We start from the raw sequence: 115,343 nt of genomic DNA, 5'->3' as shown, positions 1-115,343 counted from the left end.
TGTAGCCGCGCAGATGTAACCGACTACACACTTGACGTATGTGGTGCACAACTTAATTTATTTAATCGCGTTGAGCTCAGTTATGCCCAACAGCGCTTTGATGTACCAGCACTTGATGCTGAAATAGAGCAGTCAATTACAGGTGCTAAAATACGTTTATATGGCGATATTGTTTACAGTGATTGGCCACAACTTAGCTTAGGTATTCAGCATAAATCACTGGATGATGGCAGTATTGCAACACTTGTAGGCGCAGAAGATACTAGCGGCACTGACTACTACCTCGCTGCTAGTAAGTTACATTTGGGGGCTATTGCTGGTTATAACTGGTTTTGGAACGTAACCACACGATACAGCGAAGCTAATCAACTTGGTTTGCTTGGCTACGGTGGAGAAAATGGTAGTGGTAAAGTGCTATTTGAAGGCAGCACAGCACTATTTTTTAGTCGTGAAGTCGCCGTAGGTGTTGAGTATCGTCAAAAATCAAATAACTTAAACTTAGGCGAACAAGATTGGAAAGACTTATTTGTAGCATGGATGCCTAATAAGCACGTAAGTGTGACAGCGGCTTACCTTGATTTAGGAAGCATTGCAGGAGCTGACGATCAAACAGGTTGGTATTTATCGGTAACAGGGTATTGGTAATGAAAAGCGTTGGTATTTTTATAGTATGCGTAGGATTGCTTTGTAGTTGTGCTAGCTCAACACAATTATCGCTTTATCAAAAGCTCGATGGTAAAGCGGGGATAGGCAGAATTGTTGATAGCTTTATCTATCAAATAGGTAATGACGAGCAGATAATTCATTACTTTGAACACAGCAATATAGCGTACTTTCGCCAAGGGTTTATTACTCATATGTGCATGCTAGTAGAAGGCCCATGTACATACGATGGCGACTCTATGGTAGCAATCCATACAGGTATGCATATTACAGAGAAAGACTTTAATCATGTGGTTGATTTACTTATAAATGCAATGAATGAGCAGAACATTAGCCATAGTTTGCAAAACGATATTCTCTCTAGAATGGCACCACTTCGTGGTGAAATTATAAAAATGTAGCCATAAAGGCTTTAAAGTAATTATTAAGTAAAGGGAACCTTGCTTTGATGTCATTGTCCACTTAGAATTATTTCATAAAAACAATAATTGGCAAATATAGCTTGTATGGCTTACCTATTTATCTCTCGCAAAAATGTACACGCAAAATACTATAGAAAAATAATCAAAAAATTGTCGATGGATTGCCAATTACATATCATGGGAGCCCCTAAGCTTTCTGCTGTTAAGTATTTAAAAGATGCGTTTCAAGTTAATTTTACTGATGTAGTTAACTCTCAGCTAAAACGCAAAAGAGCACGTAATGCTATCTGGAATAGTCCTATTATTACTGCTGTTTACAGTGCTGGGTTAGTTTTATTTGAACGATTACGATACGCTAAGTATTTAGCCTTATTAACCGAGACTAATCCTGACTGCATTGTTATTTGGAACGGCAATAAACTTCCAAATACGACCGTTGCTATGGCTGCAAAAGCATTAGGTGTTAAGCAGTTTTATTATGAAAATGGTTTACTACCCGGTACAAGCAGTTTAGACCCTAATGGTATTAACTATAATGCGTCGTTAAGCCGTGACCCTTCTTTTTACCTAAATTTTGACCCACAAAATAAGCTAAACTTTTGTGCGCCGGATTTAATTCCAAGAGCTGATCATAAAAAGCGCTGTGAATTTGAATGCGCCGATGTGCCAGAACGCTATATATTTGCGCCTTTTCAAGTACCTCACGATACTCAATTAGCTAGCTTTTCTCCGTGGATAAACTCTATGGACATGTTTTACGACGAGGTGATTAAAGCGGTCAAAAGCTTAAACGATCCAAGTTTAAAAGTGGTTTTTAAAGAGCATCCGTCGTGGCATAAACATTACGCTCATCTTTATGAAAAAGATCCGATTGCAATTTTTGCTAATGGAAATCAAACAAGTGATTTGATTAAGTGCGCTGAAGCCGTATTAACGATTAATTCAACGGTCGGCTTAGAAGCATTGCTGCTCAATAAACGAGTTTTAACTCTTGGACAAGCCTGTTACAACATTGAGGGTTTGGTAAAGCATGCAAGCACTGCAGAGCAGCTAGCAGAGAATATGAACGAAGTAGTGCAGGGCTGGCAACCAAATACATTATTAAAGGATAAGTTTTTTAGCTTTATTGAACATGTATATTGTATTCCTGGCGTTTGGAAACACACTGAAGATAAACACATTAAAGCGATTGAAGCGCGTTTTACGGGTAATGACGAGTTTGCTAAGTATCATGGTGATAAGGAATCGTAGTGAAAAACCTAATTAGCTGCCAGCAATTACAAACGCAACTTAATGACCCTGCATTAGTGATATTTGATGCAGGTATGCTGCGCCCAGGTGTTTTGGGTGCTTATTCGCCTCAAGCAATGCTGCCTAGCGCTAAACGTTTTGACATAAAAAACGAATTGGCCGATAGATCAAATCCCTTACCAAGTATGGTATGCAGCGAGCAGCAGTTTACCCACGTGATGCAAAATGCAGGTGTAAATAACGACTCGTTTATAGTTGTATACGAAGATGGCGGTTTATTTAGCGCAGCAAGAGCGTGGTGGATGTTTAAAGCTATGGGGCATCACAATGTTAAAGTACTCAGTGGTGGCCTTAAAAAGTGGTTAGAGAGCGATTACGCCACACAACAAGGTTATAGCAAAGCGTCAGGTAAAGGTGATTTTACGGCAAACTATAACTCTGCGTATTTTATTAATAGCCAACAAGTGGTTGACGTAATCGATGAGCCCAGCACTGCATTGCTAGATGCACGTGCTTATAAGCGTTTTACAGGCGAAGAAAGTGAACCCCGAAAAGGCATGCGTAGCGGGCATATCCCAAATAGTCGCTCGTTACCTTTTATGGATTTACTTAATAAAGGTGAAGCAAAACCACTTACTGAAATTAAAGCGATATTTAATGACGTGGTCGGGGATGCACAGCAGCTACAATTTAGCTGTGGCTCAGGTATTACAGCCTGTGTTTTAGCGTTATTTGCTACTGAATGTGGTTACAGTAATTTAAGTGTTTTTGATGGCTCGTGGAGTGAGTGGGGCGCAAGTGATTCATTGCCCATCGCCACGGGAGAAAAGTAGACGTGTTGGATATGTAAAGCTTGCTCACGTTAAAAACGCAGCGCCTCTAAACCTCTTTGTGAATAACAGCATTTAAAATATTACTCACAAGGAGAAGTGAAAGAGATGAAAATGAGAAGATAAAAACCAGTGCTTACTCGTATTTGAATACTATTTTTATGCAATCGCTTATTCTAAAAGCGCAGTGCCTCTAAACCTCTTTGTGAATAACAGTACTTAAAAATATTATTCACAAGGAGAAGTGAAAGAGAAGAAAATGAGAAGGTAAAAACCAATGTTTGCTCGTATTTGTATTAAATGGTTTTTATTTTCTAAAACCATAAGGGCAATTTTTACAACCATTTTTGCAGCACGAACCACGCTTTAAAAAAAACCACTTACTAAATATCATGTAACCACTTTGCATGGTGTAGTCGAGCCCTTCAATTAAATTGTCGTTACCTCTAAATTGTTTTGCAAAGTCTATTTGGGTTTTAATAGGTTGTGTATAAACACCCTCTAAAAAAGTATTTATTCTATTAAGCGTGCACTTGCGGCATAAACAACTTGTTGCTGTGATATCAAGCGGTAAAATAGCCGGCAGCTCATTGCACCAACACGCTGATATATCGTCTACATTACACGTTAGAGTACTGTGGCATTGAGTGCAGTTAAGTTCAGTCATTATAATTCTTTTTAGTAACAGTGAGCCAAGAATAACAAATATTATGAATACACAAAAAGCATTAGCTGAATTTATTACATTTGGTGAGCAAAGGGACGAAGCTATATCGGTTATCGTTTCAAGCCCTGCTGATAGCAATAAAACTCATTATACTCTCTCAACCGAGGTTTTAATTGATGTTCTTAAGCGCTGTTTAAGTAACGAAATAGACTTAGATGATTTAGAGCTTTGGGCAAACGTAATTGAATCGCGAGATGACATTGATTGTGCAGAGCACGAAGGTTTTATTTATGCACTCAGTAATAGTGAGCAAATGGGGGAGCTTAACCATCAAAAGATTGAGCAAATAGTTGCGTTAGTAAAAATTTGATTTGTTTAAAAGGCGAGGTGTAAAACCTCACCTACAATATATGCAATCCTGTAGGTGCGAATTTACTTCGCGCTCATGTAACGTGGCTTTGGTGTTTAAAAAGCGAGGTGTAAAAGCTCACCTACAAAAAAACCGCACTTCAATTGAATGCGGTTTTTTAAATTGAAGACAATCGTTTTAAGCGATTATTTATGATATCCCAAGCACGTTTCTACTTCGTTTTTAGAACCTAAAATAACGGCTACACGCTGGTGGATTGCATCAGGCTGAATATCCATAATACGCTCGGTACCGGTTGATGCGATACCGCCAGCTTGCTCTACTAACATAGCCATTGGATTTGCTTCGTAAAGTAGGCGTAATTTATTTGGCTTTTTAGGATCTTTAGTGTCGGTAGGGTAAGTAAACAAACCACCACGGCTAAGTACACGATGCACATCGCCCACCATTGCTGCAATCCAGCGCATATTAAAGTTTTTAGCGCGCGGGCCTGTATCGCCTGCTAGCAAATCATTGATATAGTTTTGCATAGCTGGTTGCCAATGGCGTTGGTTAGACGTATTAATGGCAAATTCGTTTGTATCAGCAGGGATTTCGGCAAAATCTTGTGTAAGTAAAAAGCTGCCTTGTGTTTTATCAAGGGTAAACATGCGCGTGCCTTTACCTGTAGTCAGCGCAAGCATTGTTGACGGGCCGTAAAGTACGTAACCTGCTGCAACTTGCTTGTGGCCTGGCTGCATGAAAATGCTTTCATCAGCAGCGTCTGAGCCTTCATGCGCTTCCATAATGGAAAATATAGTACCCACAAGTGAGTTAATATCGGTATTTGACGAGCCATCGAGTGGATCAAATGCCACTATAAATTTAGCGTCTGGGTTACCTGCTACTGTGTAGTCTTCTTCTTCAGAGGCGATTGCTTTAACCGTACCTGATTCCAGTAAAATATCTTTTAACAGCTGATTAGATAATACATCGAGCTTTTTTTGAGTTTCACCTTGAATGTTTTCATCAAGGGTTGAGCCCAATACGCCAGAAAGCGCGCCTTGACCAACGCGAAACGAAATTTCTTTACATGCCGCTAAAATTGTTCGAATTAATGATAAAAGTTCTCTTGAACAACCATCTTCAAGTAATACTGGAGGGAGTCTACGCATTCTATTTTCCTGATAACGTGTTAAAACCAATCATAATGTGAGAGAGATTAGCTTAGAGCGCTGAAATTCGTCTTAAATAACTGTATTGTTTAAATAGCACCCTATAATGGGACCACCTAATCGTACTTAAAACACAAATAACAAAGATAAGATTATGAAAAAAATACCACTACTAAGTTACATATTCTTTACTGTGCTGTGCTCTATCATAACTCAAGCGCACGCAGCAATTAAGTCAATTGATGAATTTACTACGCAAATGAATCATTTTCCGGGCTATTATTCGTTTTTTTACGATACCCAAAACGGAAAAGTATATTTAAAAGTTGATAAGTTTGAACAACAATTTTTACTGCAGCAAAGCTTGCCTTACGGTATTGGCTCTAACGACATAGGCCTTGATAGAGGTCAGCTTGGTAATACTCACCTTGTGCAGTTTGAGCGTTTTGGCGACAAAGTAATGCTGCGGGCTGTAAATACTTACTATCGTGCCAACACAAGTAACAAGGCCGAACAGCAAAGTATTAAAGAGGCGTTTGCATCAAGTATACTTGCTGGTTTTAAAGTAGTCGCAGAAGATAAAGCCACAGCACTTATTGATTATACGCCTTATTTATTAAGTGATGTACATGGCGTAAGCCGCACGCTTGCTGCACGTAAGCAAGGGAACTTTAGCCTTGATGAATCACGTAGCGCCGTTTATATGAATCGCTCAAAAGCATTTGTAAAAAACACCGAGCTTGAAGCCGTACTTACATTTAAAGGCACAAAACCAGGTGAATTTGTTCGCCAAGTAAGTGCCGACCCTTATGCGCTTACTGTTCATATGCATCATTCACTTATTCAATTACCAGATGATAACTACACGCCGCGCAAGTTTAATCCGCAATCAGGTTTTTGGAGTATAGAACATAAAGATTACGCAGCGCCGCTTGGTGAGTCACTGTACGTGCGTTATATACCGCGCCATCGTTTAACTAAAAAGGACTCAAGTTTACCTATTAGTGAGCCTGTTAAACCAATTGTTTATTACCTTGATCCTGGCGTTCCAGAGCCCGTTAAAAGCGCTTTGCTTGAAGGTGGAAAGTGGTGGAACGACGCATTTACGGCGGCAGGATATAAAAATGCATTTATAGTAAAAGTGCTGCCAAGTAGCGCCGACCCTATGGATATTCGTTACAACGTCATTCAATGGGTACACCGTGCAACGCGTGGTTGGTCATACGGTAGTTCGGTAATCGACCCACGTACAGGTGAAATACTTAAAGGGCACGTAACACTTGGCTCATTGCGTGTTCGCCAAGATATTTTAATAGCCGAAGCACTCGCTGCTCCTTATTTAAAAGGCAATGAAGTTGCTAAAAACTTGCAAGCAATGGCGCTTGATCGTATTCGCCAATTAAGCGCACATGAAATTGGCCACACGTTAGGTATTTCTCATAACTTTGCAGCATCGGTAGGGGATAGATCCTCAGTAATGGATTACCCACATCCGCTACTTAGTTTTAATGAACAAGGTAAGCTTGATTTAACGCGCGGCTATGCAACAGGCATGGGCGTGTGGGATACCCAAGTAATTAAATATGGCTATAGCGATTTTACTAACCAAGATGAAAGCGCAGAACTTGCTGCTATTTTAAAAGAGAACAAAGCCAAAGGCCTTGAGTTTATATCAGATAGTGATGCTCGTGCTAAAGGTGGCGCACATCCAACAGCTCATCTATGGGATAACGGCACTAATCCTTCTCAGGAGCTTTTACGAGTACTCGACGTACGTAAAAAAGCGCTTTCGCAGTTTGGTATTAATAATATTAAAACGGGTGATTCATTATCGCAATTAGAGGAAAAACTAGTTCCGCTTTATCTGTTTCACCGTTTTCAGGTTGAGGCTGCGGTTAAGCTTATTGCCGGTGTTGATTACGAATACGAAACACGCGGTGACTCACCCGTAAAAGGCGCACAAGTCGTTAATAAAAAAACACAGCAAGAAGCAGTAAACGCTATTTTTGAAACGCTTAAGCCAAGTAACTTATTACTTCCTGAATCTGTGTTATCGCTAATTCCGCCAAAAGCATATGGCGAGTCTAAATCGCGCGAGAGCATAGTTGGACGCACAGGGTTAACGCTCGATGCAATGGCATTACCCGAGGTTGCAGTGCAGCACAGCTTGTCGCTTTTATTAAATGCACAGCGTTTAAATCGCTTAGCGCAGCAACAAGCACGTAGTAATGACTTTTATAGTTTAGATGAGTTACTTGAGGAGCTATATAGCCAAGTGTTTAACGTGTCATCACCTAATACAATGACAGGTAAAATCACTCAGCGCGTGCAATTTTTAACAGCAAAAGCTATGGCTGATTTAGTAGCAAGCGATAGTGCAAGCCCTGAAGTGCAAGCGCAGTTACGTTACTACTTAGTTAAGTTGAGTGAAGACTTTAACCAAAACTCAATGCTGAGCCATACAAGTACTGGCGAGAGTGCGTTTAAGCAATATTTAGCTGAGCAAGTAAATCAGTTTTTAATTAAAGGGCAATGGCCAAACAACTTTAAAGTGCTGCCAATCCCACCGGGCTCACCAATTTAGAATAAAAAGTAGAAGCGCTTATTTTTAATCAATCATAAAGCAAAACACCGAGTATATTTATACTCGGTGTTATTTTATTCTAAAAACGAATACGTACACTAAGACTTTATTTGCACTAAATCGTAATCGGCCATACCAGGTACTATTGCTTGTAAGCGAGACTCGGTTACATCGAGTGCATTTAAACATTCGCAATACTCAGAAGCTTTAAGCTCTAATTGATGCGCCTTTTTTTGTAGCGACTTATCAATTTCTCTTGAGATAATATCCATGCGTTGGCCCATGTCGTTAATGCGATCTTCTATATTACCTTCGCGCGATTTGAACGCATCTCCGAGTGATACCAAAATAGCACCTAACGATCCATGCACTGCGGAGTGAATTTGCTGGCTGATCTCTTTAGTAAAAAAATCATCTATTTGCGAAAGTGACTGAGGGGCTATAAAAAAGAAGTCATCGCCGCGCTTAAACTTATCCATTAGCGCGCGCTCTACATACTTTAGTTGTGTTTTAAGTACTTCAGGTTCTTTGTCTGACATACCTTCAACTACGTGTTCAATAGCGCTTAAACCTAAGTTAACACCATCGGTAGCAAGGTTTACTAATTCGGGGACTGTGTGGCGAATACCATTACTAAATTGTTCGAGTACTTTGCTTTCGTCATCGCTTAAATCAACCCAATAACCACGAATAAACAGTTGGTTATTGTTATTAATTTGTACACGAGTCTGGCCTTTATCTAATATGCGAATCGCATCGTCAGTAATAATTAAACCATGACGTAATTCAACATCGCATTGGGCTTGAGCAAAGACACTGCTGCTTGAGAGCGCTATGGACAACGCCAATATCGAACGAGATAGAAACGCCATAAACACCTCAAAAAGACTAAAATGGAAGGCGAGTAGGTTAACAAAAAAACAACTTTATGCAAGGGAAAATAAACCTATCAACTATCCCACACAATAGCTGTATAGAGCGCAGCTTGATTTTTTAGATACGGCTATGTTGAGAAAAATAGATAGCACAACAAAGGACTTAGTATAAAGCTAAATAGGTAGTGTTAGCTCACATCTAAATAAGAACACGTGGTTTTAAAAATGAAGTTTAAAAAGATACAGCTATTTAGTTAATTAAGCTTTTAAGCTGACTCCAAATTTACTTTGGAGTCAGCTTAAAAGACTAGCGATTAAAAGCCAAAATCTCTAGTGTGAAACCACTATTAATCGAATTGCATCAAGTTGTAACTGCGTTTTTTCAATATACGTAGTTAGGTCGTTGCGTTGCTTATCGTAGAAGGTAATTTCTTCTTGGCGAATATTCGGGTTAATCTGCTTAAGGGCAACAAGTCGTTCTTGCTCTTCACTGAGTGACGTTTGCATTTTAACAAGCGACGCTGCACGAATAACTTCAAGTTTTTCTTGTGCCATATCTTTAGCGGTAGTAATCATAGGGTGAACAGCGCTTTGTAGTGCACCTGCAAGTTTACTTGCTGTTTGGCGGCCAACGGCTGATAACTGCTGATTAAAGCCTTCAAATGCCACATTCTCACCTAAATTATTACCTGCTTTATCAAGCAATATACGAATTGGTGTAGGCGGTAAAAAGCGACCAACCTGTAATACTTTTGGTGCCATTGCTTCTGCAACAAAAATAAGCTCAACAAAAAAGGTACCAGGCGGTAACTTTTTGTTTTTAAGCAATGCAACCGATGCGCTACCAAAGTCGTCGTCACAAATCATATCCATGGTGCCTTGCACCATTGGGTGATCCCAACTAACAAAGTGCACGTCTTCTTGCGAAAGTGCCGTGTCGCGATCAAAGGTAACGGTCATACCGTCTTCTTTAAGCGATGGGAATGATGGGTTTAACATATGCTCAGTTGGTTTTAAGATAATGGTATTTTCACCTTTATCTTCTTGGCTTACACCAAATGTGTCGAACACGTTGATCATGTAGCTTGGTAATTCAAACTGATTGTCGAGCTTTTCGATTTCAGCTACAAGTGAATCTGCAGCACCTTGACCCGATGAATGTAGCTCTAGTAAACGATCTCGTCCGCTTTCCATTTTTTTACGAAGTACTGCATTTTGCTGTGCTACTTGCTCAAGTAATGGATCGAGTTCGTCTTCATCGCAGTTATGCGCAGAAATATATTCAAGTAGATCATCACGGAACTCTTTATAAAGCATTTGCCCCGTTGAAGAGGTAGATTCGAATGCGTCTAGACCTTCGTTGTACCAACGTAGCAATACTTCTTGAGCGGTGTTTTCAAAATATGGCACATGAATGTTCACATCTTGTGTTTGACCTATACGGTCTAATCGACCAATACGCTGCTCTAGTAAATCTGGGTTCAGTGGTAAATCAAACAGTACTAAGTGATGCGAGAACTGGAAATTACGACCTTCTGAGCCAATTTCTGAACACAATAATATTTGTGCATTATCGTACTCGTCTGCAAAAAATGCAGCAGCGCGGTCACGCTCAATAATAGACATACCTTCGTGAAATACCGATGCTTTAATTGCTTCGCGCTCACGCAGTATTTGCTCAAGGCTGATAGCTGTTTCAGCTTTAGCACATATAAGTAGTACTTTTTCGCGCTTAAGCGTTTTAAGTGTCTCGATTAACCAATCTACACGTGGGTCAAATAAACCCCAGCTTGCGCTTTCGCCCTCAAACTCTTGAAATATTTTTTCGGGAAAAAGAGCGCGGTGTGCACTTAGTTCAGGGTTTTGAATGCCGCCCATATTACCGAGAACCGACATAGCCGTTTTATACTGCTTTGGCAGTGCCATAGGGTAGGCGTGTAATTTACGACTTGGGTAGCCATCAATGCCGCTGCGGCTATTTCTGAATAATATACGACCCGTGCCGTGGCGATCGAGCAGCATGTTAAGTATTTCTTTACGTGCTGGTAAATCACCTTGCTGTGCTTTTTCAAGAATATCAGTAATATCGGTTTCTTTTAATAGCTCAATTAGCGTGGCTTTGGCTGTGTCGTCTAGCCCTTGCTCTTGCAGTAATTGATTTGCAGCTTCAGCAACGTCTTTATAATTTGCTTCTTCTTCTTTAAACACGTCGTAGTCGTAAAAACGGTCAGGATCGAGTAACTGTAAACGTGCAAAGTGACTGCTGTGACCAAGTTGATCAGGCGTTGCTGTAAGTAAAATAAGGCCAGGAATATCTTGGCTAAGCTCTGCCATACGTTGGTATTCTGAGCTTGGCTTGCCGTTATTTATACTTAGGTGATGGGCTTCATCTATAACTAGTAAATCCCAATCAGCAAGCGTTGCTTGTTCAAACCAGCGTTTTTTCTTGGTTAAAAACTCAAGACTGGTAAGTACCAATTGCTCTGTATCAAACACGTTTGGTGAATCTGCAAACGCTTCGTCGCAGCGTTCTTCATCAAAAATAGAAAAATGTAAGTTAAAGCGGCGTAGCATTTCTACTAACCATTGGTGCTGTAGATTTTCTGGTACAACAATAAGTACGCGGCTCGCACGACCACTAATAATTTGTTGATGTAAAATCATGCCTGCTTCAATTGTTTTACCAAGGCCTACTTCATCTGATAAAAGTACGCGTGGTGCAAAACGTTTGCCCACTTCTTGGGCAATGTAAAGCTGGTGCGGAATAAGATTAGCACGTTGACCAATTAAGCCTTTAATAGGCGATTGTTCACGTTCAAATTTATGTAACCACGTTTGGTAGCGAAGTGTATAGCGATCAAAACGATCGACTTGGCCCGCAAATAAACGATCTTGTGGTTTATTAAACTTAATAAAATGATCTAAAAAGGTTTCTTTAAGCTTGGCAGTTTCGCCGTTATCAACACGGGTGCCGTGATAACACAGTAACTCACCTTGTACTTCAATAGACTCTACTTCTAATTCCCATTCTTCAACGCTTTTGATCACATCGCCAGGATTAAATGCCACACGGGTAACCGGTGCTTCTGCCGAAGAATAAACACGGCTCTCACCACTGGCAGGAAATAATATGCTGACCTGACGGCCTTCAATGGCAACAACGGTGCCTAATCCTAAATCTGACTCTGTATCACTGATCCAACGCTGACCTAAGGAAAAATTCATGTATGTCTCGTCTATGATGAAAAAGGCGGCTATGTTACCTGTAAGCTAACACCACTGCAAGGCGCTATTTGGCTCACTTTTAATTAATTTTGTAAGTGTTAATTATTACTATTAAAACAACTTGTTTATGACTCTTTTTTAGGTAAATCAAAACTAATTACAGTTTGTAATAAAACGGACTTTTATGACAAATAGACTAAACTTACATTATGCCTTGGCAATTAAGTATTGCAGGTTTAAGTTTTGCCCGTTTTACTTAGTTATTTTGGTATAGCATAAAAATCATAAAACGTAAGGAAAGTGCTATGGAAAAAGCTTCGAACCTTGAAAGTAAAATGTATGTGCTAGATACCAACGTACTACTTCACGAACCCCTCGCTTATTTGTCTTTTCAAGAACATGACGTTGTAATTCCGATGACAGTGCTTGAAGAGCTCGACCACATAAAAGACAGAAAACACGACGTAAGCCGCGATGCGCGCGTCGCTATTCGTGGATTAGATGAAGTACTTAAAAATGCAACGCCCGAGCAAATGCTACAAGGCGTGGCGCTGCCGAGTAACAAAAAGGGAAAAGCGAGCTCTGCAGGTACCCTCATTATTGTAAACGACCATTTATTTGCCGACTCCATTTCTGGTCTGCCGGGTAACGAAAACGACCATCGTATTATTAATTGCGCCGTGTATTTACAAAAGCAGCACAGTGATTCAAAAGTTATATTAGTAACAAAAGACATAAACATGCGTTTAAAGGCCAAAGGCGCAGGGCTTAAATATGTTGAGGATTACCGTACCGATCAACTTATTGACGATATCAGCTTACTCACTAGTGGTTATAAAAAAATTGAAGGTGATTTTTGGGACCATGTAGGGGAATGTAACACGCAGCAACACGGACGCGATACGTTTCATCATGTACCTAAAAACTTAATACCTGATGTATTTTGTAATGAATATTTACTTGATGGAGGGGATCAGTTTGCGGCGCGTGTTAAATCGTACGATAACGAGCACATAACGCTCAAAGATATTGGTGTTGAGCGTTTAATGCATCAACAAGCATGGGGCGTTAAGCCCAAAAATATTTATCAGGGAATGGCGCTTGATGCGCTGCTAGATACAAGTATTGAACTTGTTATTTTAACAGGACCAGCAGGGTGCGGTAAAACCTTGTTAGCACTTGCCAGCGCCCTTGAAATGGTCATCGAAAAAGGTATTTACGATAAAGTAATAGTCACTCGTAATACGCCAGAAATAGCAGAGTCCATTGGCTTTTTACCAGGCACTGAAGAGGAAAAAATGGCGCCATGGCTTGCAGCCATTACCGATACGCTGGAGGTATTGCACAAAGGCGACGAAAATCCGATATCAAGCCGAAACTACATTATGGAGAAGGCTAATGTTCAGTTTAAATCGGTTAACTTTATGCGTGGGCGTAGCATTCAAAATGCGGTGGTCATTTTAGATGAGAGCCAAAATTTAACGGCATCTCAACTTAAAACGATTATTACCCGCTGCGGCGAAGGTACTAAATTAATTTGTACGGGTAACTTGGCGCAAATTGATAGTAACTATTTAACGCCAGTAACATCGGGCTTAACGTACATAGTAGAGCGCTTTAAAAACTTTGAAGGCAGCGCAACTATAAACCTCAACGGTGTTGTACGTAGTCGCTTAGCGTCATTTGCAGAAGAAAATTTATAACTTGCGCTTAACAAATTGGCTCGATAGTCTATCGATTGATTTTCGAGCCAAATGGCAGGCAGTACATTGAATTTTTTACCTCTGAAGCATTATTATCGTTCATTATTCATTGCGCTTTTAGTGCCATTGATTGTCGCTTTTTTACTGTGCTTGCACTTATATAATATAAAGCTTGAGCGGGCGGTTGAAAAACGCGAAGCCGATTTTACGAATGTTTCAGCACAGGTTACTCATGGGATGGAGTCGGTGAGCAATCTACTTACCACCATGTTTAGCTTATACGAACAAACGACCTATCCAAAAATAAACCAAAGCTTACTCGAGGGCATAAATCAATATGATGGTTACTATTACCGTCACTTTAGTGAGCAAGGCACTGAAATTGTAGGTAAGGGGGAGTTTGCGTTATCTGCTAAGGCATTAATGCAGTGGCAGCAGGCTATTACATTAGGGCCTTCGTTTAATACAACGCTTGCATTAATGCAGTCGTTGTCTGCTGTAGCGTATGTTGATAATAATGGTTTTGCTTATGTAAGCAGGCGCAACAAAAGCCAAAGTTTAATGCTTACTGAAATTCTAAATGGAAAATTCAAGCCAAAATTTTCACCAAACAAACTTACTTCAAGTCCCATTGTTAAAGTGAATGATAAATCGTATTTTGCTATTGGCCGACAGCGAAGCACTGGCTCAGCCGATTACATTATTTTGATTTATGATGTTCAGGCAATTTCTGGGTGGTTAAAAAAGGTTTCACCGAACAGTGGTGAATACGTTTTTATGAACCAATCACATCAAGTTATCGCCAGCTCTAAACAGTTAATAGAGCAAGCAACAGCATTAAAAAATTATTGGCCTGATTTGGCCCAGCACCACAGTAAAAAAACAGTCTTAACTAGTGATAGTAATTACTTTATGCAGCCTATGGATGAGTTACCTATTCACGCAGCATTTTACGAGCACAAACCTCAATTAATAAGCCCAATTAAGTATGAAATACTATTAGAGTTTGCATTTTTAACGCTATTTTTAAGTATTATGTTTGGCGTGTTTTTTTGGTTAAGCCAGCGCATTTTTATTAAGCCAATGACTCACTTAATGTCGTACCTAGAGAGTAACGGTACACAGCAAGAAGTGCAGCTCGATTATAAAGTACCGCTGAGCTGGCAGCCTTGGTTTTCTAAAGTGAAGCGTGTATTTACTAAAAACAAACAGTTAGTTGATTCATTACAAAGTGCAAATAAAGCTCTGGACGACCAGGTTCAGTTGCAATCAGAAAAGCTAAGCCGCAGTTACGAAGCAAAAGAGCGTCACTTGGCTTTGCTCAACACTATGCTAAACAGTGTGCCAGATCTTATTTATTTTAAAAATATTGATGGATCATTCTTAGGATGCAATAAAGCATTTGAGGCGTACATCGGTAAAGATCAAACTGCATTAGTCGGTAAATATGTAGATGATTTAGGTGATAACGATCAACAAATAAATGCGCTTGAAAAACAAGTATTACAAAATAGAAACAGTGTTGAACAGCGAATAGAAACCGATAAAAAAACGTATCAACTTACTATTGCACCTTTTTATAACGAGCACCAACATCTGTTGGGGACTATGGGTATTGGTCGCGATATTACCGAACAGCAACAAGCATTATTGGCCTTAAAAGCATCAGAATCTAAATTTAGAAGTGCGATTGAATTTGCGGCTAACTGTGTGGTTTTACTCTCGCTTGAGCACACAATATTACAAGTAAATAAAGCGGCAAGAAAGCAGTTTTCTGAACAGTCAGTACTGGTTGGTGAGCAGTTAAAAGCATTGTTTGACGATACTCAATGGCAGCAAATAAAAAGCACTTTAGCGCAATTGCTAGATGACAAAAAACGCGTATACCACTTAACGCTTGCTCAAGGGCGCTTAACAAGTTGGTTGCAACTGAGTGTATCGCTGGTATGGGATGAAAACCGCGACCCAGCTTATTATGTTATTCACATTCAGGATGTGAGCGCATTAACTAAATCAAAACTAGATGCCGAACGAGCAACCCTTGCTAAAAGTCGCTTTATAGCCAATTTAAGTCATGAAATACGCACTCCTCTTAATGCTGTTTTAGGGCTGCTCGATATGCTTATTGAGCAAGGATTAACGCAAAAGCAATTACAACAAACGGATCAAGCTAAGCATGCAGCACAAAGCTTGTTACTAATGCTCAATAGAATGCTTGATTTTGCACGCATAGAAAGTTCGCAAACCGATTTAAAACAAGCATCTTTTAGCATGGTTGAGCTGGTGGATATCTGCGAAAGTTTAACGGCTCCATTGTGCGAAGGAAAAGGTATTGAATTTGTTATTGATATTGACCCGTTAATAGCGACTGATTTGATATGCGACAGTATACGTTTACAGCAAATATTAGGTAACTTATTAACAAATGCTGTTAAGTTTACGAAAACAGGTTCTATCACTTTAAAAATGGAACTTATTGAAAGCGATAGCCTAGAGCAACAGCATATTTGCTTTAAAGTAATTGATACCGGTATGGGTATAGATGAAGCCGATCAGAGGCGTTTATTTGACGCCTTTACGCAAGGTGATGAGTCTTCAACACGTATACATCATGGTGTTGGGTTAGGTTTAGCGATTGTTAAACATGCGGTGTCATTAATGGGAGGGGAGATTGCTTTAAAGAGTAAAAAAGGCCATGGCTGTGAGTTTTACTTCAGCGTTAGCTTTTTGGTTGATAGCACTAAAAATACAATGTTGCCGACTAATACATTGGCTATTTTATCGGATCAAAGCAAAGAACTTAAGCAAGTAACAAATGCTTATGCAGAGCTTGCTAATATTAATTTAGATGAAGTACTCAAATACCCAATTAAGCTCTCCAATACTCAGCAAATAATAATCGATGCGGCCGATTTACCTGCACTTTTAAATGTTGAAGCAATTAATGATTCGTTATCAGCTAAAGAAACATCGGTAATTATTATTAATCATCAGCACACACTTAATTTACCAACAAGTGAGCATTTAGCTGCGCATCACGTTAAAGCATCGGCATTGGGACAAAGGCTATTTAGCTTGAACTCTCAGCAACAGCCTAAAGCTAGTACCAATGCCGTAATATATAATATTGCTGAAACTAAAGTTGATATATCGGGTCTACTTGTATTAGCCATTGATGATAATCAACTTAATTTAGAAATAATTAGCAGTGTATTACGCCAAGCAAACGTAAGTGTTGTTACCGCTTTAAGCGCATCTATCGGCATGGAATTATTGCAAGTTTTAAAGCCTGACTTAATATTGATGGATGTGCAAATGCCGCAAATAGATGGCTGCCAAGCTACGGCTTTAATTCGTCAACAGTTTGACGCAAAGCAACTGCCTATTTTTGCTTTAACGGCTCATTGTGAACCCGCTGATATTGAACGTTCTTTAAAGTGCGGTATGAATAAGCATTTAACTAAACCAGTTGTTGCTAAGGTACTTATTGATGCAATTGCCGATTTAAACTTAGTTAAACCAAGCTTTTTTGAAAAATCATTCGCATTAACGCAGTTTAGTATGGATGAAAAGCTCCTCAATACAATGATTGGTAAATTTGCTAATTTATGCGAAACCCAGCTATTGCAAATAGAAGAAACAACCAATAAGGATGATTTGGTACGCTTAGTGCATAGTATAAAAGGTGTAGCAGGTAATTTAGGTTTTAGACGATTGTCTCACTGCGCTTTATTGTGTGAAAGAACACTTAAAACAACTAACAAGCCTGTTGAAATAACACTGAAAGAGCTTATTATGCAGTTAGAACAGGTAATTGTTTTTATAAAAGGGGTAGGGGCTAGGGATGTCGAAAAGAGCTAAAGTACTTATTGTAGATGATGATCCAATCAACAGATTAGTACTTGAAAAAACACTTAAAGTAGAACACGAGGTATTCTTAGTTGAAAGTGGTGAAAAAGCACTGACCTTTGTAAAAACTGCGCAAGTTGATTTAATTATCCTTGATGTGATTATGCCAGGAATTGACGGCTATGAAGTGCTTGTGCAACTTAAAGAAAATCCGATAACTCAATCGATCCCCGTTATATTTATATCAGCTAATCGTAGCCATGATGACGAAGCTAAGGGCCTAGAGCTCGGTGCTATGGATTATATCACCAAGCCATTTAGCCCTTCTATTGTGCGTGTTAGGGTTCGTAACCAATTACTTATAAAGCAAAAAAATGATCTGCTAGAAATGTTAGCCTCAATCGACGGCTTAACTGAAATCCCAAATAGACGCTACCTAGACGAAAACTTAGCTCGTGAATGGCGCCGAAGTAAACGCAGTGGAACCCCGCTATCAGTGTTACTTATGGATATAGACCACTTTAAGCGTTACAACGATTGCTACGGACATCGTGCTGGCGATGAATGTTTAAAGGATGTTGCACAAGCACTCGCAGCTCAATGTGAACGTGGTAGTGACTTTATAGCTCGTTATGGTGGTGAAGAATTTGCAGCTGTATTACCTGGAATGAATAGGCATGAAGCTATGGAGTTTGCTAATAAATTACGCAATGCTGTAAATGCTTTGAATATAGAACATAAAGGCTCATTAAATGCAGACCACATCACTATTAGTATAGGTATTGCCACTACTCAAAGTGGAAAAGTGTATGCTGAGCAAGCGTTATTAGAAGAGGCCGATTTAGGCCTATATGCCGCTAAAGATGCAGGGCGAGATAGAATAGTTGCACTCTAAAAACTTAATATACAAAAACGCCAATATTCATATATTGGCGTTTTTGTATCAAACATTTTTTATTGGTTACTGCGTGATCATACCTAAAGCGGTTTCACCAATGCCCACTAACTTATCATTTTTAAATACAAGTGGCGTACATTCATCTTTCGTTGTTTTAGAATCTGAATGCTTGCTATGAGTTACATAAAAAAGTACTTGGTATACATCGTCATCTTTTTTTAATAGCTCTGTGAAATTAGGCGTTTTTAATTGCGTCAAAACAGATTGGTAACTGCTATCCATTTTTAGCTCTGATATAACTTCACGATTATTTTTATGTTGTGCTTGCCAGCTAGATGAATTCTTACCAGCCCAATGAGTCTCAGCTTCACCATCTGATACGGCAATAACACAGCCTGTTAAAAATGGAGCGATTAAAGCGGCTGCTAAAAGTGATTTTTTCATTTTTATTTACCTTAATAAGATTTTTAATTGGTTATTAGCTGTATTAAAGCAAAGAGTAGACCATATTTATAAGTTGTTATTAATCAGTTTGTTAAGGGGGTTAAGCTGTTTTTATCTAATAAAATATTAAATGTATTAGTAAAAACAGCCATTTTTTAGCTTATTTGATTACTACAATAAAATCACTACACCAAGCGGTTACGTGATTCGCCTTTATTAAATGCAGCAATATTTAAACTTACTTCATTAATTAAACGCACAATAGATTCGGTGCTTGCCCATGCTATATGTGGAGTAAGTAAAAGGTTATTACCTTTGTAATTAGCAAGTGGGTTTGAAAGCTCAGCAGGTTCTTTAGTTAGTACATCAACACCGGCTCCAGCAATTAGGTTTTGCTCAAGTGCTGTAGCTAAGTCGGATTCGTTAATAATTCCACCACGTGCTGTATTAATAATTATAGCGCTTGGCTTCATCATTTTAAGCTCATTAAGTGCAATTAAATCACGTGTTTCATCTGTTAGCGGGCAGTGTACGCTGATTATATCGGCTGTTTTAATGACGTCTTCAAAAGGCGTACGACCGTCGCGACATTTAACACCTTTGCGCTCTGCAACAATAACATTTGCGCCAAATGCCTCAGCCACTTTAGCAACGCCTTTACCTAGCGTACCACCGCCTATAATGGCAAATGTTTTACCTTGTAAGTCGTTAAAGCTGTAATCGAGTATGCAAAACATTTCACTTTTTTGCCACGCGCCTTGCTGGCAATCCGCCTGATAGCGGTGTGTGTTACCCAGTAAGTTAGTAATTAAAGAAAACGTATGTTGAACAACAGAAGGTGTTGAATAGCCAGCTACATTAGTTACGGCAATACCAAATTCTTTAGCGGCTTCTAGATCAACATTATTAGTACCAGTTGCACTTACGCAAATTAATTTAAGCTGTGTAAGTTTGCTAATAGTGTCGCGATTTAAAACTGCTTTATTAGTGATTAATACATCAGCGCCTTGGCAATGTTCAATAACTTGCTCTGGGCTAGTAAGTTCATAAGTCGTTAATTTACCAAGTTGTTCAATACCAGTAAGAGACGTTTTAGCTAACGTTGCGTTATCAAGAATAGTAATGTTCATTATGAGCCCTAAAATAAGTGGATCTGAAAGAGTTAAAATCGTAAAAAGATGCCTACGATCCATCAAAAATCTAAAATACGAGCTTAAGGTACTACGAAAGAAAGGCTTTGTTAATGGTATTACTACCAAATGATTAGAGGGCTTTGTATTAGTGGTCTGCCCACTAGCAGATTGAGAACATGGTATTTTGCTAGACTGATCAGATTTTTGCACTTTTAAGCAAGCTCATGGTCATAGAAGGTAATTAAACTCGGCTTTAAAACAAGTTGCTAAAAATAAAAATCGTTTTTTTGGTTATTTCGCATTTTAGATTGGCTGAGTTATAATCGGATATAGACATAAACGGTGCGCTTTGGCGTACCGTTTTTTAACATTGTAGATGTAGTAATGAGTGAATTAGAAGATAAATACGCAGATATACGCCCATACAACGACGACGAAGTTGCGGCGTCGCTTACACGTTTAATTAACGATGATGCGTTTATTGATGTAATAGCAAAGTATAATTTACCGCGCTTTTTATCGGCAGTGCCTTTTATTGCGCGTCCAATGGTAAGAAGTCAGTTACGCAAAAAATGGGGCAAAGTAAGCACCGTTGAAGATGTGCAAAATGAAGTGGCACAATACTTAGATAAACTAGTGAAACGCACCACATCAAAAGTTACCTTTTCTGGGTTAGAACAGTTAGATGCTAACCAGGCCTATTTATTTATTTCAAACCACAGAGACATAGTGCTTGATCCTGCATTAGTTAACTGGGGTTTATACCAACATAAAATGAAAACAGTGCGTATTGCTATTGGCGATAATTTATTGCAAATACCTTACATTACTGAGCTTATGCGTCTAAATAAAAGCTTTATAGTTAAGCGCTCTGCTAAAGCACCAAAAGAGATGCTAAAAGCACTGACTCAATTATCGTCATACATTTACGATTCTGTGGTCGGTGGAAATTCTATTTGGATTGCGCAAAAAGAAGGGCGTGCAAAAGACGGTTTTGATCAAACTGATCCTGCGCTTTTAAAAATGCTGCAATTAAATGGGCGTAAACAAAAGAAAGAGTTTGGCGATTATATTAAAGAGTTAAAAATAGTGCCTGTTTCTATTTCTTATCAATATGAGCCGTGTGCAATTGCTAAAGCCAAAGAGCTTTACCACAAGCAGCATCATGGTGAGTACGTTAAATCGGCTGGTGAAGATATTGCGAGCATTGTTGAAGGCTTTAGTACTGCTAAAGGGCACGTGCATTTAGCATTTGGGCAACCAATTGAATCTAAATGTGATAGTGCTGAAGAGCTTGCTAAAACAATTGATAGGCAAATTGTTGATTCGTTTTATTTACACCCAGGCAATTACATCGCTGGTGGTTGTAAAGATGCGGTAATAGACTCTCCTGATACAGCGACATTTGAACAACGTTTAGCTTGTGTACCTGAAGAGTTAAAACCATTAGTGCTAGCTATGTATGCTAAGCCATTTCACCGTAAAACAGAGATAAATACTAATAGCTGTGAACATTAATACTCACAGCTCAATGAAACTAAGCAGCAATTAAATTGCTGCTTTTTTTTTGCTCAAAAATAACGCTATACTAATACCTCCTCTTCAACTGGGCGGTACTTATGCATGCAACAAATTGAAATATTTGATATTCCAAGTCCTTGCAAGAGTATTTGCTTAGTTAATAACAGAGGGTATTGCAAAGGGTGTTATCGTAGTCGGGATGAACGCTTTTCGTGGAATACCTTAACTAACGACCAAAAAAAGAAGGTGCTTAGTTTGTGCCAGCAGCGCTACAAACGTTATCTTCAAAAAAAGCAGCAAAATGCAGTGCCAAGCACACAGGCGCAGCAGCAAGGGTTCGACTTTTAAAAGCTTAATCCATACTTGGCTCTTAGTGCGTACACAGTGCCATTGTTAGTTAAGTTAATTAATGACATTTTAAGCTTTTCTACCAAGTTTTCATTACGCTTATTTAAATAATGATAAAGCGGATAAGTATTCAGCACTTCTTTTACAAAGCAACCTTGAGGTGAAGGTAGCTCATTGTTTTGCATTATAAAGTTAATCATTAAAGCTCCCTGTACTTTTTTCTGAGCAAGCAAATTAAGTTGGGTATTCATGCTTTTAACTTTAATAATATTCCCTGCAAACTGTGTGCTTGCTAAATAATGTTCTTGGACAGGGTAGCCATCAACAATTGCGACGCTATCGAGCTGTTCTAAACTGCTAGGTAAACAGTTTTTATACAATACTAAGTCAAACTTAAAGAGCTCATAATCGACCCTAATTAAGTTTTCGTAATTTTTTTCAACGCTTGCATCTCTTCCTAACTGCCCATCAAGTACGCCATTATTTGCAGCTAGCAAAGCATTTTGGTGACTAAAATCGATTATATGTATTTTAAAACCGATATCTGCGTATGCTAACTTTAATAACTCTAAGGCATAATCAGCTTGTGGTGTACTTTGCGGACGATTAAAAGTGAGGTTGTATTGATGACTAAAACAAGAGGCACTAAAAAATAAATTTACCAATAATAACAAGATACTAAAATGTCTATTCATTATCAGTTCCAATTACTACAGAAATAAATAAAATAAGACGCGTATAATAACAAGGAGATTACCTCTTGCCCAGTTTCGGGGTTAATCAAATAATTTTAAAAGCGAATGAGGAAGTATTGTGAGTTTTAATTTATGCCTATTGCCACGTGAAGAAAAATACCAAATTCAGTTAGATTATGAAGCGTCTTTTTGGGCGTATCAAATTAAGCGAAATAAAAAAACGAGAGAGCAAGTTTATAATACAATCCATAGCCGTCCAATGGCTGAACAAATGGTTTTGAAGCAAAAATTTGAGCAATATTTAGCGCTAATGCTTAGCTAAGTGTTGATATAAAAATGTATACAGTTGAGTTGCTGGATGGGCTAAAAGTTCCACTCGTTAATAAATTTTATAAAAAACATAATGTAAGAGGGCGGGCTAATAAACAAGATAAGGTATGGGTTACTTACTATAATAATGAAATAGTTGCAGCATGTAGGCTGCAAGATAAAACAGAGTTTTTATTTTTATCTACCGTGTTTGTTGCGCTGGAACATCGCGGTAAAGGTGTTGCTAAACAGCTATTATCAACACTCTTAAAGTCGCAAGATAAGATGATTAATACCTTCGCATATAAAAACGTAGTTGATTTATATTGTGCTATTGGTTTTAACCAGGTGTTAACATATACTCTTGCTTTACAAGTACTTTTTGATACTTACAAACATCGAAATATAGTCGCTCTAGAGTACCCATAATAATAAATAATAATATGGAATAAGCATGAGTAAATGCGTTAATGGGATTATTAGTTGCTTTGTAGTTTTAATAACTATCCTAAGTTGCCAAGTAGGCGCACAAGTAAAACGTTTATCTCCAAGCGAAGGCTTATCGCAAAGCTACGTTAATACAATGCTTATCGACACTAATGGTTACCTTTGGCTTTCTACTGAGGCTGGGCTTAATCGTTATGATGGCTATCAAGTTATTCCAATAAACGGCCCTAATGGTGAATTAGAAGAAGCGATCATTGATCGTATTTACCAAGACCCTCAAGGGCACATTTGGATTGCCTCGTTACTTGCAGGCCTATTTAGGTACGACCCCGTAACAGATTCATATCAGCAATTTCTAGAAAAACCTACCAGTGAAGAAGAGATTATCAATCAGTCTGTGTTTAGTATGGTGGCCGTTGATAAAAAAACACTTTGGATTGGGCGAGGCCGCGACTTTGCAAAGCTTGATATAGCAACCGGAAAAATCACAACTATTTTTGAGCTTCCGGCTAAATATAAAAATACCCTTGTGAGAAAGCTATTTGCTTACAATGGTTATATATTTATAGGTACAAGCCATGGCGCATACGTATTTGATATTGCTACAGAGCAAGTTAGACCCCTGCAGCACTTAAAAGGTGAAGCTGAGCATATTTACCAAAATAATGTTAAGTCGTTCGCATTAGGTGAAAATAAACAGTTGTTAGTAGGGGCGGTCCAAGGTTTATACGAAGTTGATATTAGTAACTTATCAAAAATGTTTGAACGCCCAGATTTACCTTTTAAAAGTAAAGTATTACTAAGTGACCTAAATGTTTGGAGCATAGTAAACGAACACGGAACAATAGATTTAGCTACCGACAAAGGCTTGTTTAAATTTGATTTAAACACCGGGGAGATGATTAAAAACACTCGAATAGCCCAAAGTAAGTACACACTTGCCGATACCAGTATTATTGATATGGCAAAAGATAAATCGGGTGGTACGTGGGTTGCGACTAAGACTGATGGTGCGTTTTACTTATCTCACGACAGCTATCATTTTAATAATGTCGATGGCACTTTGCTCGGGGGGGATGGTTTATCGCATCACTCTATCTGGGGAATTACCGAATATAAAGACAAGCTTTGGCTTGCAACGCATAACGGTATTACCGAGGTTGATTTAAAAACAAATATTGGTAAAGCTTATTTAAAAGATTACAAAGTCGACTTACTCACCACTGAGTTTACCGTATATGAAATAACGCCTTATAAAAATAATTTATGGCTTTATACGAACCGTGGTTTGTTTATTTTTGACCCTGTAACGCATCAAGTTAGCGAACCTAAAGTACATAACCCTGCTAATCAGGAGCTAATTACCGGTAGGGTACATGGCGTTACATTAATGCCAAATGGCGATCTATACTTTGTGCACTCAGATCATGGGGTATTTATATACAATATAGATTCTCAAGTAATAACGCGTTTGGGTGGCCAGTTTGATCAATTTGAACCCTTTTTAGCCCATGGTTTTTTACCTGCGCTGAGCAATAAACCAGATTCACCATTATTTTTTAATGCCGGTATTTTATACCAAGTAAACCCAAGTGATTTAGCACTTAAAATGATTTATAAAGTGCCAAAACAGCATGAAAACGTAGCCATTAGTGTGCTTTCTTACTTAATTGATAACAACAATATATTGTGGATATCACTTTCTAATTTCGGCTTAATAGGCCTTGACGCATCTACCTATCAATTAGTCCATACAATCGATTTAGAGAGGAATAAATTAGGCACTCTGCTATACGATATGGTGCTAGATGATGATGGCATGATCTGGATGAGTAGCCATAAAGGCATTTGGCGATTAAACCCAGAAACACTTCATTTTCAGCAATTTTCTACATCAGAAGGGCTACTCTCTGCTGAGTTTAATAGCAACGCCATGGCACAGCTTAAAGATGGCCATATTGCGTATGGTAGCTTAAAAGGTTTTACTTATTTTCATCCAATGGAAAACCAAAACTATCAGTCGCTTATTGATCACGTAAATATTACGCGAGTTGATTTAATGTCACGAGATTTATCGCTTGATTTAAAACAACCGCTCAACGAGGTTGTGTTAAACCATGATGATATAGGGCTTGAAGTTGCATTTTCGGCCATGGCATTTAGTAATCAAGAACGCATCATTTATGAGTATCAACTCGATAACGGACAAAAAAGTTATACCCGAAATAACAACCGTGTATTGTTTCCAAAATTGAATCCAGGTAATTATCAATTAAAAGTTTGGGCTAAAGACCCCCTGACTGGCGAATATACCTCGCCTGCTATTTTAAAAATAAAAGTAAAGTATCCACTTTGGCGTGCACCTTATTTTATGGTGCTTTACGGCATGCTGTTTATTGGCTTTGTTGCTATGTGGGTTATGCGCCGTAATAAAATTCAGCGTATTTTATTGGCAGCAAATAAAGAAAGTAAAGAAAGCGAAGCGCGTTTAAAGCTAGCGCTTGAAGGCAGCGAATCGGGTGTTTGGGATTGGGAATCAAGTAATCCAAGTATTTACCAACCTCGCTTAGCGAGTGAGTTAGGCTACGAAAATGAAACCGTGAGCCTAGATGAATATTTATCTAAAATTCATCCGCAAGACAAACAGCTATTTCGCTTAGAGTGGCTTGAGTTTTTATCTACCGATAAAGGTTACTTTAATTGCACCTACCGCCTGCGCCATGCAAAAGGCTATTGGCGCTGGTATAAGGATTTTGGAAAAGTCGTTGAGTGGGATGATAAAACGCCACAAAAAGTAGCGGGTACCTACACAAATATGACCCGTGAGATGGTGTTTGAAGAACACGCTTTACTATTTACGGCAGCATTTGAGCAAACACGTGATTGGGTGTTTATCCTCGATAAAAATTTAAATATTCGGGCTTCTAATAAATCACTGCAAACTGCCTTTAACTTCTCTGCTGAGTCGTTATCTAGTCGAGCATTAAATTTAGGTATATCGCGCAGCAATCGTTTTGATTATTTACGTATAATGCAAAAGCTATCTATTGGAGAGCACTTTTCGTGTGAAGATAGTGTAGTTTTAGCAAGTGGTGAGCCACGCCATGTACTTGTGAAAATAAGTGCAGTGGCCGATAACGAACAGCGCCTTAATAGCTATGTCATTATTTTAACCGATATAAATGCACAAAAATCAGCCGAAAATGAGCTGCACTTATTGGCCAACTACGATGCCTTAACAGGGTTGCCAAATCGTACGTTATTTAATGACCGCGTTGAACACGCCCTTGAGCAAGCAAAATTTCACGAATGTAAAGTCGCTTTATTACATATAAATATTAAGCGTTTTAAATACTTTAATGACTCTTTGGGGCATGCAGTTGCTGATGAGCTAATTAAAGAAGTCGCTGAGCGTTTAAAATGCTCCTTGCGTCCATCTGATAGTGTTGCTCGATTTGGTGGCGATGAATTTGTAGTACTGGTGGAAGATATTCAGCAAATCGAACAAGTACTCATTATATGCACTAAGTTGATGGATTGTGTGAATCAAAATATTACGATTAATGGCCAAGTTGTAAACGTTAATTTAAGTATTGGTGTGTCTATATCACCAGATGATGCACAGCAAGGCTCTGCGCTTTTAAAAGCTGCGAGCATAGCGTTATATCATGCAAAAGACTCTTTAGAGGGGCGTTATCAGTTTTATAAGCAAGAGATGAATCAGCATGTTCAAAGAGCGCTGCATCTTGAGTCTCAGCTAACTAAAGCGTATCAAGAAGAAGAATTTTGTAATTACTACCAGCCTATCATTAACGCTGAAAGTCAAAAAACAGAAGGCTTTGAAGTACTGCTGCGTTGGCCTGAAAATAAGCTTGTGCAAACTCAAGAGTTTTCGGTGGCAGCAGAAGGTATAGGCCTAATTACAAAAATTATGCTGCAGACTTTTGCGCGCGCTTTATTAGAGCTAAAAGAGTGGCGAAAAGCCTCACCTAGCCTGTATTTATCTATTAATTTATCGGCTCTTGATTTTGAGTTTAAAGACCTTGTTCCTGAAATTAAAAAAGCGTTAAGTAATTCAGGAGTATCGTCTGAGGCAATTGTTTTTGAAATAACCGAATCAATATTAATGCGTGATTCAAAAGAAGCGCTACACAGCATGGAACAACTTAAAAAGTTGGGCTGTAGATTGTATATGGATGATTTTGGTACGGGTTACGCATCGCTTACTTATTTAAAGCGTTTTCCTATTGATGTATTAAAAATAGATAGAAGCTTTGTACAAGACATAGGCATAGATTCTGACGATGAAGCTATTATTCAATCAATACTCGCGCTTGCAGATAGTTTAGGTAAAGAATGTGTAGCTGAAGGCGTAGAAAGCTCGCACCAACTCGCCTTTTTAAAGGCGCGAGGATGCATGCATTTTCAAGGGTACTTATTTAGTAAACCGGTACCTAATACCGAAGTACTCCCGCTTATTAATCGTAATTGGAGTGATATATTTAATTAATAATAGCAGTACTTATTTAAGGCCTTTTACCGCAGTGCCTGCAAAACAAATGGCTATTATGCTCATTCAACTGCGTTTTAATGGCCTTATTAGCTTCTAGTTTACTCAAGCCTAATTTATAGCGTAGTTCTTCTAGGTGTTCTTGTTGAGTATCATTAAGAGTGCCATCTTGAATTTGTTCATGTACGGCATCTTCAAAAAATTGGCGGCGTTTACGTATTTGTTCTGAAAAACTAGACGCCAGTAAACCGGTAGGTATTGCAACCATTCCCATGCTCAGTAGTGTAATAACCCCGCCGAAAAACTTACCCAATGGTGTTATAGGTACTACATCGCCATAACCAACGGTTGTTAATGTTGCCATTGCCCACCACATAGCCGCAGGAATAGAGCCAAATTTATCGGGTTGTATGTCGTGCTCAATTAAGTAAATTCCGCATGAAGCTAAAATAAGCACGACGGCCATAATAAAAAAAGCAGCCATTAATGAACTACCTTCATCGTTAAAGGCTTTTAAAAGTAGCTGCATGGCGCGTGAGTAGCGAGTGAGTTTAAATACCCTTAATAGTCGGAGCACGCGTAAAAAACGTAAATCGAGAGGAAATAAAAACATCATTAAGCTTGGTAAAATCGCAATTAAATCAACAATTGCCAAAGGAGAGAAAAAATAGCTAAGCCGACGTTTGGTATGAGATCCTTCCATTGCTGCATATTGTGTTTTATCTACGCAAGCCCAAAGCCTGGCTAAGTACTCAATAGCAAAAATAGCGACCGAGACAATTTCTAAAACTAAGAATTCGTTGTAATACTGCTCTGCCACACTTGGGATTGACTCAATAACAATGGCTACAACGTTGATCATTATTAAGCTAATGAGTGCAATATCAAGAATATGTCCTGCTCGATGGTACTGGCCTGTGCCTTCAAACAGGCAAGCCATTTTTTGTCTTAAAGTGTGTGGTTCATTCATTATTTAAGTTTAAGTACCATATTAATACTGCCTTCTTCAAAGTCGCGACTAATTTTAAAACCTAACTTACGGGCAAGCTCAATCATCCCTGTATTCTCTGGTAAGGTTATGCCTTCAATCGATTCCACACCTTGACGTTTACAGTGGTTAATTGCTGCACTCATTAGTATGCGACCAAGCCCTAAACCTTGGCAATCTGAGCGTACTACAATGGCAAACTCAGCATGCAGATTATCGGGGTCCATAATGACGCGAGACACACCTAATGTGCGAGTTTTACCTTCAAAGCGTTGGCAAACAATAAACGCCATTTCACGGTCGTAATCAATTTGCGTCATTTTCGCGAGTTGATCGTGGTTAAATTGTGGTAGTTCGCCAAAAAAGCGTTTATATCTGTCTTCTTTATTAAGTGACTCGTCAAATGCTTTATGAGCTTGTTCATCTTCTGGCTTTATTGGTCTGAGCGTAGCTTGGGTGTTGTTTTTAAGTGTTACCACTTCAACAAGTTCAATAGGGTAGGGACGAATAGATAAGCGCTTACGATTGCTCTGAGTTTGATAACGGCTAAGTGTCATGGTGGCATCGAGCACTAAAAACTGTCCATTACTGGCAAGTATAGGATTAAGTTCCATTGAGCTTATGTCAGGTTGATCAATAACTAACTGAGAAATACGCGTTAGCAGTGCACATAAACGATACTTATCAACTTTTTCGGGTAATATGCGCTCCTTTAGTACGCCTTTATCGTGCGCTGCGGCAATTAAATACTTTGCTAAATTCATATTTAGTGGAGGCAGAGCAACAGCGGCTTGCGCATATTCAAGGCCGGTTCCTGCTTCACCTAATAATATAACAGGACCAAAATTAGGCTCGGTTTTAATTGCAATTCGCAGCTCATTTGCGCCTGCTCGCGGCGCCATTTTTTGTAATGAAAACCCTTCAATAACAGCATCCGGATAAGTGTTTTTAATACGGATAAGCATTGCAAAAGCGGTTTGTTCAACCTCGTTGGCATCGTTTAAGTTAAGCACCACACCACCTACTTCAGACTTTGAAGCAATACTTGGGCTAATAAGTTTTAACGCGACCGGAAAACCAAGTTCTATGGCTTGCTCTCTGGCTTCTGTTGGGGTGTAAGCCACCTCAGTTTGAATGCATGTAATACCATAGTGATTTAATATTTGGCTTGCCTGATGGGTAGGTAAGTAGCTTTGTCCGTCATCTAAAAACTCATTAATAAGCGCTTTAGCTGCTACTTTATTTATTTTTGCGTCATCTGTATTCGACTCAGGTGTTTGCGTTAAATGCTTTTGGTTACGGCGATACGTTACCAAGTGCATAAACGCGCCAACAGCACCCTCTGGTGTTCTATAAGTTGGTATTGCGTTGTTTGAGCACACTTTTCTGGCGGCGTAAGATGCGTCTTCACCCATAAAATTAGTTATAACGTAAGGGCGCGCCATTTTAGGTAATGTTTGTAAGGTTTCTACAATAATGTTGGCGTAGTCTTCGCTGGGCGCAAGCGCTGAGGGAGTATGGATAATCAGTAAGTTTTTAACTTCTTTTGCGTGCAGTAAAATTTCTAATGCTTGCTTATAACGCGCAGGTGCTGAATCGCCAAAAATATCCACAGGATTTGAGGTGGTTTCTGATTGCGGAATTACTTTATTTAGCGCATTTCGGGTTTCAGCGCTCAACTCGGCTAATTTACCGGAGCTTTGAATTAGCTCATCAACGGCCATAACACCCGGGCCGCCACCATTAGTTAAAATTGTTAGTTGCTCTACTTTTAATAATTTTGGATGCATGGCGAGTGTTTGTGTCGCTGCAAATAGCTCTCGTAAATCATTTACGCGCAGCATACCCGCTCGTTGAAATAACGCATCGTAAACAGCATCAGAGCTTTGCTTTCCTCCGGTGTGAATTTCGGCTGCAAGTGCGCCTGCACTTGTTTTACCTGTTTTAATTGCAATTACAGGTTTACTAAAGGCCGCAGCTCTTGCTGCTGATATAAAGCCACGAATATCTTCAATGTTATCAATGTAGAGTAAAATAGCTTTGGTTTTAGCATCACGACCTAAAAAGTCGAGTAGTTCATTAAAGTTTATATCAAGGCAATCACCTACCGATACAAAATATGAAAATCCAATTTCTTTGTTTTTAGCCCAATCTAAAATGGTTGAGCATACTGCTGCTGATTGCGATACAAATGCAATTTTACCTGGGCTTGCTACTGTATGTGAAAAGCTCGCATTTAAACCAATATGAGGGATCAGCAAGCCCAAACAATTGGGTCCAAGCAAAGTAACCTGTTTGGCTTGAGCGCATGCTTTAAGCGCGCTTTTTTGCTCTCCAGAAAGCCCATCTGCAATAACAATCGCCGTTTTACAGCCAAGCTCTCCAAGCTGCTCAATAATATCAATTAAGGTATTTTTGTTAGTACAAATAACAGCAAGGTCGGGTACTTTTGGTAAGTCAGCAATAGAGGGGTAAGCAAGTACGCCATGTACTGCGCTATGGCTCGGAGTAACGGGCATTATCGGCCCTTTAAAACCGCCTTGAAGTAAGTTGCGCATAACCACAAAACCAGCACGAGTTGATATATTAGAGGCACCAATAACGGCCACTGAGCTTGGGTTAAAAAACTGGGTAATGCGCTTAAGGCTCATGGTTTTTCCTAGGCTGATTAAATTTTGCGTTATTTATAGTCTCAATGTACCCTGTTTACTGTGTTATTTCGAGCGTCTAGATGCTTATTATTGATATCAATCAAGGAGATTATTGTGAATAAACCCCCCGGTTTTTACATTGTTATAGCGGCTATTTGTTTAAGTATAGGCTTAATTAGCTTAGGGTTTATTTTAAAGAGCACAGCTCTCAGTGTAAAAGAGATGGAACGTACTGTGCAGGTTAAGGGATTGGCCGAGCGAGAAGTTATAGCCGATACGGTAATTTGGCCTCTGCAATTTAGTGATGCCGACAATAATCTTGAAAAATTAGTCAGCCGAGTTGAGAAAAAAAATGATGCTGTAACTGCTTTTTTAAAACTGCATGGTTTTGACGACGATGAAATAACAATAGGCAGCCAGTCAGTTATTGATAAGCAAGCACGTGAATACAGTAATGAAAATCAGCAATTTAGATACATAGTGCGCTCAAATATTATTGTTTATTCTGATGCGCCAGATAAAGTGCAAAACGCGCTGAGCAAAGTGAGCCAACTTGCTAAACAAGATATCGCAATAGTGCAGGACAGCTACGAAACAAAAGTTGAATATATTTTTACTGGCCTCAATGATGTAAAACCTGCGATGGTGCAAGAAGCAACTGAAAAAGCGCGTGAAGTCGCTAATAAATTTGCTAAAGACTCTAATTCAAAATTAGGCAAAATAAAAACAGCTCGCCAAGGGCAATTTAGTATCAGTAATCGAGATTCAAACACACCGCAAATAAAAAACATAAGAGTGGTAACCAGTGTTGAATATTATTTAAATGACTAGGAAGTAATATGTCAGAGTCTAAATATGGTCAGTTTGTACTGGCGCCCCGTTCGTATTTTTTTACTGCTATAGCGAGCGTAGTGTTTGCATTTATAGGCTTTAGTTATAATGCATGGCGAATGGAGGCAAGTGAAGAGAACAACAATACACGCATTGCTAGCTTTCAAATATTACAAGAACTAGCCGAGCTTGAGCTTATTGTATTTGCGGCACATTACGATAATAACAAAATAGATGGCAGTCCTAGAAAAGGCTGGGTTAAAGTTAACTTAATTCATGACTTAAGCTACTTAGCCGTTGATAAAGTACATTTAAAAACAAAAGACTTACAAAAGGTCTGGCAAACAAATTGGCCAAATATGGTTGATCAGCAAAGTGCTGCGCAATCTATTACACATGCCATAGACAGTGTGCGTACAGAAGTTGTGAGTGAATTAAAGCGCCTTGATTAAGTGAGCAACTTGCGCCGTTGAGCGTTGCAAGTAAGCGGCGCTCAGTAAAATTGTGGTCTCGTTAACTTTTTGCCCTTTTAGTACGTTGGCAAGCTGCTGTTTTGCGTTAGGATTTTGTTTTTGCTCTATTTCCATTAATGCTAACAAAGCTGAGAATTCATGCTTTACCGGTGTGCTCGATTTATTTGCATAGGCAATGTAGCAGGCAACTGGTGTTAATCCGTGAGAGTTGGGCTGCGCCAACGCTTTAACTAAGTCATCATTTGATTCAAACAACATTAAAGAGCGTACATAGTTAAATGGCAGCTTTGTAGCATCGGCATGCTTAAACACATTGTGCAGTACATTATTTCCTTGAGTATCTTGTACTAAAAAGCCTTTATTTACTCTCAGCGCTGGGGTGAAAAAGCTCAATGCGTCAATATTAGTGAGTTGATTAATAAATAGAGAAGGTGCTGTATTAGTACTTAATATACGGATTGCTATGTTTTGCATAAAGTCATACTTAACACTCAACCGTTGGGCGCTGTCATATAAATGGTTAAGCTGCAAAGTTTGCTGAGCAGGGCTTAACTGCCTAAAGTCGTTATCGAGCTCATTTAACTGCTGCTTTGAAATACGCGCATTAAGTAGTTGTATGCTTAAATCCATTATTATTTCCAAAATCTTTTTTACTACTATAAAACAAAAAAGGTCGCAAATGCGACCTTTTCATATTTAAAGCAATTGTTTAAATTGGTTTTAAGCCTTTTTGCTTGCTACCCATTCATTAACAAAGTTTTCTAGTACATTAAGTGGTACAGGACCATTTTTAAGCACTACGTCGTGGAACTGGCGAATATCAAATTTATCACCAAGTTGCTTTTTAGCTTCTTCACGAAGCTCTAAAATCTTAAGCATACCCACTTTATAAGCTGTTGCTTGTGAAGGCATTACAATGTGACGCTCAACCATTTTAACACCGTCAGATGTTGCATTAGGCGTGTTATTTACGTAGTAATCAATACCTTCTTGGCGAGTCCACTTCATTGCGTGAATCCCCGTATCAACAACTAAGCGACATGCGCGCCATAATTCCATTGAAAGACGACCAAAATCTGAGTAAGGGTCTGAGTACATGCCCATTTCTTTAGGAATGAACTCTGAGTATAAACCCCAGCCTTCAATATACGCTGTGTAGCCACCAAACTTACGGAACTTAGGAATACCCTCTAGTTCTTGCGAAATAGCTATTTGCATGTGGTGTCCCGGAATACCTTCGTGGTATGCCAGCGCTTCCATTTGATACGTTGGCATTGCTTCCATATCGTAAAGGTTAGCGTAGTAAACACCTGGGCGTGAACCATCAGGAGCTGGCTGTTGGTAAAATGCTTTACCTGCTGCTTTTTCACGGAATGCTTCAACCGCTTTTACTTTTAAACCTGCTTTTGGTTTAACAATGAATAATTCATCTAAACGCGTTTTCATTGTATCAATAAGCCCAGTGGCTTCATCAAGGTAGCGTTGTTTACCTTGTGCATCATTAGGGTAGTAAAATTGCTTGTCAGTTTTCATAAACTGCATAAACGCTTTTAAGTCGCCTTTAAAGCCAACTTTGTCTTTAATCTCACGCATTTCATCATGAATACGTGTCACTTCAGATAGACCAATTGCATGAATTTCTTTAGCAGTTAAATCTGTTGTAGTTGTGCGCTTAAGTGCGTTGTTATAAAACGCTTCGCCATCAGGTAATTTCCATGCGCCATCGCGATCATCTGCGCGTTTTTCAAGCTGTGCAAGGTAATTAATTAGTTTAGAGTAAGATGGTTTAACAGCCGATTTTAATGCATCTGATGCATCGCTGATTAACGAGTCTTTTTCGTCTTGGCTAATTTCAAGCGCTGTTACTTTACGTTTAAAGTCAGCAAGCAATGTAGAATCATCGCCTTTTTCAAACGGTGCACCGTGAATAATGTTTTTGCTTGAATCAATAACATGCGGGAATACAAACTTAGGGGCAATGATGCCTTTTTCTGCACGTACAGTTAAATCAATAATAAGCTGGTCAATAACACCAGTTACACCATTTAAACGAGAAATGTAGTCTTTAGCTTCTTTTACATTACTAATTGAGTGCTGATTAATTAAAAACGCAGGGATCATAGAATGCGTACCAAACATTTGGTTCACAGGGTAGTTATGGTAACGCCATTTAAAGTCAGCAATTGAGCTTTCAAGATCTTGTTTTTTTAAGTCGTAGCTAACTTTTGTTACATCATCTAATAAATCACGGCTGATTGCTTTTAGTGCAACTAGGTCAGCTTTTGTTTGCGCTAAATCTTTAAGCTGTCTTTCTTCGCTGCCATCATCCCACTTATCGTAATCTTGCTTAATACCCATGTATGTTTGATACACAGGACTGCTCATTACGTCGCGGTTAAATGTATCTTCAAAAAATGCATTGGCTTTGTCTATTTCACTTTGTTGTGATTGAACTGCTTGTGCAATAGGAGCTGAAGTCGCTTGTTGTGTTGTTTGCTGGCAACCAGCAAGTAGTGCAACGCTTACTGCGGCCGCAATAAAAGTAAGTTTACGCATTGTTTTCCCTTTTGTTGTTAGAAACCCATTAGGGTGTTTTATATTTATTTTTTGTGTAACGCTGGGCGCTACACAAATAATTCTAGCAGGTCATTTAAAAAGCGATGACCTTTTAAGCTTACCTGCCAATGGCTGTCTGTTTGAGTCAATAAACCTTTATTAATTGCTTGGGTTAATGCACTTTGCTGACTTTGCAGTGGCAGTGTTGTAAGTTTATTAAAATCATTAATTGGGCAAGGCTCAACAAGGCGAAAGCGATTCATAAAAAATTCAAACGCTAAATCGTCTTGCTCTACATGCCAGCTTTTGTACATATACGGTTTAATTAAATCCATATAGCCGCGTGGGTGTTTAACCTTTTCAGTACGCGTAATAAGCCCTGTATTTGCATCAGTAACCTTACCATGCGCGCCGCAGCCAATACCGAGATAATCGCCAAAACGCCAATAATTCAAGTTATGTTGGCACTGATAGCCTGGTTTTGCATAGCCCGATATTTCGTATTGTATGTAACCTGCTTGAGCTAGTAACTCGACCCCTTGCTCTTGAATGTCCCACAGTATTTCGTCTTGTGGCAAGGTAGGAGGTTTTGAAGCAAACTGAGTATTGGGTTCAATAGTTAGTTGATACCAAGATATATGCGGTGGATCGAGCGCTATTATTTGCTTTAAATCGCTCAGTGCATCGTCAAGTGTTTGCCCTGGTAAGCCATGCATTAAATCAAGGTTAAAGCTATTTAAACCGGCTTCCTTAGCTTGTTGCGCGGCATAGTTTGCCTCGTCGCTGCCATGAATCCGACCAAGTGCTTTTAACTTGTCGTTTTGCATGCTTTGCACACCGATAGAAATACGGTTAATGCCTGCTTTTACGTAATCTTTAAAACGACCTGTTTCTACTGTACCTGGGTTGGCTTCAAGGGTAATTTCGCAGTGTTCTTCAAGACCAATTAGGTTGTCGACTTCATTTAATAAACGAGTATAAGCCGCACCAGTTAATAAGCTCGGAGTACCGCCACCAATAAAGATGCTGTGAATTTTACGTCCTTGCACTAAGTGCAAATCAGCTTTTAAGTCATCAATTAAATGCTGAACATATTCAGCTTCAGGTATTTCACCTTTTTGTCCGTGGCTATTAAAATCGCAGTACGGGCATTTTTGCACGCACCAAGGTACGTGCACATATAAGCTCAGTGGTGGAAGGTTCACAGGCCGCCTTTTTGCTGTAGCTCTAGCAATAGTTTTTGTAGTGCTTGGCCGCGATGACTCACTGCATTTTTTTGCTCTTTTGTAAGCTCAGCACTGGTACAATTTTTCTCTGGTACAAAAAATACAGGGTCGTAACCAAAGCCACCGTTGCCATTTTGAGTGAGCGTAATTTCGCCTTCCCAGCTTGCACTGCAAATAAGGGGGGTAGGGTCATCTGCGTGGCGCATTAATACCAGTACACACCAAAAACGAGCACTACGGATAGGGTTATTACCCAAGTCTACGAGTAACTTATCAATGTTATCTTGATCGCTGGCACCTGGGCCTGCAAAACGGGCAGAGTAAACACCGGGTGCGCCATTTAGGCCATCAACTTCTAAACCTGAGTCATCGGCAATAGCAGGCATGCCAGTAATTTTAGCGGCATGACGCGCTTTAATAATGGCATTTTCAACAAAGGTAGTGCCGGTTTCGGCAACTTCACCTACGTTAAAATCGCTCTGTGGAACTACATTAATATTCAGAGGGCTTAGCATGTTAGCTAGCTCATTTACTTTGCCAGGGTTACCTGTAGCAAGTACTAAAGTTTTGGTCATGTTATTAATCTACGTAAAATTTTTGCTGAAACTGTAATTTTTGAAATTGATTACTTTGTTGTATTTCAATCTCAAAGCGTAAAATCTCTTCGTTGGTATAATCAACTTGGGCAAGGTAATAAATTGAATCACCTTCTTTTACTTCTTTAAAAGTAAGCGTTTGTTTATTGCCAAGTAGGTTTCTAGCTGTGCCAGTAAGCTTTGCTGTTTGGGCTGTATTTTCGGCATCATTTTTTAAAACAGAAATATTCACTATGCCTTTGTATCCGCTTCGCTCAAGGCCATACGCTTTTGCTATTTTTGGCTGAATAAAAGTAGAAGGAAAGGCGATGTAGTGCACTTGCCAAGGGCCAAGCTCTTTATATTGTGCGCCTTGCATTTCTTCGCTTTGCGCGTTAAATGCAAATGCTAAACAAGCAATAAAACAAAACTTAATTAAACGGTTCATTATGTATTCCTCAAAACATATAAAAAAGAGGCCTTTGGGCCTCTAATTAAAAAATCCATATTAGACTAAAAAATCCATAAGCAGCATTTGCAAAAACTGAATACCAATAATAAGCACTAAAACTGATAAATCTAAGCCACCCATTGATGGCAATATTTTACGAATTGGTTTTAGCATTGGTTCAGTAAGCTGATGGAAAACCGCTTCTATAGGGTTATAACCTTGGCTAACCCAACTTAAAATAGCGCGAATAATAAGTACCCAAAAAACTAAGTTAAGGCCTTCTTTTAGTACCGTTATAAGTGCTTGTATAATTACAGGCTGTATTGCCCACGCATTATATATAACAAGCATTAAAGTACTAATTTTGGCTACAGCCACTATAAATGCCAACAACAGAGATGCTAAATCAAGTCCGCCAAATCCCGGAATGATTTTACGCAGTGGTTTTACCGCAAACGAAGTGGCTTTAACCACAAACTGGCTCATTGGATTATAAAAGTCGGCTTTTGCCCACTGCAGCCAAAAGCGCAGTAATACCACCATTAAAAACAAATCAAACAGGGTACTGATTAAAAATTGCATGGCATTCATAGTGTAACCTTCAATAAAAAAGTGGTTTTAAAGTTCTTTTTCCATTTGCTCTGCACGCGCAATACACGCATCCATTGCATCGCCAACGGTTTTAGTTAAGCCTTCATCTTTTAAGTGCTCAACAGCTGCGTGAGTAGTACCGCCTTTAGATGTTACGTTTGAACGTAGTTGCGAAATACTAATATCAGGCTGGCTAAGTGCCATTTCGGCGGCGCCAAGGGCTGTTTGTTGTACTAAACGACGAGCGTCTTCATCATTAAAGCCCAGCGCTTTGGCTTTTTCTTCTATGGCTTCCATAAATAAGAAAAAGTAAGCAGGTGATGAGCCGGTCACAGCAATAATATCGTTAATTTGTGATTCTTTTTCGACCCATACAACAATGCCCGTGCATTCAAAAACTTGTTGTACAAACTCGTGTTCGCTTTGTGTTTCGCCCGCGCCATATAAACCTGATACACCACGGCCTAATAAAGACGGTGTATTTGGCATACAACGTACCATTTTAACGTCTTGACCTAGCATTTCACGTAAACGTTTTACAGTTAAGCCAGCAGCAACAGAAATAAACAGTTTATCGCTAAAATCTACGCCCGACTCTTGAAACGATTTACATAAATCGCCCATCATTTGTGGTTTAACAGACAAAACAATTACATCAGCATCGCGCAGGGCTTCGTTATTGTCACTGGTGGTTTGCACCTTGAAATCAAAGGCTACCTTTTCAAGCTTTTCTTGGTTGCGGTTAGTCGCAATAATGTTACTTGCGTTAAAACCGTTTTTTACCATGCCACCAATAATGGCGTAGCTCATATTACCTGTGCCTATAAATGCGATTTTTTTATCTGACATAAATCTGTTATCACCTTTTAAGTTCGTGTTCCAAAAATGTCTGTGCCGATCCTTACCATGGTTGAGCCTGCACTAATGGCAGCTTCAACATCGTTACTCATACCCATCGACAAAGTATCTACTTGAGGATATTGGGTCTTTAGTTTATCAAAGCAAGTTTGTAATTGCTCAAAAGATTGAATTTGCGTATCCAGATCGTTGCTTTTAGCGGGAATTGCCATTAAACCTCGAAGTGTTAAGTGCTCACATTGGTTAATAAAATCGGCAAGTTCATCTATTTCATCGCGGTGGCAACCCGACTTCGCTTCCTCATTACTTATATTTACTTGAATAAGTATATTAAGAGGCTGTTTATCGTCTGGGCGCTGGGAATCTAATCGTTTCGCTATTTTTATGCGATCAACACTTTGCACCCAATCAAAGTTGGCAGCCACTAAAGCACTTTTATTAGATTGAATAGGGCCAATGAAATGCCAAATGATGTCGCTATATGACTGTAGTTGCGCTATTTTATCTATAGCCTCTTGAACATAAGATTCACCAAATTCGCGCTGACCATGCTCATAAGCTGCAATAACATCTTCGCTTGGTTTAGTTTTAGACACTGCCAGTAGAGTGACTTCGTTAGTGTTTCGTTGTGCAATTTTTGCCGCGTCTGCAATTCTAGCGTAGGCGGATGTGAGTCGTTCTGCTATTGTAACCATATATTTATCAGTTAGTTGTGGAGTCATAAATGGATATTACCGAATTATTAGCGTTTAGTGTGCAACACAAAGCATCCGATTTACATTTATCGTCGGGTGTTTCACCTATGATACGCGTAGACGGTGATGTTCGCCGCATTAATATACCAGCCCTTGCAGACAAAGACGTAAACAGTCTGGTTTACGATATTATGAACGATAATCAACGCAAGGACTATGAACAAAATCTCGAAGTGGATTTTTCGTTTGAAGTGCCTAATTTAGCACGTTTTCGTGTGAATGCGTTTAACTCTAATCGCGGGCCTGCTGCGGTATTTCGTACCATACCAAGTGAAGTGTTAACGCTTGATGATTTAGGTGCGCCAGATATTTTTAAAACAATCTCCGATATCCCACGTGGGCTCGTGTTAGTGACAGGGCCAACGGGCTCTGGTAAATCAACAACACTTGCCGCTATGGTCGATTATATAAATCAAAATAAACATCACCATATTCTAACAATCGAAGATCCAATCGAGTTTGTTCACGATAATAAATTAAGCCTTATTAATCAACGTGAGGTACATCGCGATACTCATAGCTTTTCAAACGCGCTACGTAGTGCATTGCGTGAAGATCCAGATGTAATATTGGTTGGTGAGTTACGTGATTTAGAAACAATTCGTCTTGCAATGACCGCTGCTGAAACGGGTCACTTAGTGTTTGGCACGTTGCATACAACATCTGCACCAAAAACCATTGACCGTATTATCGATGTATTCCCAGGTGAGGAAAAATCAATGGTACGTTCAATGTTATCTGAATCTTTGCGCGCTGTTATTTCGCAAACACTGCTTAAAAAAATTGGTGGCGGGCGAGTTGCAGCACACGAAATTATGATTGCAGTACCTGCTATTCGTAACTTAATTCGTGAAGATAAAATTGCACAAATGTACTCGTCTATTCAAACCGGTGCGTCTGTGGGCATGCAAACAATGGATCAATGTTTAACTAATTTAGTTAATCACGGCATTGTTACAAATGCGGCAGCGAAAGAAAAAGCACAAGACAAAACACAATTTGGCGGGTAAGAAACTATTATGGCTTTATCTTTAAACGACTTTTTACTCATCATGATTGAGAAAAAAGGTTCTGACTTATTTGTATCGAGTCAGCTACCTGTAAGCGCAAAAATAAACGGTGAGCTAACAGCCCTAAGTGACGATAGGCTTACTGATGAGCAATCGCTTGAATTAGTAGAATCTGCAATGAGCGAAAAGCAAAAAGCAGAGTTTCATACAACGAAAGAATGTAACTTTGCGATTGCCACCGACGAAGGGCGTTTTCGTATTTCTGCTTTTTGGCAACGCGATAAAGCAGGTATGGTTATTCGCCGCATTGTTACGCAAATACCTGATGTGAGTGAGCTAGGTCTTCCTTCTATTCTTACCGATGTAATTATGTCTAAGCGTGGCCTTGTTTTGTTCGTCGGTGGTACTGGCACGGGTAAATCAACCTCGCTAGCCGCACTTATTGGTTACCGTAACCGACATCAACGTGGTCATATACTGACTATTGAAGATCCGATTGAATTTGTTCATGAGCATCGCAAAAGTATTATTACTCAACGCGAAGTAGGGCTTGATACCGAAAGCTTTGAGTCAGCACTTAAAAGCTCATTACGCCAAGCTCCCGATGTAATTTTGATTGGTGAAATTCGCTCTCAAGAAACTATGGAATACGCACTAAGCTTTGCCGAAACTGGGCACCTGTGTGTTGCAACACTGCATGCTAATAATGCTAACCAAGCGATTGACCGTATTATGCATTTAGTTCCAAAAGAAAAACACGATAAGCTTAAGTACGATTTAGCACTTAACTTACGTGCAATTGTTGCTCAGCAATTAGTACCGACTGCTGATGGTGAAAGCCGTGTTGCAGCTATTGAAATATTGCTTAACTCACCAATGGTTGCTGAACTGATTAAAAACGGTGATATTGGTGGTATTAAAGAGGCAATGGCTAAATCGAAAGAAATGGGCATGCAAACCTTTGACCAAGCGTTATTTGAGCTGTATAGACAGCAGCGAATTAATTACGCTGATGCACTGCATCATGCTGATTCGCCAAATGATTTACGTTTAATGATTAAACTGCGCAATAACGAGCAGCAAGGTGCGGGCTTTTTACAAGGCGTTACTATTGATGGCCTTGACGATAAAAATAACGATCAATAATTTAAAAAGTAATAAATATAAATACTTAATATAAAAAAAGCGCCAATTGGCGCTTTTTATTTATATAACGGGTTATTTACCGTAACTAGACTCAAAAAAACTTTCTAAAATAATAACCGCAGACATATTATCTACATTACCTTTGCCTAAGTTTTTATAGCCACCACTTTCAAAAAGTCGCGCTTTAGCATCCGCAGTCGTTAAACGCTCGTCTTGTGTTTGCACCGGAATGCCATAATGATTATGTAATCTGTTGGCAAACTTTTTTGCTTTAAAGGTAACCTCTTGTGACGTTCCATCCATATTTAGTGGTAAGCCAACAACCATTAAGTCAGGCTGCCATTCGGTTACTTGTACAGCAATATGGTCCCAGTTAGGAATGCCATCTTGTGCTTTTACAGCCTTAAGGCTAGACGCGCTGCCTGTTAGCTCTTGCCCAATAGCAATACCAATACTTTTGGTGCCAAAGTCAAAGCCCATTACAGTGCGTTCGCCTTGCGGCTTAAGCGATTTTTTTGTCATGTGTATCTTGTTTAAGTTTGCTAAGGGTTAAATTACTATTATGCGTGACCAGCTTCAGGGCTGAGTTGGCTAATATCAAAGCCCAACATTGAAACTGCTTTTTCCCATCGTTTTTCAACGGGGGTATCAAAAATGATCTTCGGATCGGCTTCTATGATCAACCAACTGTTATCAAGTAACTCTTGTTCGAGTTGTCCTTGCTCCCATCCTGAATAACCCAATGTAATAATAAATTGTTCAGGTGCTTGTGCGGTAGTTAAGCTTGCTAAAACGTCTTTTGAGGTAGTGATCATAATATCGCTACTGAGTTTTTGGCTTGCTGAATAACCTGATTGAGGAGAGTGCAAAACAAAACCACGGTCAGTTTTAACGGGTCCGCCTGCAAACACACTTACTTTTGCTGCGTTTTGAGTTTTGTCGTTATCAATTTCTATTTTATCTAAAAGTTCGCCAACGGTAACATCAATAGGTTGGTTTATTACCAAGCCCATAGCCCCATCTTCATTGTGCTCACAAATATAGGTAACAGCACGTTTAAAAAAAGGGTCTTGCATCGACGGCATCGCGATTAAAAAATGATTTTCTAATGACTGCATAGATTTCACCCTTTTTAGTTAATGAACTTTGAGTATGGCACATACCTTTGTTTTTAAAACTAAAAAAGCACTTTCATACAGTTTAAAAATTAATAGTTAACAACTATATTAAAATTTATGACACAAAAGTGCTTTTAATAACGATAGGTAGATACTTATTTATCTAGCTTTCTTTCAATGGCATCAAACAAAATACCTGTAATAGAAATATCATAAGCAGCTTCAATTTCGCGCACGCACGTTGGTGCAGTTACGTTAATTTCAGTTAATTTATCGCCAATAATATCTAAACCTACAAATATTAAGCCTTTTTCTTTAAGCGTTGGTGCAACCGCTTGCGCTATTTTTAAATCTGACTCGCTAAGTGGACGGGCTTCGCCTCGACCGCCAACAGCTAAATTACCGCGTGTTTCACCATTTTGTGGAATTCGCGCTAAACAATACGGAATAACCTCACCATCAATAACCAATACGCGCTTGTCGCCTTGTTTGATCTCTGGGATGTAATTTTGCACCATAGCAAAGCGGCTGCCGTGCTCGGTTAGCGTTTCACAAATTACACCAATGTTGGCATCGTCTTCTCTAAGGCGGAAAATAGATGCGCCACCCATGCCATCAAGGGGTTTTAAAATAATGTCTTTATGCTCGGCTAAAAACTCACGAATTTGTTTTTGGCTACGTGTAACAAGTGTGTCTGGCGTATGTTCGCTAAACCATGCTGTAAATAGCTTTTCGTTAGCATCGCGAAGGCTTTGTGGCTTGTTAATTATTAACGTACCTTCTTGTTCTGCACGCTCTAAAATATACGTCGCGTAAATGTATTCGGTATCAAAAGGAGGATCTTTTCGCATTAAAATAACATCAAGGTCGGCAAGGGCTATAGTGGCTTTTTCTTCAAGCTCGTACCATTTTTCTGCATTATTAAACACTTGCGCTTTAGACGCTGTAGCGTACGACTTACCTTTACGAAGAGATAAATCATCCATCTCCATATAATAAATTTCGTAGCCGCGTTCTTGCGCTTGCATCATCATTGCAAAACCGGTGTCTTTTTTGATGTTAAATCCACTAATAGGATCTGAAATAATACCTAACTTAATTGCCATGCGCTGTGCCTTACTATAAATGTTACTGTTTATATGAGGGTGCTTTTAGTTATTTCAATTAGCTAAATCGCCAAATTGAAGTTGTAATGCACTTAAGACCGTTAAAGCGGCTGTTTCCGTTCGTAAAACGCGCGGGCCTAAGCGAATATCCACAAATTCTAGTTGTTTAGTTAGTGCCATTTCATCGTCGGTAAAGCCGCCTTCTGGGCCGACTAAAAAGCGTACGCCATCTTTAGGTACCGTAATGGTTTTAATGCTGTGCTCAGCACGAGGATGAAGAGTGAGCTTAATTGCATTGGTTTGTTGTGCAAGCCATTGTTTTAAATCTACAGGGGGATGAATAATTGGCACAAAATTACGCCCAGATTGCTCTGCCGCTGCTATTGCAATTTTTTGCCATTGTTGGTGTTTTTTCTCAAGACGATCGCCCATTAGTTTCACGCCACAGCGCTGACTAAAAATAGGGGTGATTTCGGTAATGCCCAGTTCAACTGACTTTTGAATTGTAAAATCCATTTTATCACCACGGGATACACACTGGCCTAAATGAATTTTAAGCGGGGATTCTACATCATGAGGATTAAGCTCTAACGGCATTACGACGACTGTTTTTTTTGTTACCTCAATTATTTCACTAAGGTATTCGCCGCCTTCGCCATTAAAAATAGATACATGCTCGCCTACTTTCATGCGCAGCACTCTGCCAATATGCCCTGCAGCATCGTCATCTAAAGTTACAGGGGTGTTTAGGGCAATACTCGATGTTTGATAAATATGAGGAACTCGCATAGGGCGTCACTTATTACTTAGCGTAAAAATATATACTGCTATGGTAAGTAAGCTGGGAGCTGTGCGCAATTATTTATTTTTATTAAGTTGCTCTGCAAGGTCTATTAAATCTTGTGGTGTGTGCGCTATATCGTGGTGATTTTGCGAAGGTTCCGTTAACGTCTCGTCAGTAACTAGGCTTAGTGTATAGCCTGTATCATCAAAGCTTATTAAAAAGCGCTCTTCATGTAACGAGTTATAAATAAAGCGTTGTTTATCGCTTGCTAGTAAGTAATCGGTACTATTAAAAAGGACTCCGTGTAAATCGTGATGCTCTTTTAGATAGTTAATTAATTCAGAAACGCTTATTTCGTTTTCAAGGTCGCAATAACTATAGTCTTTAATAAGTTCGTCAAACATCATTTTTACTAACTGGCGGGTATTACTGCCTGCTGCAATAAGCGTACTCGCTTTTGTTTTACCATTACTATTTACATAGTATTCGGCAAATGCTCGGCTAAATTCGTTGTCTATGTCAATTAACAAGTAATTCGTTATTTCAAGTGGCATAGAGCTAGGACCTTGTTGCATTTAAGTAATTACCATTATTACTTAAATGCAGACTTTTAATGGCTGTATTTTAGTAAAAAGGTCTAAAGAGAAAACATGCTAATAAGTAAATAGCCTATAGCACAAAAAACAGCAAACTCTATACATGCTACCCCAATATTATCTTGATGGTCTATTTCAAGAGCCGTATCAATATTTGGTAAAGAGATAACTTTTATCACATACGTTAAGCTGTAAAGCAGTATCCACATTACACCGCAATGCATAACGAGTGTAAATATGTTTTCTACCATTTTACCGTTTTGAAATGCTGCGCTAGATAAACCAGCATATACAGCCAATGCTAAACCTATTGATTTGCCAGCATACCTTATACCAATAGATGTATTCTCTAGGTTAAAGTTACTTTGTAGCGACGCACCTTGATTTGCTTTTGCAAAACGGTGTTCTCGTATTTTACTATCCAGTGCAAACATTCCCTGAAGCGTAAAAAAGCTAACACAAGCAATAAGTAAGTTGCTAAATCCTTGGGTGTGCGTCCACGTGTACAAGCCAAGTGCGATAATACAGTTAGCGATTAACATGCCTGAATCTACCAATGCAGCACATACATTTTGTTTTAGTATGGCAGCTTCTTCGTTAAACCTGTGGAGTATCCATTTTCTGTGAATTAAATGACCCACTTTTATAAAAGTGAATAAAAGAATAATAATAATTAACACTTTTAACGGGTTTGACTGTGCGGTACTTATACTTATTTCGTCAAATAAGAAAGCCATAGTGGCTATAACAACTGATATTTCAGATGCAAAACTAATACCCATGGCAAAGTTGTCGTGTTGTGCTAGCTCATCTTTAAGCGCTTGTTTTGCTTTGATTTGAGTGACAACTCGTAAACAAAAAATAGTTATGCAAATAACCGCAAAACTAATGGCAATCGCAATAAAACTAGTGTTAGATAAAGACAAATATGACATGGTGATCCTAATTAAGTTAACCTTTCTAGGTTTTAATCATTCTAGTACGGTTATTGATGATATAAAAGAGAGGATTGATGAGTAACGTAAAGCAACTTCCTATTCAATTACAAAAACTTGGCTTGATGCGCTTTGAACAGTTATACCCGCAGCAAAGTAAACAAAGTGAAGTTGTAAGGTTATTAGCATTAAGCGACTTTGCTTGGCGCAGTTTAGAATCACAACCTGATTTAAATACTTGGCTATTATGCAAAGACGAAATACAAAATAGAGTAATAGATTCTCCTTTTAAAAACCTTAATTTAGCTGATATTGATGAAGTGCAGTGCCATAAAGTACTTCGCCAATATCGTGAAAAGTACTGGCTCAAAGTCGCCTTTTTAGATTTATGCTGTAACAATCCCATTGCCGATAGTATTAATTACATAAGCCAACTGGCTGACATGCTAATAAATAGTGCTAACCAATGGGCGCATGCACAGGTGGCAAAAGTAAATGGTGAGCCGCTTGATGAGCAAAACCAAGCAATGCCGTTAATGGTGTTGGGTATGGGAAAACTTGGCGGACAAGAGCTAAATTACTCCTCTGATATTGATCTCATTTTTGCATATCCGCGCAGTACAAAAACCCAAGGTGGCCGCAGAAGCCTTGAGGCTCAAGTATTTTATACCAAAGTTGCACAAAAGCTCATTGCATCACTTAACCAAGCCACCGGTGACGGGCAGGTATTTAGGGTTGATATGCGCCTACGCCCGTTTGGCGAAAGTGGCCCTTTGGTTATGAGCTTTAATGCCATTGAAGATTACTACCAAGAACAAGGTCGCGACTGGGAACGCTACGCGATGTTAAAAGGGCGCTTAATTGGCACGCCCAATAAATATTGGGATGAATTTATTAAGCTTTTAAAGCCGTTTGTTTATCGCCGGTATATTGATTTTTCGGTGATTGAATCTTTGCGTAAAATGAAGTTAATGATTGCACAAGAGGTTCGCCGTAAACGCTTAACTAATAATATAAAATTAGGAGCTGGTGGTATTCGTGAAGTTGAATTTATAGTGCAAGCCCTACAAATGGTACGAGGTGGGCGAGAGGCTAATTTACAAACTCAATCATTACTTAAAGCATTAAATGAGCTGGCACTTAGCCAAGTTATAGATGAGCAAGAAGCGAGCGAGCTTAAACGCAATTACCTTTATTTGCGAAAAGTTGAACAGTACTTACAAATATTTGACGATCAGCAAACGCAAACACTCCCCGATGATGAATTGAACCAGCAGCGCTTAAACTTATTATTAGAACAAGCTGATTTTTCTGCCACTTTAATCACTATTGAAAAGGTAATGAATCAAGTTAACGGCGAGTTTGCACTCGTTATTGGCGAAGAAACCGCGCCACTAGATACCTGTGAAGGTGCATTTATTAGTGCTTGGGATCATGGTGATGTGAGCTTTCTAAAAGAGGCTAGAGATGAATGGCAAACACCCCTTAACGATTTTAAATTAAGGCTGTCTAAGGTCAACATAGGTAACCGAGGGCGTGAAACCCTTGATAAATTAATGCCTGTTTTATTGAGCCAGTTAAATGACTTTAATGCCAGCGCAGCTGCTTTTACAATGGTTTGCCAAATTTTTAATAAGATAATTTCACGTACTGCTTATTTAGAATTGTTGTACGAAAACCAAGGTGCGTTAAAGCAACTTGTTTTACTGTGTTGTCATAGCAAATGGATAGGCGAGCATATTTCTCGCTACCCTATATTGCTGGATGAGCTAATAGACCCGGCTGTTCTTTATAAACCGACACCATTAACCGCTTATAAAGATGAAATAAGACAGTATTTTTTACGAATAGAGCATGACGATTTAGAACTGCAAATGGAGTCGCTTAGGCAATTTAAGCAAACGCATCAATTACGAATTGCAGCTGCCGATGCAACCGGTGTTCTTGATGTGATGAAAGTAAGCGATCACTTAACTGTACTGGCCGAAGCGATTGTTGATCAAGCTGTTAATATTGCATGGCATAACACCGTTAAGCGTTTTGGTATCCCCCCTGGCACTGATGATGAAAACAAAGGTTTTGCTGTTATTGCATATGGTAAAACAGGCGGCTTAGAAGTAGGGTACGACTCAGATTTAGATTTGGTGTTTGTGCATAATCATGATGGCTCAAGCCAAACCAATGGTGAAAAACCGATAGATTCTCGCCAGTTTTATTTAAAACTCGCTCAGCGCTTAATGCATTTATTTAATACTCGTACTGCATCGGGTATTTTGTATGAGCTTGATACGCGATTACGCCCTGAAGGTGCATCAGGTTTACTTGCTATCAATTTAGAGAGCTTTAATCACTATCAGCAAACTCAAGCATGGACGTGGGAACATCAAGCACTTGTGCGGGCTCGGTTAATTTTGGGCCAAGACGATCTTATAGATCGTTTTTCACAAATCCGTAAAAATATACTTTGCCAACAGCGCGATGATACCGTGTTAAAAGCCGATGTAATAAAAATGCGCGAAAAAATGCGCGACCATCTAGCGAAAGGAAATACTGAACAATTTGATTTAAAACAAGATATTGGTGGTATGGCTGATATTGAGTTTATTACGCAATATTTAGTACTTAAACACGCGAATGAGTTTGAGCAGCTTACCGTTTATTCAGATAACGTAAGAATATTAACGGATGCAGCAAATATAGGCTGTATTACTAAAGAGCAAAAACAGCAGTTGATCAAAGCGTATATTGATTATCGCTCGTGTTATCACGTGCTGAGCTTGGATCAAAAAGGCAAATTGATCTCGCGAGAAGCTTTTTTACAAGATATTACTAACGTAACGAATATTTGGAATAGTATTTTTGAATTGAATTGAATTGAATTGAATTGAATTGTAAAACCCAAGCGCTTGCTTGGGTTTTTTGTACGTGTAACCCCTTAAATCTTTAGCTTTAAACAGTTTGTTCGCACAAATTCTGATGGTAACTCTGTAATAACCGCTGCTCTTTGTTTGTGGCAAAAGTAAGTGTAAACCTCATGCTCAAAGTCGTCATTTATAGCACGACCAATTTGATAAAGTGCTGAAGTAAAGTTGCTGTCTACTCTAAAATGATCTTTAACTACGTAGTCTTTACTTAAATACCAGTAAAGCTCAATACCTTCATTTTTAGCATATTGATAGAGTACGTCTTTAAGTGTTGTGCCATTTTCAAAGCGTCTAGGTTCAACTTCTCCAGTCCAAGTGGTCGGCATTGGATCAACTGTTCGCGCACGTTCAGCCAATACTCTATCTAAGGTCTGTTCTGGTGTTTTAAGTTTTAAAACAAATTGATCTCGTTCTTTATTACTTTTTACTTGGTTACGAATAGAGGAGTAAAAACGTGATAATCCTTCGGCAGCTGCATTTTTAGATTTTTTAATATCAAATAAAGAACCATCACTCAACAAAAAGTATACGGCGAGTGCTATTAGTACAGCTGCAAATGATAAATGCCTAATCCAAAACCACATGATTATTACCCACCTTATTTGTTCCTATTATTGTTATACCATTACTTTTTATAAAAAGAAGGGGTATTTTTATCAGGTCGAGTTTTAAAACGACGGTGTAGCCACATATATTGTTCGGGTGCGGCATTAACAGATTGTTCCATGCGTTGATTTACACGTGTTACATCAGCCTTATTATCACCACTGGGGAAGTTTTCAAGCTCTGGCAGTATTTCTAAGTGATATTTACCATTTTCATCACGGCGAGTTATTAAACTCATTGTTTCGCAGTTTTTACTGCCTGCAAACATAAGAGTACCCGTTGTAGTTGCAGCGTCAGGTACTGCGTAAAATGGGACAAATTCACAGCGGTTACGACCGTAATCTTGATCGGGTAAGTAATAACATACCTTTTTATTTTTTAATGCTTTTAGTAAACCTTTTACATCTTTTCGACCGATTAAATATTCGTTAGAGCGAAGGCGCCCATTAGTCGTAAAGTATTCCATTAGTGGGTTGTTATGAGGGCGATAAAAGCCAACACCTTGACACTCTAAGCCCATAATACGGCTAGCCATTTCAAGATGCAGAATATGGGGGACAAGTAATAAAACACCTTTACCAGACGCTTGCACGCGTTCAAAGTGCTCAAGCCCTTTAAAAGACCCTAATGCTTTTTGTGCTCGCCACTGCGGCCACCACCATGCCATGCCAGTCTCAACCATTGCAATACCGGTGTTTTCCATATTTTTGAGCACAAGGTCTTTTTGATCTGCTGCGCTCATATCAGGAAAACACAGCTTAATATTTACTTCTGCAATATGGCGACGGCGTTTCATAAATTTATGAACTAAGCGACCAAGCTGTTTACCCATTGCCAATTGTAGTTTTTGCGGTAACCAAGAAATTAAATATAAAAATAGAACGCCAATCCACGTTAACCAGTATCGAGGGCCCAAAAAAGATGCTTTAAAAGGAGATGAGGTGACCACAAAAATATCTCTGAGAATAAAAACGATAGTTTAACGCTAAGCGCTGTAAAATACAAAAAGCCAGCATTTAGCTGGCTTCCAATGTTTTTAACTACATGAATTATGCGATTTAAGCGGCTTTTAAACCTTGATTTATAGCCACTAAATCTTCACTTGTTAGTGTTCCCGCAGCTTGTTTTAAGCGAAGGGTAGATAACACATAGCGGTAACGTACATCTGCAAGGTTACGCTTTGCATCGTACAAATTTTGCGTACTTACTAGTACGTCAACAATGGTACGAGTACCTACTTCAAAACCAGCTTCAGTTGCTTTAAGGGCACTTTGAGCTGAAACAACAGCTTGCTCTAGCGCTTTGTAAGTAGCAATGTCTGAAACAACTTGGTTATAAGATGTAATCACTGTGCGAGTTACTGCACGATAATTTGTTTCATAGTCTTGGCTCGCACCTACGTAAAATGCACGGGCCTGATTTGTTGCAGCAACTGTAGCACCACCTGAATATAAAGGTACGCTAAAGTTAAGCCCTACAGAGCTTGAGTCTGAACGTGGCTGATCATCAAAGTTAGCGCCATTTATTTGATTGTCTGTAAGAGAATCGCCGTAACTAGCACTTAGGGTTAGTTTTGGATAATGACCCGCTTTTGCTAATTCAATTTGATCTTTTGCAATATCAACCGTTACTTTAGACACTTGCAGGTTTATATTTTTATCTTCAGCTATTTTAACAAAGTCGCTTGAGCGCTTAGTTGGTTTAGTTGTTGAGAAAGTATCTGTATTTAAAAAATCTAATTTTTCGTGGTATTTACCTGTAATCTCACGAAGTTGCTCGCGTGCTGTTTCTACAGCATTACCTGCAATAATTTCTTGAGCTACAGAGTTATCAAACTGAGCTTGCGCTTCGTGTACGTCTGTAATAGCTGTTAGGCCAACTGCATAACGTTGTTTTGTTTGCTCAAGTTGACGTTCAATTGCACGTTTTTCAGCTTCAACAAATTCTAGGTTATCGCTTGCACTTAATACGTTAAAATAACCCTCAGCAACGCGTACAATTAAGTTTTGTTTAGCTGCATCGTATAGGCCGCTTGCTTGAAGCGCTTGCTTGTCGGCAATATCTAACGTATTCCAGGCACCTAAATCAAATAATGTTTGGCTTAAGCTCACACCGCGCGAGAATTGGTCTGTATCACTTTCAACTTTTACTTGGTTAGATAAGTCGCCAACGCTTTGGTACGACGTTGCATCGCTTTTTGTATAACCCATAGTTAAACCAATTTGAGGTAATAGTGCACTCATCGCCAAATCGCTTTGGTAAGACTGCGCATCGGCTTGGGCTTTTGCTTTTAAAACAGTAGGATCGTTAGCTGTCGCTATTTCAAAAACTTGTAGTAAATCTTCAGCTTTCACTGCTGTTGCACCTAATGCGCATGATAAACTAACTAGCGCCGCAAGAATGTTCTTTTTCATGTGGGGTTCGGTCCTTAGACAATTTTTGTACTAAAAGCATGTTAACCTGTTTTACTGCATAACAAAAAAAATAATTAGTAAAACAGTATGTTCAAGTGTAACAGAATATATTAACGCATTTTAAAGCTTTAGATAAGTAGGAGGTAGGTACGTGGTTGATAAAAAGCTCGTTCAATTTACACATAAAGATGTGAATTTAAAGCCAATAAAAAACCTTTATAAAGGTTTTTTTCAGGTTGATTTATACCAGTTCGAACATGCTCTTTTTGCGGGTGGAAAATCTAAAGTAATTAGCCGAGAAATATTAGAACGTGGCGATGCAATTGCAGTACTCCCTTACGATCCAATTTCAGATACTGTTCTTTTAATTGAGCAAATACGTATTGGCGCTATTAAAAGCAAGCATTCGCCTTGGCTGCTAGAGTGTATAGCCGGAATGACTGACGGCAGCACTGATTACGAATCAGTTGTAAAAAAAGAAGCGTATGAAGAAGCTGGGCTTGAATTAACTGAACTTGAATTTATGCTTTCATACCTATCAAGCCCTGGTGGTACAACTGAGCGCTTACATTTATATTTAGCGCGTACTGACTTAAGCCAAGTGAAATCAGGTGTATATGGTCTTGAAACTGAAGGCGAGGATATAAAAACTCATATTTTATCGGTTGATGATGCGCTAATGCGCCTCAATAACGGTGAAATGGATAATGCGGCAACGGTTATTTGTATGCAGTGGCTTGCGCTAAATCGCGAAAAAATGGCAAGTAAATGGGCATAAACTCTTACTAATATTATGGTGGTACTTTGACAGCACAATTAGCAACAAAGCGATATATTCAGAGCCTCCCAAAGTATTTAACACTTTGTGAGCATAACTATGTGCGACTATTAAAGTTGTTACCGAGCGAGCGCAATATAGGAAGCATTCGTGAAGTTAAACTTGGCAACAGTGAGTTTGCTACAAAAATTGATGGCAGCGCAAAATATACTATGGATATTTCAATTAAGCAGCTAACAGGAATGGTTAAAGGGATTACGCCACTGTATTTAACGGTACGCATGTATCACGATGCCAAAGTGGCTGAAATTGTTCATCACGATTATCATCAACGCATAAAACCTTCTTATGGATACCCTAACCCTAAAATGCATCAAAAAGATGAAAAGTATCAACTTAATGCTTTTTTATACGACTGGTTAGTGGCCTGTGTAGAACACGGACAAGCGACGTTAAATTGGGATGTAAATAATGGCTTGGTTTGATGATACATATACATTTGATAAATCATCTTTGTGCATTGCTCATATTACTGACAGCCATTTATTTGCAGACAAAAGCGGTGAGTACTTTACTGTAAATACCGCAGATCATTTTGAACAAGCCTTGGCACACATAGCAAAACAATCAATAGACTGCATTATTTTTGGTGGCGATTTAACACAAGATCATAGTTTTGAATCGTACTTATTATTTAGTGAACTTATAAATGCCAGTGAAATTACTTGTCCTGTATTTTGGGTGCCAGGTAATCATGATGAACTAGCAATGCTTAATCGCATAAGTGGTGGGCAAATAAATTCGGCTAAACATATTATTGCTAATGGGATTGAGCTACTTCTTATTAATTCTAAAGGGCCCACGCCCGCAGGATGGGTTACTGGCACGCATTTAGATGAAGTAACGGACGCTTTAGTCAACTCGAATAATAGTAAAGTTATATTTTGTCATCATAATCCGCTGCCAATAAACGGCTACCTTGATAAACACTTATTAGAAAATGGCCCGCAGCTTTTAAATATCTTAGTTAATAGTAATAATGTATCTGCGCTTTTTCATGGGCATGTGCACAATGATTACGAACAAAGTTTTAGAGGGCTGCCCATATATGCGACCCCAGCCAGCTCAATACAGTTTGTAAAGCACACTTCACAGTGGGAGCAAAAAAATGCGGGGCCAGCTTACAGAACGCTAAATATAAAGAGTAAAAAAGATAAAGTAGAAGTAAAAACGGAAGTAGTATGGCTAAACGCGTAATTTATATTCATGGCTTTAATAGTTCACAAAAATCATATAAAGCTGTGCGCTTTGGTGAGCTTATGGCAAACTATGACGTTGATTATTGTGTACCGAACTTAAACCACGAGCCCCTACAAGCTATAATTGAGCTTGAACAATTACTAACGCCAAATACCGTTTTATTAGGTAGCTCGTTAGGTGGTTTTTTTGCCACGTATTTATCGCAGCGTTATCAAATTCCTGCAGTGGTTATTAATCCCGCGGTCGCACCCTATAATTTATTACAGTCGTTACTTGGACCTAATTATAATCCGTATCAAGATTATCATTACGATTTAAATAACAGTCATATTGAGGCACTTAAATTACTCGCTGTAGATAAATTAGCATACCCTGAGTTACTGTACTTATTACAGCAAACAGGCGATGAAGTGTTGAACTTTCAACACGCAGTAAAATATTATTCGCAATGCAAGCAATTGATAGAATTTGGTGGCGATCATAGCTACGTTGAATTTGAACGCACTTTTGCAAGTATTGTAGATTTTCTTAAAATCACGTAAAACTAGTTAGCCTGAACTGAGGTTAGTTACTATATTAACGCTTTAGCGCATATAACAATAAAACTAGTAAAACGTATTAGAGCCTTAGCGGATATAAAGACAAAAACTATGAGTGATCAAAATTATAACGCCGAAGCCATTGAAGTACTTAATGGATTAGATCCGGTAAAACGACGCCCAGGGATGTACACAGATACAACACGTCCCAATCATTTAGGCCAAGAGGTTATCGATAACAGTGTCGATGAAGCTATGGCTGGTCATGCTACTCGTATCGACGTAATACTCCACGAAGACAATTCGCTTGAAGTAAGTGATGACGGACGTGGTATGCCTATTGATATTCACCCAGAAGAAGGTATCCCTGGGGTTGAATTGATCTTCACTAAATTACACGCCGGTGGTAAGTTTTCTAATAAAAACTATCAATTTTCGGGTGGTTTACACGGCGTAGGTATTTCTGTTGTAAATGCGTTATCTACGCGTGTAGAAGTAACAGTAAGGCGCGACGCTCAGCAATTTAGAATGGCATTTGAAAGCGGCGATAAAGTAGAAGACTTAAACGTAATTGGTACAGTCGGTAAGCGTAACACCGGCACTACGGTTCGTTTTTGGGCTGATGTTAGCTACTTTGATTCACCAAACTACTCAATTACTAAACTTAATCATTTATTAAAAGCCAAAGCCGTTTTGTGTCCAGGGCTGCGAATTAAGTTTGTTAATAAGCAAACAAAAGAAACTCAAGAATGGTTTTACGAAACAGGCTTAAAAGATTATTTAGTTGAAGCAATTAAAGGTTTTGAAACATTACCGCAAGACCCGTTTGTTGGCGAATTTAAAAGTTCAATTGAAGGCGCTGACTGGGCTGTTGTATGGCTACCAGAAGGTGGTGAATCAATAGCTGAAAGCTACGTAAACCTTATTCCTACCGCGCAAGGTGGTACGCATGTAAATGGTTTACGCCAAGGCTTACTTGAAGCAATGCGTGAATTTTGTGAGTTTAGAAACTTACTCCCTCGTGGTGTGAAATTAACTCCTGATGACATTTGGGATCGTTGTAGTTACGTGTTGTCGGTTAAAATGCAAGACCCTCAATTTGCAGGGCAAACAAAAGAAAAACTATCATCACGCTCGTGTTCTGCGTTTGTATCGGGGGTTGTAAAAGACTCGTTTAGTTTATGGTTAAATGAACATACAGATACCGCAGAGTTATTAGCTGAGTTATGTATTTCAAATGCGCAAACTCGCTTGCGTGCAGCTAAAAAAGTAGTGCGTAAGCGTGTTACTGCAGGTCCTGCCTTACCGGGTAAACTTACCGATTGTAGCGCGGCCGATAACGACCGTACCGAATTATTTTTAGTGGAAGGTGATTCTGCTGGTGGCTCTGCTAAACAAGCAAGAGACCGTGAATTTCAGGCTATCATGCCGCTACGTGGTAAAATTTTAAATACCTGGGAAGTTGAGTCAGGCCAAATACTAGCATCACAAGAAGTACACGATATTTCAGTGGCGCTGGGTATTGATCCAGAATCAACCGATATGTCGGCATTACGCTACAATAAAATTTGTATATTGGCCGATGCTGACTCGGATGGACTACACATCGCAACACTATTATGTGCACTGTTTGTTCGCCATTTCCCAGAGTTAGTAAAAACAGGGCATGTGTATGTAGCAATGCCGCCATTATTTAGAATCGATATTGGTAAAGAAGTTTATTACGCACTTGATGAGCAAGAAAAAACCGCTATTTTGGCGCGCATAGAAGCCGAGAAAAAACGCGGAAAAGTAAACGTACAACGATTCAAAGGTCTGGGTGAAATGAACCCGTTACAACTGCGTGAAACCACGATGGATCCAAATACACGACGTTTAGTGCAGCTTACGCTTGATGAAGAAGTAGAAACCATGGAAATGATGGATATGCTGCTTGCTAAGAAACGATCGCCTGATCGTCGTCAATGGTTAGAAGATCATGGTAACAAGGCACTCGTTTAATTACCTGTACTTAACACTAGGAGAGGCGAATGAAAAAACTACTAGGAAGTTTGCTGTTACTTGGGCTGACTACCGCTCCTGTAATGGCGAAAAATATACTCGATAAGCTCACCGTAGCACCGGGATTTGAAATAAGCTTATTTGCAAATGATGTAGAAAATGCACGTCAAATAGCTGTTTCAAAAAAAGGTATTGTGTATGTTGGCTCTCGCAAAGCGGGCAACGTATATGCGCTTATTGATCATAATAGCGATGGCGTAGCAGATAAAAAAATTGTTGTGGCTAAAGGCCTAAACATGCCCTCTGGCATAGCAATTAAAGATGGCGATTTATACGTAGGCGAAGTACATCGTATTATTCGCTTTAAAAATATTGATACCCAATTAAAAGATCCAAAATTTGATGTGGTTTATGACGCATTACCGAGCGAGCGTCATCATGGTTGGAAATTTTTACGTTTTGCACCAACGGGCGAGCTAATCATTCCGGTGGGTGTACCGTGTAATATTTGTGCTGAGGATGAACGTTTTGGTCGTATTTTTGCGCTTAATGTAGAAACAAAACAAATAAAAACAATAGCCAAGGGCGTTAGAAACACCGTCGGTTTTGATTTTCATCCAGCTACTCAAGCTTTATGGTTTAGTGATAACGGTCGCGACATGATGGGCGATGATATTCCGCCTGATGAGTTAAACCGTGCAACGCAAGAAGGTGAGCATTTTGGTTTTCCGTATGTTCATGCCGGTGCAATTATTGACCCTGAGTTTGGTGAAGGTAAAAATATTGCCGATTACACGTCGCCAGCTCTTGCACTTGCTGCGCATGTAGCGCCACTGGGTATTCATTTTTATAACGGTAAGCAATTTCCAGCAAGCTATAAGCAACAATTATTTGTTGCTGAACATGGCTCATGGAACCGTTCTAAAAAGTCAGGTTATAAAGTAGGGCTAGCAACAATTGAAGTAGGTCGCGTAACTAAATATACGCCATTTATTACTGGCTTTATGAAAGACGAAACAACATTTGGACGCCCTGTTGCATTTGCAGAATTAGGTGACGGCAGTCTGTTAGTAAGCGATGATTACGCCAATGTAATCTACCGTGTAAGCTATAAGAAAAACTAGGTAAGCTTTAATGAGTGATACAGATACCTTGCTAATGCAAGGAATTGAGCAACAAACAATGGGGCGTTTTACCGAAGACGCCTATTTAAATTATTCCATGTACGTGATCATGGACCGCGCCTTACCGCATGTAGGTGATGGTTTAAAACCAGTACAGCGTCGTATTATTTATGCGATGAGCGAACTGGGTTTGTCGGCTAACGCTAAGTACAAAAAATCAGCCCGTACAGTGGGTGACGTGCTTGGTAAGTACCATCCACACGGCGACAGTGCATGTTACGAAGCGATGGTATTAATGGCGCAGCCGTTTTCTTATCGCTACCCTTTGGTAGATGGACAAGGAAACTGGGGTGCGGCAGATGACCCTAAATCGTTTGCAGCAATGCGTTATACCGAAGCGCGTTTATCTAAGTTTTCAGAAGTACTATTAAAAGAGCTTGGCCAAGGCACCGTCGATTGGACACCAAACTTTGATGGCACAATGGATGAACCTGTTGTGCTGCCTTCTCGTTTACCGCATATTTTACTAAACGGTATAACGGGTATTGCCGTAGGTATGGCAACCGATATTCCGCCACATAACGTACGTGAAGTGGCTAGTGCATGTTGTTTATTACTTGATAAACCAAAAACAGAGCTTGAAGAATTACTTGAGCTTGTACATGCACCAGATTACCCAACAGATGCTGAAATAATTACCCCAAAAGCCGATATTCATAAAATATATAAAACCGGTCGTGGGTCTATCAAAATGCGTGCGGTTTACACCGAAGAGCATGGTGATATTGTTATTACAGCGCTGCCGCATCAATGTTCTGGTGGTAAAGTACTTGAGCAAATTGCAGCGCAAATGAACGCTAAAAAGTTACCAATGATTGCCGATTTACGTGATGAGTCAGATCACGAAAATCCAACACGCATTGTAATTATTCCGCGCTCAAACCGCATTAAAGCTGAGCCATTAATGGCGCATTTATTTGCAACCACCGATCTTGAAAAAAATTACCGCGTAAACTTAAACATGCTAGGCCTCGATGGCCGCCCGCAAGTTAAAGATTTACGCTGTATTTTAAGTGAGTGGCTAATATTTAGACGCGAAACAGTGCGTCGTCGTTTGCAGTATCGTTTAGATAAAGTATTAGCACGTCTACATATTTTAGAGGGTTTGCTAGCCGCCTTTTTAAATATTGATGAAGTGATTGAGATAATTCGCAGCGAAGATAAACCAAAGCCTGTATTAATGGAGCGCTTTGATTTAACTGATACGCAAGCAGAAGCAATTTTAGAATTAAAACTTCGTCATTTAGCAAAACTTGAAGAGTTTAAAATTCGTGGTGAGCAAGACGAACTGGCCAAAGAGCGTGATAAATTAGCGCAAATATTAGGCTCAGAACGTCGTATGTCGACACTGCTTAAAAAAGAAATTCAAGAAGCCGCTGAAATGTACGGTGACGATCGTCGCTCACCAGTGATTGAGCGCTCAGAAGCGAAAGCACTTAACGAAAAAGATTTAATTCCGTCAGAGTCAGTTACTGTTGTGCTATCAGACAAAGGTTGGGCACGCGTTGGTAAAGGTCATGACTTAGATGTACAAGGCTTAAATTATCGCTCAGGTGACGGCTTTAGAGCCTCTGCTCGTGGTAAGAGTAATCAACCTGCGGTATTTTTAGATTCAGCGGGGCGGGCGTTTGCAACCGATGCGCACAGTCTACCTTCGGCGCGAAGCCAGGGGGAGCCAATGACAGGTCGTTTTAACTTAACACCAGGCGCTAATTTTGAGCACGTGGTAATGAGTGAAGACGAGCAAGTATTGCTTATGGCGTCAGATGCAGGTTACGGCTTTATTACCGACTTTAAAGACTTAGTTAGTAAAAATAAAAACGGTAAAGCGCTGGTAAGTGTCCCTAAAGGTGGAATATTACTTTCTCCTATTAGAGTGAACGATGTCGCTAGCGATTACTGTATGGCTATTTCTAACGAAGGTCGAATGCTTTTATTCCCGCTGCGAGACTTACCAAAATTAGGTAAGGGTAAAGGTAATAAAATCATCTCTATACCAGGTGCTAAAGTACAAGCCCGTGAAGAGTTTGTAAAAGTGCTTGCTGTTGTACCATTAGGAAGCAGTGTTACGCTTCATGCTGGTAAGCGTAAACTAACACTTAAACCAAGTGATTTAGAGCATTATCATGGTGAGCGAGGACGTAGGGGTAATAAACTACCGCGTGGCTTACAGCGTGTTGACGAAGCCGTTGTTGAGCTAACACCTCAAGATGATGAACCAATAGACGTTATTAGCGAAGAGTAGCCAATTACTTTTTTGTATAAATAAAAACGGTCTGCATTTGCAGGCCGTTTTTGTTTTAAAATAAAGAGCTTAAATATTTCAGCGTACACTTGTGCGCTATTGACTCGTTTGTGTCACAAAATAACGCTATAATAATTATAATTCATTTTTGGAGAAGCCCATTTGCTAGCTGTTATACGCGTTTTTATTATGCTGCTGTTTATATTATTCAGTTGTATTTTTGGTTTATTACTTTCGATTGTAAGACCATTTCACCCTAATAATGTACATATTATAGCGGGTTGGTTTGGCTCAATGGCTAAAATGGTTGGCGTTAAGCTAGTTCTAACACGTCATAAAGATGCCGTTGATCCAGGTCCTGCAGTTTATGTTGCTAATCATCAAAATAGCTACGACTTATTTACAGTGCCAGCAATGGTGCCAAAAAACTGCGTAAGTTTGGGTAAAAAGAGCTTAAAGTGGATCCCATTTTTTGGTCAGCTTTATTGGTTGTCGGGTAATATATTAATAGACAGATCGAATCGCTCTAAAGCGGCAGGAACTATCTCAAAAGCAGCCGAAAAAATTAAAAATAATGGCTTATCTGTATGGATGTTTCCAGAAGGCACACGAAGCTATGGAAGAGGGTTGCTACCATTTAAAACCGGCGCATTTCACACCGCAATGAGCGCAGATGTACCCATAATTCCGGTATGTATGAATACAACACATAAAACCATTAAGCTAAATCGTTGGGATAATGGTACAATTCACATCGAAATGTTAGCGCCTATACCGCTTGATAAAGAAATTAGCGCGCGTGAGCATGCTAAAAGCGTGCATAGCATTATGGCTGCTAAAATAACTGAATTAGATGCTCAAGTGAGAGAAAAATAATGGAAAACTGGCGTGAAATAAGTGAAGACATCGTAAGTTCACTACTTGAAGATGGGTCAGACCCTGAAATACTTTATGAAGTAGAGCACCACTTTGTGTGTGAAGACTTTCCTAAGTTAGAGCAAGCTGCACTTGCTGCTTTTAAATTGGGTTACGATGTTGAAGAACCAGCAGAGCTTGAGCTTGAAGACGGTAACAAAATTTGGAGCTTTGACATTGTAGTTGAAGCTGAGCTAGACGTAGACGTTATTATGGAAGACGTTGATAAGCTAGCGCAACTAGCCGTTGAGTGCGAAGTTGAGTACGATGGTTGGGGTACTTACTTTCAAGAGTAATTAGCTGACTGTTATAAAAAAGGCGATCATTGCAAAGTGTTCGTCTTTTTTAATGCCTGTAAAAGCGTGCTACCAAACATGCGCTTCCCCTCAGGTTTTTTCTAGGGACGATTACTCTTTGTTGCCTAAATGGATGTGGTAAGGGGCGTGAACAGGACGCGGAAGCTTTGCTCGGTTTTTACTTATTTTCACATGGAAGTATGCCAGTAGCGTAACGCAGGAGTAGTTACCGAGCCCGCTTGATTACAAACCCCGCGCCGCGATTTAACCGCCCCTAGATTAAACTAATTTCAATCCGCAAAGGGTAACATGCCGAGTTCTGCTGAAGCTTTTAATTCGAACTAAATTGAATCAACCTTCTAGGTGTTTTCAATAATTTATTTAAAACTTATTGGTATGTTTTGTATAAATATTATTAATAAATTATCTATAAAAAATAAAATATTCACCTTCACTGAACTCAAACACCTCTTAAGTTTTTTAAGCTACCCTTCACTAATATAATAATACTTTCATCTTTAAATTCTTATTTCAAATGCATTTTGTTCTGCCATTATTAAATTTTATTTTATATAAACAGTCTAAATTAATTGGTTAACCAGTGGTATTCTAGTTAATTAAACTGAACGTAAGCTTTACTGCATAAAATAAAATGAAAATCAATTTTGTTATTACAAGAAATGCGATTTTTGAATTTTTAATAAATTACCAATTAAAGTTTTATTTAATGCTTTTTCATTATTTTATATTTTGTTCCTTATCTGGGTTTGTTATTTTTTTGATAGTGATTGGTTTTAAGTATTTGTTTTCATGTATTTTTATTTATTGTTGATTTAATGAATCTAAATGAAATCAATACTTATTACCTATTAAATAAATTGTTGCAAATTTATTACAAGCAATATAACTTGTGTCTCAGCCCAGCTGGCAATAACTATTGGTAATGCTTGTTTGTAAACCAAGAGTGGTTTTTTTTACATTTTACTTATTACCAATTACACATAAAAACACAAGTTAAAACCTGTTTACAGGCGGTGATCTAGGCTCAAGTGAAATACTCATTTATAGCCATGTAGTAAGATTTTTTCATGTACAGGTTTGGAGAAATAAAGATAATGATTAACCAAAAATCCCTATTTATGCTTGCAGCAATGACTGCTAGCTCAAGTTTTGTACAAGCGGCAACTGTTAATAATGCTGGATTTGAAGATGGTTGGAATAACTGGAATGAAACAGAACCAGCGGCTATTTCAGGTAGTGCTTACAAGGGCTCTAAATCATTAAAAATTCAAGGTAGCCCAGGGCGTGTTTACCAAAATGTAGATGTAGATCGAAATACTCAGTACACGTTAAGTGCGTACGTACTTGGCAAGGGACAAATCGGCATTAACGATCTTAATGGTTTGTTTAAAAGTGAGAAATTTAACGTTTCTTCGTGGACAAAAGTATCTAAAACTTTCACTACAGCTAATACAGGTACGCTACAAGTATTTGCTAAGCATGATAAGAGCTCAAGCGATGTTCGTTTTGATGACTTTTCGTTAACTAAGGGGAGTTCTTCTGGCGGCGGAGACACAGGTGGTGGTGATACTGGCGGTGGCGACACTGGTAGTGGCTCAGGTATAGCAAGCAACATCACCAACGGTAGTATTTTTGACCTTGAAGGTAACGATCCTCATCCATTAGTAAATAGCGACACTTTAGAGTTTGTTCCTCTAGAAGCGCGTCATATCACTCCAAACGGGAATGGCTGGCGTCATGAATATAAAGTAAAAGAAAGTGCACGTGTTGCAATGACCGAAACCTATGAGGTTTTTGAGGCAACTGTAAAAGTTGAAATGTCAGATGGTGGTAAAACGATTATTTCTCAGCACCACGCTAGCGATACGGGTACGATTTCAAAAGTATATGTTTCAGATACTGATGAATCCGGTTTTGATGATAGCGTAGCAGATAACGGGATTTTTGACGTTTATGTTCGCCTGCGTAACACCAGTGGTAAAGAAGAAAAGCATGCACTAGGTACTATCAGAAGTGGTGGTTCATTCAATCTAAAAGTAGTTAATAATTACGGTGATGTAGATGTGACTGCATTAGGTACTACCTTTGGTATTCCGGTAGAAGATGATTCAGAATCTTACTTTAAGTTTGGTAATTATTTACAATCACAAGACCCATATACACTAGATGAGTGTGGCGAGTCAGGAAACTCAGATTCATTTAAAGAGTGCTTTAAAGATTTAGGAATTACAAAAGCTAAAGTAACAATGACTGACGTTAGTTATACGCGTAAAACTAACTAATTATTTAGTAGTTTAGAAAGCCACTCAGTTTAAAACTGAGTGGCTTTTTTAATGCTTTTTAAATGTATAAACTTAATTTATAACCATTTTTTATTTTTAAAATACACACCAATACCGCCAGTAAGTACAATCAAAAATATAACAAACGCACTAAATGCATAGGGGCTCTCGGTACCCGGAATACCTCCTACGTTTACGCCTAACAGGCCGGTTAAAAAGCCTAAAGGTAAAAACAATGCAGCCACAACCGACATTACATACATACGCTGATTTAATTGCTCAGACACTTGGTTAGTGATTGTTTGCTGAATGATTTGCGCACGTTCAATAGAGCTATCAAGCTCCTCTAAATAACGAATAAGTAAGTTTGTTGTTTCGTTTAATTTTGCTTTATCGTCATCTAACAGCCACGGGTAGTGATTATTTACCATTGAGCTAAGGGCTTCTTTTTGCGGTTTTAAATAACGCTTTAAGGCAATTGTTTGACGGCGCAACTGTGATAAACCTTGGTTATCAAACTTTTTACTTGGTTCATCTATTTCTTCTTCAAACTCGTCGAGTGTTTCATCTAGTGAGTCAATAACGCTTTGCATACGTGAGGTTAATTTTTGTGTAATAGAGCACACTAATTCAGAAATATTGCATGGGCCTTTATTTTCATTTAAACAGGCGAGCGTATCTTGCACCGATAATAAACGACGTTTGCGGGTAGTAATAAGAATGTCTTCGCTAATAAATAAACGAATTGAAACCATGTCTTCAGGGCTTTGTGCTGGATTTAAATTTACACCACGTAAAAATAACATATGTCCGTTAGTCGTTGATGTAATTCGCGGGCGTGTTTCATCAGCAATTAAGGACTCTAATTCGTAATCGTTTAAATGAGGCTGTGCCTTGAGCCATTCAACAGCCTCGCTTTGGCTATAGTCCATGTGCACCCAAAGTTTTCCGTGGCTTGGTTGCCAGCTATTTAGCTCATTAGTGCTTTCAATAGGGCGAGCGCCGCCTTGTCCATCAAGTACAAGTGCATGTAGTAAACCATTAATCATAATTATTTCTCATAATAGTGTATTTTTAATACCGTTAACTATAGTGTATCTACTTAAGTATTTTAAACTTACCTTTATTTTTAATAAGTTAAGCTTAAATAGCAAAATATATGCAGAGCCTTTGGGCTGAGTAAAGTGGCATAAAGTACTATTCAGCAAGGCGTGCATTGTGTGACCAGTTGTTTAAAAAGATCAATTTAATTTACTAATCGACTAGATAAATTTATTTCGTTGGTGTTTTTTTACCTGTAGCGTATAAGTCACTTTTTTATTAAGGGCACATTTATGACAGCAAAGATCACAGTTGGTTGGCGTGAGTGGTTAAGTTTACCTGGGCTTGGTATTAACGAGATAAAAGCAAAAATTGATACTGGCGCTCGCACTTCATGTATTCATGCAATTAACATTGAAGAATACGAAGTTGACTCAGAAAAATGGGTTAAATTTACGGCCCAGCCACTGCAAGATGATGAGCAAACACAAGTCACTTGCAATGCAAAAGTTAAAAAAATGAAGTACGTAACCAGCTCAAGTGGGCAAAAAGAGTTACGTTACTTTATAGAAACTACATTGCATGCAGGCGAGCATAGCTGGCCTATCGAGCTTACTTTAACAAGCCGTGCAACAATGAAGTTTAGAATGTTATTAGGGCGTACAGCCATGGAAAATCGTATAGTCGTTGACCCGGCTTTATCTCAACTATTAGGTCGTAAGGTTTAACTATGAAAATCGGTATTTTATCTCGCAACAGAAAATTATATTCAACACGTCGCTTAATTGAGGCGGCAGAGGCACGCGGTCACGAAGTTAAAGTGATTGATGCATTGCGCTGTTATATGAATATCAACTCTGAGCAACCAGAAATTCACTATCGCGGTGAAAACTTAAAAGAATTTGACGCAATCGTCCCGCGTATTGGTGCATCGGTTACATTTTATGGCTGTTCGGTACTTCGTCAGTTTGAAATGATGGGTGTTTACCCTGTAAATGAATCAGTCGCTATTTCTCGTTCGCGCGATAAATTACGCTCACTTCAGTTACTTTCGCGCAAAGGCGTTGGTATGCCAGTAACAGGTTTTGCTAGCAAACCAGATGATGTAAAAGACTTACTAGAAATGGTAGGCGGTGCACCTGTTGTAATTAAATTACTTGAAGGCACACAAGGCATTGGTGTTGTACTTGCTGAAACACGCAAAGCGGCAGAAAGCGTTATTGAAGCGTTTATGGGCTTAAAAGCTAATATTATGGTTCAGGAATACATTAAAGAAGCGGGTGGTGCCGATATACGTTGTTTCGTATTAGGCGATAAAGTAATAGCAGCAATGAAGCGCCAAGCACAAGAAGGTGAGTTCCGCTCTAACCTTCACCGTGGCGGTAGTGCTACATTAGTTCGTATTACTCCAGAAGAACGTAAAACGGCAGTAGCCGCGGCTAAATCAATGGGCTTGAACGTAGCGGGAGTTGATTTACTTCGCTCATCTCGTGGACCACTTGTGATGGAAGTAAACTCATCACCAGGTTTAGAGGGCATTGAAATAGCAACAGGTAAAGACATTGCAGGCATGGTGATTGATTTCATCGAAAAAAATGCTTCAAGTAAAGGAACAGCAACACGTGGCAAAGGTTAAAATTAACCGTCCTTTTTCCTTATTAGGAGAGAGTGTAGGCGTAGGCGAGCGTAAAACACTTGCCTTAGAGGCAGCTAAACTTTATACCCATTCACCACTTAATATTCCTATTGAAGTGGTTAACGGTGTAATGGAAGGTCCTGTGCTTATGGTGTGTGCGGCTATTCATGGTGATGAGCTAAATGGCGTAGAAGTTGTGCGTCAATTAATTGCTAAAATAGACCCAAGCCAACTGCGCGGTACAATAATCGCTGTGCCTATTGTGAATGTGTTTGGCTTTATTCATAAATCGCGTTACTTACCAGACAGACGCGATATGAATCGTAGCTTCCCAGGTTCTGAGCGTGGCTCACTTGCTGGGCGTATGGCTTATATGTTTTTTAATCAAGTGGCAATACATTGTACCCACATTATTGATTTACATACTGGCGCTATTCATCGAACTAACTTACCGCAAATTCGCGCTAACTTAGCTGATGAAGCAACCGCTGAAATGGCTAAAGCATTCGGCACGCCAGCAGTTATAGATGCATCATTGCGTAATGGCTCATTACGAAGTGAAGCTGCAAACCTAGGTATCCCGGTTATAACCTATGAAGCTGGTGAAGCACTGCGTTTTGATCCAATCGCAATTGCGGCCGGTGTACAGGGTGTTGATTATGTTATGCGTCATTTAAAAATGATCCGTGGCAAGCGTCCTAAAAAGTTACCAGATCCTATTATTGCAGGTTCAACTAGTTGGATACGTGCCGAAGTTGATGGCATTGTGCGTGCACAAGTATCACTAGGGGAGCATGTAACTAAAGGGCAAGTACTTGCTTATATTAGTAGCCCACTAGGTGACTCTGAGCTTGAGCTTTTAGCGCCTAAAGGCGGTATTGTTATTGGTCAGCAAACTATGCCATTGGTAAATGAAGGTGATGCGGTATTCCACCTTGCTTACTTTGCAAATGATAATAGCCTAGTAGAGCAGCAACTAGAGAACTTTATTGATGAGATAAATGATTTAGATGACGAGCTTAAAACAGCAGAATTAAATAACTAGTAGCCAGCCTGAACTCTATTTAGTTAAAGCATTAAAAAGCCGCAGTAGGTAATTACCTACTGCGGCTTTTTTGTGTGTTTATTTTAATTTAGGATTTTTTAGGTCCAATAATACGCTTTATAACGGGGGCTTTTGTTGGCTTTGGTTCTTTATTTAAGACCATGACAGGACGGGTCACAAATAAATTGTTAGGGTAAATTACGCGGTGCCCATCAATATGCTCAAGTACTACATTCATTAAGCCCATTTCAACAATGCGCCCTTCAACATGATTTGCACCATCAATAATTCGTACCCAATAGCCAACACGGCAATCGTTTTGAATAAACATTAGTAAAAATGCGGTGAGATTACTTAATAATGACCAGGCAGCGAAGAGTGCTACGCCCAACATAGCGAATAAAGAGGAGCCTAAAACCAATAAGCCACGCAGCTCTATACCCCAAAATACTAAAACTAAACACAGCACGACAAAGGCGAGTATAATTTTTAGTAAGAGCTCTGCACGATATTTTCGGTGTAAATCAACTTTCCCCTTAATTGCTTTTTCGAGTAATTTTTTGGTTATTTTTAATAGCAGAGGGAAAACCAAAATAGCGATTATAGTTACAATTAACTTATATTGTGATGCAAACAATTCTAAAACTTCTATTATTTCCACATTAGGCCCTGAACTTTAATACCAATTTAATTTAATTCAATTGGTATTAGTTTAACGCGTTTGTATTATTTAAAAAGTGTTTTTAACGCTCACTAACCACTGTACTGAGTCTACGTCATCGTAGCTATCAACTGGGGCTGCAATGTCAATGTGGATCATGGTTCCTGAGTTTGCACGACTTGGTGCTAAACGAAGACCCACGCCTATATTTTTTAATACATGTGCGTTTTCACCATTATCTTTATCGTTAAACCATGCTCTGCCCACATCTACAAAAGCTGCGCCACCCACTTTAAATAGTTGTAGTAAATCGTACTCCCAGTAATAGCGCTTTTCTAGATTAACTAAAAAGCTGCGGTCGCCATGTTGATAATCCATAGGGTAACCACGCAGGCCTGTTTCGCCGCCTAAAGTAAGCTGTTGATCAGCAGTAAGGTTTTTTGCGTATTGCACGCGGGCTTTAACATACCAAGATTGGTCTTCACTGGTATTTAAATAATATTGTACTTGGCTGGTGGCCATAAAGTTTTCGAGTTTTTTCTGTTCTTTATTCCAATAGCCATCAATATCAGCACTAAAACGCCATAAGGTATTATCGTTAGTAAAGTGGGCTTTTTTAAAGTTAAAAGAATACACCGCGCGGCTGTCGTCATTACTTAATGATTCGTCTGAATAGCCAATTAAGCTTTTAATATTCCAACCTAAGTTTAAATCCTCAGTGCGAGATATACTGTCAAAATTGCGTACTTTTATGTAGTTATCTTCAAACCAATGGCCGCTTATAAAGGGATAACTTAAACTTCTGTCATCGGCAAGTGGTGCAAATGTAGTGTCTATAGCTTCAAAGGTATGCTGCTCGTCGGTATAACCTAAGGTTAAGCGTTGGGTCCAATTATTATTAAGCGCTTTAGAGTGTCCTATAAATGCACGGTTTAAATCGGTAGTTTGATCAAATTCGCTAAACTCTTCGCCGCGTTTATATAGTGACTCTTCGCGCTGCTCAGAATAGCTTAAAATACCGTAACTAAAAGGGGTGTCTATCGCGTAAAATGGATAGGTTAGCTCAAGTAAATGGCGCTTGCCATCGCTGTTATCAGCGTACTCTAAACGGCCGCGGTAGCGAGTAGATAAAATATTAGGATCGTCGTAAACAAATAAATAACCGCTACGATCGCTGTCGGTCGTGCGTGACAACGAAAGGCGCTTCCCCCAACCAAGCAGGTTTGATTCTCTAAAACCGATACTTGATTTATTTTCTCCGCCGCTACGGCTAAAGTTTACTTCAGGTAAAAGTGTCCACAAATCACGGGTAACCACTTCTACATTAACGTCACCGTCGCAGTTTTCGATTGCACTAATTTGTGCATCATATAAGTAGCTTTCTTTACGAAGTAGGCGCTCAGACTCTGCAAGCTTTTTAGCATCGTACTTGTCACCAGGGGAGAATAATAAAAGGTTATTAATGACATCGGGCTCTGTTTGAATATGAGCGCGGTTAGCAAATCGGAATAGGGCATTATTTTCCTCTTCAAGCTCAGTATTAAATACATTAAGTTGCTTGAGCTTTATTGAGGCTATTTTAGCGTTACTATTACTGTGCGTGAGGGTTGTTTTGTCTTGAACTTCTCGGCGTAAGTTTTTATTTGTGCTTAAATCTGTCTGTTCTACAAGGCAGTTATCAGTTTTCGTTGAAGATTGTTGTGCGAATGCATTAGGCACATAAAAGCTTAAAACCGTTAAGCTAATACAACATTGTGCTATCCATTTCTTGTTCACCATTAAACCTCTTTACTGCTACGTAGCAAATGACTATCGTAATATCAGCTTACATCATTGTTATTATAATGTAAGTAAAAGGTATGGATTTTGAAACTAATTAATTGTTACTCATATTCACTTATGTTAATAACCAACCTGGTTTAGAACCGCCTGTGGGCGGGGTATTAAAAGCTAACTTAAATAAAATGCTAAAGCTGCTAATAAGTGCTCAGCTTCATGGCCTTCGGCATTAATCCAAATACTTTGGCTGTAATGCTCATAGTTTAAATTAAAGGTCTGCTGATTATAGGTAAAGCGAACTTGATGGCGATCGGCGCCTGCAGAATACTCATTGAGTGTTACATCGTCTGAGTGTAAAAAGAGTGTGCTCCACAGTTCAAAGTCTTCATCGTGTGGAGGCTCGACTGGTGTAATTAAAATGTATTTATGGGCGTGGTCATATTCTATTTGGGTCATAACATTCTTAATTTGTAGCTAGGTAATTGCGAATTGCAGTTAAAAATTCGCCGCCGTACTTATTTAACTTAGTAAAACCCACACCCGACACTTTTAAAAATTCACTGTCGTTTGTTGGCATAAGCTGCGCCATTTCGGCTAATGTTTTATCATTAAATACCACATAAGGTGGTACATCATCGGCATCAGCGAGTTCTTTACGTAGTGCGCGCAGGCGAGCAAACAGTTTTTTGTCGTAATTAAATTGTGCTAACTTATCTTGATAAACGTGTTTGGCTTGCAGGCGTGGCTCGGCTAATTGCAGTGCGTACTCACCTTTTAAAATTGCACGCGCGGCTTCGGTTAACCTAAGTGACGCACCTTGTGTTATATCTTGGCTAAGTAAGCCTTGGTGAATAAGTTGGCGTAAAATACTAAGCCAAAATTCACTGCTTTTATCTTTACCTATGCCGTAAGTGCTTAGCTCATGATGATTGTTATCGCGTATGCGGCTAGTATTTGCACCACGTAGTAATTCAACAATGTACCCAAGACCAAAGCGCTGGTCAGCTCTATACACACAAGAAAGCGCTTGTTGGGCAACCAATGTACCATCAAAGCTTTTTGGCGGGTTTAAACAAATATCGCAGTTGCCACAAGGTTCGCGCTGATACTCACTAAAATAGTTAAGCAATATTTGGCGGCGACACGTTTGTGCTTCTGCAAAGCTTGCCATTGCGTTAAAGCGTTGTTCTTCTACACGGCGGCGTTGCTCGTCGTCTATGTCTTCAAAAAAGCGCCTTACGCGACCTATATCAGCTGGATCAAAATACATTATAGCTTCTGCGGCAAGTCCATCTCGCCCAGCACGCCCCGTTTCTTGATAGTACGACTCGATACTTTTTGGAATATCGTAATGCAATACAAAGCGTACATTGGGTTTATTAATCCCCATACCAAAGGCAACGGTTGCGACCACTATTTGTATATCGTCACGTGCAAAACCAGTTTGTACAAATTGTCGTTGCTCGTTACTCATACCTGCATGGTAAGCGGCAGCGTTTAGCCCTGCATCTGCAATTTTTTCAGCAATGTCGTCTACGCGTTTACGGCTAGTGCAATAAATAATACCGCTCTGGCTTTTTTGCTCTTTTAAGTAGCGAAGCAGTTGCACCATAGGTTTAAATTTTTCTTCTATGGTGTAGCGAATATTGGGGCGATCAAAGCTGCCAGTATGAATATAAGGCTGTTGTAGTTTTAGTTGCTCAACTATATCAAACCGTGTGGCTTTATCGGCAGTTGCAGTGAGCGCCATCATTGGGACATGTGCAAAACGTTGCTTTAATTCGTTTAAGCGAAAGTAATGAGGCCTAAAATCGTGACCCCAATGCGACACACAATGCGCTTCGTCAATGGCAAATAAGCTTACATTTAAATGCGATAAACGCTCTAAAAATTCGCGTTGAAGTACTTTTTCAGGTGCCACATATAAAAGCTTAATTTGCCCCTGATGAAGCTGTTGATACACCAATTGCTGCTCTTCTCGCGCTAAGCTGTTATTTACGTAAGCGGCTTTTACCCCAAGTGCTTGAAGTTGACTTACCTGATCTTGCATTAGCGATATGAGCGGAGATATGACAATAGTTACGCCTTCGAGCACTAAAGCGGGTATTTGATAGCAAACCGATTTTCCGCCGCCAGTAGGGAGCAATACAAGCGAGTCTTGGCCGTTAATAGCAGCATCAATAACTGTTTTTTGGCCGTCGCGAAATTCACTGTAGCCAAACACTTGTTTGAGGACAGTTTCGGGTTTACGCACAAGGGTGCTAGAAGGTGGTGTTGATGTATTCATTGGCGGGTATTTTAGTGGTTTTTTAGTGAGATGTCTTTAGCTGAGTTACTTATACCAATCCGCAATACTACTTAATCAATTTGAGGGATCAAATCTGACGCTCGCTGCGTTAAAAATTTCTGATATAGAACAACTAAATAACGAGTTTTTTGCCTTGTTATAGACACTATTTTCTTACCTCTAGATAGATCACTTAATTAAGCTAATTGGTATTAACCTCAACTCTATTGTAAGTAAATTAAACTCTGGTAGTGTTGAAACCGCTTATTAAGATAGATCTGCTTTCTTAAAGTTAGGTTGCTAAGTAAATGATTTAACTAGAACCTCGTAGTTTTGCTTAAGTTATGCTTTACTCATCGTACCAGTTTAAACATAGAGAATAATAATGAATAAAGAAATGTTAATTGAACAAGTGGGTGCATTATTTGTAAATGGCATGCCGTTTAACCAGTTTTTACAAATATCGGTTGAGTCGTTGAGCCCTGAACAGGCCAAAATTACGTTTCCGTGGCAGGATGTACTCATTGGTAACCCTGCGCAAAAAATACTGCACGGTGGTGTTATTTCAGCCGTACTTGATAATGTAGGCGGTATGCTCGCGGCAGCAAGCGTGATTGATAAGCTCACTGATTTAGATATAGGAAGTGTGCAAACAAAATTAGCCACGCTTGGGACTATCGACTTGCGCACTGATTATTTGCGCCCTGGTAAAGGAGAGAGCTTTACAGCGAGTGCCACACTTATTCGCTCAGGTAATAAAGTATGTGTTTGTCGAATGGAATTACATAACGAGCAATCAGTTCAAATTGCTTTTGGGACAGGCACGTATTTAGTTGGATAAAACGTGTATGGGAAGTAAACTAGCGGCCTTTTAAATCACTAAGTGTTTATTATGTCGATTGATACTGAGCAGCGTAAAGGTGCTATTTTTGCTTGTCTTGCTTTTTTTATGTGGGGCCTTGCGCCAATATATTTTAAGTTGATTCAGCATGTTTCTGCCTTTGAAATTTTAATGCATCGGGTTGTTTGGTCGGTTGTATTTTTAGTACTAGTAGTAAGTGTTTTAAAGTATTGGGATAAAGTTAAACGCATTATTATTCAGCCTAAGCTTTTGCTTATGCTCGTTATTACCTCAACATTGCTAGGGTTTAACTGGGGTTTATTTATATGGGCTATAAATAATAACCATATGCTTGATGCGAGTTTGGGCTATTACATAAACCCTCTTTTAAATGTATTACTGGGTATGCTCTTTTTAGGTGAACGCCTGCGTAAGTTTCAAGGTGTAGCAGTGGCACTGGCCTTTACCGGTGTAGTGCTGCAGCTAATTAGTTTTGGCTCGTTTCCGGTAGTGGCATTTTCATTAGCTATATCGTTTGCGCTTTATGGTTTGTTACGTAAAAAACTACCCGTTGAAGCCTTGCCTGGCATTTTGCTTGAAGCACTTATATTACTGCCTGTTGCACTCATTTATTGGTGGTTAATGGTGCCTACAGTAACATCAAGCCTGCCAGCTAACGATTGGCATACTAATGCATTACTGATTAGTGCAGGTATTGTAACTACATTACCATTGCTGTGTTTTACCGGCGCCGCTAAGCGTTTGCAATACACTACATTAGGCTTTTTTCAGTATATTGGGCCAAGCCTAATGTTTATATTGGCAGTGGTGTTTTACGGTGAAGTGTTTGACGCTGAGAGATTAGTAACGTTTGCATGTATTTGGAGTGCGCTAGCTATTTTTAGTTGGGACTCTTACAATCAATCACGCAAACGTAAAAAAGCGGCTATTACAGCCGCAGAAGTATAATTAACCTAATAGAGCTGTTAGCTAACTACTTTATTACGACCAGATTCTTTAGCGTCGTAAAGCTTTAAATCGGCCTGTTTTAATAATTCATCAATTTGATAAACAGGCCCATCTGCAAAACCAATAGATATAGTAAATTTGATTTTTTCTTTACTAAACTCTTGGCTGTTCGCCTCTATAAAGTACCTAAAACCTTCAAGTCTTTTTAGCGCTTCTTGTTTATCCGCATTTGCAAAGTAAACGGCAAACTCTTCGCCACCTAAGCGGGCCACTAAATACTTTTTAAAATATTTGCTAAAGCAAATGGAGAGCCCTTTTAATACTTCGTCGCCTACATCATGCCCGTGAGTGTCATTAATTATTTTAAAATGGTCAATATCAAGCATGGCTAGCGCTCCTGAACCTTGCTTATTTTTAATCTTTTTGAGTGATTTGTTTGTTTCTTCAAAAAAGTAACGACGATTAGGTAGATTAGTTAGGTAATCGGTGTTGGCTTGGCGTTTAATTGTGGCTATTTGTTCTAGCATATCGACGTTTTGGCTAAGCCTGCAGTAAAACTCTTCACTATTAAAAGGTTTATGTAAATAATCGTTTGCGCCATTTTTTAAAAATAAACTAGAAAGCCCTACAGAGTCAGAGCCCGAAATACCAATAATGGCTTTTTCGTCATTGCTATATAAGCGGCGAATTTCGCTACATAACTCATCACCATTCATGTTTGGCATTTCGTTATCAGTAATGATGACTGAAATGTCGGGTGAACTTTCGAGCATCTTTAATGCTTCTTGTCCGTCTTGTGCTTCAATAATTTGATATTTGTGACGAACTAACAAGCTGCAAATGTATCGTCGAGTCGATTTAGAATCATCAACAACGAGTACTTTTACATTTTCATTGCGAGGTAAGCGGTGTAATTGTTTTTCTAGGTATTGGTAAGCTTGTTTGTTTTCTTTAATTATGTAATCGATGATTGGGTATTTTTCGACGGTGTCGCGGGTTTTTTTATCAATATTACCCGTCATTACAATAGTTGGGATATCAGCATTAACAGTGCAGGGTACTGCTTCACCTGATGGGGCATCAGGTAATATAAAGTCAACTACAGCGCAAAAGTAGCTATTTTTACTTATAAGCTCTTTTGTTTGCGCTAATGACTCTGCTATATCAACTTCATAACCTGCTTTAAGCGCGATGTGCTTTTGCACTCGCGCCATTGCAGGTGTATCTTCAACTATTAGTATTTTTCGCGTCACGGAACAACCCTGTTTATATTTTGCAAAAATATTTGCTTATACAAGTTGTAACTGTTAAAACGCAAAAAAGCAAATAACTTAAGTACTTACAGATTATCCGCTTCTGAATAATACTCTTGGCTAATCGGTGCTGGCCCTGACATTTTTGAGCGGCCAAATAAAGTATGAAACTTAGTTTTGCAGGTCGTTAGCTTTAAGTATTTTACCCAAGCACGTTCGATTGGGTTAGTAGGTTCTTGTGAGCCAGTTACTACTGCTACAAACTGTTCTTGATGTTCGTTTTGCGGCTCAATTGTTTTACTGTATAAGCCTCTTAAAACAACACCATGTTGTTCTAATATACTGGCTTCTAATAAGGTGAAGTTTCCGCTGCGGCTAAAACCACGTGGAAAATTCTGATCATCATAAAATTGACGTTGGCTAACAAATGCTTGGCGTAGTAATGAAATGTTATTGCTCATAGCTTTATCCTCATACCCTATTAATTAGCTGGAGTATGATGCAAGTTTGGCAATTTATTAAACAAATTATTTTTATCGTGAGGATAAAAAATTGGATATCGATTTATTAAAAACATTTGTTGAAGTAGTGCGTACGCGTCACTTTGGTAAAGCGGCCGAAAACCTTTATATTACGCAGTCTGCAGTGAGCTTTAGAATTCGCCAATTAGAGCAAGGGCTTGGTGTTAATTTGTTTATTCGCCAGCGTAATAATATTCAACTTACAGCACCTGGCGAGCGCTTATTACCGCACGCACAAATGATTATTACGGGCATGCAGCGCGCCAAAGTAGATGTTGCACTTGCCGACAATATGCATAAGCAAATTAGCTTAGCAGGAACGCCTAATATTTGGGATGCTTTTTTACAGTTTGGTATAACAAATATTGTATCGGCGATGCCGGGCGTGTCGTTGGTTGCAGAAGTTAAAGCACAACAAGAGAGCACTCGACTTTTATTAGAGCGTACTCTCGATTTGGCAATATTATTTGATCCACCAAAAGTAGATGAATTAGTGGTAGAGCGAATTTGTGAGTTGCCAATCATTCCAGTAAGCGGATACGACACCGCAACGAACGAAAACTTTTTTGATAATCAATATGTGTATGTGGATTGGGGAACTACTTTTTCTCTTTGGCATGCGCGTCAGTTTACAGGAAAAACGCCACCTTACTTTAGAACCAGCACGGGACGTATTGCACTTGATTTAATACTGCAATGTGGTGGTAGTGCATTTATACCTCAAGTATTGGTTGAAGGGCATTTAGAAAAAGGTGAGTTGTTTCATGTTAAAGGGGTAGAAAACACCTCAAGAGACGTATTTATAGCGTATCACAGAGACAACGAGCAAAAAGAGCTAATAGAAACCTTAGTTAATTTACTTTCGCAAATGACGCCAAGCTTGTCATTAAAGCAAGATAAGTAAGTACGACCGCTTACTAGGCTTTCATGTTATTTTGATTTCACATTTAATGCATTTTTATTAACAAAAAAAGACATTAATATTTCCGTTGTAATATTACTGTCATTTAGGAATGACAAAATGCAGCAGTTTTGAAAATTAGTCTTTTGTGATTATCCAAGGAAATAACATGAAATTTGTAAAATCGAGCTTATGCTTAGCACTATTAAGTGGTTTATCTTTTAATGCACTTGCCGACGTAGACATTTACGGTAAAGCGAATGTAACAGTGCAATCATCTGATGATGGCGAAGGGTCTTTTACCGAGATAAAAAGTAATGCATCTCGTCTTGGTGTTAAAGGTTCTGAAAAAATAAATGATAGTTTAGAAGCGGTATATAAGTTTGAGTTTCAAGTTGATGTGTCTGATGCTGATTCAAAAGGCGATAACGACGACAATATTTCTGCGCGTAACCAATATGTTGGTTTAAAAGGTGCGTTTGGTCAGGTTGTAATTGGTCGTAACGATACTGCGCTTAAGCAATCTCAAGGTAAGTTAGATTTATTTAACGACCTTGAAGGCGACATTAAAAATGTATTTAAAGGTGAAAACCGCTTAGGAAATACAGTTAGTTATTCATCAAACTCATACGAAGGTTTTAAAGTACTAGCTACTTTTGTAGCTGAAGATGATGTAGACGCTGATAACGGTTACTCAATGGCGGTTACTTACGGCGACGTGGCACTTAAAAAGAGCGCTGTATATGCCTCGATTGCAGCCGATAGTGAAGTAAATGGCTACGATGTAGTACGTGCATCAATCCAAGGTAAAATCGAAAACTTTAAATTGGGCGCAATGTACCAAACACAAGAAGCAGTAGATGGCAGCGCAGAAGCGGATGGTTACTTGCTAAATGCTGCTTACAGCATGGGTAACAACACATTTAAAGTGCAATACCAAGATATGGACTTTGACGACAGCGACGATAAGTCAGCAATTTCAGTTGGTCTTGATCACAAATTAAATAAAAATATTAAAGTATTTGGTTTTTACTCAAGCTTCGATATGGACAACAACGTTGACCAAGACTACGTAGGCTTAGGTATGGAATACAAGTTTTAACGATTAGTTAAAACACTCCCTTTTTAACCGCGCTCTTTTGAGTGCGGTTTTTTTTGCTTTAAATTATTTACTTAGCCGCCCATAATAGAGCTTCATTTGGAATGAGGTGCGAGTCCTCGACTGTTCCCGCAACTGTAATTAGCGCAAAGCTTTAAGTCAGATACAAATGGTATAATACCAATTTTATTAAAAACATGATCTTTCTAGCGAATTAAATAACTTACTAACTTCGTTAAAAATTATTCATATAGAACAACTATATGTCATAATTTCCGCCTTGTTATTAAGCTATTTATTTGTCGCTATAATAAATCACTAATTTAATGCAATTGGTATGAATTCTTTTAACGAGCGGGTTTACTCATTTTTTCTTGTAGTGCATTAGTATTTTTATCGCATTTTTAGTGAGTTTAACCTAGGGTCTGCTGATCTTTGCGGATTAAAATTTGTTCAAACTAGGGGCTATTTAATCGCGGCGCGAGGTTTGTAACCTAGTGGGCTAAGTAAAAACCGAGCAACAAAGAGTAAATAGCCCCTAGGAAGAACCCTTTGGGCAGCGCCTGTTTGGCATTAATGCTACGTTATCGCCCATTTATGGGGAATAACCACACTACATAGGCTCTGCCTTGCCTAAATACCAAACAGACTGTTGCAAATTTAACCTTGAAAGATCAACAGACCCTAGCCTAGGACTGACTATTGCACACTCAAACGCCATTAAATAAACCATTACTAAACGTTAAAAACGTATCATGGGGTATTGGCAATAAAACGATTCTCAGAAAAATAAACCTTAAAATAACCACAGGTAAATTTGTTGGTTTAATTGGACCTAATGGCGCAGGTAAATCGAGCTTATTGCGTTGTTTATATCGTTTTAATAAACCAAGTGATGGCGTTGTAGAGTTTAACAACACCGACATTTGGCAGCTAAAAAGCGATGAGTACGCAAAAAAAGTAGCGGTTGTTTTACAAGAAACCCCGTCGCAATTTAACTTAAGCGTATTTGATGTTATTGCGCTTGGGCTAACGCCTCATAACTCGCTATTCAGCTCAATAACTAACATTGATAAACAAAAAATCATTCAAGCAATCAATACAGTCGGGTTGGTAGATCATAGTGAGCAAAGCTTTGAGTCGCTCTCAGGCGGTGAAAAGCAACGTGCCTTGATAGCCCGCGCCATAGTCCAGCAACCTCAACTGTTAATAATGGACGAGCCAACTAGCCATTTAGATGTTAGATACCAAATACAGGTTATGGAGCTTGCTAAATCGTTGGGCGTAACGGTGTTTGCATCGTTTCATGATTTAAACTTAGCCTCTGCAATGTGCGATGAACTAGTGGTTATTAAAAACGGTGAAATTACACATACAGGCACGCCAAGTGAGGTATTAACCGAAAACATGCTAGGCGACGTTTTTGGTGTTTGCGCCCAAGTAAATAACCACCCGCAAATATCGAAGTCGGGAAATAGCATCCCTCATATCACTTACTTTTATGGTTACAAATAATATGAGCGCAGTTAATAATCGCCACTCATTTGCGCTTTTTATAAGTGCTGCAGCTGCTTTATTTAGCTTATTTGCAGCACTTAGTTTTGGCGCAGCAGAGACCTCACTTCAAGACGTACTTAATAGTTTTTTGCTCTCAAATGATGCGTCTTTTAATACGCGTATTATTTACGAGCTAAGAATGCCACGCACATTACTCGCCTTTTTAGCAGGCTCTGGCTTAGCAATTGCGGGGCTTATTTTACAAACGGTAACGCGCAACCCTTTAGCCGATCCTTACTTATTTGGTATATCGTCGGGTGCCTCATTTGGTGTGGTGTTACTTATGGCATTAGCAGGCATTAGCGCAGGCTTTATGTTATCGGCAGCAGCACTGCTGGGCAGCTTACTCGCTATGAGTTTATTAATACTTATTGCAGGTAGGCAGCAAAGTGCACAGGTAGAATCAATGTTATTAGCTGGTGTTGCTCTGTCGTTTTTATTTAGTGCATTTACCAGTTTGTTGCTTTATTGGAGCGATCCTCAGGCGGTAGCTGCTATTTTATTTTGGACACTGGGCAGCTTTGCTCGTGCGCAGTGGGCTACGCTTTGGTTACCTTTATTGGTAATTACATTGTGTACGTTTGTAATGCTGAGCTTTAGAAGGCAACTCAATGCCATGTTACTTGGCGATGAAAGCGCAATTACATTAGGTGTTAGGGTCCAGCGCTTTAGAATACTTATGCTGGTTTTGAGCTCATTAATTACCGCTGTGCTGGTGGCTATGTGTGGTGGTATTGGGTTTGTAGGATTAATGGTACCGCACATTGTGCGCTTTTTTATCTCCCAAGGCACCATCGCGGGATTGCTAGTAACCAGCTTAGTGGGCGGTACATTTATGGTGTGGGTTGATGTACTTTCGCGCTCCTTGTTAAAAAACCAAGAGTTACCTGTAGGTGTTATAACCGCTGCTATTGGTAGTGTGTTCTTTTTAAGTTTATTGTTTTTTAGAAAGCGAAGGGTGTAATTCCATGAAAACCTTAATGGTGCAAGGCACTACTTCCGACGCAGGTAAAAGCACTTTAGTTGCAGCCCTTTGCAGGGTATTTGCTAAGCGAGGGGTAAAGGTTGCGCCTTTTAAACCACAAAATATGGCACTTAATAGCGCAGTAACAAAAGATGGCGGCGAAATTGGTCGTGCGCAAGCTTTGCAAGCAATAGCGGCTAAAGTAGAGCCCGAAATAGACTTTAATCCCATTTTACTTAAACCTAATAGCGATACGGGCGCACAAGTGATTATTCACGGAAAAGCCATTAGCAATATGGAAGCGGGCAAATATCACGACTATAAAAAAGTGGCGATGGATGCAGTCATTACCTCACATAACCGCTTAGCTAAACGTTTTGATTTACTCCTTGTTGAAGGAGCGGGGAGTCCTGCTGAAATAAACCTGCGTGAAAACGATATTGCCAATATGGGTTACGCCGAAGAGGTAGATTGCCCTGTCATTATTATTGCCGATATAGATAAAGGCGGTGTGTTTGCACATTTGGTAGGTACGCTTGCGTTGTTAAGCGAGTCAGAACAGGCGCGCGTAAAAGGCTTTGTTATAAACCGCTTTAGAGGCGATATAGGTTTGCTGCAAGGCGGGCTTGATTGGCTTGAAGAATACACAAACAAACCCGTACTTGGCGTATTACCTTATTTGCACGATCTTGCGCTTGATGCCGAAGACGCCGTCGCAATTGATAATAATGTAACCAACGCCACAATTAATATTGCAGTGCTACTTGTTCCCCACATTAGTAACCACACCGATTTTGATGCACTGCGTTTGCACCCAAACATTAATATAAATTATGTGCGCCATACCCAAACGATCCCAGACGTTGATCTGATAATTCTCCCAGGCAGTAAAAATGTGCTGGGTGATTTAAACTTTTTGAAAAATGAAGGCTGGGACACTCAAATTAAGCGCCACTTACGCTATGGTGGCAAAGTACTTGGCATTTGTGGCGGCATGCAAATGCTGGGCAATACAATCAACGATCCCGATGGTATTGAATCGTCATTAAAACAAGTGAATGGGCTTGCTCTATGCGACTTTGAAACCACGCTAACAGCACAAAAAGTATTAACTAAAATAACCGCTACACTGCTTTTAAATAACCAATCAACACCCTGTAGTGGTTACGAAATACATGCAGGGATTAGCCAAGGTGCAGCGCTTAATAAACCATTTTTAACCTTTGATAAAAACCACCCACATGGCTTTACGTTTGATGGCTTTATTAGCGATGATAACGCCATTGCGGGCACTTATTTACATGGCTTGTTTGATGAAGCCGATGCTACATCGCAAATTTTAAAATGGGTAAAACCAAGCGCCTCAATTAACCCAATTAGTATTGCCACTCATCGCGAGCAGCAGTTAGAACGATTAGCAACTATGTGCGAAACGCATTTAAATATACAGCAAATTATCTCGATTTATGAAGGGCACAACAATGACTGAACAAAACAATGATAAGCATAAGCAGCGCCAACAAAAAGTAAAAGAACAAGTGGATGCACGTGTTGCCGCCGCACAAGATGTAAAAGGTATTTTTCAGGTAATTACCGGTAACGGTAAAGGTAAATCAACCTCAGGCTTTGGCGTTGTAGCACGCTGCGTAGGGCATGGTAAAAAAGCAGCTGTTTGCCAATATATTAAAGGTACGTGGGAGTGTGGCGAGCGTAATTTATTACAAGGTGCAGGTGTTGAGTTTGTTGTAATGAACACTGGTTTTACCTGGGATACGCAAAATAAAGAAGCCGATACTGCAGCCGCCCAAGCAACATGGCAAGAGTCAAAACGCATGCTTGCAGATAGCAGTATTGATTTAGTATTACTCGATGAGCTTACGTATATGGTGACCTACGGCTACGTTGATTTAGATGAAGTGGTAACAGCGCTTAATAACCGCCCACCAATGCAGTCAGTTATTATTACAGGGCGTGCAGCGCATCGTACTTTAACAGACCTTGCCGACACTGTAAGCGAAGTGCGTAATGTAAAACACGCATTCGATTCAGGCATAAAAGCGCTCGAAGGGTTTGATTACTAATGTTTAAAGCGTTTTTTATTGGGCTACTGCTTTTTAGTGTATCGGGCAGTACACTTGCAGAGCAGGTTAATGATTCTAAAAAACTGCGAATAATCGCGCTTGCACCACATATAGTCGAAAACCTATTTGCCATAGGGGCGGGCGATAATATTGTGGGCACAGTTGATTACGCCGACTACCCTGCTGAGGCCCAAAGTATTGAGCGCATAGGCGGTTATTACGGTATCTCGCTTGAAAAAGTATTGGCGCTTAAACCCGACTTAGTTATTGCATGGAAAAGCGGAAATCAAAGCGAAGATTTAGCCCAAATAGAGCGCCTTGGCATAAAAGTATATTTAAGTAACCCCACCACAATCGCTGGTGTAGCCGACGAGTTACTTACTTTTGGTGAATTTACAGGGAACATTAAGCAAAGCCAGCAAGCGGCAAGCGCATTTAAACATAAGCTAAATGGTATTGTTAAAAGCCAGCAAGATAAAAAAAATATTACCGGGTTTTATCAGTTATGGGCTGAGCCCATGATGACAGTAAGTAAAAATACATGGATAAGCCAACTGATTGAAACATGCCATGTAAGTAATGTATTTGCACAGAGCGTTACAGATTATCCGCAAATTAGTATCGAAAATGTCATTGTTACTAAGCCACAAGTTATTATTATCCCTGATGAAAAATCAAAAACGCCACAGCCGGTTGTTAATTGGCAAAAGTGGCCAGAAGTGCCCGCTGTTAAAAATGATCAATTTATTAGCGTAAATGCCGATTTATTACATCGTTTTACTCCGCGCATGCTAGATGGACTCGCGGATATGTGTGATAAAATAGACGCATCACGTAAACAGATTAAGAGTACACAATGAGCGATTGGGCTACATTTTTAGAAAGTGAATTACAGCAATCTTACATGCAGGAAACGTTAGAGTATGTGGCTAATCGCCGCAATGAAGGTGTTGCTGTTTATCCGCCTGAACCTCAAGTATTTAGTGCTTTTGATGCCACAGCACTAAATGACATCCGCGTTGTAATTTTAGGACAAGACCCATACCACGGAGAAGGGCAAGCGCATGGCTTGTGTTTTTCGGTATTGCCTGATGTAAAAAAGCTGCCGCCGTCGCTTAAAAATATGTACAAAGAGTTAGCTACCGATATCAGCGGTTTTGCTGTTCCTGAACACGGGTACCTGCAAAGCTGGGCAGATCAGGGCGTGTTTTTACTCAATACAGTATTGACCGTTGAGCAAGGGCAAGCGCATTCTCATAAGCATTTAGGATGGGAGCAATTTACCGATAATGTAATAGCGCATATTAATAAACACTGCGAAGGTGTGGTATTTATTTTATGGGGTGCACATGCACAAAAAAAAGGTAAAGGCATAGATAGCGCTCGCCATCATGTTTTAAAAGGGCCGCACCCATCGCCGCTTTCGGCGCATAGAGGCTTTTTTGGCTGTCAGCATTTTTCAAAAACGAATGAGCTATTACAAGCCCAAGATGAAAAACCGATTAACTGGCAGGTGTAAATAACCTGAGCTCTGAATAATAAATTTATCTCATGCAGCTATTTTCAGCGCATTAAAAAAGGCTTCCATATATCGGAAGCCTTTTTGTTTAGTTGGGGCGTATTGAATTAAAAATCGAGCTCTTCAATTGCAATACTGTCTGTAAAGTAGTCTAGTTCTTGTAGTTCTTTACGTAGGCGCTGTTTGTCTTTTATTGCTTCTATTTCACGCCATTTTCTTTTTTTATTTTTCTGAGAGGTTTTCCTTGTTGTATCTGGTCCTTCTAATATCTCTAATATATCGTTTAGGCTATCCATGAACTTCTCCTATTGATTTTATTGACCTCAAGAATACCTATACCACAGGCCTAGTTAAAATAGAATAAAAAAGTGACAGTTATGTTACATAAGTGTGATTAATTGATGAAGGTTTATACGAAGATTATATAGAGAGGTAGCGTATTTTAGGCATAAAAAAACGCCGCTATTGCGACGTTTTTAAAACACGATTATAGCAAATTACATTGCTTTAAAGCGCGCCTCTAGTTGTTCTTGTGCATCAGCAAAAGAGCGAATACCTTCAGCTAGTTTTTCAGTAGCCATAGCATCTTGGTTATGTAACCAACGGAACTGTGCTTCTGTTAATGGCTCTGGTTTTGGCTCTTGTGGAACATCGCTTTCAAGCAAATATTCTTGTGCGCCTTCAAGGTTACCTAAATCTTCTAAAAGATTAGGGCTAATAGTTAGCTTGTCACAACCTGTAAGTGCAATAATTTCGCCTGTATTACGGAAACTTGCACCCATCACAACTGTTTTGTAGTCATGGCGTTTGTAAAATTCAAAAATGCTGCGTACAGACTGAACACCTGGATCTTGTAGCGGATCGGTTGGTTTTTCCATACCGTTAGCAACGTGCCAATCTAAAATACGGCCAACAAATGGCGAAATTAGAAATACGTTTGCATCGGCACATGCGCGGGCTTGGGCATCGCTAAATAATAAAGTAAGGTTACATTTAGTCCCTTCTTTTTCTAGCTGCTCAGCGGCTTTAATACCTTCCCATGTAGACGCTACTTTAATTAAAATTTTGTCTTTGCTTACACCTTCTTTTTCGTAAAGGCTAAGTAGGGTATGTGCTTTATCAATCGTAGCTTGCGTATTAAACGAAAGGCGTGCATCTACTTCAGTAGAAATATAACCAGGTACAATAGCGCTAATTTCTTTACCTAGTAATACGGCAAAGTAATCACATGCTAGTTCAAGTTGTTTAGCTGGCTCTTGCTCGGTTTCTTTTGCGTAGCTCCAAGCTTTATCTAGGTAAGGCTTATATGCTTCAATCTCGCTCGCTTTTAATAAAAGCGACGGGTTTGTAGTTGCATCTTCTGGTTGATGCTTTTTAATAGCTTCAATATCACCAGTGTCGGCTACGATAGATGAATGTTGTTTTAGCCTTTGTAGAGCTGAAGTCATTTGCTTTCCTCATTCCAAGCAAGTTAAAAGAAAAATCTAATCACTCTTAATATATCTAATCCATACTGCAACAGTGTGACAATGCTTGATAGGTCTTATGTCCTGATCAATAAAAAAACGGTAATGCATGGGTTATTAAGAGAGGATTTATTTAAACAAAACGTGCTTTTCGTTTCATTTAATGTTGAAATTGACACTAAATAAATTACAAGTCAATAGCTAACTATGATCACTGTTATTTCACCTGCAAAAAATCTTGATTACGAAACGCCACCCGCAACAGACAAGTTCACTCAGCCTGAATTACTAGAGCACAGCGAAGAGCTCATGAAAGTATGCCGTGAACTAACACCAGCGCAAATTGGCAGTTTAATGAAAATTAGCGACAAGCTATCTGGGCTTAACGCAGCACGCTTTAGTGAGTGGGCGCAGCCGTTTACACAAAGTAATGCTAAACAAGCCGCACTTGCCTTTAATGGTGATGTATATGGCGGTTTAGATGCAAGTACGCTTAAAGCTAGCGAGCTTGATTACGCACAAAACCATTTACGTATACTTTCAGGTTTATACGGCTTATTAAAACCACTTGATTTAATGCAAGCTTACCGTCTTGAAATGGGCACCAAGCTTGAAAACTCGCGTGGCAAAAACTTATACGAGTTTTGGGGCAGCGTAATAGCGAATAAATTAAACGACGTATTAAAAGCGCAAGACGCACAATATTTAGTTAACCTTGCTTCAAATGAATATTTTAAAGCGGTAGATAAAAAAGCATTAAATGCACAAATTATTACCCCTCACTTTAAAGATTGTAAAAACGGTCAATATAAAGTAATCAGCTTTTATGCTAAAAAAGCACGCGGCATGATGGCGCGCTACATTATCGAAAATAAAGTAACGCAGTTAAGCCAACTTAAAGAGTTTACGGTAGCAGGTTATTACTTTAGCCCAGAGGCAACAGTTAAAGAGCTTGAGCCGGTATTTATGCGCGACGAACAAAATTAGGTTTATAAGCTTAAATAAAAAATTTAAAAGCCATGCATTGCATGGCTTTTTTGATGTTGGCGTTATATTTGCAATCTCATCTAATATTAATGAGAACACTAATTAAATAGGTGCAAATAAAATGATCAGCATTCCGTCAATTGACGAAGCCGAAAAACTAATAGAAGAAAAGCTCGGAGGGTGGTTTGATGTTGTAATAAGCCATATCCCTAATTTTATAGTTGCGATACTGATCGCAATTGTGTTTTCAATATTGGCGCGCTTTGCTGGCAAGCTGATGAAAAACGTATTACGCCGCTCACTCGACTCAACACAAATTGCCGACTTAATGGCGTCAATTTTTAAAGTTATTGTGTTGTGCATAGGTTTATTTATAGCGCTTGATTTTGTTGGGCTAAAAGGTACTGTTACTTCGCTACTTGCTGGTGCAGGTATTGTGGGTTTAGCAATTGGTTTTGCGTTTCAAGACATGACCGAAAACTTAATTGCTGGTATAGCAATGGGTGTACGTAAGCCATTTAAAACAGGTGACGTAATAGAAACCGATGATGTGTTTGGTTCAATACATTCTATAAACCTACGTAACACGCTAATAGAGAGCTTTTACGGGCAACTAATACTTGTGCCAAATAAAGTCTTATTTAGAAATGTATTAAAAAATTACACCACGCTAGGTATTAGACGTATAGAAGTACCCGTAGGTATTTCGTACGGTGACGACATAGAAAAGGCAAAAGACGTTATAGTCGAAAAAATTAACGAATTTGACTTTGTAATACGCAAAGACGAAACCGCCGTATACGCTGAAGGCTTTGGTGACAGCAGCATCAACTTACTGGTGTGGTTTTGGATTAAATACCCAGGCGAGCCTGACTTTATGACGGTACGCCATAAAGGTATAGTTGCCGTTAAGCAAGCACTAGACGAGGCGGACATTAGCATTCCATTCCCAATTCGCACTTTAGATTTTGGTATTAAAGGGGGCGAAAAACTCGATGCCATGATTAGCGATAAAATAAGCCAGCAGTCATCAAATAAAGACAGTAGCGACGGTGCTGACTCTAGCCAAAGTGAGTAATTTAGTTAAAGCTCATTAGGCAAAAGCATTGGGAAATAGTTACTTACCAACAGCGCATTTTTACAGAGTAAAAATGCGCTTTTTAATTAGTTCAAGTCACTTTTCTTTATTCATTAATTATTTTCTCCAGCAGATTTTGTAACGTATTTTTTATAAGGTAAGTTTCCCTTTTATCTATTTATTATGCAATTATTGGTTATACAAGGTGTATTTTTTTAGATATTAGGGTTACAAACAAATGAAGTTAAAGATTAAATGGTTTACAAAAATAATTTTATTTTCAAGCCTAGTTATTAGCTTTATTTCAGTAGGTAACGAATATAATGCTAAATATGATGTGAGTTATAAATTAAATATAGATAACAATATCGCTGAAATACTTTTTCTCGATAAAAACAAAAACCTTACCTCTACATTAATCTTACCAAATAAAGCGGCATATATTGAAAAAGAGAAGTTACGAGAGTTTTGCAGCTCAGATGATGTTTTATGCCCTAGAAAAAGTTATGAAAGTAACGTTATCACTTGGTCACCTGATAATGAATATTTAGCTGTGTTTGTGGGTAATACAAAAGGGTTTTGGTTTATCCCCAGTAAAGAGATAACAAAAGCCGCATTCAATAAAAATAATGTAGTTAAAGTCGGCGTACATACTCAAAACGATAAAATAAATATTGCTCTATTTCATGGCGCGGCAGGATGGGTTGATAATCATCATTACGTTTTTTCAGCGGGTTTAAGTGGTGACAATTTTGTTTATAAGTTTAACCCAAAAACAAAGGAACTTAAGGGCTTTCCTTTTGAGCTAAATGAAGATTCTACGGTAAGTAGTTTTGAAAAAGTTTTTGTTGAAAGTTTTAATTCACAAAAAAGTAGTTTTAAATTAAGTGATGTTATTCAACAACTAGATAAATTGAAATAACTACAAAAAATAAACATAAAAAAGCGCAGCTTGTGTTGGAGTAACAAGCCGCGCTTATGAATTAGTTATACAAATAAGTTTATGTGGTGCGTATTAAATAACGCTAATTTTATTACGAATGATTTTAACCCCATCCATATTTTCTAAAAACTTTTGAGCTAGTGCGCGCTGAAAACCAGTTTGTGCTTCACCGTATAAATCTACTTCACCATTTTTTACCTGCACACGAATATCACTTAACGCTAGGTTAGGATTAGTTCGTAGGGTGTTGGTGATAGCTTGTTGTAAGTTAGGTTGAGTGGCTACACTGCTTACTACGGCCATGTTGGTTGCTGCACTTACCTTTGTAGCGCAAGCTAATAAAAATAAACAACAAAATGATACTAAAGCGATAGTTAACTTGAAGCGGTTCATAACTTAATCCTTACATTACGGTGAATAGTGCAGCCACAATATGGAAATTCCATCGGCTAGGTTATCTTTGTAGTTACAATTTCGGTGCCAATATTAACGCTATGAAATATAAGGGAATTTTATTAAGTGGGAATTCAGGTGGGCAAAAATTACATTTAAATGAGTATGAGTTACATGCTTGGGTTACATATGTAACGGGTACAAACACCAGAGCCTGTAAGGCTTGCATTAAAAAGCCGGCAAAAGCCGGCTTAGTATAAAAATGTTTTAGGTTACTTTTTCTTTTTAACCTTGGCCTTTTTCTTGGCTTTCATTTTTACTGGATCTTTACGCTTTTTAGCCGGTGGCTTAGCTTCTTTATGCTGTGGCTCAACACCTCTAATTACACGGCGTTTTAACTTTTGCTCAACGTAGCGCTCTACTTTATATAAAATACCAATATCGTGTGCTTCAACTAGTGATATTGCTATGCCTTTTTTACCAGCACGGCCAGTACGACCAATACGGTGTACATATACGTCGGCAGTGCGCGGCATATCAAAGTTAATAACGTGACTGATGTCAGATACGTCAATACCACGTGCAGCTACGTCGGTAGCAACTAATATGCTTGTTTTACCACTGTGGAAGTTTTCCATGGCTTTCATACGTTTGTCTTGTGGCATTTCGCCGCGTAACCACGCTGCTTTTACATCATTAGTTGTAAGTTCACCAATCAATGTTTCTAAGCGTTCGCGAGTTTTAACAAACACAATTGCTTTAGTCACGTCAGGATTTTTTAGCGTGTTAACTAACAATTCAAGCTTATGATGGTAATCGTCGGCTAAATGTACCCACTGATGAATTTTTGCTTTTTCTTTACGTGACGATTCGGCTTCTAATAGAGCTGGGTCGTTTAATGTTTTTTCAGCAAACCTTTCTACGCTGTCACCTTCAAGTGTTGCTGAGAATAAAAAACATTGGCGACGATTTTTAGCTTCGTCACAAATACGGCTCATTTCTTTTTTGAAACCCATATCTAACATGCGATCTGCTTCATCAATAATAAGCATTTCTACGTGTTCAGCATGAAAGTTTTCGGTTTCTAGGTATTCCATTAATCGACCTGGTGTGGCGATTAAAATATCGTTATTTTTTTCAAAAATTTCTTTATGCGTGCCGTAGTTAATACCGCCTGTTACTACACCAATTTTTAGGTGTGTGCGTTTAGCTAGCAGTTCACATTGTTCATGAATTTGATAAGCCAGCTCACGAGTCGGGGTCATAACGAGTACGCGCGCAAAACCAGGGTCACGACGTGGGAAATCCAGTAAGTACTGAATAGCCGGAATTAAAAATGCCGCTGTTTTACCTGTACCAGTAGGCGCAGATGCTAAAATATCGCGCCCCTGTAGTGCTTCAGGAATAGCTTGTTGTTGAATGCTGGTTGGCGTCTCGTAGCCCATTTTATTAATGGCATCGAGTAGCTTGTTATCAAGATCAAATTCAGAAAATTGCATAGAGTGTCTAAAATAAGGGACAATTACCCTGATTATACGCGCTATGCTGCGCTTGGTGAATGAAAAGGTGAAAAAATGTCTGGTTTTGTATTTAAACAATTTAAAGTTGAACACGACCACTGTGCAATGAAAGTTTCTACCGATGGCATTTTGCTTGGTGCATGGGCTAATTTAAGCGGTGCAAAGTCGTTACTTGATATAGGCACCGGCACCGGCTTACTAGCACTAATGTGTAAGCAGCGCAGTAATGAGCTTGATATAACTGCGGTAGAAATTGACGAAAGCGCCTATACCCAAGCATTACAAAATGTAGCTAATAGCCCGTGGCCAACTATAAATATTACGCACCAAACTATTCAAAGCTTTAGTAGTGAAGTTAAATTTGACGTGGTTATCTCTAATCCACCGTATTTTAATCACAGTTTAAAAGGCGATAATGTTGCGCGTAATACCGCACGTCATACCGACGGCCTAAGTTTTGAAGAGTTAATTAATGCGTTTAAACATTTAAGCCATAGTGGTTCTCGCTTTAGCTTAATACTCCCAAGCGTTGAAGGCGCATTATTTATTGAGCTTGCTACTCAAAATGGGCTTTATTTAAATGCTCATTGCCAAGTAAAAGCCACGCCCAACAAAGATATTAGCCGCAGTTTAATGACATTTAGCTACGTAAAAAGCGATATAGAATCATCAATCCTGTGTATTAGAAACTTAGATAATACCTACACTGCTGATTATATAGCCCTGTGCAAAGCATTTTATTTGAAAATGTGAAGCAATTGTAAAATAGGAACGAATAACGCAAACTGACTAAAACCTATTGTTGAGAACAGATATGGATAGTCAGTTACCAAAATCTTTTATAATTATACTTGCCGTATTACAGGCTATTGCTCTTACCTTTTTGTATAGCAGTATAGAAAATAATGTGTGGCCAGCAACAAACCCTACATGGTTAGTCTCACTTATTACATTTTCTATGAGTTTTCCTTTATTAATGCTAATGACCGTTAATAACAATAATATAAAAACGTCGTTGATTTTAATCCTTCCTTTTTCCTTGTTGTTATCTTTATTGGGGGCGTATGCTGGCTTTCAGCAAGAGCCTCAAGAGTACGTAAGTAATAACACTTTAATGTCAGTTTTTATTTTTACTAGTTTAATAGCTGGCTTTAAAGGCCTTATGTACATACAACAATTTGGTAGCTCAGAAAATGTTAGCTACAGTCGTTTATTTAAGCTCTCTTGGCGCAATTTTATAATTTTTGGAGAATGCTGGCTGTTTGTACTTATTTTTTGGGGAATTCTAAATTTAGGTGCGGCTTTATTTGATATTTTAGATATAAAATTTTTCTCTGAGCTACTAAGAGATGAATGGTTTTGGATCCCAACTTTAACGCTCGCATTTGCCTTTGCGAGTGTCATATTTAGAAAGCTTTTGAACATTGAAGATAATATCGCTTTTTTACTACAAACTTTAATTAAGTTTTTATTGCCTGTTTTATCAGTTATTTCTCTCGGTTTTTTAGCAACACTTCCTTTTACCGGACTCAATAAATTATGGGAGACCGGAAGTGGCAGTTTATTAGTAATGTGGCTGCAGGTGCTCACGTTGTTTTTTGTTAACACTGTTTATAAAGATGACTCATCAGTTCGCCCTTATCACATGCTCTTGCACCGACTCGTTTTTATAAGCGTTGCGTTACTTCCAGTTTATAGTGTTATTTCTGCCTATGGAATTTACTTACGGGTAGAGCAGCATGGGCTAACAGTAGATCGTTGTTGGGGCATTTTGATTTGGTTTTTATTGGCGTGTTTTTCGTTTAGTTATCTTGTTGGAATTATAACAAAGCGAGACAATTGGCTAGAGCCGCTTAGCAAAATAAATATTGTGATGGGGTGGGTGGTGCTCGTTAGTATGCTTGCTGTTAACTCCCCTTTATTAAATTTTCAAAGCTTATCTACAAACAGCCAAATAGCGCGTTTAGATGCAGATAAAGTAACAATAGAAAAGTTTGACTATTACTATTTTGAGCACAGCTTAGGTCGCCAAGGTTATTTAGCTATGCAGTTATTAAAACAGAAAATTGAAACGAGTCACCCAGAGCAATACGCTATCATCGATAGGATGTATGTAAATAATGAGTTTGCTTTAACGCTTGAACACACAGTCGATGATTTTATTGAGCGCAGTGTATTTTGGCCATCACAAGCGCTAATACCTCAAGGTTTAATAGAGGCAGTATTTTCTGAACAACATTTTTACGATCGTAACTCTTTAAAAGAACATACTTACTATTTCATTGGCATGGATTTAAACAAAGATGATGAACTCGATTTTATAGTGATTGACGAAAGTAATGAAAATATATCCGCATATTTCTGGTTATTCGACATGGGTAAGTGGCGCTCAAGGTATATGAATGTCGAAAATCCTGAAGAGATTAGATACCTTAAAAGCATGATTGATAATAACGAATTATCTTTAGTTGAGCCTGAATATTCAAATCTAAAAATAGGGGATGTTGTTTTTAAAGTGAGGTAATACGTAACTTTTTTTTATGCTACTGCCCCTTAAACCTAAACTAATGATTATTAGTTTAGGTTTTTTGCTTTTAGTTTTTTATTTTATGTACAGCGCTTTAATAGTGTGTTTATAAATCACCTGATATGATTTAACCATTGGCCACTTAATTTAAAAGGCAACACAATGAAAAAGTTAAATAAATTAGCATTACTTAGCACATTAGCAGCCACCATTTTTGCAAGCCAAGGTGTGTTTGCTGCTATTACGCCAGTAGGGCTTTGGAAAACGATTGATGAGGATACAAACCAAGCTAAGTCGTATGTACGTATTACCCAAACCAACGGTGTATTAAGCGGCAAAGTTGAAACCATTCTTAACCCGGCAAAACAAAACGATATATGCAGTAAATGTGATGATGAGTTAAAAGATCAGCCTCTTTTAGGAATGACTATAATCACGGGTGTAAAAGCACAAGATGATGGCGTTTGGGGAGACGGTGAAATACTCGACCCAACAAATGGTAAAACCTACACTTTACAACTAACCCCGCAAGATGAAGGTAAAAAGCTCGAGGTACGCGGCTACATTGGCTTTTTTTATCGAAACCAATATTGGCTAAAAGTAGAGTAAGTTTTACTACTTATTTAATCACTAAACGTTAAATAATTAAGTATTAACTGAAATCATTTTTGCGCTTTGCCTTTCTTACTCACTAAGCCAGCTATATTTAATTGGCATTCAATTTTGAGTAAATAATAAAGGAAAAAAGATGATTAAGTACATAGTTGCTTTAATAATGCTTAGCGCACTGTTAATAAGCGGTGGGGCAAATGCAAAGGATGATGCTGTAAATACGGGTTGGTTTAATAACACGGCTATTAAAGGGTACGACAGCGTTGCTTATTTTACGCAAAATAAAGCCGTTAAAGGCAGCGACAAATACACGTTTAGTTATTTAGGTGCCAACTGGCACTTTTCGAGTGAAGAAAACAAAACGACATTTGCAGAAAACCCAAAGCGTTATGCACCGCAATACGGTGGTTGGTGTGCTTATGCAATGGCTGATGAAGGTAACGCTGTAGGTATAGACCCAGAAGCATTTTATATTCACGAAGGTAAGCTTTACTTAAACTATAGCGAAAGCGTGCAGCAAAAATGGTTAAGTAATTTACTACCATACATTGTTATGGCAGATGGGTACTACCCACAAACAACCAATGTGATGACGTTTCAATAAATTACTCATATTGCTAGGGCGTGTTGATCTTTGTGGATTGAAATTTGTTCAATCTAGGGGCGATTAAATCGCGGCGCGAGGTTTGTAACCTAGTGGGCTAAGTAAAAACCGAGCAACAAAGAGTTGATCGCCCCTAGAAAGAACCCAGAGGGCAGTGCATGTTTGGCATTTATGCTGCGTTATCGCCTATTTATGGGGAATAACCACACTACATAGGCTCTGCCTTGCCTAAAAACCAAACATACTGCTGCAAATTCACCCACCAAAGATCAACACGCCCTAATTAAAAAGCCCGCAACTAAACTAGTTGCGGGCTTTTTGCTTTTTATTTATTAGCTTATTAATTAAAGCGTTTCGCCGTATTCAGTCATTACCTGTTCAACCCATGTTGCAATGCGGTCGTCGCTTAGCTCGTATTGACTGTCTTCGTCGAGCGCGAGTCCTACAAACTGTTTACCATCAGGCGTTAATGCTTTTGAAGCTTCAAACTCGTAACTACTGTCGTTTGGCCAAAAACCAAGTTGAGTAAATGTTTGCGTATTTATTTCGTCGTGTAGCATGCCTAGCGCATCTTGAAACCACTGCCCGTAACCTTGTTGATCGCCCATGCCAAATAAAGCAATGGTTTTACCATTTAGGTTTACGTCGGCTATGTCGTCCCACTTTGACTCCCAGTCTTCTTGTATTTCACCAAAATCCCATGTTGAAATACCAAAGATGATAAAGTCATACTGCTCTGCATTTTTTAGTGGCTCGTCTTTAATATTGTGCAGGGTAACTATATCGGCACCAATAATGTCGCGAATCTTTTCTGCTGCCATTTCGGTGTAGCACGTAGTAGAACCAAAAAATAAACCAATTTGCATCGTATTTATCACTGTGTAATTGCCTGATATGATAGGCTCAAGTTTACCGTAAGGTATTTTTAATTGATACCTTAGCAAAGCATGAGAGCATAATGTGACAACGCTATCTGACGATTCTTTTGAAAATAACAGCAGTATGAGCAGTAATAGCGACTACCTAGAAACCTTTTTAGATAGCCTGTACTTAGAACAAGGCGTAAGCGAAAACACATTAAGTGCTTATCGCAGTGATTTAGATAAGTTTTGCCTATTTTTAAAGGGCGAAAATTTAATGACGGTAACAGGGCTTGATGTAGAGAGTTACTTAGCGCACCGAGTCGATTTAGGCTTAAAACCACGCAGTACTGCACGTAGTATTAGTGCGCTTAAGCGTTTTTATCAGTACTTTATGCGCGAAAAACTAATTAGCGACACCCCCATGCTAAATATTTCTCAGCCAAAAGCAGGGCAGTCGTTACCTAAAACACTCTCAGAGGCCGAAGTTGAGGCATTATTAAATGCGCCTAATACCGAAGAAGCGATGGGACTGCGCGATAAAGCCATGCTAGAGCTACTTTATGCAACGGGTTTGCGTGTAAGTGAGCTTGTTGGACTACGCATGGAGCAAATTAATTTGCGCCAAGCAGTGGTGTTTGTAAAAGGTAAAGGTAATAAAGAGCGCTTAGTTCCACTGGGTGAAGAAGCCATGTATTGGCTTGAGCAATTTTTAAAGGGTGGGCGTGCGCAAATGATAAAACATGCCACCGATTTTGTGTTCCCATCTAAACGCGGAGTAGGCATGACGCGACAAACCTTTTGGCATAGAATTAAACACTATGCTATTTTGGCAGCAGTTGAGTCTCCATTATCGCCCCATACTATGCGCCATGCTTTTGCTACGCACTTATTAAATCATGGGGCAGATTTACGTGTGGTACAAATGATGTTGGGCCATAGCGATTTATCAACGACGCAAATTTATACCCATGTTGCCAATGAACGGTTAAAGTCGGTACACGCAGAGCATCATCCGCGTGCGTAAGTTTGAAAGTAAATATCATTAAGCCGGTCAATATATTAAGTATTTTTAGGATAGAGAGAAGTTATGAAAAAATTAATGTTAGCAGGTGCCATGTTGTGCACAAGTATTAGTGCATTTGCAAATGGCGTTGCTGTAACACCAGATGCTAATGATCCTATTATTACTAAATTTGCCGAGCTTGGTGTAACTGTAAAGCAAATTAACCCAAGTCCAGTAACGGGTTTAAAAGAATTGATTACTAACAAGGGCGTGCTTTACGCAAGTCCAGACGGTCAATATTTAATGCAAGGTACGTTAATTGATTTAAATAATCGTAATAACCTAACAGAGCAAGCATTAAATGGCGTGCGTGTTGAAGGTCTTAAAGAATACGAAGAATCGATGATTGTGTACAAAGCGCCAAACGAAAAACACAGCATTACTGTATTTACCGACATTAGCTGTGGTTACTGTCGTAAATTACACCGCGAGTTAGACGATTTACTTGATGCGGGTATTACCGTTAAGTACTTAGCGTTTCCACGTGGTGGCTTACAAGGTTCAGGTTACGCAGATTTAATGAATGTATGGTGTGCACGCGATCAGCAAGAAGCACTAACAGAAGCTAAATCGGGCACAAGCACTAAAGTAGTTGCAGGCTGTAGCGCACCGGTTGCAGAGCATTACCAATTAGGTCAAAGCTTTGGTATTAGCGGCACACCCGCTATTATTTTAGAAGATGGTACTATGATCCCTGGTTACCAGCCAGCAGCAGCACTAAAAGCAGCATTAGAAGCTAACAAAGCGTCGTAATTAAACGCTTAGTTATTATTAAAAAGGCCTTAATGGCCTTTTTTTGTCTTTTTAATACGACTCAATAAGTTAAAACCCTGCATGAAAAAACTAATCATTGCGCGTGAAAACGTTGACGACTCGCATCTGCCGAGTAATTTACACCCTGTAATTAAACAAATTTATGCTAACCGCAATGTATTCAATGCCGAAGAGCTAAATAACAGCGTAGCTACGCTTCACGACTTCAAATTGTTTAAAGACATCGACAAAGCCAGCGACTTATTAATTGAAGCATTAAAAGCGCAAAGCCAAATATTAATAGTTGGCGACTTTGATGCCGATGGCGCAACAAGCACTGCAACATTAATGCAAGGCCTTGAGATGTTTGGCTTTAAGCATTTAGATTACTTAATTCCTGACAGGTTTAGCTTAGGTTATGGCTTAAGCCCCGCGCTTGCTGAGCAAATAGTACAAATAAAACCTGATTTAGTGATCACAGTAGATAACGGCATATCGTGTATTGCCGGTATTGATATTTTAAAAGCGGTTGGCATAAAAGTGCTGGTAACAGATCACCACTTACAAGGTGAGCAGCTGCCAAATGCCGATGCAATCGTAAATCCAAATAGGCACGAATGTGATTTTCCGTCTAAATCTATTGCAGGCGTTGGCGTTGCTTTTTACTTATTAATAGCGCTGAGAAGCGTAATGCGAGATTTAGGTTATTTTGAGCAACAACCGCCGCCTAATTTAGCTAACTTACTCGACATTGTAGCGCTTGGTACGGTTGCTGATGTAGTGGCACTTGATGCAAATAACCGCACCTTAGTACACCAAGGTTTAGCACGTATTCGCAGTGGTAAAACACGCCCTGGTATTACTGCGCTAATTGAAGTGGCTAACCGCAATGCTGCCCGCTTAAGTGCAAGCGACTTTGGCTTTTCACTTGCGCCGCGTTTAAATGCAGCAGGGCGATTAGACGACATGAGTTTGGGTATAGCGTGCTTGCTTAGCACCGATATAAACCAAGCGCGTAGTATTGCGGGCGAGCTCGATAGCTTAAACTTTGCAAGGCGCGAAATAGAACAAGGCATGCAAGCCGAGGCGCAAGCCGTGCTTGATAGACTCGCATTTAGCGACGATAACATCCCTGATGCAATTTGTTTGTTTCAAGACGATTGGCATCAAGGTGTTATTGGAATTTTGGCTGGTCGCTTAAAAGAAAAGTATCACCGCCCAACCGTTATATTTGCTGGTGGCGAAAACGGTGAAATTAAAGGCTCGTGCCGCTCTATTGAAGGGCTACACATGCGCGATTTACTCGAAGGACTTAATACTGCCGACCCACACTTAATTAATAAATTTGGTGGCCACGCAATGGCCGCTGGTTTAAGTATTAACGAGCAGCACTTTAACGACTTTAAAAAAGCGTTTGATGCCGCCGTTAGCGCGCAACTGAGTGAAGAAAGTAAGCGCTGTATTGTATTTACCGACGGCGAGCTGCCAAACGACTGCTTTACAATGGAGTTTGCCCAGCTATTAAAGCAATCGGGCCCGTGGGGTCAGCAATTTCCTGAGCCGGTGTTTGAGCATACCTTTGAACTAATACAGCAGCGCATAGTAGGCGAAAAGCATTTAAAGCTTGTGTTAAAGCACCAATCTGGTCGATTAGTTGACGCCATTGCTTTTGGTATTGATGTAAAAGAATGGCCAGATACTGAGGCGAAGTTTGTAAAAGTCGCGTACCAGCTCGATATAAATGAGTTTAGAGGTAAATTTACGCTGCAATTAATAGTTAGAGAGCTTGAAAAAGTGCACTAAAAAATATGTAATATCATGCATAAAATGCTAATAAAGCGCGCGGTTTTTTGTTAAAATCGGGCGTTTTTATCATTTGACGATAATTTATTGCGAAAATCCCATTTAAAGGGGCGCAATTACCTAGCCATTTTGGAGTGATGTACATGTTTGAAGTGAATCCTGTGATTAATCAAATCAAGGAAATTCGCGAACGTACTGAATTGCTTCGGGGGTACCTTTGACTACGCTCTTAAACAAGAACGCTTAGAAGAAGTTAACGCCGAGCTTGAAGATTCAGCCGTGTGGAATGAACCTGAACGCGCACAAGCGCTTGGCCGTGAAAAGTCAGCATTAGAAGCTGTTGTTGAAACAATCGACAACCTTGTAGCCGGTACTGATGACGTTGAAGGCTTACTTGAGCTTGCTGTAGAGGCTGAAGACGAAGATACCTTTGTTGAAGCGCAAACTGAGCTTGCTGATTTAAACGGACAGTTAGAAGGTTTAGAGTTTCGTCGTATGTTTTCAGGTCCTCATGACTCAAACGATGCGTACCTTGATTTACAATCAGGTTCTGGCGGTACTGAAGCACAAGACTGGTGTAATATTCTACTTCGTATGTATTTACGTTGGGGCGAGGCTAAAGGCTTTAAAGTTGAGCTAGTTGAAGCGACCGACGGTGATGTTGCTGGTATTAAAGGCGCAACTGTCCGCTTTGTTGGCGAATACGCTTACGGTTGGTTACGCACAGAAACTGGCGTACATCGCTTAGTACGTAAAAGCCCATTTGACTCAAGTGGTCGTCGTCATACTTCATTTGCTTCTGCGTTTGTATACCCAGAAGTTGACGATAATATTGAAATTGATATGAATCCGTCAGACCTGCGTATAGACGTTTACCGTGCATCGGGCGCGGGTGGTCAGCACGTTAACACCACCGAATCGGCGGTTCGTATCACTCACGTACCAACAAATACCGTAGTGCAGTGTCAAAACGAGCGTTCGCAGCATAAAAATAAAGCCCAAGCGATGAAGCAGCTAAAAGCTAAATTATTTGAGCTTGAGCTACAACAGCAAAATGCTGAAAAACAAACGCAAGAAGATGCTAAATCTGATATTGGTTGGGGTAGTCAAATTCGTTCATACGTACTTGATGACGCACGCATTAAAGATTTACGTACAGGCGTTGAAAACCGCAATACCCAATCGGTACTTGACGGTAACTTAGATAAATTTATTGAAGCCAGCCTTAAATCTGGCCTATAACCACCAAGCTAATAAAGAGCTAAAAAATGACTGATAAAATCCAAGACGAAAACAAGTTAATCGCTGAGCGTCGCGGCAAGTTAGACGCTATACGCGAAAATTGCCCAGCCAACGGTCATCCAAACCAATTCCGTCGTGAGCATTACACGGCTGATTTGCAAGCCCAGTTTGGTGATAAGAGCAAAGAAGAATTAGTAGAGATGCAAGAAGTTGTGTCTATAGCTGGCCGTATTTTAGCAAAGCGTGGACCGTTTTTTGTAATCCAAGACATGAAAGGTCGCGTACAAGCGTATGCATCTAAAGATGTTCAAAAAGATCTTAAAGAAAAATATGGTCAACTAGACACTGGCGATATTATTGGTGTTAAAGGCGCATTAAATAAATCAGGTAAAGGCGATTTATACGTAGAAATGACTGAGTACCAACTATTAACTAAGTCACTTCGTCCGTTACCAGAAAAATTCCATGGCTTATCAGATCAAGAAACAAAGTACCGCCAACGTTACGTTGATTTAATTACTAACGAAGCAACGCGCGAAACATTCCGTATTCGTTCACAAGTAGTTGAAGGCATTCGTCGCTTTTTAGCAGACCGTGACTTTATGGAAGTAGAAACACCAATGCTACAGGTTATACCTGGCGGTGCATCTGCGCGTCCGTTTGTAACTCACCATAACGCGCTTGATATCGACATGTACTTGCGTATAGCGCCTGAGCTTTACTTAAAGCGCTTAGTGGTAGGTGGTTTTGACCGTGTATTCGAAATTAACCGTAACTTCCGTAACGAAGGGTTATCTACGCGTCACAACCCAGAATTTACAATGATTGAATTTTACCAAGCATACGCTGATTACATCGACCTGATGAACATCACCGAAGACATGCTTCGTACGGTTGCAGAAAACGTACTTGGTAGTGCAGTTGTAGTTAATACAACTAAAGACGAAAACGGCGAAGTTATCGATTCAGTTGAGTACGACTTTGGCCAACCGTTTACACGTTTAAGCATGAGCGATGCAATATTAAAATATAACCCTGAGTTTGATGCTGCGGTATTTAACGACCCAGAAAACCACTTTGACGAATTAAAAGCGTACGCTAAACAAGTGCACGTTAAAATTCCTGAAAATTGTGTTTGGGGCCCAGGTAAGTTCTTGTGTGAAATATTTGAAGAAACAGCAGAGCACATGCTTATTCAACCTACGTTTATTACTGGCTACCCGTGGGAAGTTTCTCCACTTGCACGCCGTAACGACGAAAATGCATTTGTTACAGACCGTTTTGAATTTTTTGTTGGCGGTCGTGAACTTGCAAATGGTTTCTCTGAGCTTAACGATGCACAAGACCAAGCTGAGCGCTTTACTCGCCAAGTTGAAGAGAAAGACGCAGGCGATGATGAAGCAATGCATTACGATGAAGACTACATACGCGCACTTGAGTACGGCTTACCGCCAACTGCAGGTGAAGGTATTGGTATTGACCGTTTAGTAATGTTGTTTACTGACTCATCAACAATTAAAGACGTTATTTTGTTCCCGCATATGCGTCCACAAGCAGACTAAGCTTTGGGTAGAACAAAGTAAGTTAATAAACGCCGCTTAATAGCGGCGTTTTTTTTGCTTTGCATTAGTATTTTAATTAATAAGTACTACACTAAAAATTAAATGTAGTTATTAGTGCTGGTTAATGTGCAATTCAGCTTCGCTAATTTATTGTTATTGGCAGTTTTTAATATTAAAACTAACAGTGCTATAACTTTTTAGTATGATTGTTTTTTAAACATATGTTGTATTTATGTAAAGGTTTTAGCTAGAATACGCACGAAATTTACACTGCTTGGTATTTAGCAGTTAAATATAGATTCTTAAAGGACTTAGAATAATAGTATGAAAGACAAACGAGTAGATGATTTATCAGAAGAATGCACATCAGAGCAAGAAAGAAATGCTTACTACCGTGCTTGTATTGCTGAATTTCAACAATTAGGTTACCAAGAACAGTATTTGGCTCAGTTAACTGATGACTTAGTTCCTGTGCTAGGTGTTAATCCTTCAAATAAGAATACGTAACCCGCTTAAATTTCAAACTAATTACACTTTTAAACCAAGCATATGTGCAATCTATAACCATATAGTCGTTTTTGGTAGAAAAGTGTTTGACATATTTTCTGAAATCTTTATTATACGCCCCACAAGACGGAGAGGTGTCCGAGTGGCCGAAGGAGCTCCCCTGCTAAGGGAGTATAGAGTTTGTAGCTCTATCGAGGGTTCGAATCCCTCCCTCTCCACCATTTCTTTTAATGGCGTGTTTTGTAAAGTTTTAAAGTATTGGGTGCATAGCTCAGCTGGATAGAGTACTCGGCTACGAACCGAGCGGTCGGAGGTTCGAATCCTCCTGCGCCCACCATACTTTAATAACTCTGCTTAGAGTCTAAATAAGCAAAAGCTCTACTTAGAGTTAAAATAAGTAAACTATAAAGTGGGTGCATAGCTCAGCTGGATAGAGTACTCGGCTACGAACCGAGCGGTCGGAGGTTCGAATCCTCCTGCGCCCACCACTTTATAGACTCATACTTAGAGTATAAAAAAGTAAAGTGTTGGCTAAAGCCAAACGGTCGGAGGTTCATTCTTACAAGATACGTCCTGCGCCCACCACTTTATAGACTCTCACTTAGAGTAAAAACAAGTAATAGTAAAAATGAAAGTGGGTGCATAGCTCAGCTGGATAGAGTACTCGGCTACGAACCGAGCGGTCGGAGGTTCGAATCCTCCTGCGCCCACCACTTTCATATTTTCATACACTTTTAAGTGTAAGAAAAATAAACCGATGGAAATCGGTTTTTTTATGTCTGAATTTATACGCTCTGCTTAGAGTTTAAATAAGCAATCTATGAAAGTGGGTGCATAGCTCAGCTGGATAGAGTACTCGGCTACGAACCGAGCGGTCGGAGGTTCGAATCCTCCTGCGCCCACCACTTTCATAAACAAGCCGACATTAAGTCGGTTTTTTTGTGCCTGAAATAAAGTGAAACGTAAACTACCACTCCTGTAGCCGCAGAGCTTGCTCGCGTGAGAAGCGCTAGCTTCTATTCCCCCCTCAAAAATATAATTTATAAGATTTTATTCGTTGGCAACGCCAGAAATAAGTAATTTATTCACAAAGAGGTTAAGAGGCGCTGCGCTTTTAGAGGTAGTAATAAAGCTAAGCTAAACTAATAAACCTGGGCTTATGTCTTCTCATTTATTTCTCTTTGTGTAATAGATCTTTAAGTGGTTCATTGACCAAGAAATTAAATAACTAGAAGCGTTTAGCTCTAAGGAGATTAAATACGGTCTTTAAGCTTAAAATGAGAGGTGGTATTTTCAAGTAAAACTAGCTCTAATATTTAAATCTAAACTCCGAGTTTATTTATCCGTTGTAGACGCTGAGCTTGCTCGCGTGAGAAGCGCTGTATCTGCTCAAGCCCACTAACCTTTTTCTAAAGCTGCTCTTTAATATTACCTATGTTATTTTAAACGCCTTGTTTAAAAGGATATTGCAGTATGTTTAAAACCCTATTTATTACGTTATTTTTTATTTTTAGCGCTATTTGTATTTCCAGCGCACAAGCCAACGAAGCTAATAACTCACTTGTGGTAGGTGCGCAGCAATATGCTAAATATTTACCGCAGTTAAAAAATAAACGTATAGGGCTCGTAGTTAATCAAACATCAACGGTAGGGCAAGCTCACTTAGTAGATGCTCTGCTGACTAAAAATATTAATATAACTAAAATTTTTGCACCTGAGCATGGCTTTCGCGGCGATCACGATGCGGGCGCGCATGTAAAAAATGCCGTTGATAGCAAAACCGGTATTCCGCTTATTTCTATTTACGGTAAAAATAAAAAACCAAGCCAAGCTGCTTTAGCTGATGTTGATGTCATTATTTTTGATATTCAGGATGTGGGAGTGCGCTTTTATACCTACATAAGCTCTATGCACTACATGATGGAAGCCGCTGCAGAGCAGGGGATAGAATTTTTAGTACTCGACAGACCCAATCCAAATATTGCCTACGTTGATGGGCCAATATTAGAGCCACAATTTAAATCGTTTGTAGGCATGCACCCAATTCCTGTGTTACACGGCATGACCGTTGGCGAACTTGCCAAAATGATCAAGGGCGAGGGCTGGATCAATAAAGCGCCCGATTTAAAATTAACCGTGATCCCTGTTGATCATTACACTCGCAAAAGTACTTACAGCTTGCCTGTAAAACCAAGCCCTAACTTACCTAACGATCAAGCCATTGCACTTTACCCATCACTTTGTTTTTTTGAAGCAACGCCTATCAGCATTGGTAGAGGCACCGACTTTGCATTTCAAGTAATTGGCTATTCGCCAGTTGCATTAGGTGATTTTAATTTTACACCGCGTGCAATTAAAGGGGCTGCTTTAAACCCTAAATTTAAAAACCAAACCGTACAAGGGCTCGATTTAAGACAAGCAAATACCACAGGCCTAAATTTAACTTACTTAATAAATGCGTACACTGAGCTTAGTAAAAACAACATCTCGTTTTTTGAGCGTGCTGACTTTATGGATAAACTAGCGGGTACTAATAAACTACGCTTAGCTATTGAAGCAGGTCAATCAGAAGCGCAAATAAAACAAAGTTGGCAGGCGGGGCTTGCGCAATTTAAAGCGCAAAGAGCGCCTTACTTGCTATATAAATAAGGGCTAAGCATGTTTATTGCTTTAAAAAATCAAAGGTGTAGTTATATAAAAAAAGCATTTATAGCGGCGTTAAGCTTTATTGTTGTGGGTTGTAGTACACCACCTGAGCCTATTAGCTCGGTGCTACCACTTACAAAGAGCCAACTTGTAGAGCTGCCTAATGCACAAGTGGTTGTAACGTTTCCTGAGGTAAATCCAAGTAGCCGGTTTTATGTAAATAACCGAGGAACGTTTAAAGCTTACAAAGGGCGCGGGCAATTATTAATACAAAACCACAACGCACAAAGCGCCGACATTTACATTAATAATCAAAAGCTCGACGTTAACCAACTAAGCGCCAACACTCTATACAATTACAGCTTGGCAAAAAATACTCACAATGGTGTTAATACTTTTAAAGTTGAAAATATTCTCCCTGTTGGCGCAAGTTTAACGCTACGTTTTGCATTTCCTACTTTAAGCGATGAGCCCATAAAGCTCGTAGACTTTAGTGAAGTAGATGAATTAATTGAGCGTGATGTAAAAGCGGGTTTTCCTGGGGCTGTGTTGGCCGTTGTTAAAAATGGTGAGCTAATAAAATTAACCGCCTATGGCGATGCAAAGCAATATCAGCAAAGTGATTTAATGCTACTCCGCCCAGAGCCCATGCAAACTAATACCTTGTTTGACCTTGCCTCAAACACCAAAATATTTGCCACCAACTTTGCACTTATGAAATTAGTAAGCGAAGGGCTGTTAAATATTAATAAACCCGTGCAAAGCTACCTAAGCGAATATAAAGGCGAAGGGCGAGCAAAGCGCACAGTAAAAGACTTACTCACTCACAGCGCCGGATACCCGCCAGTATTTGACTTTCACCGTAAAGATGGCAGCAATGGCGACGCGTTTTATTCGCAAAACAGTAAAACCACCAAACAGCTATTACTTACCAGCGTGCCTTTTAGTAGTAAATCATCTGGGCAGCCTATTTACTCAGATATTGATTACATGATTTTAGGCGTACTAATTGAGCGCATTACAGGGCAGCCTCTTGACGAATACCTAGAGCAGCAAGTGTATGCGCCACTAAAATTAGCTAACACGTTATTTAATCCACTTAAAAAAGGCTTTAAGCCACAGCAATTTGCAGCCACTGAGCTTAGCGGCAACACACGAGACGGGCGCATTAAGTTTGATAATGTTCGAACTGGGGTTTTACAAGGACAAGTGCATGACGAGCGTGCTTACTATTCTCTTGATGGCGTAGCAGGGCATGCGGGGCTATTTAGTAATGCTCACGACTTAGCTGTGCTTTGCCAGCTATTATTAAATAATGGCGGCTACGGCGACCAACAATTATTTAGTGCAAGCGCCTTAGCGCAATTTTTAACGCCGCAATCAAGCGACGAAACCTACGGGCTTGGCTTTAGGCTTGCTGGTAACAACCAAGCAAGGCGTTGGCATTTTGGCCCTTACGCAAGCGCGCAAGCTTATGGGCACACTGGTTGGACAGGTACAGTGACCGTAATTGACCCCGCTTACGACTTGGCTATTGTTTTACTTACTAATGCTCGCCATAGTGCAATTAAAGGCTCGCTAAAACGTTACGAATTTACAGGTAAACAATTTGAAACCGCACAGTACGGATCGGTGGTGTCGCTTATTTATGAAGCGTTACTAAATCAATAAGCTATCGTATAGGTTAAAACGTACTAACCGTGCCACCTTAAGTGATTTATTTACAGGTGACTTGAGTAAGCCAATCCATTAAGCTAAGCGGTCTATAAAACTAAGCCGGTTTATGTTGTTAGGCTTAACAAATAAGCGTTAAAACGCGTACAAAGCGAGGTTTACTCGCTAATAATTAAGGTTAACTTTTTATGCATTGGTATTCTATTTTACCGCCGCTAATTGCGATTGCTATCGTGTTTTGGCGAAAAGAAGTGATTATGGCGCTACTTGTTGCCGTTGCTTCTTCTGAGTTTTTACTCGCCTTTCAGGGCGAAGGTAATAGCTTGTTTGATACTTTTTTAAATACCATTGAACGTATTATTTCGGTTGCCAGCTCGCCAGGTAATACACGCATACTAATTTTTAGTATTTTAATTGGTGCACTGCTTGCCTATATTCGCGAATCTGGCGGCGTTGCAGCAACTGTTAATATGCTAATGAACAAAGGCATTGCAAAAAGTAAGCGCCAAGTGGGCTTTTTAACCATGTTTACCGGTATTGCGGTGTTTATAGAATCTAACCTGAGCGTACTTACCTCGGGTATTTTATCGCGTGGCTTGTTCGATAAATTTAAAATGAGCCGAGCGCGTCTAGCTTACATTATTGACAGCACCAGTGCGCCAGTGTGTATTTTAATACTACTTAACGGCTGGGGCGCATTTGTACTTGGTTTGTTAGGTAACTACGAGCTAGGTGAGTCGGCTGTATCGGTATTGTGGGGCAGCGTTGGATATAACTTTTACGCCATAATTACCCTTGTTATTGTTTTTTACACCATCGCGTTTGATAAAGTGCATGGCCCAATGAAAGAAGCCGAAGAAAAACTAGAGCTTCAAACAACCGACTTAAAAGATGAAATAAAAGCCTCTAAAGCGCGTTACATGTTAATCCCGCTTATTACGCTCATTACCAGCATGGTTGGCTTTATGTATTACACCGGTAATGGTGTGTTGGCAGAGGGCAGCGGTTCTAAGTCAGTATTGTACGCAACAGTTTTAGCCATTGTCGTAGCTTACTTTTTAATGATTGGTTCTCGTAAATTTACGCACCATCAATTAGTTGATACCGGTTTTAAAGGTATGGGCGAATTAATGCCATTGGTCGCCATTGTACTGCTTTCGCTTACACTTGGCGCAAGCTTAAAAGAGTTGGGTACTGGCGTATTTGTAGCGTCACTTGTTGGTGACTATTTACCTATTTACTTAATCGTACCGGTGCTGTTTTTAACTGGCGCGGTAATGTCGTTTACTACGGGCACATCGTGGGGTACGTTTGCTATATTAATCCCAATTGGTGTGCCACTTATTCAAGCGCTAGGTTTACCGCCGTCGCTTGTTGTTGGTGCTATTTTGGGTGGTGGTATATTTGGCGATCATTGCTCGCCTATATCCGACACCAGCGCTGTATCGGCTATTGCATCGGGGTGTGACTTACTCACCCACGTTAAAACACAGCTACCGTATGCCTTATTTGGTGGTGGCCTTACGTTTTTAGCGTACTTAGTAACAAGCATTATTGTTTTATAAAATTTGATTATTTAAATACTCAAAAGCCTGCTTAGTCGCAGGCTTTTTTGTTTTCAAAATAAATAAAGCTAATTAAGATAGAGCCAAGCAATACCAAACTAAAAGGGTCTATAACTATTAGAAAAATGATTTAATTATAGACTTAAGTACCCGTATTTATATTTTTTAGGTTATTGTATAGCATGAGCTTTAAGCTTTTTGATAGCTGGCAATTCTTACTTTTCAACTCATATAAGGCTGTAAATCCACACTATGTTTGCAATTGATAATATCATTCTCGTTAGTGCCATATTAATTTTACTAGGAGTGATCTCGAGCAAGTTATCTGCACGTGTTGGCTTACCTGTGCTGGTGCTATTTTTACTTGTAGGCATGCTCGCAGGTGAAGACGGTATTGCAGGTATTTCATTCGACAACGCAGAGGCCGCACATGCTTTGGGTACTCTTGCGCTTGCCATTATTCTATTTGATGGCGGCTTACAAACGCCTACCAGTTCAATTAAACAAGTGTGGAAACCCGCGTCTGCTTTAGCAACCGTCGGGGTGTTATTTACCGCTGTAATTACAGGCCTTGTGGCCACTTATATTTTAGACCTGCCCATATTACAAGGTGTTTTACTGGGCGCTATTGTTGGCTCTACAGATGCCGCAGCAGTGTTTGCGCTTTTACGAAGTGCGGGTATTCACTTAAACAAAAAGCTTAAATCTACCCTTGAAATAGAAAGTGCATCGAACGATCCAATGGCTATTTTTCTAACAGTTGGTTTGTTAGAAATGCTTGTTAACGACATGCCAATAGGGCTGGATTTACTACAGTTATTTGCTCAACAAATGGGTGTTGGCGCTATTTGTGGTCTTTTAATTGGTAAGGTATCGGTTTGGTTTATTAATCGAATTAAACTAAATGCATCGGGTTTGTATTTAGTGATGGTAACCGCATTTGGGCTGCTTTCTTTTGGCCTTTCTGCAACGCTCGGCGGCAGTGGATTTTTAGCTGTATTTATAACGGGTGTTATTTTAGGTAACAGCAAATTTGTATATAAACGCGGTATTTTTCTGTTTCATGACGGCTTAGCATGGCTTGGGCAAATAACCATGTTTGTTGTATTAGGACTTCTTATTAATCCGTCGTCATTGGTTGACGTATGGCTAGAAGGATTGCTTATTGCACTAGCACTTATTTTTGTTGCTCGCCCATTAGCGGTAGCGCCTATTTTAAAACTGTTTGGCTTTAATAATCGCGAAACCCTTTTTGTATCTTGGGTTGGTCTTAGAGGCTCAGTACCCATTATTTTAGCTATATTCCCATTACTATTTGGCCTTTCAGGGGCTGAACTTATTTTTAATGTCGTTTTTTTCGTGGTGTTAATTTCAGCCACGTTACAGGGCTCAACAATGCCTTGGATGGCTAAAAAACTTAATTTAGTAGAGCCGCCGCCCGACCTAGCCGCTGCAACACTCGAAATTACAGCCCTGAACGATATTGATATAGAAATTGTAGAATACACCTTAAGTGATGTTTCTCGGGTTTCTGGGCGCAGCTTGTCACATGCGGCACTTCCTGAGAGTGTGGTTGTTGCTATGATCACACGGGGTCCGTCAATCATACCGCCACGAGGCTCAACTAAGTTAAAAGCAAACGATCACTTATTTGTTGTTTTAAAACCAGATAACAGACCTTTTGTTGATTTAGTTTTTACAGCAACCGATAAAACAAACCATCAAGATAGCCACTTAGCTCACAACGAACTTAAAGTGAAAGGAGTAACGTTGGTAGGCGATATATTTTACTCTTATCACATGCAAATAGACGCGCCAGAAGAGATAAGCTTGGAAGAAGTGATCAACCAAAAGCTTTCAGGAGAAGTCAGTAAAGGCGATATTGTTGTTATTGGTAATGTTCAAATACGCGTTATAACAATGGTGCATACACGCATAGTTACCATTGGCTTAAAGTATTTAAATAATCCAGAAAAGCGACTTTTAAAGCCGTAATCATTAACAGTGATTTATTAAGTGAAGACGGCACGTTTATAGCTACGTAGGTTGGTTTGAGTGACACGAAACCCAACGGATCGCTAATGCAATGAGCACACCGAAAGCTAGTTATGTGTAGTGTTTGTTGTAGGCGAACAGCTTGCTGGCGCGTCGGGTGTTAGTCTTATTTTTGCCTACTTTATTACAAGAATTATTGTTTTTTACGTATAATTTTTAATACTCAAAAGTATGCCTAATAGCTGATTTTTAATAGCTATCGAGGGCAAAGGAATGCTCTATATTAAGTAGGGTTTTATTCTACTTTATTGAAGTAAATGAGTATTATAAGGAGCTATTATTGCTGGAACAGCTCCAAACTTAACGTAAAACCTATTGTTTTCTAAATTAGCTTTTTCAACCAACTTTATCAGCCCATCTAAGTCAGCTATTTCGTAAGTGTCAAATGTATGGATATATCTATTAAACTCTTTTAAATTCAATATTTGTCGAATTCTTGATTCAAGGCCTACATCACAAGCATACCTCTTGAACTTTGGGGATATCCAGTATAGGAGTTCAATCATATTATCGAGTTTTTCATTTAGCACAGCAATCACTTCTTCTGGAGAGGATATATCACTAACTCGCCAAGCTGGCTCATTATGTGAAATTCGATTTCTGAATGCTCTGACTTCTTCTATGCGTCGACGTATAGAATCTCTTTGGTGAAACATTGGGTTTTTATGAGTAACTCTTGGGAGCTTTTTGAAGGCCTTAGTTAACTTGGAAGGCCATAAATAATTATTGTCACTACCATTGTAAAAATTTTTATCTAAAATATACTCCCAAACAGAAAAATCTGTTTTTGATATAATTTGGTCAAGGGTTACTGTATCTGGGTCTTTATTTTTTTCTACTAAAGCTCTTCGAGCTTCTTTTTTTGCACTAGCGAACTTACTCTTGAATTTTTTAACTTGTTCTGGATTACATGAAGCACCTTGTTCATTTACTTCCTGAGTAAAGGAAATAGCTTGAAACCAAAATTGACCATCAGTTGTGCTTATATTTAATTGTGCTACTTCATTAATTGTATTTCTTAAAGCGACTTCTATAAGTTGAATAAGTGGGTAGAAAGCTCCGACTAAGGTCAAGTTCCAGCTATAAGCTCCAAGTAACTCTGCATCATTATTTAACCCTAGCGAATTTTTATAACTCGAAAGCCTTGCATTACTAATTAGCTTTTTGGGTTCTGTATAATCGTAGTTATGTGGCACCTGATAGAGTCCTTTCATTGTATTAAAATAAAAATATACTATCAGATTTTGATCACAAATTATCTTTCGGTTTTAGTTTATTTTTGACACTAGCGTCAATATGATCTAGAATCGAATTTAGCTAGTTGATAAGTTCTTCTCCCATCTTAGTAATGGTGCTAGTTCGTCGACATAAAGCGTAAGATATTAGCCCCTGAGAGCATTGCTTTCAGGGGTTTTGCTTTTCTAAACCCTACCTTTAGATATAAAATAAGTTCATGGTATTTAATGTTTTCAGCTAATCAGCATTAAAAAGTGTTGCTTAGTAACAATTACAATCCGTAACTTCTAAGCCCCACATTGCCTAACCCCAGCTCCCGCATGTTTAAGCGCAATAATCTGCCCTTTACCGTTATGCGCCATGGCGAGCATATCACCGGTATTTATATTACTTTCAACCGCGTGTTTACCTTTTAAATCACTCAACAATGACTGCTTAATTTGCACGAGTACCTCGTCATTACAGCTGGCTATGTACCAGTCGTTATCTACCTTCACTAGAGTGCCGTATTCTATGTGGCGTTGTTGGTGGCGGCGTAAATCATTAGCTAATTGATTATCAAGCGCGTGTTTTTGCTCTGTAATGATGCTTGCGTAGCTGCCGGATGGATTTATTTCGTGTGTTTTAATAATTGAATAGTCGTGAATGTCTATAGTGTTAAATTCGCTGTTAAGTACGGTTTTAGGCGTGGTATTTATGCTGTTGTTGTTATCAAACACAATAAATGCAAACACACCCAGTGCGCAGGCTAGGCTGGTTAGCTGTAGCGTAAAGCCGAGCTTTTTAGGCTTTGCATGCACAGCGTTATTAAGTAGCGTTTTTTGCTGAGCGCTTGTAAGTGTAGTGCGCGCCTTTCGCTCTTTGTAATGTTGTGTGAGCTTTTGATCAAACGGCTCATCAGGCTTGTTCATTGTTTGCTCCTAATAAACGTTTAAGGTTTTGCTTGGCATAGCGCAGCCTTGTTTTAATGGTCTCAAGGCTGCTCTGCGTTATAAGTTCTATGTCGGTGAGCGAAAAGCCTTCTTGTTGTAATGTAATGGCTTCGCGCTGTACAAAGCTAAGTTGTTTTAGCGCGGCGTCGAACGCTTCGTAACTTATGTTTGAGCTTCCTATATACGAGTCTCTGCTAGTTAAGTCACCACTATTTAAGTCGCTTTCGCTTTTATCATTTTGTGCTGCTAAATGCGTGTTTTCGTCAAGCTCTACAAAGTGCTGTTGCCTGCGGTATTCGTCAATTAGTGTGTTGCGGGCAAGTTTAAACAACCACGCTTTGGGTGTGGTTTGGGCTTGGTAAAGGTGGCGTTTTTCGATTACTTTTAGCCATGTTTGTTGACTTACGTCGTATGCTAAATGCGTATTAGATTGCGTAACAAGGTAGTGGTATAAGTCGTTACTGTAGAGGGCAATAAGCTGCTCTAAGTAACGATTGTCGCCACTTTTTGCGTAACTTGCCATGCAGTCCTTGCTTGGCGTTTCAAATAACCATGACTTAATACTTAGTAGCATAGGCGTTTAGTCCGTTAAATAGAGTTATCTAATTTAAAATCGAGCTGTACAGTTTGACCTGTTTGTAATTGTGCCACACCTTCAATTATTTTGGGGCGATATTTCCAGCGTTTAATGGCTCTTATTGCTTCGCGATCAAAGGTACGTTTTGGCTCGGCGTTAATAACTACTGGGTCGATTACTTCCCCCGTTGGCGAAATACTAAAGCTTAGTTGCACCCAACCTTCAATACCATCGCGCGCTGCTGTGGTTGGGTATTTAGGGTTTATGCGCACTATGGGTGTTGCATCCCCTGTTGGGCGATTAATGGTGTTGTTAATTTCGCCACCAAAATCGTCAATTGTTATCGGCGTAAAGTCGCTAATTGCCAACACAGGATCGGCTGATGTATCAAGCGGTGGAGCTTTTTGCGGCACTTTAGGCATCGGCGGTGGCGGCTGTATTTTTTGTATATGCCTTAGCTTTGAATCCTCAGGTGCCTGAAAAATCTCTACTATAATATCGTCCCCTGGTTTAACCGGTGCGCGTTGCTCGCCACTTATTAAGTATTGCATAAACGCAAAAGCTGCAAAGGTCATCGCGGCGCCGCCGATAACGGCAGTCGATGTTTTAATAAATACTGGGTTGTTAGGTACTTCAAGTGTGTGCATAAGCCGCTCCAAATTTTATTGACCACTACAATTAGGGTGTTTTCAAAGCTATAACGGGTGGCAAATCAAAAAGGGGTGAAATAATTTTATAAAAAATGTGGGGTTTAGTTACAATAGCCATTCGCATTCTTTTACTTATTAACTTTTTAGGCTGTTATGCAACTCATTGAAATAAATAAAGCACGTTACCGTAAACATTTAAACCGTGTTATTGCAGGATGTGGTATTGGTTTGGCGGTAGGCAGCTTGGCTATATCGCAAACGCTGATTGCTTTATTTCCTGATGAAAGTGGTAGCCACTTTCATTGGAACTTAATAGGTGTTGCTATTACTAGCGTTGGGCTTGCGTGGTTACTTCATAAATATCGTACACATACGTTTATGACAGAAGTTGTTTATGTGTGGGAGCTTAAAAAAGCACTTAATAAAATAACCCGTAAAATGGCTAAGTTAAAAGCTGCTGGCCGTGAAGGCAATGCCGATGCGTTATTAGCGATTCACTATAGCTACGCGGGCTCTCGGTTATTGTGGCAGTTAGACGATAACCTAATCACTATGGACGATTTAGCCATTAAACAAGCTGAGCTTGAATCTGTTGCAGCGCAACATAACGTAACGCTTAACGTTGAAGATTATGACGCAAGTATTTTAAAACAGTTTTAAAGCTTAGGTTTTTAAATTCGTTAGAGGAGCCTTAATGAAAAAAGTACTCATAGTTTGTTTAGGTAATATTTGCCGCTCGCCAACCGCAGAGGCGGTATTAAAAGCCCGTGCTAAAAAACTAGGCGTTAACGTTAAAGTCGATTCGGCAGGGACTATTGGTTACCACGAAGGTAAAACGCCTGATAGTCGCTCAATGGCTGCAGGCGAAAAACGTGGTTATAGTTTTAAAGGTATTTATTCACGTAAAGTACGCACAAGCGACTTTACTGAATTTGATTTAATTTTAGCGGCCGATACACAAAATTTAGCTGATTTAACAGCGCAATGCCCTGAGCATTTACGCTATAAGCTGGCGCTATTTTTAGAATATGGCGAGCAAGCCCAAAGCGCTATTCCCGATCCTTATTACGGCGGCGATGATGGCTTTGAAAATGTGCTCGATTTAATAGAAGCGGCTAGCGATAAAATACTCGCTAAAATTTAATCCCTATTTTATTACTAAAGCTAAATTTAACGAGCTTTTTGTCGTATTGCACAGTGTCCCTAAAGTAAGTACATTTTATACTTACTCAAAGGGAACTTTATGAAAATAAAAATATTACTACTCACTTTATCTATCGCTTCTTGTTCTACTTTTGCTAACGATGTTAGTTTTTCGATTGGGGGTGGCTATCCTTATTTAGTTATTCCTGAAGTGTCTTTGTCGGCTAACGACGACACACAACGCTGGTATGCAAACTATAAACTAGGCCTTGATGATGGATTTTCTGCAGGTTTTGAACAAGCAGTAAGCGATAATAAAAAGCATGCTTTTGGCGCACTTGTGGGCGCTATTGGTGCAAGAGATACAGACCAAGAGTGTGAAAGTTCAACTAATGATGTAGCAACTGACTTTGCTAATACGCTAGGTTGTGTAATTGGCGGGATTTTTGATGAAGAAACAACAAACGGCATAGGGCTTACGTACAGCTATAACTTTAATGGACTGAACAGCGCTGGTTTTAGATTAGAGCTAGATGTGGGCTATGGTAAAGCAAGCGACAGCAACGAAAAAAGAGCCGATGGCGGTATTAGCGTAAGTTACGAATTTTAACTACGTAGAATTTGTATTAGTTGGCTTCAAAAAAGGCGCATAAAGCTGTCTCTTGATCACAAGTCTGACTCAAGAGATTTTGCTAAATCGTAGCCTTCCAGGATGGCTTGTAACTTAAGCCATCCTTGCCATAACACTTTCACAGATGCACGCCCTGTGCGCTTG

104 protein-coding genes, 5 tRNA genes and 1 riboswitch (1 of these 110 running past the window's edge) are annotated in these 115,343 nt (G+C 39.3%); of the genes, 67 read left to right on the top strand and 42 right to left on the bottom strand.

Going from position 1 to position 115,343, the window contains the following annotated elements:
* The 4 genes from I6E70_RS02870 to I6E70_RS02855 form a co-directional block, all read left to right on the top strand.
* A protein-coding gene (locus I6E70_RS02870) for a DUF3034 family protein (RefSeq protein WP_007581959.1) crosses the window boundary here: on the top strand, positions 1-645 show its 3' portion. Its footprint begins 189 nt before the window's first position; the window shows 645 of its 834 coding nt (coding positions 190-834); its start codon lies off the left edge, out of view; its stop codon occupies positions 643-645.
* Positions 645-1,064 (top strand): group I truncated hemoglobin, encoded by a 420-nt coding sequence (locus tag I6E70_RS02865; protein WP_007581961.1) that lies wholly within the window; start codon positions 645-647, stop codon positions 1,062-1,064. Before I6E70_RS02870 ends, I6E70_RS02865 begins: the two co-directional genes overlap by 1 nt.
* A gap of 177 nt (positions 1,065-1,241) precedes the next feature.
* Complete coding sequence (locus I6E70_RS02860; RefSeq protein WP_007581963.1) at positions 1,242-2,336, top strand: capsular polysaccharide export protein, LipB/KpsS family; 1,095 nt, start codon at positions 1,242-1,244, stop codon at positions 2,334-2,336.
* Positions 2,336-3,169, top strand: coding sequence for a sulfurtransferase (locus tag I6E70_RS02855; RefSeq protein ID WP_197187989.1), 834 nt, complete (start codon positions 2,336-2,338; stop codon positions 3,167-3,169). Before I6E70_RS02860 ends, I6E70_RS02855 begins: the two co-directional genes overlap by 1 nt.
* A 304-nt stretch (positions 3,170-3,473) precedes the next feature.
* Here the strand turns inward: I6E70_RS02855 and I6E70_RS02850 are convergent, their stop codons facing one another.
* A complete protein-coding gene (locus I6E70_RS02850) occupies positions 3,474-3,833 on the bottom strand; it encodes a DUF5522 domain-containing protein (RefSeq protein ID WP_169044315.1) in 360 nt (119 codons plus the stop codon).
* Between the two features lie 43 nt (positions 3,834-3,876).
* On the opposite strand from I6E70_RS02850, the gene I6E70_RS02845 reads away from it, so the two are divergent.
* Positions 3,877-4,203: a hypothetical protein gene (locus I6E70_RS02845; RefSeq protein WP_169060639.1), complete on the top strand. Its 327-nt coding sequence runs from the start codon at positions 3,877-3,879 to the stop codon at positions 4,201-4,203.
* A gap of 185 nt (positions 4,204-4,388) precedes the next feature.
* Here the strand turns inward: I6E70_RS02845 and I6E70_RS02840 are convergent, their stop codons facing one another.
* Entirely contained in the window at positions 4,389-5,357 is a 969-nt protein-coding gene (locus I6E70_RS02840; protein ID WP_197187988.1) for a class 1 fructose-bisphosphatase, read from the bottom strand.
* A 154-nt stretch (positions 5,358-5,511) separates the two neighbouring features.
* Between I6E70_RS02840 and I6E70_RS02835 the strand changes: the two genes are divergently transcribed.
* Entirely contained in the window at positions 5,512-7,941 is a 2,430-nt protein-coding gene (locus I6E70_RS02835; protein ID WP_197187987.1) for a zinc-dependent metalloprotease, read from the top strand.
* A gap of 98 nt (positions 7,942-8,039) precedes the next feature.
* Here the strand turns inward: I6E70_RS02835 and I6E70_RS02830 are convergent, their stop codons facing one another.
* Together I6E70_RS02830 and rapA are read right to left on the bottom strand one after the other, a co-directional pair.
* Complete coding sequence (locus I6E70_RS02830; protein WP_007581974.1) at positions 8,040-8,813, bottom strand: YggN family protein; 774 nt, start codon at positions 8,811-8,813, stop codon at positions 8,040-8,042.
* Positions 8,814-9,146: 333 nt separating this feature from the next.
* Positions 9,147-12,041: an RNA polymerase-associated protein RapA gene (rapA, locus tag I6E70_RS02825; RefSeq protein WP_121954782.1), complete on the bottom strand. Its 2,895-nt coding sequence runs from the start codon at positions 12,039-12,041 to the stop codon at positions 9,147-9,149.
* A 305-nt stretch (positions 12,042-12,346) separates the two neighbouring features.
* Between rapA and I6E70_RS02820 the strand changes: the two genes are divergently transcribed.
* The 3 genes from I6E70_RS02820 to I6E70_RS02810 are packed head-to-tail and all read left to right on the top strand — an operon-like array spanning position 12,347 to position 18,488.
* Positions 12,347-13,744, top strand: a complete 1,398-nt coding sequence (locus I6E70_RS02820; RefSeq protein WP_197187986.1) for a PhoH family protein — start codon at positions 12,347-12,349, stop codon at positions 13,742-13,744.
* A gap of 51 nt (positions 13,745-13,795) precedes the next feature.
* On the top strand, positions 13,796-17,605 hold the full coding sequence (locus tag I6E70_RS02815) for a PAS domain-containing hybrid sensor histidine kinase/response regulator (RefSeq protein ID WP_197187985.1): 3,810 nt from the start codon (positions 13,796-13,798) through the stop codon (positions 17,603-17,605).
* A complete protein-coding gene (locus tag I6E70_RS02810) occupies positions 17,589-18,488 on the top strand; it encodes a diguanylate cyclase (protein ID WP_197187984.1) in 900 nt (299 codons plus the stop codon). Before I6E70_RS02815 ends, I6E70_RS02810 begins: the two co-directional genes overlap by 17 nt.
* 66 nt (positions 18,489-18,554) lie before the next feature.
* Here the strand turns inward: I6E70_RS02810 and I6E70_RS02805 are convergent, their stop codons facing one another.
* Both I6E70_RS02805 and I6E70_RS02800 read right to left on the bottom strand, forming a co-directional pair.
* Entirely contained in the window at positions 18,555-18,935 is a 381-nt protein-coding gene (locus I6E70_RS02805) for a DUF3192 domain-containing protein (protein WP_007586943.1), read from the bottom strand.
* 185 nt (positions 18,936-19,120) lie between these two features.
* Positions 19,121-20,065 carry a D-2-hydroxyacid dehydrogenase gene (locus I6E70_RS02800; protein ID WP_007586942.1) on the bottom strand — a complete coding sequence of 315 codons (945 nt, stop codon included), beginning with the start codon at positions 20,063-20,065 and terminating at the stop codon, positions 19,121-19,123.
* Positions 20,066-20,452: 387 nt separating this feature from the next.
* Between I6E70_RS02800 and I6E70_RS02795 the strand changes: the two genes are divergently transcribed.
* Both I6E70_RS02795 and I6E70_RS02790 read left to right on the top strand, forming a co-directional pair.
* On the top strand, positions 20,453-21,586 hold the full coding sequence (locus I6E70_RS02795; RefSeq protein WP_024590668.1) for a 1-acyl-sn-glycerol-3-phosphate acyltransferase: 1,134 nt from the start codon (positions 20,453-20,455) through the stop codon (positions 21,584-21,586).
* A 105-nt stretch (positions 21,587-21,691) separates the two neighbouring features.
* Entirely contained in the window at positions 21,692-21,937 is a 246-nt protein-coding gene (locus I6E70_RS02790) for a DUF1289 domain-containing protein (protein WP_007586940.1), read from the top strand.
* Here the strand turns inward: I6E70_RS02790 and I6E70_RS02785 are convergent.
* On the bottom strand, positions 21,934-22,632 hold the full coding sequence (locus I6E70_RS02785) for a substrate-binding periplasmic protein (protein WP_165722137.1): 699 nt from the start codon (positions 22,630-22,632) through the stop codon (positions 21,934-21,936). The genes I6E70_RS02790 and I6E70_RS02785 overlap by 4 nt on opposite strands.
* 118 nt (positions 22,633-22,750) lie before the next feature.
* Between I6E70_RS02785 and I6E70_RS02780 the strand changes: the two genes are divergently transcribed.
* Genes I6E70_RS02780 through I6E70_RS02770 form a run of 3 tightly spaced genes read left to right on the top strand, consistent with a single transcriptional unit; the run spans position 22,751 to position 27,898 of the window.
* The gene (locus tag I6E70_RS02780) at positions 22,751-22,954 is read left to right on the top strand and encodes a DUF3283 family protein (RefSeq protein ID WP_002962585.1); all 204 of its coding nucleotides are present in this window, start codon (positions 22,751-22,753) and stop codon (positions 22,952-22,954) included.
* A 14-nt stretch (positions 22,955-22,968) separates the two neighbouring features.
* Positions 22,969-23,370, top strand: a complete 402-nt coding sequence (locus tag I6E70_RS02775; RefSeq protein WP_024592829.1) for a GNAT family N-acetyltransferase — start codon at positions 22,969-22,971, stop codon at positions 23,368-23,370.
* A 25-nt stretch (positions 23,371-23,395) separates the two neighbouring features.
* Positions 23,396-27,898: an EAL domain-containing protein gene (locus tag I6E70_RS02770; protein WP_197151654.1), complete on the top strand. Its 4,503-nt coding sequence runs from the start codon at positions 23,396-23,398 to the stop codon at positions 27,896-27,898.
* A 16-nt stretch (positions 27,899-27,914) separates the two neighbouring features.
* Here the strand turns inward: I6E70_RS02770 and I6E70_RS02765 are convergent, their stop codons facing one another.
* Both I6E70_RS02765 and I6E70_RS02760 read right to left on the bottom strand, forming a co-directional pair.
* The gene (locus I6E70_RS02765; protein ID WP_024590672.1) at positions 27,915-28,868 is read right to left on the bottom strand and encodes an ion transporter; all 954 of its coding nucleotides are present in this window, start codon (positions 28,866-28,868) and stop codon (positions 27,915-27,917) included.
* Positions 28,868-31,537: a bifunctional acetate--CoA ligase family protein/GNAT family N-acetyltransferase gene (locus tag I6E70_RS02760; protein WP_197187983.1), complete on the bottom strand. Its 2,670-nt coding sequence runs from the start codon at positions 31,535-31,537 to the stop codon at positions 28,868-28,870. Before I6E70_RS02760 ends, I6E70_RS02765 begins: the two co-directional genes overlap by 1 nt.
* Before the next feature lie 114 nt (positions 31,538-31,651).
* Here I6E70_RS02760 and I6E70_RS02755 point away from each other — a divergent pair, with 114 nt between their 5' ends.
* Together I6E70_RS02755 and I6E70_RS02750 are read left to right on the top strand one after the other, a co-directional pair.
* Entirely contained in the window at positions 31,652-32,368 is a 717-nt protein-coding gene (locus I6E70_RS02755; protein ID WP_197187982.1) for an SIMPL domain-containing protein, read from the top strand.
* Positions 32,369-32,376: 8 nt separating this feature from the next.
* Positions 32,377-32,820 (top strand): hypothetical protein, encoded by a 444-nt coding sequence (locus tag I6E70_RS02750; RefSeq protein ID WP_007585421.1) that lies wholly within the window; start codon positions 32,377-32,379, stop codon positions 32,818-32,820.
* On the opposite strand, the gene I6E70_RS02745 is transcribed toward I6E70_RS02750, so the two are convergent.
* The 8 genes from I6E70_RS02745 to I6E70_RS02710 form a co-directional block, all read right to left on the bottom strand.
* Positions 32,803-33,471: a hypothetical protein gene (locus I6E70_RS02745; RefSeq protein ID WP_165725178.1), complete on the bottom strand. Its 669-nt coding sequence runs from the start codon at positions 33,469-33,471 to the stop codon at positions 32,803-32,805. The two genes, I6E70_RS02750 and I6E70_RS02745, sit on opposite strands and share 18 nt — an antisense overlap.
* A 90-nt stretch (positions 33,472-33,561) precedes the next feature.
* Entirely contained in the window at positions 33,562-35,397 is a 1,836-nt protein-coding gene (locus I6E70_RS02740) for a DUF885 domain-containing protein (protein ID WP_197187981.1), read from the bottom strand.
* A gap of 68 nt (positions 35,398-35,465) precedes the next feature.
* Complete coding sequence (gene hemW, locus I6E70_RS02735; RefSeq protein WP_197187980.1) at positions 35,466-36,602, bottom strand: radical SAM family heme chaperone HemW; 1,137 nt, start codon at positions 36,600-36,602, stop codon at positions 35,466-35,468.
* Positions 36,599-37,198 (bottom strand): XTP/dITP diphosphatase, encoded by a 600-nt coding sequence (locus tag I6E70_RS02730; RefSeq protein ID WP_007585416.1) that lies wholly within the window; start codon positions 37,196-37,198, stop codon positions 36,599-36,601. Before I6E70_RS02730 ends, hemW begins: the two co-directional genes overlap by 4 nt.
* 4 nt (positions 37,199-37,202) lie before the next feature.
* Entirely contained in the window at positions 37,203-37,646 is a 444-nt protein-coding gene (locus I6E70_RS02725) for a DUF4426 domain-containing protein (protein WP_007376526.1), read from the bottom strand.
* 60 nt (positions 37,647-37,706) lie between these two features.
* The gene (locus I6E70_RS02720; protein ID WP_007585413.1) at positions 37,707-38,240 is read right to left on the bottom strand and encodes a YggT family protein; all 534 of its coding nucleotides are present in this window, start codon (positions 38,238-38,240) and stop codon (positions 37,707-37,709) included.
* Between the two features lie 27 nt (positions 38,241-38,267).
* On the bottom strand, positions 38,268-39,089 hold the full coding sequence (proC, locus tag I6E70_RS02715; RefSeq protein WP_002962567.1) for a pyrroline-5-carboxylate reductase: 822 nt from the start codon (positions 39,087-39,089) through the stop codon (positions 38,268-38,270).
* 17 nt (positions 39,090-39,106) lie between these two features.
* Positions 39,107-39,820: a YggS family pyridoxal phosphate-dependent enzyme gene (locus tag I6E70_RS02710; RefSeq protein WP_007585410.1), complete on the bottom strand. Its 714-nt coding sequence runs from the start codon at positions 39,818-39,820 to the stop codon at positions 39,107-39,109.
* A 2-nt stretch (positions 39,821-39,822) separates the two neighbouring features.
* Between I6E70_RS02710 and I6E70_RS02705 the strand changes: the two genes are divergently transcribed.
* Together I6E70_RS02705 and I6E70_RS02700 are read left to right on the top strand one after the other, a co-directional pair.
* Positions 39,823-40,863, top strand: coding sequence for a type IV pilus twitching motility protein PilT (locus I6E70_RS02705; RefSeq protein ID WP_197187979.1), 1,041 nt, complete (start codon positions 39,823-39,825; stop codon positions 40,861-40,863).
* Between the two features lie 9 nt (positions 40,864-40,872).
* Positions 40,873-42,009 carry a PilT/PilU family type 4a pilus ATPase gene (locus tag I6E70_RS02700; RefSeq protein ID WP_197141994.1) on the top strand — a complete coding sequence of 379 codons (1,137 nt, stop codon included), beginning with the start codon at positions 40,873-40,875 and terminating at the stop codon, positions 42,007-42,009.
* A gap of 72 nt (positions 42,010-42,081) precedes the next feature.
* Here the strand turns inward: I6E70_RS02700 and ruvX are convergent, their stop codons facing one another.
* The 6 genes from ruvX to I6E70_RS02670 all read right to left on the bottom strand — a co-directional run bounded on the left by ruvX (position 42,082) and on the right by I6E70_RS02670 (position 46,548).
* Positions 42,082-42,531: a Holliday junction resolvase RuvX gene (ruvX, locus tag I6E70_RS02695; RefSeq protein ID WP_165725181.1), complete on the bottom strand. Its 450-nt coding sequence runs from the start codon at positions 42,529-42,531 to the stop codon at positions 42,082-42,084.
* A 38-nt stretch (positions 42,532-42,569) separates the two neighbouring features.
* On the bottom strand, positions 42,570-43,127 hold the full coding sequence (locus I6E70_RS02690) for a YqgE/AlgH family protein (protein ID WP_007585401.1): 558 nt from the start codon (positions 43,125-43,127) through the stop codon (positions 42,570-42,572).
* Between the two features lie 155 nt (positions 43,128-43,282).
* Positions 43,283-44,233, bottom strand: coding sequence for a glutathione synthase (gshB, locus tag I6E70_RS02685; protein ID WP_007585399.1), 951 nt, complete (start codon positions 44,231-44,233; stop codon positions 43,283-43,285).
* Between the two features lie 54 nt (positions 44,234-44,287).
* Positions 44,288-45,022, bottom strand: a complete 735-nt coding sequence (rsmE, locus tag I6E70_RS02680) for a 16S rRNA (uracil(1498)-N(3))-methyltransferase (protein ID WP_007585397.1) — start codon at positions 45,020-45,022, stop codon at positions 44,288-44,290.
* Positions 45,023-45,091: 69 nt separating this feature from the next.
* Entirely contained in the window at positions 45,092-45,592 is a 501-nt protein-coding gene (locus I6E70_RS02675; protein WP_197187978.1) for a hypothetical protein, read from the bottom strand.
* Between the two features lie 62 nt (positions 45,593-45,654).
* Positions 45,655-46,548 (bottom strand): DUF350 domain-containing protein, encoded by an 894-nt coding sequence (locus I6E70_RS02670; protein ID WP_007585393.1) that lies wholly within the window; start codon positions 46,546-46,548, stop codon positions 45,655-45,657.
* 77 nt (positions 46,549-46,625) lie between these two features.
* Between I6E70_RS02670 and glnE the strand changes: the two genes are divergently transcribed.
* On the top strand, positions 46,626-49,421 hold the full coding sequence (gene glnE / locus I6E70_RS02665; protein WP_197187977.1) for a bifunctional [glutamate--ammonia ligase]-adenylyl-L-tyrosine phosphorylase/[glutamate--ammonia-ligase] adenylyltransferase: 2,796 nt from the start codon (positions 46,626-46,628) through the stop codon (positions 49,419-49,421).
* A 62-nt stretch (positions 49,422-49,483) separates the two neighbouring features.
* Here glnE and I6E70_RS02660 read toward each other — a convergent pair whose 3' ends face one another.
* The 3 genes from I6E70_RS02660 to tolC all read right to left on the bottom strand — a co-directional run bounded on the left by I6E70_RS02660 (position 49,484) and on the right by tolC (position 52,492).
* The gene (locus I6E70_RS02660; RefSeq protein WP_024592837.1) at positions 49,484-50,056 is read right to left on the bottom strand and encodes a toxin co-regulated pilus biosynthesis Q family protein; all 573 of its coding nucleotides are present in this window, start codon (positions 50,054-50,056) and stop codon (positions 49,484-49,486) included.
* A 41-nt stretch (positions 50,057-50,097) separates the two neighbouring features.
* Complete coding sequence (lpxL, locus tag I6E70_RS02655; protein ID WP_024590685.1) at positions 50,098-51,027, bottom strand: LpxL/LpxP family Kdo(2)-lipid IV(A) lauroyl/palmitoleoyl acyltransferase; 930 nt, start codon at positions 51,025-51,027, stop codon at positions 50,098-50,100.
* Positions 51,028-51,136: 109 nt separating this feature from the next.
* Positions 51,137-52,492 (bottom strand): outer membrane channel protein TolC, encoded by a 1,356-nt coding sequence (gene tolC / locus I6E70_RS02650; RefSeq protein WP_010553289.1) that lies wholly within the window; start codon positions 52,490-52,492, stop codon positions 51,137-51,139.
* Positions 52,493-52,643: 151 nt separating this feature from the next.
* Here tolC and I6E70_RS02645 point away from each other — a divergent pair, with 151 nt between their 5' ends.
* The 10 genes from I6E70_RS02645 to I6E70_RS02600 all read left to right on the top strand — a co-directional run bounded on the left by I6E70_RS02645 (position 52,644) and on the right by I6E70_RS02600 (position 64,013).
* Positions 52,644-53,270 (top strand): NUDIX domain-containing protein, encoded by a 627-nt coding sequence (locus tag I6E70_RS02645; protein ID WP_010553288.1) that lies wholly within the window; start codon positions 52,644-52,646, stop codon positions 53,268-53,270.
* 26 nt (positions 53,271-53,296) lie between these two features.
* On the top strand, positions 53,297-53,755 hold the full coding sequence (locus tag I6E70_RS02640; protein WP_007585381.1) for a DUF1249 domain-containing protein: 459 nt from the start codon (positions 53,297-53,299) through the stop codon (positions 53,753-53,755).
* A complete protein-coding gene (locus I6E70_RS02635) occupies positions 53,742-54,527 on the top strand; it encodes a metallophosphoesterase (protein WP_197187976.1) in 786 nt (261 codons plus the stop codon). Before I6E70_RS02640 ends, I6E70_RS02635 begins: the two co-directional genes overlap by 14 nt.
* Positions 54,512-55,072: a YqiA/YcfP family alpha/beta fold hydrolase gene (locus I6E70_RS02630; protein ID WP_007585377.1), complete on the top strand. Its 561-nt coding sequence runs from the start codon at positions 54,512-54,514 to the stop codon at positions 55,070-55,072. The genes I6E70_RS02635 and I6E70_RS02630 overlap by 16 nt, the downstream gene beginning before the upstream one ends.
* Before the next feature lie 108 nt (positions 55,073-55,180).
* Positions 55,181-57,070 (top strand): DNA topoisomerase IV subunit B, encoded by a 1,890-nt coding sequence (gene parE / locus I6E70_RS02625; protein ID WP_010553287.1) that lies wholly within the window; start codon positions 55,181-55,183, stop codon positions 57,068-57,070.
* Positions 57,071-57,099: 29 nt separating this feature from the next.
* Positions 57,100-58,194 (top strand): PQQ-dependent sugar dehydrogenase, encoded by a 1,095-nt coding sequence (locus tag I6E70_RS02620; protein ID WP_010553286.1) that lies wholly within the window; start codon positions 57,100-57,102, stop codon positions 58,192-58,194.
* Between the two features lie 10 nt (positions 58,195-58,204).
* A complete protein-coding gene (parC, locus tag I6E70_RS02615; protein ID WP_010553285.1) occupies positions 58,205-60,499 on the top strand; it encodes a DNA topoisomerase IV subunit A in 2,295 nt (764 codons plus the stop codon).
* Positions 60,500-60,661: 162 nt separating this feature from the next.
* On the top strand, positions 60,662-61,375 hold the full coding sequence (locus I6E70_RS02610) for a 1-acylglycerol-3-phosphate O-acyltransferase (protein WP_024590693.1): 714 nt from the start codon (positions 60,662-60,664) through the stop codon (positions 61,373-61,375).
* Positions 61,375-61,710 (top strand): ribonuclease E inhibitor RraB, encoded by a 336-nt coding sequence (rraB, locus tag I6E70_RS02605; protein WP_007585369.1) that lies wholly within the window; start codon positions 61,375-61,377, stop codon positions 61,708-61,710. Before I6E70_RS02610 ends, rraB begins: the two co-directional genes overlap by 1 nt.
* A gap of 1,115 nt (positions 61,711-62,825) precedes the next feature.
* On the top strand, positions 62,826-64,013 hold the full coding sequence (locus I6E70_RS02600; protein WP_101216529.1) for a polysaccharide lyase family 7 protein: 1,188 nt from the start codon (positions 62,826-62,828) through the stop codon (positions 64,011-64,013).
* 77 nt (positions 64,014-64,090) lie between these two features.
* On the opposite strand, the gene I6E70_RS02595 is transcribed toward I6E70_RS02600, so the two are convergent.
* Positions 64,091-65,062: a zinc transporter ZntB gene (locus I6E70_RS02595; RefSeq protein ID WP_101162841.1), complete on the bottom strand. Its 972-nt coding sequence runs from the start codon at positions 65,060-65,062 to the stop codon at positions 64,091-64,093.
* Positions 65,063-65,347: 285 nt separating this feature from the next.
* Here I6E70_RS02595 and I6E70_RS02590 point away from each other — a divergent pair, with 285 nt between their 5' ends.
* From I6E70_RS02590 to I6E70_RS02580, 3 genes are read left to right on the top strand one after another with little or no spacing between them, the layout of a single operon-like run.
* The gene (locus tag I6E70_RS02590; RefSeq protein WP_007585784.1) at positions 65,348-65,782 is read left to right on the top strand and encodes an ATP-dependent zinc protease family protein; all 435 of its coding nucleotides are present in this window, start codon (positions 65,348-65,350) and stop codon (positions 65,780-65,782) included.
* A gap of 2 nt (positions 65,783-65,784) precedes the next feature.
* Entirely contained in the window at positions 65,785-66,690 is a 906-nt protein-coding gene (rimK, locus tag I6E70_RS02585; protein WP_002961977.1) for a 30S ribosomal protein S6--L-glutamate ligase, read from the top strand.
* The gene (locus I6E70_RS02580) at positions 66,677-67,735 is read left to right on the top strand and encodes a succinylglutamate desuccinylase/aspartoacylase family protein (RefSeq protein WP_007585786.1); all 1,059 of its coding nucleotides are present in this window, start codon (positions 66,677-66,679) and stop codon (positions 67,733-67,735) included. Before rimK ends, I6E70_RS02580 begins: the two co-directional genes overlap by 14 nt.
* An 88-nt stretch (positions 67,736-67,823) precedes the next feature.
* Here I6E70_RS02580 and I6E70_RS02575 read toward each other — a convergent pair whose 3' ends face one another.
* From I6E70_RS02575 to recQ, 4 genes are all read right to left on the bottom strand, one after another.
* Positions 67,824-68,396 carry a mechanosensitive ion channel domain-containing protein gene (locus I6E70_RS02575; protein ID WP_169044298.1) on the bottom strand — a complete coding sequence of 191 codons (573 nt, stop codon included), beginning with the start codon at positions 68,394-68,396 and terminating at the stop codon, positions 67,824-67,826.
* A 69-nt stretch (positions 68,397-68,465) separates the two neighbouring features.
* Positions 68,466-70,175, bottom strand: a complete 1,710-nt coding sequence (locus I6E70_RS02570; protein ID WP_024609055.1) for a ShlB/FhaC/HecB family hemolysin secretion/activation protein — start codon at positions 70,173-70,175, stop codon at positions 68,466-68,468.
* Between the two features lie 171 nt (positions 70,176-70,346).
* Positions 70,347-70,631 carry a DUF3630 family protein gene (locus tag I6E70_RS02565; RefSeq protein ID WP_007583724.1) on the bottom strand — a complete coding sequence of 95 codons (285 nt, stop codon included), beginning with the start codon at positions 70,629-70,631 and terminating at the stop codon, positions 70,347-70,349.
* A 7-nt stretch (positions 70,632-70,638) separates the two neighbouring features.
* Positions 70,639-72,462 carry a DNA helicase RecQ gene (recQ, locus tag I6E70_RS02560; protein WP_010553279.1) on the bottom strand — a complete coding sequence of 608 codons (1,824 nt, stop codon included), beginning with the start codon at positions 72,460-72,462 and terminating at the stop codon, positions 70,639-70,641.
* A gap of 385 nt (positions 72,463-72,847) precedes the next feature.
* Here recQ and I6E70_RS02555 point away from each other — a divergent pair, with 385 nt between their 5' ends.
* Positions 72,848-73,303 (top strand): thioesterase family protein, encoded by a 456-nt coding sequence (locus I6E70_RS02555; RefSeq protein WP_007583728.1) that lies wholly within the window; start codon positions 72,848-72,850, stop codon positions 73,301-73,303.
* A gap of 51 nt (positions 73,304-73,354) precedes the next feature.
* Positions 73,355-74,272 (top strand): EamA family transporter RarD, encoded by a 918-nt coding sequence (rarD, locus tag I6E70_RS02550; protein WP_197187975.1) that lies wholly within the window; start codon positions 73,355-73,357, stop codon positions 74,270-74,272.
* Positions 74,273-74,289: 17 nt separating this feature from the next.
* On the opposite strand, the gene I6E70_RS02545 is transcribed toward rarD, so the two are convergent.
* Both I6E70_RS02545 and I6E70_RS02540 read right to left on the bottom strand, forming a co-directional pair.
* Positions 74,290-75,525 carry a response regulator gene (locus I6E70_RS02545; protein WP_024592846.1) on the bottom strand — a complete coding sequence of 412 codons (1,236 nt, stop codon included), beginning with the start codon at positions 75,523-75,525 and terminating at the stop codon, positions 74,290-74,292.
* Between the two features lie 86 nt (positions 75,526-75,611).
* Complete coding sequence (locus tag I6E70_RS02540; protein WP_007583734.1) at positions 75,612-75,986, bottom strand: DUF413 domain-containing protein; 375 nt, start codon at positions 75,984-75,986, stop codon at positions 75,612-75,614.
* A 91-nt stretch (positions 75,987-76,077) separates the two neighbouring features.
* Between I6E70_RS02540 and I6E70_RS02535 the strand changes: the two genes are divergently transcribed.
* The 8 genes from I6E70_RS02535 (at position 76,078) to ung (ending at position 84,167) form a co-directional block, all read left to right on the top strand.
* Entirely contained in the window at positions 76,078-76,950 is an 873-nt protein-coding gene (locus tag I6E70_RS02535) for a LysR family transcriptional regulator (RefSeq protein WP_007583736.1), read from the top strand.
* Between the two features lie 166 nt (positions 76,951-77,116).
* Complete coding sequence (locus tag I6E70_RS02530) at positions 77,117-78,049, top strand: porin (protein WP_007583738.1); 933 nt, start codon at positions 77,117-77,119, stop codon at positions 78,047-78,049.
* A gap of 34 nt (positions 78,050-78,083) precedes the next feature.
* A riboswitch (cobalamin riboswitch) is annotated at positions 78,084-78,235 on the top strand.
* A gap of 513 nt (positions 78,236-78,748) precedes the next feature.
* A complete protein-coding gene (locus I6E70_RS02525; RefSeq protein ID WP_197187974.1) occupies positions 78,749-79,561 on the top strand; it encodes an ABC transporter ATP-binding protein in 813 nt (270 codons plus the stop codon).
* A gap of 1 nt (position 79,562) precedes the next feature.
* Positions 79,563-80,567, top strand: a complete 1,005-nt coding sequence (locus I6E70_RS02520) for a FecCD family ABC transporter permease (protein WP_197187973.1) — start codon at positions 79,563-79,565, stop codon at positions 80,565-80,567.
* Positions 80,568-80,571: 4 nt separating this feature from the next.
* Positions 80,572-82,056, top strand: coding sequence for a cobyric acid synthase (locus tag I6E70_RS02515; RefSeq protein WP_197187972.1), 1,485 nt, complete (start codon positions 80,572-80,574; stop codon positions 82,054-82,056).
* Positions 82,049-82,648: a cob(I)yrinic acid a,c-diamide adenosyltransferase gene (gene cobO, locus I6E70_RS02510; protein ID WP_007376484.1), complete on the top strand. Its 600-nt coding sequence runs from the start codon at positions 82,049-82,051 to the stop codon at positions 82,646-82,648. Before I6E70_RS02515 ends, cobO begins: the two co-directional genes overlap by 8 nt.
* Positions 82,648-83,508 (top strand): cobalamin-binding protein, encoded by an 861-nt coding sequence (locus I6E70_RS02505; RefSeq protein ID WP_197187971.1) that lies wholly within the window; start codon positions 82,648-82,650, stop codon positions 83,506-83,508. Before cobO ends, I6E70_RS02505 begins: the two co-directional genes overlap by 1 nt.
* Positions 83,505-84,167: a uracil-DNA glycosylase gene (gene ung, locus I6E70_RS02500; protein ID WP_197187970.1), complete on the top strand. Its 663-nt coding sequence runs from the start codon at positions 83,505-83,507 to the stop codon at positions 84,165-84,167. The genes I6E70_RS02505 and ung overlap by 4 nt, the downstream gene beginning before the upstream one ends.
* A 107-nt stretch (positions 84,168-84,274) precedes the next feature.
* Here the strand turns inward: ung and I6E70_RS02495 are convergent, their stop codons facing one another.
* Together I6E70_RS02495 and tal are read right to left on the bottom strand one after the other, a co-directional pair.
* Positions 84,275-84,463 carry a DUF3545 family protein gene (locus I6E70_RS02495; RefSeq protein WP_007583746.1) on the bottom strand — a complete coding sequence of 63 codons (189 nt, stop codon included), beginning with the start codon at positions 84,461-84,463 and terminating at the stop codon, positions 84,275-84,277.
* A 201-nt stretch (positions 84,464-84,664) separates the two neighbouring features.
* A complete protein-coding gene (gene tal / locus I6E70_RS02490; protein WP_007376481.1) occupies positions 84,665-85,615 on the bottom strand; it encodes a transaldolase in 951 nt (316 codons plus the stop codon).
* A gap of 225 nt (positions 85,616-85,840) precedes the next feature.
* On the opposite strand from tal, the gene yaaA reads away from it, so the two are divergent.
* The 3 genes from yaaA (at position 85,841) to I6E70_RS02475 (ending at position 88,620) form a co-directional block, all read left to right on the top strand.
* Positions 85,841-86,620: a peroxide stress protein YaaA gene (gene yaaA, locus I6E70_RS02485; RefSeq protein WP_007583748.1), complete on the top strand. Its 780-nt coding sequence runs from the start codon at positions 85,841-85,843 to the stop codon at positions 86,618-86,620.
* Between the two features lie 121 nt (positions 86,621-86,741).
* Entirely contained in the window at positions 86,742-87,698 is a 957-nt protein-coding gene (locus I6E70_RS02480) for a mechanosensitive ion channel family protein (protein ID WP_197187969.1), read from the top strand.
* A gap of 238 nt (positions 87,699-87,936) precedes the next feature.
* The gene (locus tag I6E70_RS02475) at positions 87,937-88,620 is read left to right on the top strand and encodes a hypothetical protein (RefSeq protein WP_197187968.1); all 684 of its coding nucleotides are present in this window, start codon (positions 87,937-87,939) and stop codon (positions 88,618-88,620) included.
* A 93-nt stretch (positions 88,621-88,713) separates the two neighbouring features.
* Here the strand turns inward: I6E70_RS02475 and I6E70_RS02470 are convergent, their stop codons facing one another.
* Positions 88,714-89,034 (bottom strand): BON domain-containing protein, encoded by a 321-nt coding sequence (locus I6E70_RS02470; RefSeq protein ID WP_010553266.1) that lies wholly within the window; start codon positions 89,032-89,034, stop codon positions 88,714-88,716.
* 272 nt (positions 89,035-89,306) lie between these two features.
* Entirely contained in the window at positions 89,307-90,533 is a 1,227-nt protein-coding gene (gene srmB / locus I6E70_RS02465; protein WP_007376476.1) for an ATP-dependent RNA helicase SrmB, read from the bottom strand.
* 75 nt (positions 90,534-90,608) lie between these two features.
* Between srmB and I6E70_RS02460 the strand changes: the two genes are divergently transcribed.
* The 4 genes from I6E70_RS02460 (at position 90,609) to I6E70_RS02445 (ending at position 94,297) form a co-directional block, all read left to right on the top strand.
* Positions 90,609-91,307, top strand: coding sequence for a tRNA1(Val) (adenine(37)-N6)-methyltransferase (locus tag I6E70_RS02460; RefSeq protein WP_197187967.1), 699 nt, complete (start codon positions 90,609-90,611; stop codon positions 91,305-91,307).
* Positions 91,308-91,368: 61 nt separating this feature from the next.
* On the top strand, positions 91,369-93,078 hold the full coding sequence (locus tag I6E70_RS02455; protein ID WP_197187966.1) for a DUF4153 domain-containing protein: 1,710 nt from the start codon (positions 91,369-91,371) through the stop codon (positions 93,076-93,078).
* 165 nt (positions 93,079-93,243) lie between these two features.
* Positions 93,244-93,690, top strand: coding sequence for a DUF2147 domain-containing protein (locus I6E70_RS02450; RefSeq protein WP_197187965.1), 447 nt, complete (start codon positions 93,244-93,246; stop codon positions 93,688-93,690).
* Between the two features lie 139 nt (positions 93,691-93,829).
* Positions 93,830-94,297: a YHS domain-containing (seleno)protein gene (locus I6E70_RS02445; protein WP_007583762.1), complete on the top strand. Its 468-nt coding sequence runs from the start codon at positions 93,830-93,832 to the stop codon at positions 94,295-94,297.
* A 344-nt stretch (positions 94,298-94,641) separates the two neighbouring features.
* Here I6E70_RS02445 and fldB read toward each other — a convergent pair whose 3' ends face one another.
* The gene (gene fldB / locus I6E70_RS02440) at positions 94,642-95,163 is read right to left on the bottom strand and encodes a flavodoxin FldB (protein WP_007583764.1); all 522 of its coding nucleotides are present in this window, start codon (positions 95,161-95,163) and stop codon (positions 94,642-94,644) included.
* A gap of 94 nt (positions 95,164-95,257) precedes the next feature.
* On the opposite strand from fldB, the gene xerD reads away from it, so the two are divergent.
* The 15 genes from xerD to I6E70_RS02365 all read left to right on the top strand — a co-directional run bounded on the left by xerD (position 95,258) and on the right by I6E70_RS02365 (position 109,970).
* Positions 95,258-96,184, top strand: coding sequence for a site-specific tyrosine recombinase XerD (gene xerD, locus I6E70_RS02435; protein ID WP_197187964.1), 927 nt, complete (start codon positions 95,258-95,260; stop codon positions 96,182-96,184).
* A gap of 63 nt (positions 96,185-96,247) precedes the next feature.
* On the top strand, positions 96,248-96,976 hold the full coding sequence (gene dsbC / locus I6E70_RS02430) for a bifunctional protein-disulfide isomerase/oxidoreductase DsbC (RefSeq protein ID WP_007583768.1): 729 nt from the start codon (positions 96,248-96,250) through the stop codon (positions 96,974-96,976).
* A gap of 81 nt (positions 96,977-97,057) precedes the next feature.
* Positions 97,058-98,779 carry a single-stranded-DNA-specific exonuclease RecJ gene (recJ, locus tag I6E70_RS02425; RefSeq protein ID WP_024590719.1) on the top strand — a complete coding sequence of 574 codons (1,722 nt, stop codon included), beginning with the start codon at positions 97,058-97,060 and terminating at the stop codon, positions 98,777-98,779.
* Positions 98,780-98,922: 143 nt separating this feature from the next.
* Positions 98,923-100,021, top strand: a protein-coding gene (prfB, locus tag I6E70_RS02420; RefSeq protein WP_139016071.1) for a peptide chain release factor 2 whose coding sequence is annotated in 2 segments (ribosomal slippage) — positions 98,923-98,997 and positions 98,999-100,021 — 1,098 coding nt in all. Because the reading frame shifts where the segments join, the coding sequence is not laid out codon by codon here.
* 26 nt (positions 100,022-100,047) lie between these two features.
* Positions 100,048-101,583, top strand: coding sequence for a lysine--tRNA ligase (lysS, locus tag I6E70_RS02415; protein WP_007583775.1), 1,536 nt, complete (start codon positions 100,048-100,050; stop codon positions 101,581-101,583).
* A 324-nt stretch (positions 101,584-101,907) separates the two neighbouring features.
* Positions 101,908-102,090 (top strand): hypothetical protein, encoded by a 183-nt coding sequence (locus tag I6E70_RS02410; RefSeq protein WP_010553261.1) that lies wholly within the window; start codon positions 101,908-101,910, stop codon positions 102,088-102,090.
* Between the two features lie 128 nt (positions 102,091-102,218).
* Positions 102,219-102,311: transfer RNA gene (locus tag I6E70_RS02405), tRNA-Ser, on the top strand.
* A 39-nt stretch (positions 102,312-102,350) separates the two neighbouring features.
* Positions 102,351-102,427, top strand: a tRNA-Arg gene (locus I6E70_RS02400).
* Between the two features lie 74 nt (positions 102,428-102,501).
* A tRNA-Arg gene (locus I6E70_RS02395) sits at positions 102,502-102,578 on the top strand.
* A 148-nt stretch (positions 102,579-102,726) separates the two neighbouring features.
* Positions 102,727-102,803: transfer RNA gene (locus I6E70_RS02390), tRNA-Arg, on the top strand.
* Between the two features lie 115 nt (positions 102,804-102,918).
* A tRNA-Arg gene (locus I6E70_RS02385) sits at positions 102,919-102,995 on the top strand.
* Positions 102,996-103,563: 568 nt separating this feature from the next.
* Complete coding sequence (locus tag I6E70_RS02380; protein WP_197187963.1) at positions 103,564-104,739, top strand: exo-beta-N-acetylmuramidase NamZ family protein; 1,176 nt, start codon at positions 103,564-103,566, stop codon at positions 104,737-104,739.
* 9 nt (positions 104,740-104,748) lie between these two features.
* Positions 104,749-106,407 (top strand): penicillin binding protein PBP4B, encoded by a 1,659-nt coding sequence (pbp4b, locus tag I6E70_RS02375; protein WP_197187962.1) that lies wholly within the window; start codon positions 104,749-104,751, stop codon positions 106,405-106,407.
* A 191-nt stretch (positions 106,408-106,598) separates the two neighbouring features.
* Positions 106,599-107,975, top strand: coding sequence for a Na+/H+ antiporter NhaC family protein (locus I6E70_RS02370; RefSeq protein ID WP_007583783.1), 1,377 nt, complete (start codon positions 106,599-106,601; stop codon positions 107,973-107,975).
* 252 nt (positions 107,976-108,227) lie between these two features.
* On the top strand, positions 108,228-109,970 hold the full coding sequence (locus tag I6E70_RS02365) for a potassium/proton antiporter (protein ID WP_197187961.1): 1,743 nt from the start codon (positions 108,228-108,230) through the stop codon (positions 109,968-109,970).
* Positions 109,971-110,275: 305 nt separating this feature from the next.
* On the opposite strand, the gene I6E70_RS02360 is transcribed toward I6E70_RS02365, so the two are convergent.
* The 4 genes from I6E70_RS02360 to I6E70_RS02345 all read right to left on the bottom strand — a co-directional run bounded on the left by I6E70_RS02360 (position 110,276) and on the right by I6E70_RS02345 (position 113,422).
* Positions 110,276-111,226 carry an Abi family protein gene (locus I6E70_RS02360; protein ID WP_197187960.1) on the bottom strand — a complete coding sequence of 317 codons (951 nt, stop codon included), beginning with the start codon at positions 111,224-111,226 and terminating at the stop codon, positions 110,276-110,278.
* A gap of 327 nt (positions 111,227-111,553) precedes the next feature.
* A complete protein-coding gene (locus I6E70_RS02355) occupies positions 111,554-112,177 on the bottom strand; it encodes a hypothetical protein (RefSeq protein ID WP_197187959.1) in 624 nt (207 codons plus the stop codon).
* The gene (locus tag I6E70_RS02350) at positions 112,164-112,772 is read right to left on the bottom strand and encodes a sigma-70 family RNA polymerase sigma factor (protein ID WP_231620038.1); all 609 of its coding nucleotides are present in this window, start codon (positions 112,770-112,772) and stop codon (positions 112,164-112,166) included. The genes I6E70_RS02355 and I6E70_RS02350 overlap by 14 nt, the downstream gene beginning before the upstream one ends.
* Positions 112,773-112,786: 14 nt before the next feature.
* Complete coding sequence (locus tag I6E70_RS02345) at positions 112,787-113,422, bottom strand: energy transducer TonB (RefSeq protein WP_197187958.1); 636 nt, start codon at positions 113,420-113,422, stop codon at positions 112,787-112,789.
* A gap of 156 nt (positions 113,423-113,578) precedes the next feature.
* Between I6E70_RS02345 and I6E70_RS02340 the strand changes: the two genes are divergently transcribed.
* From I6E70_RS02340 to I6E70_RS02330, 3 genes are all read left to right on the top strand, one after another.
* Positions 113,579-114,085: a DUF3087 domain-containing protein gene (locus I6E70_RS02340; RefSeq protein WP_007583795.1), complete on the top strand. Its 507-nt coding sequence runs from the start codon at positions 113,579-113,581 to the stop codon at positions 114,083-114,085.
* 34 nt (positions 114,086-114,119) lie between these two features.
* Positions 114,120-114,569 (top strand): low molecular weight protein-tyrosine-phosphatase, encoded by a 450-nt coding sequence (locus I6E70_RS02335; protein ID WP_010555493.1) that lies wholly within the window; start codon positions 114,120-114,122, stop codon positions 114,567-114,569.
* Between the two features lie 99 nt (positions 114,570-114,668).
* The gene (locus tag I6E70_RS02330; RefSeq protein ID WP_007583799.1) at positions 114,669-115,178 is read left to right on the top strand and encodes a hypothetical protein; all 510 of its coding nucleotides are present in this window, start codon (positions 114,669-114,671) and stop codon (positions 115,176-115,178) included.
* The last annotated feature ends 165 nt before the right edge of the window (positions 115,179-115,343 follow it).

The organism is Pseudoalteromonas sp. NGC95, assembly GCF_015864705.1.
In the GTDB taxonomy this organism is placed as follows: Bacteria; Pseudomonadota; Gammaproteobacteria; order Enterobacterales; family Alteromonadaceae; genus Pseudoalteromonas; species Pseudoalteromonas arctica.
Note: the sequence above shows the minus strand (reverse complement) of the source record. Positions and strands in the feature narration are given on the sequence as shown.

Excerpts from the sequence above, each read along its gene's own strand:
- I6E70_RS02865 (WP_007581961.1), top strand. The coding sequence starts at position 645 with ATGAAAAGCGTTGGTATTTTTATAGTATGCGTAGGATTGCTTTGTAGT.
- I6E70_RS02860 (WP_007581963.1), top strand. The coding sequence starts at position 1,242 with ATGGATTGCCAATTACATATCATGGGAGCCCCTAAGCTTTCTGCTGTT.
- I6E70_RS02850 (WP_169044315.1), bottom strand. The coding sequence starts at position 3,833 with ATGACTGAACTTAACTGCACTCAATGCCACAGTACTCTAACGTGTAAT.
- I6E70_RS02845 (WP_169060639.1), top strand. The coding sequence starts at position 3,877 with ATGAATACACAAAAAGCATTAGCTGAATTTATTACATTTGGTGAGCAA.
- I6E70_RS02840 (WP_197187988.1), bottom strand. The coding sequence starts at position 5,357 with ATGCGTAGACTCCCTCCAGTATTACTTGAAGATGGTTGTTCAAGAGAA.
- I6E70_RS02835 (WP_197187987.1), top strand. The coding sequence starts at position 5,512 with ATGAAAAAAATACCACTACTAAGTTACATATTCTTTACTGTGCTGTGC.
- I6E70_RS02830 (WP_007581974.1), bottom strand. The coding sequence starts at position 8,813 with ATGGCGTTTCTATCTCGTTCGATATTGGCGTTGTCCATAGCGCTCTCA.
- rapA (WP_121954782.1), bottom strand. The coding sequence starts at position 12,041 with ATGAATTTTTCCTTAGGTCAGCGTTGGATCAGTGATACAGAGTCAGAT.
- I6E70_RS02820 (WP_197187986.1), top strand. The coding sequence starts at position 12,347 with ATGGAAAAAGCTTCGAACCTTGAAAGTAAAATGTATGTGCTAGATACC.
- I6E70_RS02815 (WP_197187985.1), top strand. The coding sequence starts at position 13,796 with ATGGCAGGCAGTACATTGAATTTTTTACCTCTGAAGCATTATTATCGT.
- I6E70_RS02810 (WP_197187984.1), top strand. The coding sequence starts at position 17,589 with ATGTCGAAAAGAGCTAAAGTACTTATTGTAGATGATGATCCAATCAAC.
- I6E70_RS02805 (WP_007586943.1), bottom strand. The coding sequence starts at position 18,935 with ATGAAAAAATCACTTTTAGCAGCCGCTTTAATCGCTCCATTTTTAACA.
- I6E70_RS02800 (WP_007586942.1), bottom strand. The coding sequence starts at position 20,065 with ATGAACATTACTATTCTTGATAACGCAACGTTAGCTAAAACGTCTCTT.
- I6E70_RS02795 (WP_024590668.1), top strand. The coding sequence starts at position 20,453 with ATGAGTGAATTAGAAGATAAATACGCAGATATACGCCCATACAACGAC.
- I6E70_RS02790 (WP_007586940.1), top strand. The coding sequence starts at position 21,692 with ATGCAACAAATTGAAATATTTGATATTCCAAGTCCTTGCAAGAGTATT.
- I6E70_RS02785 (WP_165722137.1), bottom strand. The coding sequence starts at position 22,632 with ATGAATAGACATTTTAGTATCTTGTTATTATTGGTAAATTTATTTTTT.
- I6E70_RS02775 (WP_024592829.1), top strand. The coding sequence starts at position 22,969 with ATGTATACAGTTGAGTTGCTGGATGGGCTAAAAGTTCCACTCGTTAAT.
- I6E70_RS02770 (WP_197151654.1), top strand. The coding sequence starts at position 23,396 with ATGAGTAAATGCGTTAATGGGATTATTAGTTGCTTTGTAGTTTTAATA.
- I6E70_RS02765 (WP_024590672.1), bottom strand. The coding sequence starts at position 28,868 with ATGAATGAACCACACACTTTAAGACAAAAAATGGCTTGCCTGTTTGAA.
- I6E70_RS02760 (WP_197187983.1), bottom strand. The coding sequence starts at position 31,537 with ATGAGCCTTAAGCGCATTACCCAGTTTTTTAACCCAAGCTCAGTGGCC.
- I6E70_RS02750 (WP_007585421.1), top strand. The coding sequence starts at position 32,377 with ATGTCAGAGTCTAAATATGGTCAGTTTGTACTGGCGCCCCGTTCGTAT.
- I6E70_RS02745 (WP_165725178.1), bottom strand. The coding sequence starts at position 33,471 with ATGGATTTAAGCATACAACTACTTAATGCGCGTATTTCAAAGCAGCAG.
- I6E70_RS02740 (WP_197187981.1), bottom strand. The coding sequence starts at position 35,397 with ATGCGTAAACTTACTTTTATTGCGGCCGCAGTAAGCGTTGCACTACTT.
- I6E70_RS02730 (WP_007585416.1), bottom strand. The coding sequence starts at position 37,198 with ATGACCAAAACTTTAGTACTTGCTACAGGTAACCCTGGCAAAGTAAAT.
- I6E70_RS02725 (WP_007376526.1), bottom strand. The coding sequence starts at position 37,646 with ATGAACCGTTTAATTAAGTTTTGTTTTATTGCTTGTTTAGCATTTGCA.
- I6E70_RS02720 (WP_007585413.1), bottom strand. The coding sequence starts at position 38,240 with ATGAATGCCATGCAATTTTTAATCAGTACCCTGTTTGATTTGTTTTTA.
- proC (WP_002962567.1), bottom strand. The coding sequence starts at position 39,089 with ATGTCAGATAAAAAAATCGCATTTATAGGCACAGGTAATATGAGCTAC.
- I6E70_RS02710 (WP_007585410.1), bottom strand. The coding sequence starts at position 39,820 with ATGACTCCACAACTAACTGATAAATATATGGTTACAATAGCAGAACGA.
- I6E70_RS02705 (WP_197187979.1), top strand. The coding sequence starts at position 39,823 with ATGGATATTACCGAATTATTAGCGTTTAGTGTGCAACACAAAGCATCC.
- I6E70_RS02700 (WP_197141994.1), top strand. The coding sequence starts at position 40,873 with ATGGCTTTATCTTTAAACGACTTTTTACTCATCATGATTGAGAAAAAA.
- ruvX (WP_165725181.1), bottom strand. The coding sequence starts at position 42,531 with ATGACAAAAAAATCGCTTAAGCCGCAAGGCGAACGCACTGTAATGGGC.
- I6E70_RS02690 (WP_007585401.1), bottom strand. The coding sequence starts at position 43,127 with ATGCAGTCATTAGAAAATCATTTTTTAATCGCGATGCCGTCGATGCAA.
- gshB (WP_007585399.1), bottom strand. The coding sequence starts at position 44,233 with ATGGCAATTAAGTTAGGTATTATTTCAGATCCTATTAGTGGATTTAAC.
- rsmE (WP_007585397.1), bottom strand. The coding sequence starts at position 45,022 with ATGCGAGTTCCTCATATTTATCAAACATCGAGTATTGCCCTAAACACC.
- I6E70_RS02675 (WP_197187978.1), bottom strand. The coding sequence starts at position 45,592 with ATGCAACAAGGTCCTAGCTCTATGCCACTTGAAATAACGAATTACTTG.
- I6E70_RS02670 (WP_007585393.1), bottom strand. The coding sequence starts at position 46,548 with ATGTCATATTTGTCTTTATCTAACACTAGTTTTATTGCGATTGCCATT.
- glnE (WP_197187977.1), top strand. The coding sequence starts at position 46,626 with ATGAGTAACGTAAAGCAACTTCCTATTCAATTACAAAAACTTGGCTTG.
- I6E70_RS02660 (WP_024592837.1), bottom strand. The coding sequence starts at position 50,056 with ATGTGGTTTTGGATTAGGCATTTATCATTTGCAGCTGTACTAATAGCA.
- tolC (WP_010553289.1), bottom strand. The coding sequence starts at position 52,492 with ATGAAAAAGAACATTCTTGCGGCGCTAGTTAGTTTATCATGCGCATTA.
- I6E70_RS02635 (WP_197187976.1), top strand. The coding sequence starts at position 53,742 with ATGGCTTGGTTTGATGATACATATACATTTGATAAATCATCTTTGTGC.
- I6E70_RS02630 (WP_007585377.1), top strand. The coding sequence starts at position 54,512 with ATGGCTAAACGCGTAATTTATATTCATGGCTTTAATAGTTCACAAAAA.
- parE (WP_010553287.1), top strand. The coding sequence starts at position 55,181 with ATGAGTGATCAAAATTATAACGCCGAAGCCATTGAAGTACTTAATGGA.
- I6E70_RS02620 (WP_010553286.1), top strand. The coding sequence starts at position 57,100 with ATGAAAAAACTACTAGGAAGTTTGCTGTTACTTGGGCTGACTACCGCT.
- parC (WP_010553285.1), top strand. The coding sequence starts at position 58,205 with ATGAGTGATACAGATACCTTGCTAATGCAAGGAATTGAGCAACAAACA.
- rraB (WP_007585369.1), top strand. The coding sequence starts at position 61,375 with ATGGAAAACTGGCGTGAAATAAGTGAAGACATCGTAAGTTCACTACTT.
- I6E70_RS02600 (WP_101216529.1), top strand. The coding sequence starts at position 62,826 with ATGATTAACCAAAAATCCCTATTTATGCTTGCAGCAATGACTGCTAGC.
- I6E70_RS02595 (WP_101162841.1), bottom strand. The coding sequence starts at position 65,062 with ATGATTAATGGTTTACTACATGCACTTGTACTTGATGGACAAGGCGGC.
- I6E70_RS02590 (WP_007585784.1), top strand. The coding sequence starts at position 65,348 with ATGACAGCAAAGATCACAGTTGGTTGGCGTGAGTGGTTAAGTTTACCT.
- rimK (WP_002961977.1), top strand. The coding sequence starts at position 65,785 with ATGAAAATCGGTATTTTATCTCGCAACAGAAAATTATATTCAACACGT.
- I6E70_RS02570 (WP_024609055.1), bottom strand. The coding sequence starts at position 70,175 with ATGGTGAACAAGAAATGGATAGCACAATGTTGTATTAGCTTAACGGTT.
- I6E70_RS02565 (WP_007583724.1), bottom strand. The coding sequence starts at position 70,631 with ATGACCCAAATAGAATATGACCACGCCCATAAATACATTTTAATTACA.
- recQ (WP_010553279.1), bottom strand. The coding sequence starts at position 72,462 with ATGAATACATCAACACCACCTTCTAGCACCCTTGTGCGTAAACCCGAA.
- I6E70_RS02555 (WP_007583728.1), top strand. The coding sequence starts at position 72,848 with ATGAATAAAGAAATGTTAATTGAACAAGTGGGTGCATTATTTGTAAAT.
- rarD (WP_197187975.1), top strand. The coding sequence starts at position 73,355 with ATGTCGATTGATACTGAGCAGCGTAAAGGTGCTATTTTTGCTTGTCTT.
- I6E70_RS02540 (WP_007583734.1), bottom strand. The coding sequence starts at position 75,986 with ATGAGCAATAACATTTCATTACTACGCCAAGCATTTGTTAGCCAACGT.
- I6E70_RS02530 (WP_007583738.1), top strand. The coding sequence starts at position 77,117 with ATGAAATTTGTAAAATCGAGCTTATGCTTAGCACTATTAAGTGGTTTA.
- I6E70_RS02520 (WP_197187973.1), top strand. The coding sequence starts at position 79,563 with ATGAGCGCAGTTAATAATCGCCACTCATTTGCGCTTTTTATAAGTGCT.
- I6E70_RS02515 (WP_197187972.1), top strand. The coding sequence starts at position 80,572 with ATGAAAACCTTAATGGTGCAAGGCACTACTTCCGACGCAGGTAAAAGC.
- cobO (WP_007376484.1), top strand. The coding sequence starts at position 82,049 with ATGACTGAACAAAACAATGATAAGCATAAGCAGCGCCAACAAAAAGTA.
- I6E70_RS02505 (WP_197187971.1), top strand. The coding sequence starts at position 82,648 with ATGTTTAAAGCGTTTTTTATTGGGCTACTGCTTTTTAGTGTATCGGGC.
- ung (WP_197187970.1), top strand. The coding sequence starts at position 83,505 with ATGAGCGATTGGGCTACATTTTTAGAAAGTGAATTACAGCAATCTTAC.
- I6E70_RS02495 (WP_007583746.1), bottom strand. The coding sequence starts at position 84,463 with ATGGATAGCCTAAACGATATATTAGAGATATTAGAAGGACCAGATACA.
- tal (WP_007376481.1), bottom strand. The coding sequence starts at position 85,615 with ATGACTTCAGCTCTACAAAGGCTAAAACAACATTCATCTATCGTAGCC.
- yaaA (WP_007583748.1), top strand. The coding sequence starts at position 85,841 with ATGATCACTGTTATTTCACCTGCAAAAAATCTTGATTACGAAACGCCA.
- I6E70_RS02480 (WP_197187969.1), top strand. The coding sequence starts at position 86,742 with ATGATCAGCATTCCGTCAATTGACGAAGCCGAAAAACTAATAGAAGAA.
- I6E70_RS02475 (WP_197187968.1), top strand. The coding sequence starts at position 87,937 with ATGAAGTTAAAGATTAAATGGTTTACAAAAATAATTTTATTTTCAAGC.
- I6E70_RS02470 (WP_010553266.1), bottom strand. The coding sequence starts at position 89,034 with ATGAACCGCTTCAAGTTAACTATCGCTTTAGTATCATTTTGTTGTTTA.
- srmB (WP_007376476.1), bottom strand. The coding sequence starts at position 90,533 with ATGCAATTTTCTGAATTTGATCTTGATAACAAGCTACTCGATGCCATT.
- I6E70_RS02460 (WP_197187967.1), top strand. The coding sequence starts at position 90,609 with ATGTCTGGTTTTGTATTTAAACAATTTAAAGTTGAACACGACCACTGT.
- I6E70_RS02455 (WP_197187966.1), top strand. The coding sequence starts at position 91,369 with ATGGATAGTCAGTTACCAAAATCTTTTATAATTATACTTGCCGTATTA.
- I6E70_RS02450 (WP_197187965.1), top strand. The coding sequence starts at position 93,244 with ATGAAAAAGTTAAATAAATTAGCATTACTTAGCACATTAGCAGCCACC.
- I6E70_RS02445 (WP_007583762.1), top strand. The coding sequence starts at position 93,830 with ATGATTAAGTACATAGTTGCTTTAATAATGCTTAGCGCACTGTTAATA.
- fldB (WP_007583764.1), bottom strand. The coding sequence starts at position 95,163 with ATGCAAATTGGTTTATTTTTTGGTTCTACTACGTGCTACACCGAAATG.
- dsbC (WP_007583768.1), top strand. The coding sequence starts at position 96,248 with ATGAAAAAATTAATGTTAGCAGGTGCCATGTTGTGCACAAGTATTAGT.
- recJ (WP_024590719.1), top strand. The coding sequence starts at position 97,058 with ATGAAAAAACTAATCATTGCGCGTGAAAACGTTGACGACTCGCATCTG.
- lysS (WP_007583775.1), top strand. The coding sequence starts at position 100,048 with ATGACTGATAAAATCCAAGACGAAAACAAGTTAATCGCTGAGCGTCGC.
- I6E70_RS02410 (WP_010553261.1), top strand. The coding sequence starts at position 101,908 with ATGAAAGACAAACGAGTAGATGATTTATCAGAAGAATGCACATCAGAG.
- I6E70_RS02380 (WP_197187963.1), top strand. The coding sequence starts at position 103,564 with ATGTTTAAAACCCTATTTATTACGTTATTTTTTATTTTTAGCGCTATT.
- pbp4b (WP_197187962.1), top strand. The coding sequence starts at position 104,749 with ATGTTTATTGCTTTAAAAAATCAAAGGTGTAGTTATATAAAAAAAGCA.
- I6E70_RS02370 (WP_007583783.1), top strand. The coding sequence starts at position 106,599 with ATGCATTGGTATTCTATTTTACCGCCGCTAATTGCGATTGCTATCGTG.
- I6E70_RS02365 (WP_197187961.1), top strand. The coding sequence starts at position 108,228 with ATGTTTGCAATTGATAATATCATTCTCGTTAGTGCCATATTAATTTTA.
- I6E70_RS02355 (WP_197187959.1), bottom strand. The coding sequence starts at position 112,177 with ATGAACAAGCCTGATGAGCCGTTTGATCAAAAGCTCACACAACATTAC.
- I6E70_RS02350 (WP_231620038.1), bottom strand. The coding sequence starts at position 112,772 with ATGCTACTAAGTATTAAGTCATGGTTATTTGAAACGCCAAGCAAGGAC.
- I6E70_RS02345 (WP_197187958.1), bottom strand. The coding sequence starts at position 113,422 with ATGCACACACTTGAAGTACCTAACAACCCAGTATTTATTAAAACATCG.
- I6E70_RS02340 (WP_007583795.1), top strand. The coding sequence starts at position 113,579 with ATGCAACTCATTGAAATAAATAAAGCACGTTACCGTAAACATTTAAAC.
- I6E70_RS02335 (WP_010555493.1), top strand. The coding sequence starts at position 114,120 with ATGAAAAAAGTACTCATAGTTTGTTTAGGTAATATTTGCCGCTCGCCA.
- I6E70_RS02330 (WP_007583799.1), top strand. The coding sequence starts at position 114,669 with ATGAAAATAAAAATATTACTACTCACTTTATCTATCGCTTCTTGTTCT.